The sequence below is a fragment of the Enterobacter ludwigii genome, assembly GCA_023023105.1.
Taxonomy (GTDB): Bacteria; Pseudomonadota; Gammaproteobacteria; order Enterobacterales; family Enterobacteriaceae; genus Enterobacter; species Enterobacter adelaidei.
The window spans coordinates 1,670,747-1,784,525 of sequence record CP083824.1 but is presented as its reverse complement, the minus strand read 5'-3'; the positions used below and the strand labels follow the sequence as shown (position 1 = coordinate 1,784,525).

Genomic DNA, 113,779 nt, shown 5'->3' with positions numbered 1-113,779 from the left:
TAGCCTTCCGTCTGCTCCGGGCTTTCTTCTACAGGTACTTCCGCATGAATGCGTGATGCCAGCGACAACGCATTCACCATCACTCCTTTGGCGGAGCCTGGATGAACATTGTTCCCGACAATCTTGATCGTCACCGATGCGGCATTGAAGTTTTCATACTCCAGCTCACCTACACCACCACCATCGACGGTATAAGCCCACTTCGCGTTGAAGGCCTCCACATCGAAATGTTTCGCCCCCTTTCCGACCTCTTCATCAGGCGTGAATGCCACGCGGATATCACCGTGTGGAATATTTTTACCCTTCAGTACCGCCAGCGCGGTCATGATTTCCGCGATCCCCGCCTTGTCATCTGCCCCCAGCAGCGTTTTCCCGTCGGTGGTGATCAACGTCTGGCCGAGTAACTGGTGCAGCACCGGAAACATCACAGGAGAGAGCACTTCATCACCAATGCCCAGCGCAATATCACCGCCGCGGTAGTTTTCAACAATCTGCGGGTTCACGTGTTTGCCGCTAAAGTCCGGAGAGGTGTCGACATGGGAGATAAAACCAACCGCCGGAATATCGCCCGGGACATTTGCAGGCAGCGTTCCCATCACAGTGCCTTTATCGCTTAACGTGACGTTAACCAGCCCCATGGCGTCAAGCTGCTCTTTAAGCAGGTTTAATAACTTCCACTGGCCTTCGGTGCTCGGCACCTGGCGGACACCCGGTTTAGATTGGGTATCCAGCGAAACGTACTGTAAAAAACGCTCAAGTAATTTATCCATGCAGTCACCCTCACTTTTTGTGACAACATTATCAATAAGCATCAAAACGCAAATATTGCGTCAGGTCACTTTTATCCCGCAAACGAGAATATTTTCCGTTTATATCGTTATACGCTAGTAAATGTAGCTTATGAATCAGTGACAAGGATTGGCGATTCCAGTGGTTTACCGTAGAATGTCCGCCCTCATTACGAGTCACCAAGGTGGTTACACACAAACCCCGCTTCAGTCTGCTGCCTGAGGCGTCTATATGGGACAGCGCAAAAATTGAATACACAATCCCGTTCACGTTCACCGCTGGTGCAACTGGAACGAATTCGTAAGAGTTTTGATGGTAAAGAGGTCATTTCAGAGCTCAACCTGACCATCAATGACGGTGAGTTCCTCACGCTGCTGGGCCCCTCTGGCTGCGGCAAGACAACCGTACTACGCCTTATTGCCGGGCTGGAAAATGTCGATAGCGGCACAATCCATCTTGAAAACCAGGATATTACCCAGGTCCCCGCTGAAGATCGTCACGTTAACACCGTCTTTCAGAGCTATGCGCTTTTCCCGCATATGACCGTGTTCGAGAACGTGGCATTTGGTTTGCGCATGCAAAAAACGCCGGCCGGCGAAATCCCTCAGCGTGTCACTGACGCGCTGCGTATGGTGCAACTGGAAGAGTTCGCACAGCGTAAGCCCCATCAACTTTCCGGCGGTCAGCAGCAGCGTGTGGCCATCGCCCGCGCCGTGGTGAATAAACCGCGTCTGCTCCTGCTGGATGAGTCTCTTTCAGCACTGGATTACAAATTACGCAAGCAGATGCAGAACGAGCTTAAAGCCCTGCAGCGCAAGCTTGGCATTACCTTTGTGTTCGTGACCCACGACCAGGAAGAGGCGCTGACCATGTCGGACCGTATCGTGGTCATGCGCGACGGCAAAATCGAACAGGACGGTACCCCACGCGAAATCTACGAAGAGCCGAAAAATCTGTTTGTCGCCAGCTTCATTGGTGAGATCAATATCTTCAATGCCACGGTGATTGAACGTCTGGACGACCAGCGCGTGCGCGCCAGTGTTGAAGGTCGCGAGTGCAATATCACGGTGAATTTCCCCGTCGAAAAGGGACAAAAACTCAACGTTCTGCTGCGGCCGGAAGATCTGCGTGTCGATGAAATTCACGGTAATACGGAGGCTGAGGGGCTTATCGGCTATATCCGCGAGCGGAACTATAAAGGGATGACGCTGGAATCCGTCGTCGAACTGGAGAACGGCAAAATGGTGATGGTCAGCGAGTTCTTTAATGAGGATGATCCTGACTTCGACCACTCTCTCGACCAGAAAATGGTTATCAACTGGGTAGAAAGCTGGGAGGTTGTACTGGCTGATGAAGAACACAAGTAAATTCCAGAATGTGGTGATTGCCACTATCGTCGGTTGGCTTGTGTTATTTGTCTTTTTACCCAACCTGATGATCATTGCCACCAGCTTCCTGACCCGTGACGATACAAACTTCGTTTCGCTGGTCTTTACGCTGGAAAACTACGCGCGCCTGCTCGATCCGCTCTATTTTGACGTGCTTCTTCATTCACTCAATATGGCGCTGTTCGCCACCGTTGCCTGTCTGGTGCTCGGTTATCCATTTGCGTGGTTTCTGGCGCATCTGCCGCAAAAGGTCCGCCCGGTGCTGCTATTTTTACTGATAGTGCCTTTCTGGACCAACTCGCTCATTCGCATCTACGGGCTGAAAATCTTCCTGAGTACTAAAGGCTATCTCAACGAGTTTCTGTTGTGGCTGGGGGTGATTGATACGCCAATGCGCATCATGTTTACGCCGGGCGCGGTGATCGTTGGACTGGTCTATATCCTGCTGCCGTTTATGGTCATGCCGCTCTACTCCAGCATTGAAAAGCTGGATAAACCCCTGCTTGAAGCGGCTAAAGATTTGGGTGCCAATAAACTGCAGACCTTTACCCGCATTATCATCCCGCTGACCATGCCCGGTATTATCGCGGGCAGTCTGCTGGTGATGTTGCCGGCGATGGGGCTATTTTACGTTTCTGACCTGATGGGCGGAGCGAAAAACCTGCTGATTGGTAACGTCATTAAAAGCCAGTTCCTCAACATCCGTGACTGGCCGTTCGGCTCGGCCACCAGCATTACCCTGACGGTGGTAATGGGCCTGATGCTGCTGATTTACTGGCGCGCTTCAAGGCTGCTGAACAAGAAGGTAGAACTCGAATGATCGGTCGACTGCTTCGCGGCGGTTTTATGACCGCCATTTACGCTTACCTTTATATCCCGATTATCATTTTGATCGTGAACTCGTTTAACAGTTCGCGCTTCGGGATTAACTGGCAGGGGTTTACCACCAACTGGTACAGCCTGCTGATGAACAACGACAGCCTGCTGCAGGCCGCTCAGCACTCGCTGACGATGGCGATTTTCTCCGCCACCTTCGCGACGCTGATTGGCTCCCTTACCGCCGTGGCGCTCTACCGCTATCGCTTTCGCGGCAAACCGTTCGTCAGCGGCATGCTATTTGTGGTGATGATGTCACCCGATATCGTCATGGCGATTTCGCTACTGGTGCTGTTTATGCTGCTGGGCGTTCAGCTTGGCTTCTGGTCACTGCTGTTTTCCCATATCACCTTCTGCCTGCCGTTTGTGGTGGTGACCGTCTTTGCGCGCCTGAAAGGTTTTGACGTGCGCATGCTGGAGGCGGCGAAAGATCTGGGCGCCAGCGAGATGACCATCCTGCGCAAAATCATCCTGCCGCTGGCGATGCCCGCCGTGGCTGCTGGATGGCTGCTCAGCTTTACCCTGTCGATGGATGATGTTGTCGTCTCCTCCTTTGTGACCGGGCCGAGCTATGAAATTCTGCCGTTGAAAATCTATTCGATGGTAAAAGTCGGCGTTTCACCTGAGGTGAACGCGCTGGCGACCATTCTGCTGGTGTTTTCGCTGGTTCTGGTGATCGCCAGCCAGGTTATTGCTCGTGATAAAACAAAATCTCAGGGGACAATGAAATGAAAAAAATGCTCGCCGCTGCGGCGCTGGTGCTTGGCATGGGTGCGGCACACGCTGATGACAGCAAAACGCTCTACTTCTATAACTGGACCGAATATGTGCCGCCGGGCCTGCTGGAACAGTTCACCAAAGAGACGGGCATCAAGGTTATCTACTCGACCTACGAATCGAATGAAACCATGTACGCCAAGCTCAAAACCTACAAAGACGGCGCGTACGATCTGGTGGTTCCTTCCACCTACTTTGTCGATAAAATGCGCAAAGAGGGCATGATCCAGAAGATCGATAAAACGAAGCTAACCAATTTTTCAAACCTCGATCCTGAGATGCTCAACAAGCCGTTCGACCCAAATAACGACTACTCCATTCCATATATCTGGGGAGCAACTGCGATTGGCGTTAACAGCGAGGCCGTCGATCCGAAATCGGTGACTAGCTGGGCCGATCTGTGGAAACCGGAGTATAAAGGTAGCCTGTTGTTAACCGACGACGCACGCGAGGTATTCCAGGTTGCGCTCCGCAAGCTGGGCTACTCTGGCAACACGACGGATCCAAAAGAGATTGAAGCGGCGTATACCGAGCTGAAAAAGCTGATGCCTAACGTGGCGGCCTTCAACTCTGATAACCCGGCAAACCCGTATATGGAAGGTGAAGTGAACCTGGGCATGGTCTGGAACGGCTCAGCGTATGTCGCCCGCCAGGCCGGTACGCCGCTTGAGGTGGTCTGGCCGAAAGAAGGCGGTATCTTCTGGATGGATAGTCTCGCAATTCCTGCCAATGCGAAAAACGTGGATGGTGCTCTGAAGCTGATTAACTTCCTGCTGCGCCCGGACGTGGCTAAACAGGTTGCTGAGACGATTGGCTATCCGACGCCCAACCTGGCCGCACGCAAGCTGCTGAAGCCTGAAGTGGCTAATGATAAGTCGCTCTACCCGGATGCCGAAACCATCAGCAAAGGTGAATGGCAAAACGATGTCGGTGACGCCAGCCGCCTTTACGAGGAGTACTACCAGAGATTGAAAGCGGGCAGATAAACACACCGCGTTCTTCCTCACGCCGTCTGTACGGCGTGAGGAAGCGTTTAACTCACGGCATTCTCCCCCGCCCAGAGTGTTGCCCTTCGCATTGCCTCGACCACATCCTCATCTGACAGCCCAAGCGCCTGACGAACTCTGGTCGCATCGTCCCACCGCTGCTGCTCATAATAACGGCAAAGCGTAACCATATCCGATAACTGCCCTTCATGATGGCACAGCGCATTGCTCACACTCTGTGGCACCGCGATTTGCTTCATCAGCTCAGCCATCGGCAGTTCAAGGAGAGTATCAAGCAGTGAAAACAGACCGCACATGAAGGCATTTTCAGCCAGCGTCGGTTCGTTCATCTTCTCTGCAATCAGTTCACAGAACTTTCCGCGCATCATGCTCAACGGGTAAAGCTCGCTGACGGTATCATTCCCCGCACTCGCCAGGAGCACGACGGCAACAAACCGCCTGAGCTGGTTTTCCCCGAGATATCTGAGCACTTCACTCAGGGTTAACTTACTGAAATTACAGGCGCCGACATGTTTAAATGCGGTGTGCTTCATATAGCGCATGATTTTATACGACAAGGTGAGATCGGTTTTTATCAACGACTCGATGATCCGAAAATCAGGTTTATTGCGTCCCACTTCCATTTGCAGACGGAAAATAGCCAGCTGATTTTGCGATAATCTTTTATATTTAATCACCTCCGGACGGCAGAAAAAATATCCCTGAAAAAGAGAAAAACCTTCATCCCGGTATAGTTTGAATTCCTCTTTAGTCTCAATTTTTTCAGCGAGATATTTAATATGTCCGGTCAGGTGTTTACGTTCATTCAGATACTGTTTAATTTGCGCTAAGGAATAATTTCTGACATCGAATTTCAGTATTGAAATATAGGGTAAAAAAGCATCCCACTCCGGAGCAAGGGTGAAATCATCAAGTGCGAAGTGGTATCCGTGCGCATGCATTTCCCTGACAGCCAGCAATAGATCTTCCCCTGGAACAGCATCTTCCAGGATCTCAATGACCACTTTCTCTTTATCAAGCGCCTCTCCACTGCGGTCAATGACCATCCTGGAAGGAAAATTAATAAACGACACATGCGCCCCGGCGATGCGCTGAGAGGGCACACATAAAAACTGGTCGGATATCATTCTGGAGGTGGCATATTCCGCCGACACATCCGGAAAACGGTTTGTCATCCCATCTCTGAAAAGCAGCTCATAAGCTACCGTATTCATATCAGGATTAAAAATGGGTTGTCGCGCGATAAATCCGTACATATCCCATCCTCCTCTACAACTTTATATTTATTAGCATCCTCTTTCTACACGACGATAACGAGCATTATCGAGTACTATTTTGATTGAATGCACAAAATAAAAGCATCCACACTAACTAACAGGATTTGAAATCCTGAAATTTAAATTAAATATACCTGGTACTCTACAGAAAGGAGGCGATATATCCGATAAGTAATGTGTGCCTGCCCGACATGCACAACATTACGGGAGATGAGAATGAAAGACGCCATGGTCCGAAAACAAAAAATGAGAGTCAAGACGTTGATGCTATTGTCCATTTTCCTCACGGTGACGGTGGGCTTTACCGCAACGATCGGGTTTATGATGTGGCAGTGGATGGCACAGCAAGACATTCTCGCCAAAAAACATATCCGGCAAATTGCCGAAGTGCAGTCTTTGCAGGTCAGCAAACAGCTGGATTCCGCCCTGTCAGCCGCCCGGGATATGGGCAACAGCGCTCTGGCGCTGCACGAGGCGGGCGTAACCGATCGTCAGAGCCTCAATCAGTTGCTCACCCATTATCTCTCGGCTCACCCACAGTTTCTCTCCATGTCGATGGCCTTTGAACCCAACGCTTTCGACGACAAAGACGCCACTTTTGCCGGGCAGAGCGGTGAAGACCCTGCCGGGCGTTACGCCCGCTACGTCGACCGCGACGCCACCGGCAAACCCGCATTGCACTTGCTGACGGATTTCGAATCGCCGGGCAGCGGCGATTATTATTTGCTGCCGAAGCAACGGCATAAAGATGTGATCATCGAACCTTATATTTATCCCTACAACGGCGTGGACGTGATGCTTACCTCGATTGCCGCGCCCATCATGCGTGATGGTCAGTTCCTGGGATCAGTCACCTCTGACTTCTCGCTTGCCACGCTGCAGTCGATGATCGGGGCGATTAAACCGTGGAACGGCACTGGTTATGCCCTGCTCCTCTCCGCGGGTAATAACGTGGTTTCCAGTCCGGACAAACGTGCCACAGGCAAGCCTTACGCGGGCAAGATTGCCGGTAATGACGTCATCCGGGCGGACGATCCGCTACTGAAAGAAGAAGTGTTTATCACCTGGCAGGACATTGTTATCGGCAACAGTCAGACACCGTGGAAACTGGCTATTGTCACACCGGTCAGCGAAGTGATGGCCGAAGCAAGGGCATTTTTACTGAAAGCTATCATCCTGATGGTGTTAAGCATCGTTGCCGTCAGTCTGGTGATGGCACAGATATTTACCCGTAAAGTTGACCGTCCGGTTGGAGGCGAACCGGCAGATGCCGCGGGGATCGCCCTGGCTGTTGCCCGAGGGGATCTGAACAATACCATCCCGGTTCGTCCCGGGGATACCAGCAGTATTTTTTACGCGCTGCACACTATGCAGATGCAGCTCAAGCGCATCGTCGACAATATCAGCGAAGCCAGCCATTCCGTACACGGCGGCACCAGCGAAATTTCGGCGGGTAATCTTGATCTCGCTTCACGTACCGAAGAACAGGCGGCAGCGATTGTTGAAACAGCCGCCAGCATGGAAGAGATTTCGGTCACGGTGAAGAACAATGCCGATAATGCGCATAAGGCGACAACGTTGACCGACCGCGCCGCCACGCTCGCCGGGCACGGGGAAACACTGGTGAACGACGTGGTCGTTGTGATTGGAGAGATTGATGAGAGCGCACGTAAGATCGGCGAGATTTACAGCATCGTCGATGGCATTGCTTTCCAGACCAATATCCTGGCGCTGAATGCTGCCGTTGAAGCGGCCCGGGCTGGCGAACAGGGACGCGGTTTTGCGGTAGTGGCAGGTGAAGTCCGCAATCTTGCCCAGCGCAGCGCTAACGCGGCTAAAGAGATCTCTCAGCTGATCGCCGAGTCGTCAGGTCGCGTCAGCAAAGGCGTTGAGCTGGTCAATGAGACGGGGGTCATGATGAAACAGGTCATTGAGGCCGTATCGCATGTCCATCTGGTGATCAACGATATGGTTCAGGCCCTGGACGAGCAGAATCGGGGAATTAGCCAGGTGAGCACTGCCGTCAATCAAATGGACAGTACGACCCAGCAGAATGCTTCTCTGGTTCAGCAAATCTCTGCGGCTGCCCTCTCGCTGGACGAACAGGCTAAGTCGCTGGAGAAAACGCTGGCGTTCTTTAATTCATAACAAAAAGGCACCCGGAAACGGGTGCCTTTTTGGATTACAGCCCTTTCAGCAGCTTGTCGACAAATTCCGGTACGACCGTACTTGCCAGGCCATAGTGCTTCTCTTCAAACTCGCTTCCCACCTGGCTTGGCTCCAGGTTCAGTTCGACCGTATGCGCACCATGCAGCCGCGCCTCGTGAACAAACCCCGCCGCCGGGTAGACATGGCCTGACGTGCCAATAGCGATAAACACATCTGCCATCGCCAGCGCACTGTAGATCTCATCCATCCCCAGCGGCATCTCACCAAACCAGACCACATGCGGACGCAGCCGCGCGGGGAACTGACAGCAGTGGCATTTATCCTCTGGCAGCACGTCCTCTTTCCAGTCCAGCACCTGACCGCTCCAGGCACAGCGAACTTTCAGCAGCTCACCGTGCATATGGATGATGTTGTGGTTACCGGCCCGCTCATGCAGGTTGTCGATATTCTGCGTAATCAGCAGAAAGCGATCGCCCAACGCCTCTTCCAGCTTCGCCAGCGCCAAATGCGCCGCGTTCGGCGCAATCTCAGGCTGCTGAAGCTGGCGACGGCGGGCGTTGTAAAACGCCTGCACGAGATCCGGGTCGCGGGCAAAGCCTTCCGGTGTGGCCACATCCTCCACGCGGTGCTCTTCCCACAGCCCGTCCGCCGCGCGGAAGGTTCGAATTCCTGACTCGGCGGAGATCCCCGCCCCGGTCAGCACCACCACTCTGGGTTTATCCATCGCTTCTGGCATCATTCTGTCTCTGAAAAAGATCCGCTGGCGCAAGCGCTCACGTAAGCGGCGTTTGTTTTTGCGAAAACGGCTGAGTCGACCCTGGCGACGCGACAGCATAGAAACCTCGTAAACTAATCGGTGAGATGAAGGAATGCGGCTCCGCGCATGCCTCCTGCGTCCCCGTGTCGCGCGCGTTCAATACGCGGCACGCGGGCAACCGGCAATAAATGTCGGGGCAAACGCCCGGACAACCGTTCCGTAATCGCGGTAAAGTTTGAAAGCCCTCCCCCGATCACCAGCAGGTCCGGGTCGACGATGGTGAGAATGTTTCCCAGACACACCGCCAGCAGATCCAGATAGCACTCAACGTGCTCACGCGCCTGCGCATCCCCTTGCTCCCACAGGGTAATGATTTGAGGAGCTTCAAGTTTCTGATGATAGAAGTGTTCGTAAAGCCATGCAAACCCGCGGCCTGACAGGTAGTTCTCAATACAGCCGTGCTGACCGCAGCCGCAGCGGGTCAGCGGGAAATCACGCCCCACCACATCAAGCGCATCCACCGGCAGACGGATATGGCCAAACTCGCCTGTGATGTAGCTGCGCCCGGTGATGGGCTTACCGTTGAAAATGATCCCACCACCAACGCCGGTGCCGAGGATCAGCCCCATCACCAGGGGATACTGTGTAAATTCTTCGTCCCAGGCTTCCGAGAGCGCAAAGCAGTTGGCATCGTTGTCTAAACGCACGTCGCGTTCAAGGAGAGCTGAGAGATCTGCGCGCAGCGGTTTACCGCTGGCGGCAGGCACGTTGGCCGCGTAAAGCGTACCGTCGTCGGTTTCGGGCATGCCCGGAATACCAATGCCGACGCTGCCTTTCACGCCGAAACGTTCATCCGCCTGCGCCACCAGCGTGGCAATGGCGGTTAAAAATTCGTCGTAGCTTTCGCGCGGCGTGGGAACGCGGGTTTCCCACTGCAGTTTGAGATCTTTATCAAACACGCCGAGCGCCATCTTGGTGCCGCCAATATCAAATCCATAATACATAATGCATTCCTCTTTCTGACATAGCGGCCTCAAAACCGCTACATCATGACGTAATTACTGGCCACTTAGTACCCTCGCCGGATCAATTCGGCTTGCGCGACGCGCCGGATACCAGCTTGCCAGCAGACTCAGTAAAAGTGCTGTCACCAGCACATAAAAAACGTCCAGCCAGTGCAGTTCAGACGGCAGGAAGTCAATAAAATAGATATCACCCGACAGGAACTGGTGACCAATAAGTTTTTCAATGCCGTTGATAATCGGCGTAAGTTGCAGAGAAACCACCACACCAATCACCACGCCGCACAGGCTACCGAATAGTCCCGCCAGCAAACCGTACCAGACAAAGATGGCGCGGATAAGACCGTCTTTTGCGCCTAAGGTGCGCAGCACAGCAATATCGCCACTCTTGTCTTTGACCGCCATCACCAGCGTCGAGACAATGTTAAAGCACGCGACACCAATCACCAGCACCATCGCCAGGTACATAATGGCGCGGATCATCTGGATATCACGGTACATATACCCGTAAGTGCCGATCCAGCTTTTGATGTAGACATAGTTATTGGTCACACCGCCCGCGTCGCGTACCAGTTTGTTGGCGTTAAAGACGTCGTTAACCTTAATGGCAATCCCCGTCACGCTGTCGCCCATGTCCAGATACTGACGGGCATCCTCCATCGGCACCATCGCAAAGCTGTGGTCGAGCTGGCCGCTCAGCTGAAGAATACCGGTGACATGAAGACGCACGCGTTTAGGCTGCTGCAGTTTGTGGTCAGCACTGGCGTTCGGGATCATGATTGACACCCAGTCGCCCTGCTTCACTTTCAGAGCATCGGCAACGCCTTTACCCATGATGATCTGCTGCTCACCGGCCTTAAAGTTCGCCCATGCGCCGTTCTGTACATACTTCGGCAGTGCGCTCAGACGCTCCTCCTGCGCCGGGTTTACCCCTTTTACCTGAATGGCGCGCAGGTTTACCCCGCTCTCCACCAGCCCGGTAAAGTTAATGTAGGGGGCGGCGGCGGCAATGCCCGGCACTTTTTCCACTTTGGTCAGGGCATCGCTCCAGTTGTTCCACGGCTGGTTAACCGGCTCGATCTCCCCGTGCGGTACCACCGCCAGAATGCGGTTGTTGAGTTCGCGCTCAAAGCCGTTCATGGCGCTCAGCCCCACAATCAGCACGGCGACACCCAGCGCAATGCCCACGGTGGAAATCACCGAAATAAGCGATACCATGCCACCGCGACGGCGACCGCGGCTAAAACGTAGCCCAATGAGTAACGATAACGGTGAAGCCATTACTCCGCTCCCATCAGGGTCAGCTCGGCGTTCAGATGACCGTCACGCATCTCAAGCTGGCGTCCCATGCGTTTTGCCAGCTGCAGGTCGTGGGTCACCACCAGAAATGCGGTGCCCTGCGAGGCGTTCAGCTCGCCCAGAAGCTGGAATATACTGTCCGCATTGCGGGCATCCAGGTTACCGGTAGGCTCATCCGCCAGCACCAGACGCGGGTTGTTGACCAGCGCGCGGGCAATCGCCACGCGCTGACGTTCACCACCCGACAGCTCTGAAGGACGGTGATTACCACGATGCCCCAGCCCTACCGCTTTCAGCATATCGCTGGCGCGGGCGTTAATTTCTGCCGGTTTCTTTTTGCCAATCAGCAGCGGCATCGCCACGTTTTCCAGCGCCGTGAAGTCCGGCAGCAGGTGATGGAACTGGTAGATAAAACCGAGCTCACGGTTACGTAACTCGGCCTTCGCCGCTGAGGACATTTTGCTCATCGGCTTGCCGGAGAAAATCACGTCTCCGCTGGTTGGGGTATCCAGCCCGCCCAGCAGGTGTAATAAGGTACTTTTGCCGGAACCAGAACTACCGACAATCGCCATCATCTCGCCTTCTCCCACGCTAAAGCTCACATTGTGCAGCACGTCAGTCTGCACAGTGCCTTCCTGATAGCGTTTGGACAGGTTGTCGCATTGCAACAGGATCTTATTCATAACGTAAAGCCTCAGCGGGTTGAGTGGCGGCAGCGCGCCAGGAAGGATAAAGCGTAGAAAGCAGCGCAATCGCCATCGCGGCCAGCGCAATTCCGATCACCTGCAGCGGCTCAATCGCCACAGGCAGCGCCGCACCATCGAGCAACGCACCGATGATCGGCATTAAGTTGTTAAGCTGGCTGGCAAGCAGTGCACCCAGCACTGCCCCAAGCAGCGCGCCGATAATCCCGGCGCTAGCACCCTGTACCATAAAGACCGCCATGATCTGGCGCGGCGTGAGTCCCTGGGTTTGCAGAATAGCGACTTCACCCTGTTTCTCCATCACCATCAGTCCCAGTGAGGTAATGATGTTAAACGCGGCAACGGCCACGATCAGGCTCAGCAGCAGCCCCATCATATTTTTTTCCATGCGTACGGCCTGGAACAGTTCGCCTTTACGCTCACGCCAGTCCTGCCATTTGGTCCCTTCCGGCAGTTTTTGCTGGCTGAGGGTATCAACTTTCAACGGTGCGTCGAGCCACAGGCGCCAGCCGGTAATATTCCCTGCCGGGTAGCGCATCAGGCGCGAAGCGTCCTGGATATTAACCAGCATCTGGTAACCATCGACTTCGCTGTTGGCGGCAAAGGTACCAATCACGTTGAACAGGCGCTGGCTTGGCAAGCGCCCCATTGGCGTGAACTGGCTGGCAGACGGCACCATCACACGCAGCTGATCGCCGCGGTTGACGCCAAGCTGCCCGGCAAGCTGTTCGCCCAGAATCACGTTGTATTTACCCGCTTCCAGATCGGTCTGTTTTACGTTAACCAGATACGGCGTCAGCGGATCGTTTTGCGCCGGGTCAATCCCCAGCATCACGCCGACCGCCACGCTGCGGGCGCTTTGCAGCACCACATCGCCTGTGGTTAACGGCGCAACGCGCGTGACACCCTGTAACTTCGCCGCACTTTCCGGCAGCTGTTGCGGGTTAACCGAACCGTTGGTTGATGAGAGAACGGCCTGCGGCATCAGCCCCAGGATGTTGTTTTGCAGCTCGCGTTCAAAGCCATTCATGACGGACAGTACCGTCACCAGAGCCATCACGCCAAGCGTAATGCCAATAGTCGAAAGCCAGGAGACAAAGCGACCGAAGCGGTCCGCGGCGCGCCCACGCATATAACGTAAGCCTATGAAGAGTGCGACAGGTTGGTACATGAAATCCGTCTGTTTGCTGATAGCAGACCCACGAGTATATAAGCGAATCCGTTAAGCGTAAATGACTGAAACAGTAAGCTTTGGTAATCATTTTTCCGAAAAATTCAGATAAATCAGAGTGCTATTGTCTGAATACTCGCCTTGCAACCTCCACCTTTTCCGAAAAAGCTCCTGATACAGACTGTTACCCGTTACATCCAGGCGTCGTTTAACAACAATTGCTCGTTCGTTTATGGCAATAAGGTAGTGGCGAACAATGAAGCAAAAAGCATTATGGATTAACCAGATAAAAGGGCTGTGTATCTGCCTGGTGGTTATTTACCATTCGGTTATCACGTTTTATCCGCATCTGATCGGGCTGCAACACCCGCTCTCCGGCCTTCTCGCCAAATGCTGGGTCTATTTTAACCTCTATCTCGCTCCGTTCCGAATGCCGGTCTTCTTCTTTATCTCCGGCTATCTGATCCGTCGTTATATTGCTGAGGTGGACTGGCGAACCAGTCTCGACAAACGGATCTGGAGCATTGTCTGGGTCCTGGCGCTGTGGGGCATCCTGCAATGGCAGGCGCTGACCCATATGAATGCCTGGTTGGCACCCGAGCGTGAACTCGCCACATCATCGAATGCGGCCTACGCCGACTCGCTCTCAGGATTTGTGCTGGGGATGCTCACCGCCAGCACCAGCCTCTGGTATCTGTATGCTCTGGTGGTGTACTTCACGCTGTGTAAACTGCTGAGTCGATGGAAGCTGCCGGTACTGGGGCTGCTGGCGCTGGCAAGCATCGCGATCAACTTCCTGCCGCTACCGTGGTGGGGGATGAACAGCGTGGTACGCAACATGATCTACTACAGCCTCGGGGCGTGGTATGGCGCAGAGCTGATGGCGTGGATGAAAAGCGTCAACCTTCGCCGACTCTGGCTGGCAACTGGCGCTTTCGCCGCCGTCTCCGTGGTCCTGTGGTTTGCTAACGTCCCGCTACTGCTCTCTGTGTTGTCGATTGTGTTGATCATGAAGCTTTTTTATAACCTTGAGCAGCGTTATGCCGTGCATCCTGACAACCTGCTGAACGTGATTGGCTCAAACACGATCGCGATTTATACCACCCACCGCATCTTAATCGAGGCCTTTAGCCTGTTCCTGATTGGCGAGATGAATAGTGCCTTGTGGCCGGTCTGGGCGGAGTTGGGTCTACTTCTGATCTACCCGTTTGCCAGCCTGCTTATCTGTACCCTTGCCGGGCTCGGGCTGCGTAAACTCTCCACCGCGCTGTTCGGGGACGTTTTCTTCTCCCCTCCGTCAACGCTGAGCCTGTCGCCATCCTCCCGTTGATGGCACTCTTCGCCCCAGCCGGGGCGAATTTTCCCCCTGTGCGGTTCTGGTTTGCTTATACAAAACGATCGAGGATAATAAAGACATTGCGTATCAGTGATATGCCCCAATACTGTTGGTATATCCATAAGAGACTCTGACATAGCCATGCCTGAACACTATCGTTATTCCTTGCCTGTCAAAGCGGGTGACCAGCGCCAGCTGGGTGAACTCACGGGCGCGGCGTGCGCCACGCTGGTAGCGGAAATCGCTGAGCGTCATCCTGGCCCGGTAATTCTGGTTGCCCCGGACATGCAAAACGCCCTGCGTCTGCACGACGAAATTCGCCAGTTCACCGATAGCCTGGTGTTCAGCCTGGCCGACTGGGAAACGCTGCCCTATGACAGCTTCTCCCCACATCAGGAGATCATCTCCTCGCGTTTGTCGACGCTGTATCAACTCCCGACCATGCAGCGTGGCGTGCTGATTGTACCGGTGAATACCCTGATGCAGCGCGTCTGTCCGCACAGCTATCTGCACGGTCACGCGCTGGTGATGAAAAAAGGTCAGCGTCTGTCCCGCGACACCCTGCGCGTGCAGCTGGACAGCGCCGGATATCGCCATGTTGATCAGGTGATGGAACACGGAGAATACGCCACGCGCGGTGCGTTACTCGATCTCTATCCAATGGGGAGTGACCAACCGTATCGCCTGGACTTTTTCGATGATGAAATCGACAGCCTGCGCGTGTTTGACGCTGACACGCAGCGTACGCTGGAAGAAGTGGAATCTATCAATTTACTGCCCGCGCACGAGTTCCCGACGGACAAAACCGCTATCGAACTGTTCCGCAGCCAGTGGCGCGATAAATTCGACGTCAAACGCGATGCCGAACATATTTATCAGCAGGTCAGCAAAGGTACGCTGCCCGCAGGTATTGAGTACTGGCAACCGCTGTTCTTCAATGAACCCCTGCCTCCGCTGTTTAGCTACTTCCCGGCAAATACGCTGATTGTTAACACCGGAGATATCGACGCCAGCGCCAGCCGCTTTGAAAACGAAACCCGCACCCGCTTTGAAAGCCGCGGCGTTGACCCGATGCGCCCGCTGTTGCCCCCGGAGGCGCTCTGGCTGCGAACCGATGAACTCAACGCCGAGCTGAAGCGTTGGCCGCGTATGCAGCTTAAAACCGATTCGCTTGCCGCTAAAGCCGCCAATACCAACCTCGCGTTTCAGACGTTGCCAGATCTGGCCGTTCAGGCGCAGCAGAAATCACCGCTGGATAATCTGCGGAAGTTTCTGGAATCCTTTACCGGCCCGGTGGTGTTCTCAGTTGAAAGTGAAGGCCGTCGCGAAGCACTCGGGGAGCTGCTGGGGCGCATTAAAGTGGCGCCGAAGCGCATCCTGCGTCTGAGCGAAGCCACCGGAAACGGTCGTTATCTGATGATTGGCGCCGCCGAACATGGGTTTATTGATACGCTCAATAACCTGGCGCTGATTTGCGAAAGTGACCTGCTGGGTGAGCGCGTCGCACGTCGCCGTCAGGACAGCCGTCGTACCATCAACCCGGACACGCTGATCCGCAACCTGGCCGAGCTACACCCGGGCCAGCCGATTGTTCACCTGGAGCACGGCGTCGGGCGTTACCAGGGAATGACCACGCTAGAAGCAGGCGGTATCAAAGGTGAATACCTGATGCTGACCTACGCGAACGACGCCAAACTGTATGTTCCGGTCTCTTCCCTGCATCTGATCAGCCGCTACGCGGGTGGCGCAGAAGAGAATGCGCCATTGCATAAGCTGGGTGGCGATGCTTGGGCGCGCGCGCGTCAGAAGGCAGCGGAAAAAGTGCGTGACGTGGCGGCTGAGCTGCTGGATATCTATGCACAACGCGCGGCCAAAGAGGGCTTCGCCTTTAAACATGATAAAGAACAGTATCAACTGTTCTGCGACAGTTTCCCGTTTGAAACCACACCAGATCAGGCCCAGGCCATTAACGCCGTGCTGAGCGACATGTGTCAGCCACTGGCAATGGACCGCTTAGTCTGTGGCGACGTAGGCTTCGGCAAAACCGAAGTGGCGATGCGCGCCGCCTTCCTTGCGGTTGAAAACAACAAGCAGGTAGCGGTGCTGGTGCCAACCACCCTGCTCGCTCAGCAGCACTTCGACAACTTCCGCGACCGCTTCGCCAACTGGCCGGTACGTATTGAGATGCTCTCGCGTTTTCGCAGCACCAAAGAACAGACGCAGATCCTCGAACAGGCAAGTGAAGGCAAAATCGATATTCTGATCGGCACCCACAAGCTGCTGCAAAGCGACGTGAAGTGGAAAGATCTTGGGCTGCTGATCGTCGATGAAGAGCACCGCTTCGGGGTGCGTCATAAAGAGCGCATCAAAGCGATGCGTGCCGATGTCGATATCCTCACCCTGACCGCAACGCCAATCCCGCGAACCCTGAACATGGCGATGAGCGGCATGCGCGACCTGTCGATTATTGCCACCCCACCGGCGCGTCGTCTGGCGGTGAAAACCTTTGTCCGCGAGTACGATAATCTGGTGGTACGTGAGGCGATTCTGCGTGAAGTACTGCGCGGAGGTCAGGTCTATTACTTATACAATGATGTGGAAAATATCCAGAAAGCCGCGGACAGGCTGGCGGAGCTGGTACCGGAAGCGCGCATTGCTATCGGTCACGGGCAGATGCGTGAGCGCGAGCTGGAAAGGGTGATGAACGACTTCCACCACCAGCGCTTTAACGTCCTGGTGTGTACCACCATCATTGAAACCGGGATCGATATTCCGACGGCGAATACCATCATCATCGAACGAGCCGATCACTTTGGTCTGGCGCAACTCCACCAGCTGCGCGGCCGCGTCGGGCGTTCACACCATCAGGCCTACGCCTGGTTGTTAACGCCGCATCCGAAAGCGATGACCACCGATGCCCAAAAGCGTCTGGAAGCGATCGCCTCCCTGGAAGATCTTGGCGCAGGCTTTGCGCTGGCAACACACGACCTGGAGATCCGTGGTGCCGGCGAACTGCTGGGTGAAGACCAGAGCGGCTCCATGGAGACCATCGGCTTCTCCCTGTATATGGAATTGCTGGAAAACGCGGTCGATGCCCTGAAGGCCGGACGCGAGCCGTCGCTGGAAGATCTCACCAGCCAGCAGACCGAGGTTGAATTGCGTATGCCTTCCCTGCTGCCGGATGATTTCATTCCGGATGTAAATACCCGGCTGTCGTTCTATAAACGCATCGCCAGTGCGAAGAGTGAGAACGAACTGGAAGAGATTAAGGTTGAGCTGATCGACCGCTTCGGCCTGCTGCCAGACCCTGCGAGAAATCTGCTGGATATCGCACGCCTGCGTCAGCAGGCGCAGAAGCTCGGTATTCGGAAGCTCGAAGGGAATGAAAAAGGTGGCGTGATTGAATTTGCCGAGAAGAACCACGTCAACCCGATGTGGCTGATCGGTCTGCTGCAAAAGCAGCCGCAACATTTCCGTCTGGATGGTCCAACGCGCCTGAAATTTACCCAGGAGCTAACGGAACGCAAAACCCGCATGGATTGGGTGCGTCACTTTATGCGTCAACTGGAAGAGAACGCGATCGCTTAACCCATTCTCCCCCTCTAGCGGGGGGAGAATTTACAAACACTTTGCACTTCACCCGATCTTCCCGACACACCCATTCGCCATAATTATCATTAACGCCTTATAAAACAATAACCTTAATATTTATATGGACTATGGTAATGATGACCTCTTCGCGTTTTACTCGCTGGATAACATTGTTTGCGCTGGCAGCCACCGTCGCGGTTGCGCTTCCTGCCCGTGCAAACACCTGGCCACTTCCACCACCGGGCAGCAAGGTCGTGGGGGAAAACCGCTTTCATGTGGTTGAAAACAATGGTGGCTCACTGGAAGCGATTGCTAAAAAATATAACGTCGGTTTTCTGGCGCTTCTTCAGGCGAACCCTGGCGTGGACCCTTATGTACCGCGTGCGGGCAGCGTACTCACCATCCCGTTGCAAACAATCCTGCCGGACGCCCCGCGCGAGGGGATCGTCATAAATCTGGCAGAGTTACGTCTCTACTATTACCCACCGGGTAAGAATGAAGTTACTGTCTACCCTATCGGTATTGGTCAGTTGGGCGGTGATACCCTGACGCCAACGATGGTTACCACAGTATCAGATAAGCGCGCTAACCCAACCTGGACACCCACGGCTAATATTCGTGCCCGTTATAAAGCACAGGGCATCGACCTTCCGGTTGTTGTCCCGGCAGGACCTGACAACCCAATGGGTCACCACGCGATTCGCCTGGCGGCTTACGGTGGTGTCTATCTGTTGCATGGAACGAATGCAGACTTTGGCATCGGCATGCGCGTCAGCTCCGGCTGTATTCGTCTGCGTGATGACGATATCAAGACGCTTTTCAACGTCATCACACCGGGAACCAAGGTGAATATTATCAATACGCCGATTAAAGTCTCGGAAGAGCCGGGTGGCGTGCGACTGGTAGAAGTTCACCAGCCATTATCGAAAAACATCGGCGATGACCCGCAGACATTGCCCATTAACCTGAATGCCGCAATGGTAAGTTTTAAAACGAATACCAGCACCGATGGCGTAGTCATGGAGCGCGCAATGGAGGCCCGGTCGGGAATGCCAACCGATGTCACCCGACATCACAACGTCGCTTCACAGGCGATGTAAACGCACAGATAAGAAAAACGCCCTGCTCATGCAGGGCGTTTTTTTATTGCAGTGGCATAAATGAGGGTTCAGCCGGGCTTATTTGTAGATAACAGCAGTGCCGTGCAGCGTGTTAGGACCGGTAACAGAGGTGATGCGGTAAGATTTTGCACCCATCTCTTGTGCTTTTTGCGCCAGCTGATCTTCCAGGGAGCCCAGGTTAGTACCGGCAGACGCAGAGATAGTGCCAACTTTATGCTGATCTACAGGGGTGGATTGCACCTGTACAGCTGCAAAGCTTGCGAATGAAAGTGAACTCAGGACTGCAGCAGCGATGAGGGTTTTTACGTTTTTCATGATGTTTACCTTTAGCAGATGAATTTGGAGGTCGTTAATCATTTAGTTAACGATCGATAGGTAAATAATAAATGTGATCCAAGTCACGCGTCAACATAATTTTATAACAAGCATTAACTTATTTTTAAAGTCGTTATTTTTCATACGCATATGATTAATTTATTTTTAAGCATTCTGCACTGGTGGTGGGTTGCGTTTATTTTTATAATGGTCATTCACCAAACCAACAGAGGACCAACGGCAAATGACAACCGATGTCACGAGTTGTGCGAAGAAAAGCCGTGGCCGACCAAAAGTGTTTGACAGGGATGCAGCGCTTGATAAGGCCATGACTCTCTTCTGGCAACATGGGTATGAAGCAACTTCGCTTTCCGATCTGGTAGAAGCTACCGGAGCCAAAGCGCCAACGCTGTATGCCGAATTTACCAATAAAGAGGGGCTGTTCAGGGCAGTGCTGGACAGATACATTTCGCGCTTTGCAGCGAAGCACGAAGCCCAACTTTTTTGTGAAGAGAAAAGCGTTGAACAGGCGCTACGGGACTTTTTCACTACCGTCGCCACTTGCTTCACCAGTAAAGATACGCCTGCGGGCTGCTTTATGATTAACACCTCTGCCACCCTTGCGGCGTCCTCTAAAGAGATCGCTAAAACGGTGAAGTCGCGTCATGCCATGCAGGAGGAGACGCTAAGTGCGTTTCTGGCACAGCGTCAGCAGCGTGGTGAAATTCCCGCGCATTGCAATCCACAGATACTGGCGCAATACCTGAGCTGTATTTTGCAGGGGATGTCGATAAGCGCACGTGAAGGCGCAACGCTGGAAAAACTGCAGAGTATTACCGACACCACCCTACGACTGTGGCCTGAACTACTCAAAATCTGAAGCAAAAAAAAAGCTCCTCAGCCTGAGCGCATGAGGAGCTAAATTCAGAGAACATCTTTTTTACACTTTGTTATTCAGAACCAGCTGGCCATTTCCATCCAGTGGAATTTGTGTGCCAGGATCTTTATCCATGCGGATTTTGCCCTGCTGATCGCCAATTTTGTACGTCACGTCATAACCCAGCATTTTTTCCGACTTGTCATAGACGGTTTTACAGCGTTGCTGAGTCGTAGTGTAGGTATCATTATCCTGCATCGCGCCTTGCACCTGGTTACCGGCATAGCCGCCGCCCAGCGCGCCGACCACGGTCGCCACATCTTTACCCCGATCACCACCAAACTGGTGACCAATCACGCCCCCCGCTACCGCACCCAGAACAGAACCGGCAATGCGGTTTTCATCCTGTACCGGACGACGGTGCGTCACGGAGACGTTGCGGCACTCCTGACGAGGGGTTTTCACGGTTTCTTTAATCGGTGTAGCAGAAACCACCTGTGCATACTGCGGGCCGCGATCTAATACGTTGAGACTGGCAACGGCAGCCACACCTAACGCAGCCGCGACGCCAATCCCTATACCCGCCAACATTGATTTATTCACGGGACTTCCTCCTTTGTTGCTATTGGTAACAATTTTGCAATGGAGACAAGGCTTCGCCAATAAGATAAAGGATCAAAAAAGGGGCGTTGAGAGGAGATATATTGTATTTAGGAGAACTCTTAAGCACTCAATCTATGATGAGCAGCATGATATGCTAAAAACTCCCTCCGGAGGACCCGGAGGGAGTGAAAGATTAGTGCAGCTTAAGACGCGGACGGATCACACGGTTGATTCTGCCCACCAGCATCATCAGCCCGGTTTTGAAGTAGCCGTGCAGCGCAATCTGGTGCATACGGTACAGGGAGATATACACGAAGCGGGCAATGCGCCCTTCTACCATCATTGAGCCACGCATCAGGTTGCCCATCAGGCTGCCGACGGTAGAGAAGTTTGACAGCGATACCAGAGAACCGTGGTCTTTATAGACATAGCCTTTCAATGGCTTGCCTTTGTACTGCGCCAGAATGTTGTGCAGCACCAGGCTTGCCATCTGGTGAGCAGCCTGGGCGCGCGGCGGCACGAATCCACCTTCAGGACGCGCGCAGGAAGCACAGTCACCGATAGCAAAAATTTCAGGATCACGTGTAGTTTGCAGCGTCGGCTCCGTCACCAGCTGGTTAATGCGGTTCGTTTCCAGGCCGCCGATATCTTTCATAAAGTCAGGTGCTTTGATACCCGCTGCCCAGACCATCAGATCCGCTTTGATGTATTCGCCGTCCTTGGTGTGCAAGCCACCTTCGTCTGCGCTGGTCACCATCGTCTGCGTCAGCACCCGCACGCCCAGTTTGGTGAGCTCATTGTGCGCCGCACCGGAAATACGTGGCGGCAGCGCAGGCAGAATGCGCTCACCGGCTTCAACCAGCGTGACGTTCAGCGCTTCGTTGGTTAACCCTTTGTAACCGTAGCTGTGCAGCTGTTTCACCGCATTGTGCAGTTCCGCAGACAGCTCTACGCCCGTCGCACCACCGCCGACAATGGCGATATTAACTTTACCGTTCGTACCCAAATTGCTGGTGTACTTCAGGAACAGGTTTAGCATTTCCTGATGGAAACGACGTGCCTGGTGCGGGTTATCGAGGAAAATACAGTGCTCTTTCACGCCTGGCGTGTTGAAGTCGTTGGAGGTACTACCCAGCGCCATGACCAGCGTGTCATACGCCAATTTACGCTCAGGAACCAGCAGCTCCCCTTTTTCATCGCGCAGCTCTGCCAGGGTGATGGTTTTGCTTTCACGGTTGATATCCACCACCGAGCCCAGCTGGAACTGGAAATGATGGTTGCGCGCGTGCGCCAGATAGCTGAGCGCATCCACACCCTCATCCAGAGAACCGGTTGCCACTTCGTGCAGCAACGGTTTCCACAGGTGGCTGTGGTTACGATCTACCAGCGTAATTTTGGCTTTTTTACCGCGACCCAGCTTCTTGCCCAGCTGTGTAGCCAGCTCCAGCCCGCCAGCACCACCGCCTACAATCACTATCTTTTTCAATGGCGTAGTCAACGTGACCCCCTCAAATTATTAACCAATTGTTAATTAAAAGTTATAAAAATAACCCTTAATTAACAACAGGTTACAGCACTGAAACCATTCAGGTGCATTGAGAATACCACGTCAGGCGCATTGGTCATACCAAAATTGATATGCATCAAGTTTTGATGGCTTAAAAGTAGACAATTCTGGTCAAAAAGAAAGCCCGGTACGCTTTCGCGGCCGGGCTTTGGTGCCTGCGGATAAGAGGTTAACCCAGCGTTTTAAACGCTTTGATACGCTGCAGGTGCGGTGAGATGTTTTTGAATTTGTGCGTCTGTTCTTCGTCCCAGACAATTTCATAGTAATGATGCAGCAGTTCAGCAGCCCGATGGCTGTTGAGCGCCTCATCTTTACGTGAAAGGATCACCAGACAGCGGTCGCGGTTTTTCTCACGAAAATTGCTGACGCACTTGGTCGCAATATCGACGTACTCTTCCGGACGGTCAATTTTGCCTTCCATATTCTCGTTCGGGAAAAGGTTAGGATTGAACACCACCTGGCGGATGTCGCACAGGAAGCCAATGCGTTCCGCCCAGTAGCCGCCCAGTCCTACACCGCAAATCAACGGACGGTCATCGACGTTGAGCTGCAACATCTTGTCCACTTCTTTGAGAAGATGTTGCATATCATGCTTCGGATGGCGCGTGCTGTAACTGATCAGCCGAACATCCGGATCAATAAACTGCAGTTGCAACACCTTCTCATGATTACCTGGGCTGTTTGAGTCAAAACCGTGTAAATAGATGATCATTGTCTTCTCACCACGCTACGCCTTCCGGGAGGGTTTACAGGCTGGCTTTATGTGCCTGCCAGCGCTCATTCAGGTCTTCAAGCCGGGCGTTGACCGCCTTCCAGCGGGCCGAATCCATCAACTCCTGACGGCTAAATGAACCTTTATGATACAATTGTGTAACACGCTGTGCATTGATCGGCGACAGGTTATCCAGCACGCTAACGGCACCTTTACGATTATTGCAGACCAGGATCATATCGCAACCTGCATCCAGCGACGCCTGACTGCGTTCCGCATAGCTGCCCATAATCGCGGCCCCTTCCATCGACAAGTCGTCTGAGAAAATCACGCCATTGAACCCCAACTCCTGACGCAGAACGGTTTTCAGCCAGTGCGAAGAGCCGCTGGCAGGACGCGGGTCGACGTCGCTGTAAATCACGTGCGCTGGCATAATGGCGTCCAGCTTGTTATCGGTGATAAGCGAGCGGAACACCGACATATCTTTGGCTCGAATTTCCGCTTCCGGGCGCGGATCGCGCGGAGTTTCTTTGTGCGAGTCCGCGGTCACTGCACCGTGGCCCGGGAAGTGTTTCCCGGTGGTTTTCATTCCCGCATCGTGCATGCCGTCGATAAACCGGGTCGCCATCGCCAGCGCAATACGTGGATCTTCATGATATGAGCGTTCACCAATGGCAGCGCTGATATGTCCCACGTCCAGAACCGGGGCAAAACTAATGTCGATATCCATGGCAATCATTTCACTGGCCATCAGCCAGCCAGCTTCCTGCGCCAGTTTTCCCCCCTCATCTGTACCCAGCAGCGCAGCAAAAGACTGGGCTGCTGGCAGACGGGTAAAACCTTCGCGAAAACGCTGCACGCGTCCACCTTCCTGATCGACGGCCACCACCAGATGATTGCGCGATGCGTCGCGGATCTGGCGCACCAGTTCACGCAGCTGTGCCGGATCGTGATAGTTGCGGGTAAACAGGATCAGACCACCCACCTGCGGATGCGCCAGAATCTCACGCTCTTCCGCATCCAGTTCAAACCCTTCTACATCCAACATGACTGGACCCACACCAACCTCTCTTATCCTTTAGTTTGTAACTGACGCCAGGCATCGTCTGCCAGCGCAATAAATTGTTTGTCTCTGGACTGCTGCAAACGCATTTCAAACCAGCCAGCCATCAGCATCACGACCCATGGTCGCCACCGCCTGACCTGACGCGCAAGCGCTTCAACATCAAAATGTGCCATCCTGGCGTAGTCTCGGACGAGGTTTTGCCGCGCGGCTTCACTCTCTGTCCAGACTGCCGCCAGCTCAAGCGCAACATCGCCGTCTCCGGCATATTCCCAGTCGATAAGCCTGGCTCCTGCTGACGTATGAACAATGTTCCCGATATGAACATCCATATGCAACGGAGAGAGCCGCATAGGCTGTGGCTCACCCGCTTTACGCAGCCGTTTAAGATGTGCAAGCCACATTGGAGTACGTCTGTCTGGCAGGGCTTGCTGCCAGTAGTGCTCAAGCAATGGAAGCAGTGCGATTCGCCACCCCAGACGCGGCTGCTGGTGCAAATGATACAACATAGCCGCAAGCACAGGGGTGTCCGGGAGCTCGCTTTTGACCTCACCCGCCAGATACGCAACAGCCATCCAGCCCTGCCGGAAAAAACAGGGTTCAGGCACAAGATCCGACGGAAGACGCTTCAGGGCACGAAACTGACGACGAAAATGGGAAGCAGGAGCGAAAGGATCATGATTCTGCCGCAGCACCAGTCGTTGTTCACCATGCTCTATAATGCAACTCGCGCCGCCAAGCCCGGAATGGGCCTGCGGCGCGATAAGGCAATACTGGGGAAAATAACGCGTCAGGATCTCTTCACGCGTAAATTCACTGTTGCGTAACGGCACCTTTACCTGACCAGATAATTTCGCCTGTCTGTACCAGCATCAATTGCATCTGCAGAGCTGGTGTATTCACATTCCCGGTGGCGTTAGAGTACAACACGTACTGTGCACCTACGTTACGGGCAATACCGATCGCCTTGCTACGGGTACCGAGACTATCCTGTGGTGACAGGCCCAGTTGCTGTTTAGCCACCGCGAGCTGCTGAGCCGAGACCAGCGTAAACTTACCGTTGTTTGCCAGAGCATTGCGCAGCGTCTCTGTCGCTTCACCCGCGTTCAGTGAACCATTGGTACGGTTGTTCACGCTATCCACCAGCAACACACTGCCTGCCGTCACGCCTTGAGCCTGCAGCATTTTTCCCACCATCGGCTGCATCGCACCGTTCCAGTCATAATGACGCACGCGTGGCGCTGGTTGTGACGTCTGATCCGGATGTTCAATCGGGCCCGGCTGCGACGGGATTGACGGTACAGACGGCACGGTTGGCTCCGGCTGCGTGGGTTGTGTCGGCTGCTCAGTCCCGGGTTTAGCTTCTTCCACAGGCGCAGGCTGCTCAGTACGGGTCACACACCCTGCGAGGAATAAAGCAAAAGCTGTCACGAGCGCATAACGGCTCATATTTTTAATCAAGGTTCACCCCTTACAGATAAAGATAAAGTCTCACCTTATGTGCACCCAGATAGTTGGCGCTGCCATAGAGCGTTACCGACGACCTTGGCGGAATCGTGACGCTGCGCGGCGCCTCCAGCGGGTGCATTTCAAGACCTCTTACGTCATACCAGAAAAAACGGTAATGAACCGTCACAGGCTCATGTCTTTCATTAAAGAGCGTAGAGGAAGCAGAAGAGTTGATTTCACTGATGGTCAACGCAGGTTGTTGCGCCGTGATGCCCGCAGCAAGCACAGAAGATTCCATCACCAGCGTCTGTTCATCACTCACGGGGATCGCCGGACGCGAGCTGCACCCCGCAATCATCACCATCAGTATCAGCGCTGCAATACGCCCTTTAAGCATGTCAAAGACCTTTATGTGCCAGCATCGGTCCCAGAGGACGTCCACCCAGCAGATGCATGTGAATATGATAAACTTCCTGGCCGCCATGACGATTACAGTTCATGATCAGGCGGTAGCCGTCTTCAGCAATCCCTTCCTGTTCAGCAATTTTCGCGGCCACCGTCAGCATACGACCTAACGCCAGTTCGTGCTCGGCTTTTACGTCGTTTACGGTTGGAATCAGAATATTAGGAATGATGAGGATGTGAGTCGGTGCCTGAGGGGAAATGTCCCGGAAAGCCGTCACCAGTTCATCCTGATAGACGATATCCGAAGGAATTTCGCGACGGATAATTTTACTGAAAATCGTTTCTTCAGCCATGACCTTTTCCTTTTGTGTTTAGTCTGACGTGGTGCATCCGCTGTTAACACACTCTCTCAAGGATCGTGTGGCATAACGCAAGAGTATGAGCGAGTTTCTCCTGTCCTTTCAACCTTCTCCCCCGATTTCTTTCCCGAATGTTCATCTGCTGTATGAAGAGTGACCGCTTGCGCGCATTAGAGACGTTTTTTAAGACATATTCCGCACCAATAAAAAAGGCAGCCATTCGGCTGCCTTAGTCTCCCCTGGTCACAACTTAGTGGCCGCGGATGTACTCATCCATTTCGGTTTTCAGGTTATCGGATTTAGTACCGAAGATTGCCTGAACACCAGAACCAGCCACAACAACACCTGCTGCACCCAGTTTTTTCAGGCCAGGCTGGTCTACTTTCGCGACGTCGGCAACGCTCACACGCAGACGGGTGATGCACGCGTCCAGGTTAGTGATGTTCTCTTTACCGCCGAACGCGGCAACCAGTGCCGGAGCCATTTCGCTGGTTGCACCTGCTTTGCTGTCTTCTGTTGCATCTTCACGACCTGGAGTTTTCAGGTCCAGTGCTTTGATCAGCACACGGAAGATGGTGTAGTAAACAACGGCATAGCACGCACCAACGATTGGGAACAGCCACAGTTTGCTGCTGTTACCGGACAGAACGATGAAGTCGATCAGGCCGTGAGAGAAGGACGTACCGTCACGCATACCCAGCAGGATACAGATTGGGAACGCCAGACCCGCCAGAATCGCGTGGATAACGTACAGGATCGGCGCAACGAACATGAAGGAGAACTCGATCGGCTCGGTGATACCGGTCAGGAACGAGGTCAACGCTGCGGAGATCATGATACCGCCCACTTTTGCACGGTTTTCTGGCTTAGCAGAGTGCCAGATAGCAATCGCAGCAGCCGGCAGACCGTACATTTTGAACAGGAAGCCACCTGACAGTTTACCTGCAGTTGGGTCACCCGCCATGTAGCGTGGGATATCACCGTGGAATACCTGGCCTGCCGCGTTGGTGTATTCACCAATCTGCATCTGGAAAGGTACGTTCCAGATGTGGTGCAGACCGAATGGTACCAGGCAGCGTTCAACGAAGCCGTAGATACCGAACGCAACAACTGGGTTCTGGTAGGCCGCCCACTGAGAGAATGCCTGAATCGCGGAACCAATTGGTGGCCAGATGAAGGACAAGATCACGCCAGTGAAAATCGCTGCCAGACCAGAGATGATCGGAACGAAACGCTTGCCCGCGAAGAAGCCCAGATACTCAGGCAGCTTGATGCGATAGAAGCGGTTAAACATATAGGCCGCAATCGCACCGGAGATGATACCGCCCAGAACACCGGTATCAGCCAGGTGTTTCGCAGCGATCTCTTCTGCAGGTAAGTGCAGAACCAGTGGTGCAACCACAGCCATGGTTTTCACCATGATGCCGTAGGCCACAACTGCTGCCAGCGCAGAAACGCCGTCGTTATTAGTGAAGCCCAGAGCCACACCGATCGCGAAGATCAGAGGCATGTTAGCAAAGACAGAACCGCCTGCTTCGGCCATCACATGGGATACTACGGCTGGCAGCCAGCTGAAGTTTGCAGAACCGACACCCAGCAGGATACCTGCGATAGGCAGTACGGATACTGGCAGCATCAGCGATTTACCGACCTTTTGCAGGTTAGCAAATGCATTCTTAAACATAATTGAGAGTGCTCCTGAGTATTTGTGCTTTTTTTACGCTTTCACGCATTGGCCCGGGGGGAGTACCGTGCCGTGGACGGGACATCTAAGCGCCCTTTATTTATTACACAGAGTAAAATAATTCCCTCTGGGTTTGTTTGACGGCTATCACGTTTCAGCTTAAGGCGGTCGAAAAACTTTCAGTTATTTACAAAAAGCATGTCTGGATGTGTCTAAAAACACCCTCACCGCCCCAAATGAGGCGGTGAACTTTACTCGTTTTATTTATTAATTACGAGCCTAAAAAAAACAGGTGTATCAAACAGATTGCAGGCGGGCTGGGTCGATATGGAACAGCGTAGAGAAGTTTTCGGTCGTGATGCGGGCCAGCTCTTCAATACTGACACCTTTAAGCACGGCCATGTACTCAGCTACATCTCTCGTCATGGCTGGCTGGTTCTCTTTACCGCGATGCGGTACCGGTGCCAGATAAGGAGAGTCTGTTTCCACCAGAATGCGATCGAGCGGAACATAACGCGCAGCATCACGGAGCTGCTCTGCATTACGGAACGTCACGATCCCAGAAAACGAAATATAAAACCCCAAATCAAGCAGTTTACCCGCCGTTTCTCTGTCTTCTGTGAAACAGTGTAGTACGCCACCACAATCCGTCACGTTTTCTTCCCGGAGGATCGCCAGCGTATCGGCACGCGCATCGCGGGTATGAACAATGACCGGCTTGTTAAGTTCGCGGCCAATGCGGATATGATGGCGGAAGGACTCCTGCTGGCGAGATTTAGTTTCAGGTGTGTAGAAATAGTCCAGCCCTGTCTCACCCATCGCAACGACACCCTCTTCCGCCGCCAGACGACGTAAGTCCTCAACGTCGTACGCCTCGTCCTGATTCAACGGATGCACGCCGCAGGAGAACACCACGTTATCGCGAACGCCCACCAGCTCACGCATGGAGCGGTAGCCCGGCAGCGTGGTTGCTACCGCAAGACAGAATTTCACATCGCGGGCGGCGGCTTTCGCCAGCACGTCATCCACGTTTTTATGCAGAGATTGATAATCCAGGCCATCAAGATGGCAGTGTGAGTCGACTAAAAACATAATGTCTCTCTCAGAGATGGGAAACAGGCGGTGTGATGCATGGTTGCAGGTAATGTTCAATACGCAGTAACTGGTCGGTCAGTAACAGCTCGCGATTAAGACCAGTGACTGTCAAAAGCTGTTCACGGCTCTGGCAAACCTCATGAAGGATAGCGTGCAGAACCGTACCTGAGAGGCCGTTTGCCAGTGTGTTCACCAGCGGCCACACATCCAGGTTGGTCAGCAGCGTTGCACCTTGCTGGATCTTAAGTGCATCCAGAAGTAAGGAGGCCAGCCAGTGCAGACGTTCAACGGCCTGATCGCTATTCAGTGCAGGCAGTAAACTTAGCCAGTCATGGGTGTTGAGTGAAGCGTCGACTGCCTTACAGAGCGTCTCTCGCTGCGACCAGACATCAGGTTGCAGCAGTGCCAGAGCTGCAGCAGGCGCACCGCTGCTCAGACGCAATGCGGCCAGCGCACCATTTTGTGACATTGTCACCTCTCGCTCCAGCCAGCTTAACGCCCACGATTCCTGAGGCACTGCAAGGTGATGAAGCCGACAACGACTGCGCAGCGTCGCCAGTAATCGTCCCGGGTCACGGCAAGAGAGGAAGAACCACGTTTTTTCCGGCGGCTCTTCCAGGGTTTTCAAGAGTGCGTTCGCTGCCGCCTCAGTAAGCAGTGTGGCGTCTTTAAGCCAGACCACTTTTGCGCCGCCCAGTCGCGCGTGTTCGTACAATTTTTCACTGACTTCACGCACGGCATCAATACCCAGCGTGTTTTTGCCCTTCTCAGGCTCAAGCGTGTAGTAGTCAGGATGCGTGCCCGCCTGCATCAGCTGACAGCCACGGCATTTACCACAGCTCTTGTGCCCTTCCGGTTGCTGGCACATCAGAAAACGGGTGATGGCATAAATCAACGCATCATCCCCCATCCCTGGCAACGCCTGAATCAGTAACGCATGATGCCCCCGACCCGCCTGATAGCTGCCGATCAGCTGTTCAAAGTGTGGGCGCAACCATGGATACCATTTCATGCCTGCTGCTCCCGAAGCCACTGCGTCACGGTTTGCTGAATAGAGCGGGTAACCTCTTCCAGAGATTGGGTCGCATCAATAGTGCGAATAGAACTATCCTGCGCTGCCAGCTCCAGATAACGCGCACGAGTGCGGTTAAAGAAGTCGAGAGATTCCTGCTCAATACGGTCCAGTTCACCGCGCGCACGGGCACGTTTCAGACCCACTTCCGGGGTCACATCCAGATAGAGCGTCAAATCGGGACGAAAATCACCGAGCACGGCATTACGCAGCGTGGCCAGCATCGTCTGGTCAATACCACGCCCACCCCCCTGATACGCCTGAGTCGACAGATCGTGACGGTCGCCGATGACCCACTTGTCCTCGGCCAGGGCGGGTTTGATCACCGTCTCAACCAGCTGAACGCGCGCCGCGTAAAACATCAAAACTTCAGCTTTGTCCGTGATAACTTCATCGCCAACGGATTTAATATCCAGCACCAGGCTACGCAACTTCTCAGCCAGTTGCGTACCGCCCGGCTCGCGGGTAAAGACCATGTCCGCAACGCCGAGCGCGTTGAGTGTATCAACCACCACGTTGCGAGCGGTGGTTTTACCCGCCCCTTCGAGTCCCTCAATGACAATGTATTTACTGCGCATTTTTTTCCTTAAGTGCCTTCAGATAGTCCTGAACAGAGCGATTATGGCTGGCAAGGTTGGTGTTAAAGGTATGCCCCCCTTTTCCATCAGCCACAAAATAGAGATACGGTGTTTTAGCCGGATGTGCGGCCGCACGCAGAGAAGCTTCACTTGGTGTGGCAATCGGGCCTGGCGGTAACCCGCTAATCACGTAGGTATTATACGCCGTTGGCGTCTCAAGATCTTTTCTCGAGATCTTACCCGCATAACTCTCTCCCATGCCGTAGATGACAGTAGGGTCGGTTTGCAGACGCATACCGATGCGCAGACGGTTGATAAACACCGATGCAACCCGATCGCGCTCGGCCGCGACGGCCGTCTCTTTCTCTATGATTGAGGCCATCGTGACAAACTGGTTTTGATCTTTATATGGCAGCCCTTCCATTCGCCCTTCCCAGGCGGAATCCACCGCGGTGACCATTTTTTTATGTGCCCGCTTCAAAATCGCCACATCGGTCGTGCCTGCCGTGTACATCCAGGTGTCTGGCCAGAACCAGCCTTCCACCCATTCCGGGTGTTCAAACTTCAGCGCGTCAGCCACCGTCTGATAGCTATCGTCTTTTAACGTATGTTTGATATACGGCGCGTCACGCAGCTGTTTGAGATAATCGCTCAGGCGCATCCCTTCCACAAAACGCAGAGGGAATTGAGCCTCTTTACCGCTTTCCAGCAGTTGCAGCATGTCTCTGACGGTCATGCCAGGTGTAAAACGATAGGTACCGGCTTTGAAATGCGACAGCTCAGGTTCGATACGCAATAACCACTGGAAGACACGCGGACGGTTAATGATTTTATCGCTGTAAAGCTGTTCACCCAGCGCCAGACGTCCGGTTCCTGCTTTAAGGGTAAATATTGTCTCTTCTTTGATCAGAAGCTTGCTGTCCGCCAGCTGACGAACCTTCCACACTCCGACTCCGCCAGCAATAGCCAGCACAACAACCAGGAGCAGGATAAAGCGCAACATTTTCTTCATGACGTTCTGGTTTGCTCACATAACGGGGCTAAAAAATGATACAGCTCGCGCGATGACCAGCGATGTTGGCCGCAGGCGCGAACAGGTACAACTGGCATTAACGCATTACAGACAACGACCTCTTCTGCTGTTATCAGCGCATTCTCAGCTGCGTTAACTTCGACAACGCGAAAACCAGAGTGTGCCAGTTGCTGTAGACAAAACTGGCGCATAATGCCATTTACGCCAGCCTGATCAAGCTTCGGCGTAAAGACATCGCTGCCCTGCCGCCAGAATAAATTAGCCGCACAGCATTCAGTAATGAACCCTTCGCTGTCAAGGACCAGGGCCTCGTCTGCGTCTGACTGGTCAAGATGAGCACGAATCAAGACCTGCTCAAGACGGTTAAGATGTTTTATTCCGGCTAGCGCAGGGTTTCGCCCAAGGCGTACCGGGCTTAATTCAAGCGTGATACCGTCATGACGCCAACGTTCATAATGTGAAGGATATGCAGAAACGGAGAGGATCCGCACCGGATGCTGGCAGCTCGCGCCACTGTAGCCCCGGCCACCACTACCACGGCTGATGATCACTTTCAGCACGCCGCTGGAGTGCCCTTTTGCCCATTGAGCCATCTCGCCGGCAAGGGTGTCCCAGTCCGTGAAAGGGATCAGCAGTTTTTCACAGGCACCCCGCAATCGTCGGATATGCTCTGCAAGTAAACAGACATCGCCATGATGAATGCGCGCCGTGGTGAAGCAGCCGTCACCAAACTGAGTCGCCCTGTCGCTTGCAGGCAGCGTGTCCTGCTCAAGGCCATTGATTAGAAACATACTGGCTCCTTATGCGTGGTCGTACAGTCTGGCAAGGTGAATAACATCGGACAAGGGGATAAAACCGAATAAAAAAGGTCCGACAAGCGGACCTTTTTATCGCCATCAGGCAGTCAGGCTCAGACCTTTTTAAAAATCAGGGAACCATTCGTACCACCAAAGCCGAAGGAGTTACACAGGGTGTACTCCATGCCACTGACCTGGCGCGCTTCGTGAGGAACGAAGTCCAGATCGCAACCTTCATCCGGGTTATCCAGGTTGATGGTTGGCGGAACAGCCTGATCGCGCAGGGCAAGAATGGAGTAGATAGACTCTACTGCACCCGCCGCGCCCAACAGGTGGCCGGTCATGGACTTCGTGGAGCTCACCAGTACGCGGCTGGCAGACTCGCCGAAGATAGACTTAACAGCCTGAGCTTCCGCTTTATCGCCTGCTGGCGTAGAAGTGCCGTGCGCGTTAACGTAGCCAATCTGTGCCGGGGTAATACCCGCGTCACGAATCGCGTTCTCCATAGCCAGCGCAGCACCTGCGCCGTTCTCTGGAGGCGACGTCATGTGGTAAGCATCGCTACTCATACCAAAGCCAACGACTTCAGCATAAATTTTCGCGCCGCGTTTTTTAGCATGTTCGTACTCTTCCAGCACGAGCATACCCGCACCATCACCCAGTACGAAACCATCACGGTCTTTATCCCACGGACGGCTTGCCGCCTGAGGGTTATCGTTGCGGGTAGACAGCGCACGCGCGGCACCGAAACCACCCACACCCAGCGGGGTACTGGCTTTTTCAGCACCACCCGCAACCATAGCATCTGCATCGCCGTACGCAATGATACGCGCGGCCTGGCCGATGTTATGCACGCCGGACGTACATGCGGTCGCGATAGAAATGCTTGGCCCACGCAGGCCAAACATGATGGTCAGATGACCCGCCACCATGTTAACAATCGTGGACGGAACAAAGAACGGGCTGATCTTACGCGGGCCACCATTCATCAGAGATGTATGGTTTTCCTCAATCAGGCCAAGACCGCCAATTCCGGAGCCAATAGCGGCACCGATACGGGTTGCGTTCTCTTCCGTAATTTCAAGACCAGAATCCTGCATGGCCTGAACGCCAGCGACAATTCCATATTGAATGAAGGCATCCATCTTGCGCTGTTCTTTACGCGAGATGATCTCTTCACAGTTAAAATCCTTTACTAAGCCAGCAAATTTCGTTGCATAGGCGCTAGTATCGAAATGGTCGATTAGGCTGATGCCGCTCTGACCGGCAAGGAGAGCTTTCCAGGTGGACTCTACGGTATTGCCGACAGGAGACAACATGCCAAGTCCGGTCACAACTACACGACGCTTAGACACGTTTGTCCTCCAGGGAGGGATAAAAAAGGGATTCGTGGGACAAAAAAGATAAAACTCAGGCGGTCGAATGACCGCCTGGAGATGTTCACTTACGCCTGGTGACCGTTGATGTAATCAATGGCAGCCTGAACGGTGGTGATTTTCTCAGCTTCTTCGTCCGGAATCTCAGTATCAAACTCTTCTTCCAGAGCCATTACCAGCTCAACGGTGTCAAGAGAATCTGCGCCCAGGTCTTCAACGAAGGAAGCGGAGTTCACAACTTCTTCCTGCTTAACGCCCAGCTGTTCGCCGATAATTTTCTTAACGCGTTCTTCGATAGTGCTCATACTCTTAAATTTCCTATCAAAACTCGCTTTCGCGATGGTTTTCGTAGTGTATAAAATGTTGAAAAATTTGCAACTAAATCCCGGCAGTTCTTACCACGATTTTACGTTATTTTGAGGCCAATCCCTACAATAACGCAAATATTTTTCATCGTGATTAAACCATGTACATCCCGCCGTTGACGTGGAGGGTCTCACCAGTGATGTAACCCGCTTCGTCAGAGGCTAAAAATGCAACCGCACTGGCAATTTCTTTAGGGTCACCTAAGCGACCTGCAGGAACTGCTGCCAGTGTACCCGCACGCTGTTCTTCAGTCAGCGCACGCGTCATGTCCGTTTCAATAAAGCCCGGAGCAACAACGTTCACAGTAATACCGCGAGACGCGACTTCACGCGCCAGCGACTTACTGAAACCAATCAGACCTGCTTTCGCCGCAGCGTAGTTAGCCTGACCAGCATTTCCCATGGTACCAACCACAGAACCGACAGTGATAATACGACCATGACGCTTTTTCATCATAGCGCGCATTACCGCTTTTGACAGACGGAATACAGATGACAGGTTGGTTTCGATAATATCGTTCCACTCGTCGTCTTTCATTCGCATTAACAGGTTATCACGAGTGATCCCGGCATTGTTTACCAGAATATCCACTTCGCCGAACTCTGCGCGAATATTTTCCAGAACAGATTCGATGGATGCAGGTTCAGTCACATTCAGTACCAGACCTTTACCGTTTGCACCCAGATATTCGCTGATGGCCTGAGCGCCATTCTCGCTGGTTGCTGTACCAATCACTTTCGCGCCGCGCGCAACCAGTGTTTCAGCAATTGCACGCCCGATACCGCGGCTTGCACCCGTCACCAGGGCGATTTTTCCTTCAAAACTCATGGTATTCCTCTTTTATTGCGAGAGTGCCGCTGACATCGCTTCTGGCTCGTTAATCGCCGAAGCTGTCAGGGTGTCAACAATACGTTTTGTCAGACCGGTGAGGACTTTACCTGGACCGACTTCATACAGATGCTCAACGCCCTGTGACGCCATAAACTCAACGGTTTTGGTCCACTGTACCGGGCTGTAGAGCTGGCGAATCAACGCGTCACGGATAGCGTCCGGCGCTGTTTCGCATTTCACATCGACGTTATTCACAACGGAAATTGTCGGTGCGTTAAACGTAATTTTTTTCAGCTCAACCGCCAGTTTGTCGGCAGCAGGCTTCATCAGCGCACAGTGTGACGGCACGCTCACTGGCAATGGCAGAGCACGCTTCGCGCCCGCGGCTTTACAGGCAGCACCCGCACGTTCAACCGCTTCTTTATGACCGGCGATAACCACCTGGCCCGGCGAGTTGAAGTTAACCGGAGAAACGACCTGACCTTCGGCTGATTCTTCACAGGCTTTCGCAATGGCGGCATCATCAAGGCCGATGATGGCAGACATGCCACCCGTGCCTTCTGGTACGGCTTCCTGCATGAATTTACCGCGCAGTTCCACCAGACGTACCGCATCAGCAAACGCGATCACACCGGCACACACCAGCGCAGAGTATTCACCCAGGCTGTGACCCGCGAGCAGCGCTGGCGCTTTACCGCCCTGCTGCTGCCAGACACGCCACAGCGCAACGGATGCAGTCAGCAGCGCTGGCTGAGTCTGCCAGGTTTTGTTCAGTTCTTCAGCCGGCCCCTGTTGAGTCAGTGCCCACAGATCATAACCCAGTGCATCTGAAGCTTCACGGAAAGTCTCTTCAATTACCGGATAATTTGCTGCCATTTCAGACAACATCCCTACGGTTTGAGATCCCTGGCCCGGGAATACAAAAGCAAATTGCGTCATTTTTTATTCCTTATCCTAGAAACGAACCAGCGCGGAACCCCAGGTGAACCCACCACCGAAGGCTTCAAGCAAGACCAGTTGGCCCCGTTTAATTCGTCCATCACGTACCGCTTCATCAAATGCGCACGGTACCGATGCCGCAGAGGTGTTGCCGTGACGATCCAGCGTCACCACAACGTTATCCATCGACATGCCCAGCTTTTTAGCGGTCGCGCTGATGATTCGCAGGTTCGCCTGATGCGGCACCAGCCAGTCGAGTGCGGTGCGTTCAAGGTTATTGGCTTCCAGCGTCTCGTCGACAATGTGCGCAAGCTCAGTCACCGCTACCTTGAAGACTTCATTACCCGCCATTGTCAGGTAAATGGAGTTATCCGGGTTAACGCGATCGGCGTTAGGCAGCGTCAGCAATTCACCGTAGCTTCCATCGGCATGCAGATGCGTGGAGATGATGCCCGGCTCTTCGGACTGGCCCAGCAGTACCGCACCCGCACCATCACCAAAAATAATGATCGTACCGCGATCGGTTGGATCGCAGGTACGCGCCAGAACGTCAGCACCAATGACCAGCGCATATTTCACGGCACCGGATTTTACATACTGATCGGCAACGCTCAGCGCATAGGTGAAACCTGCACACGCAGCAGCGACGTCAAACGCCGGACAGCCCTTAATGCCGAGCATGTTTTGCACCTGGCACGCCGCGCTTGGGAAAGCATGCGTGGCTGACGTCGTGGCGACCACGATCAGGCCAATCTCTTCTTTATCGATGCCCGCCATTTCGATAGCACGCTGTGCGGCTTCGTAACCCATGGTGGACACGGTTTCGTCTGGCGCGGCGATACGACGTTCACGGATACCTGTGCGCGTGACAATCCACTCGTCAGACGTATCTACCATTTTTTCCAGATCGGCGTTGGTACGCACTTGTTTTGGCAGGTAGCTGCCGGTACCTAAAATCTTCGTATACATGTACGCTCAGTCACTTTTAGCTAATACAGATTCCAGGCGAGCGGCAATCCGCTGAGGGACTTGTCGCTGCACCGCCTGCACTGCCTGTTCAATCGCGACAGCAAATGCTCGCTGATTGGCGGCGCCATGACTCTTAATCACGATGCCGCGCAATCCTAACAGACAGGCGCCATTATACTGGTCGGGGTTGAGGTGACTGAATCGCCGCGTCAGACTTTTTTGTAACCAACGCTTCAATAAAATCAACCACCAGGCGCTTTTTTTGCCTTCTCCTTGAGATTTCAGCAGAGAAAGAAACATGCGCACGACCCCTTCCATGGTTTTTAACGTTACGTTTCCGGTGAAGCCATCGCACACCAGAACATCCGTTTTACCCGTCAGCAACTCATTGGCTTCGAGATAACCAATATAGTTGATGGAAGGAACCTGTTTGAGCAATTCTGCAGCTTCGCGAATGCTGTCCAGGCCTTTGGTCTCTTCTTCACCAATGTTCAGTAACGCAACACGGGGATTGTTGATCCCGACCACTTCTTCTGCCAGCACCGAACCCATCACGGCAAACTGAGCCAGCATTGTACTATCACAGTCGACATTAGCGCCCAAATCGAGCACCACTGTCTTGCCCTTCTGTTGATGCGGTAATACCGTCACCAGCGCCGGGCGCTCAATACCCTCAATAGGCTTGAGCAACAATTTCGACAGCCCCATCAGCGCACCGGTATTTCCCGCACTGACGCAAGCCTGCGCTCGCCCTTCTTTCACCAGCTCAAGCGCCATCCGCATTGAGCTACCACGGCTATTGCGAATCGCCTGCGAGGGCCGGGCATCACTGGCAATAACTGACTGCGCAGGAATAATCTGCAGACGCGAACGTTGTTCAAAGTCAGCTTTTGCAAGTAATGGCGTGATTGTGTCGGGATTTCCGACTAAAAGAAGTGTGAGTTGCGAATTAGAATTCAGTGCCTGCAATGCTGCAGGCACTGTCACAGAAGGGCCAAAATCTCCCCCCATGACATCTAACGCCAGGGTTAGACGTGTCAAGGTATCGTCGCAGCCTGGTTCGGTAAATTCCCCGTTTGCACGGGGAAATCCTCACTAAGCTTCATCACGCTTGCGCGTGATTACTTAGTGATAACCTTGCGGCCGCGGTAGAAACCGTCAGCGGTGATGTGGTGACGCAGGTGTTTCTCACCAGAAGTCTTGTCTACAGACAGGCTGGTAACTGCAGTCAGCGCGTCATGGGAACGACGCATGCCACGTTTGGAACGGGTTGGTTTATTCTGTTGTACGGCCATGGACCTTACTCCTCAATTACTTACGCTTTAAGCTGGCTAATACGGCAAATGGGTTTGGTTTTTGCGCTTCATCAGGCAGTTCCCCAAAGACCATGTCCGCCTCGGACACTTCACAGTGTTCAGAATCATGCACCGGAACCACTGGCAAGGTGAGGATGATTTCATCTTCAACCAGAGCCAGAAGATCGATTTCACCGAATTCGTTAACCTCAATCGGCTCATACGCTTCCGGGAGTGCTTCAGCCTGTTCGTCAGAACGAACCGGACTGAAACAATACGTTGTGTGAACATGCTGTACAAACGGTTTCCCGCAACGCTGACACTCGAGCGTTACCGTTACCTTTGCATCACCGGTTAAAACGGCGAGACGCTGGTTATCGATAGCGAACGACATGGAGCATTCTACATCACTGTCCACACTGACTACGGATTCGGCAATACGCTCGGCCTGATCGGAAGTATAGATACCTTCGTAATCGAGGCGTTTTTGAGCCGTACGAACCGGATCAAGAGTCAGGGGTAATTTTACCTTTTGCATAGGGCGCGCATATTAACTTTGTAACGTCATATAGTCAAAGAAAAAGGCAACCTGGGCTGCCTTTTGCCAATTATTCGCACACATTGCGGCCTGTAGTTTAAAATGGCTGGCATCGATACGCTATATCTGGTGATAAAAATATGCCAAATCTCGTACTTGCTTCCACTTCTCCCTACCGCCGAATGCTGCTGGAAAAGCTCGGGATCCCGTTTGAATGTGCTGCACCAGACGTTGATGAGACGCCACAGCCTGGCGAATCACCGCGTCATCTGGTGACGCGTCTTGCTAAGGAGAAAGCACAATCGCTCGCCGCATATTATCCTTCGCATTTGATTATAGGCTCCGATCAGGTTTGCGTGCTTGACGGCGTTATCACCGGGAAACCTCATACCGAAGAGAATGCCATTCAGCAGTTGATGAGCGCACGCGGTAATATCGTCACCTTTTATACGGGCCTGGCGCTGTACAACTCTGCCTCTGGCCATCTGCAAACGGAGTGCGAGCCTTTCGATGTGCACTTCCGCCATCTCAGCGAGCAAGAGATTGTGGATTATGTGCGTCGTGAGCGACCGCTGAACTGTGCGGGGAGCTTTAAAAGTGAAGGATTGGGGATTGCGCTGTTCGACAAACTCGAAGGTCGAGACCCGAACACGCTGGTTGGGTTACCGCTGATTGCCTTGTGTCAGATGTTAAGGCGAGAAGCGTGTAATCCGCTGACGTCGTGATAAAACCGTTGCGTCCTGGTGCCCCTCACAGAGAGAGGGCACCAGGCAAAATCAGCCGCGCAGAACTTTCAAACAGCGTTTCAACTGCTCATCCAGCGGTGCTTCAATACGGATGGTTTCGCCCGTATTTGGATGAGTAAACTTCAGCGCTGCCGCATGCAGGAACAGACGAGACAGCCCCGTGCCCGCCAGCTGCTTATCGAACTCCCGATCGCCATAGCGATCATCAAACGCGATAGGATGGCCTGCAAACTGGGTATGCACGCGGATCTGGTGGGTACGACCGGTCACCGGACTGCAGCGCACCAGTGTGGCAAACTCATAGCGCTCTTCAACTTTGAAACGCGTCTCTGACGGTTTCCCTTCCTGGCTCACGCGGACAATACGCTCGCCGCTTTGCAGAATGTTTTTCAGCAATGGCGCCTGCACCACTTTCACATGGGACTGCCACTGACCGCGAACCAGCGCCAGATAATCTTTCTGCATCCCTTTTTCACGCAATTGCTCATGTAAAGAACGCAGTGCAGAGCGTTTTTTCGCCACCAGCAGTACGCCGGACGTGTCACGGTCAAGGCGGTGCACCAGTTCGAGGAAACGCGCCTCCGGACGCAGGGCTCGCAGCCCTTCAATCACGCCGAAGCTCAGACCGCTACCACCATGAACAGCAGTACCTGACGGTTTATTTAGCACCAGAATGTAGTCATCCTCATAAAGGATCACATCGCTCAGGGCCGCGACTTTTTGTAGCTTAGGTGAAACGACCTCTTCTTCACGTTCTGCAACGCGCACTGGCGGAATACGCACTTCATCGCCAGCTTCGAGCTTATACTCAGGTTTCACGCGCTTTTTATTAACCCGCACTTCACCCTTACGCAAGATACGGTAGATCATACTCTTTGGCACACCTTTCAGTTGAGTGCGCAAAAAGTTGTCGATACGTTGCCCCGCTTCATCTTCGGCGATGACAACCATTTTTACGGCTGGAGTCTCTGTTTTCATGGTTGGCGATTCTAAATATCGTCAGCCATTAGCGCCACTCATTTTTCTATGCTTATATTTACTTTTATCCGGCCTGTCCCCCCGTTTCACGCAACCGATTTGGTGGTTATTAAACCAATCACCATTCAGAAGTGAAGAAACTGTGAGTAACCGGGTGATAATTGGTAAAAGTCATCTTGCTATAACCCGGCGAGCAGTGGAATAATGAATCCGTTTTCCGTGTTTAATCCAGGTTTTGTAAGGATGTTGACGGAATGACCAATTTTGTCTGACCGATCATCCACGCAGCAATGGCGTAAGACGTATTGATCTTTCAGGCAGTTAGCGGGCTGCGGGTTGCAGTACTTCCCGGTATAAGGATTGTTCTCTGGAGAGTTCTACCCAGGCAATTCCCCTGATAATTGCGCTGTGTTTCCGTATGAAATACAGGCAACCGACACTCTGCGCCTCTTAAGCGAGCGACAACCGTGAGGTTGGCGACGTGAATAGACACGAGGCCATCGGTTCATACCCCGGAAAGCGTCACCTTGCCCGCAGCTTTGTCGTCAATGTAAGAATAACGAGTAAGTTACGATGAAAAGAATGTTAATCAACGCAACTCAGCAAGAAGAGTTGCGTGTCGCCCTTGTGGATGGGCAGCGCCTGTACGATCTGGATATCGAAAGTCCTGGACACGAACAGAAAAAAGCGAACATTTACAAAGGTAAAATCACCCGCATTGAACCAAGCCTTGAAGCTGCATTTGTCGATTACGGTGCTGAGCGTCACGGTTTTCTCCCTCTGAAAGAAATCGCCCGCGAATATTTCCCTGCAAACTACAACTCCCATGGCCGTCCAAACATCAAAGATGTTCTGCGTGAAGGTCAGGAAGTTATCGTTCAGATTGATAAAGAAGAGCGTGGCAATAAAGGCGCCGCACTGACTACCTTTATCAGCCTGGCAGGGAGCTATCTGGTTCTGATGCCAAACAACCCGCGCGCGGGTGGTATCTCTCGCCGTATCGAAGGTGATGACCGTACCGAGCTGAAAGAAGCGCTGGCTAGTCTCGAATTGCCTGATGGCATGGGGCTTATCGTGCGTACTGCAGGCGTAGGTAAATCAGCCGAAGCATTGCAGTGGGACCTGAGTTTCCGTCTGAAGCACTGGGAAGCCATCCAGAAAGCAGCGGAAAGCCGCCCTGCTCCATTCCTGATCCACCAGGAAAGCAACGTTATCGTGCGTGCCTTCCGTGATTACCTGCGTCAGGACATCGGTGAGATTCTGATCGATAACCCGAAAGTGCTTGAGCTGGCGCGCCAGCACATTGCCGCATTGGGTCGTCCGGATTTCACCAGCAAAATCAAACTGTACACCGGTGAAATCCCGCTGTTCAGCCACTATCAGATTGAATCCCAGATTGAGTCAGCGTTCCAGCGTGAAGTGCGTCTGCCATCCGGTGGTTCTATCGTTATTGATACCACTGAAGCGCTGACAGCTATCGATATCAACTCCGCGCGTGCAACACGCGGCGGCGACATCGAAGAGACTGCCTTCAATACCAACCTTGAAGCCGCTGATGAAATCGCCCGCCAGCTCCGCCTGCGCGACCTGGGTGGTCTGATCGTTATCGACTTCATCGACATGACCCCGGTTCGTCACCAGCGCGCGGTTGAAAACCGTCTGCGTGAGGCGGTGCGTCAGGACCGTGCGCGCATCCAGATTAGCCATATCTCGCGTTTCGGTTTGCTGGAGATGTCCCGTCAGCGTCTGAGCCCGTCACTGGGTGAATCCAGCCATCACGTCTGCCCGCGTTGCTCCGGCACCGGTACCGTGCGTGATAACGAATCTCTGTCCCTCTCTATCCTGCGTCTGATCGAAGAAGAAGCACTGAAAGAGAACACCAAAGAGGTTCACGCCATTGTTCCTGTGCCAATTGCGTCCTACCTGCTGAACGAAAAACGTGCAGCGGTAAGTGCCATCGAAGCACGCCAGGGTGGCGTTCGCTGCATTATCGTGCCAAACGATCAGATGGAAACCCCGCACTATCACGTGCTGCGCGTCCGTAAAGGCGAAGAGACAACCACGCTCAGCTACCTGCTGCCGAAGCTGCATGAAGAAGAGATGGCTCTGCCTTCCGATGAAGAGCCTGCCGAGCGTAAACTGCCAGAGCAGCCTGCGTTAGCGACCTTTATCATGCCTGAAGCACCACCTGAAACGGCGCTGGAAAAACCTGCTGCAAAACCTGCGGCACAGAAATCAGCAGTCACAGTGGAAAAAACCCAACCGGATCAACCAGGTCTTCTGAGCCGCTTCTTTGGCGCATTGAAGAAAATGTTTGCCGGCGAGGAAGCACAGCCAGAGCAGCCGAAAGAAGAGCCAAAAGCGGCCAAGCCTGAGCGTCAGCAGGACCGTCGTAAGCGTCAGAACAATCGCCGCGATCGTAATGACCGCAACGACCGTAATGACCGCAGCGAGCGTCGTGACAACCGTTCAGACAACGGTGAAGGCCGTGAACAACGTGAAGACAACCGTCGCAACCGTCGCGAGAAACAACAGCAAAATGTTGAAGATCGTGAAATTCGCCAGCAGGCGGGCGATGAGTCTGAGAAGAGCAAACAGCGTGACGACCAGCAGCCACGTCGCGAGCGTAACCGTCGTCGTAACGACGAGAAACGTCAGGCGCAGCAGGAAGTCAAAAACCTGAACCGCGAAGAGCCTGTTGAACAGCAGGACGGTGAGCAGGAAGAACGGACTCAGGTTATGCCGCGTCGTAAGCAGCGTCAGCTTGCGCAGAAAGTACGCTTCACCTCCGAAGCTACCGAAGAGTCAACCATTGTCACCGCTGAAACAAGCGAGAACACAACCGGTACCCAACTGGCAAAAGTTGATCTGCCGGCTGTGGTAGAAAACACGGTTGAGCAGGATGAGAACGGTGAAAACCGCGATAATGCCGGTATGCCGCGTCGTTCACGTCGTTCTCCACGCCATCTGCGCGTCAGTGGTCAGCGTCGCCGTCGTTATCGTGATGAGCGTTACCCTGCCCAGTCGCCAATGCCATTAGCCGTGGCATGCGCATCACCTGAAATGGCATCCGGTAAAGTCTGGATCCGCTACCCGGTCGCTCGTCCGGAGCAGGTTGTGGAACAACAGGTGGTGACAGAAGAGTTGATTGCGCCAGTCGCAGCAGTGGAAGAAGCCGTAGCTGAAGCAGCCATCGTGGTTGAACCGCAAGCTATTGAGGTAGAAACCCCGCATGCCGTGACGGTAGAAACCACGCATCCGGAAGTGATTGCCACCCCGGTTGATGCTGCACCGCAGCTGATTGCTGAAGAAGATACCGTAGTGGCAGAAGAGGTCGCGGAAGAAGTACAGCCTGCTGCTGCTGTTGAAGATACCGCTGAAATCGTGGCCGAAACCGTCACTGAAAATGTGGTTCAGGATGTTGAGATTGTCGCTGAACCTGTTCGTGCAGCCGAAGAAGTGAAAGCACCTGAGGTGAAACCGGAGCCGGTTGTGTCTACGCCAGCTTCTGCCCACGTGGCGACAGCTCCTATGACGCGCGCTCCGGCACCTGAGTACGTGCCTGAAACCCCGCGTCACAGTGACTGGGTACGCCCTGCTTTCAATTTCGAAGGCAAAGGCTCAGCAGGTGGTCATAGTGCAACGCATCAGGCGACTGCACCGGCGACTCGCCCGCGCTCTGTCGAGTAACGGCATCAAGTAAAAAGCCGACCTCCGGGTCGGCTTTTTTATTGCTTGTTTACAGGCTTTCTCATTCCGGCAATGTCCGGCATCACTTGCTTCATCATCTCAAGAAAATGACGTAAACGCGCCGGATAGTAACGCGACCAGGGATAAACCAGATGGACTGGCAGAGCCGCAGGTTGCCACTCAGGAAGAAGATGAATCAGGCGCCCTTCCTCAATATCCTCTTTCACCGTCCAGCTGGAGACCATCGCGACACCCAGCCCGGTTAATACCGTATTGCGCGCCACGTACAAACTGTCAGTACTGAGACGCGGCGTAATGGCGATACGCGTTGGTTGTGCCGAGCCGTCAAATAACTCTATATGCCGCTGATAAAAGGTACTGATGGCGATCCAGGGAAGTGCCTGCAAATCCTCTGGCGTTTTGACCTCCGGAAAACGCGCCAGCAGTACCGGGGATGCCACGACGGAGCGCGGCACCTCTGCCAGTTGCACTGATACCGTCGCCGGATCGACCTCAGCACCCACGCGGATCGCGCAATCAATGTTGTCACTCAGGAAATCTACCGACCTGTCATGCAACATCCACTCAACGGACAACTGCGGATAACGATGCAAAAATTCGGTTAATGGCTTCAGAAACTGATCCTGCCCGAAAGCGTGCGGTGCACGCACCCGTAATACCCCCACCGGTTCATCTTCAGCCTGTCCGACTTCATCCTCAAGTGCCAGCCAGCTGTCAATCACGCGCCGGGCGTGTTGATAGCAGCGCTCACCATCGTCAGTAAGTCGGGTCGCATGGGTTGTACGCAGCAGCAAGCGAGCCCCCAGCAGGGTCTCCAGAGACTGCAAACGTCGGCTAACCGTGGCCTGAGTGGTTGAAAGCTGCCTTGCCGCTGCTGATAACGACCCGGTTTCAACGATACGAACAAACGTTCGCATCAATTCCACTCTGTCTAAACGCTCAACTCGTTTCATACACCTCCCTGACATACGTTTAACGTATAAGCGTTTTACCACCAGGCTGGCTACCCTCGCAAGGCAGACTGATAAAAAATAGCCCCACACGACGAATGAGGAACATCTTATGAACACAACGACTTCCCCCCACGCAGCCAGCCGCTGGGTAATTTTCATGCTGGCGCTGGGTGCTGGCTTTAGCGTGGCATCCATCTATTACGCCCAGCCCCTTCTTCCGCTCATGGGTGCCGATCTTCATCTGAGCATTGAAGGCATGGGGTTAGTACCAACCTTAACTCAGGCAGGTTATGCGCTCGGCATTCTGTTCCTGCTTCCACTGGGCGATCGTCATGACCGCAGGACGTTAATTCTGATAAAAAGCGCGGCGCTCGCCCTGTTCCTGCTGGGCTGTAGCCTGACCGGGCAACTCCATTCCCTGTTGCTGGCAAGTTTGCTTATCGGCATGGCCGCCACCATGGCACAAGATATCGTTCCGGCGGCGGCTATTCTCGCGCCGGAAGGGAAGCTGGGGAAAACCGTGGGTACGGTAATGACGGGGCTGCTGATGGGCATCTTGTTGTCGAGAACTGTTAGCGGCGTGGTGGGAGAAGCCTTTGGCTGGCGCGTCATGTACCAACTGGCTGCGGTGAGCATTGCGTTTATCGGGGTGATGATGTGGATTGTACTTCCCCGTTTCGCCATTCACTCCACGCTGAGCTACCCCGCGCTGATGCGTTCTATGGAACATCTGTGGCGTCGTTATCCGGCATTGCGCCGTGCAGCGCTGGCACAGGGTTTTCTCTCGATTGCCTTTAGCGCCTTCTGGTCCACGCTGGCGGTTATGCTTCTGGAGCGTTATCACCTGGGTAGTGCCGTAGCCGGTGGTTTTGGTATTGCGGGTGCAGCAGGTGCATTAGCCGCCCCGCTGGCGGGTGGGCTGGCAGATAAACTGGGAGCCGGAAAAGTCACACAGCTTGGCGCATTACTTGTGACCGTCTCGTTTGCCCTGATGTTCCTGATGCCTGCTTTGGGAATTCACGGGCAGCTGATTCTGATTGCCGTCTCTGCCGTTGGGTTCGATCTGGGTCTGCAGTCCAGTCTGGTGGCCCATCAGAATCTGGTCTACAGCCTTGAACCACAGGCCCGGGGCCGCCTTAATGCTCTGCTCTTTACCGTTATCTTTATCGGCATGGCACTGGGCTCAGCCATAGGCAGTAATATTTACTCGCTGGCGGGCTGGACGGGCGTGGTCGCTCTGGCAACCGTCTGTGGCGTCATTGCGCTGGGGATCCGTCTGGTTGAAAGCGCCCGAGTCGCCTCCACACCAGCAGAAGTTGCATAAAAAAATGCCCAATCCAGACGGATTGGGCAGTAAAACATGCCCAGTTTCAAGACATGTTCTAAGAGGTCAAGATGTTATTTGTTCAGCTGGAACAGAGACATGCCCTGCATATCGCTAAACGCTTTATAAGACGCCTGCAAGGCCGCCTGCTGCATGGTGTAAGAGGAAATCGCTTCGTTCCAGTCTACATCAACCAGGTCACTCATCTGCTTAGTCTGCCCAAGCGCACGATCGTCACCCAGCGTATCGAGTTTTTCCAGCTCGTTCATCTTGGTGCCCACGTCCGCAACAACGGTAAGGATATTGTTCTGGGAGTTTTTGATACCGATTTGCGCATTGGCAATCACCTGGCTTTGCGCAGTGGCAGCAGCCGGATCGTTTTCAATCGGTGTCTTCAACGATGCAATAGCAGAATCAAGGATCTTGAACATATTGGTTTCGCCATATCCACCGCCCGGCAGCTGTTCCGCATTACTGGTAATGCTTTCGAAAATCTGCTGACCTGTATGGCTTATCGCCATATTCCGCGCCGTATCGACCTGCTGAGTGATCGCCTCAGCACCACCGTTGTAATTCCCGGTCGCGGCATCAAACGGTGCGCTTTCGGTTTTGTATCCCGCGAAGATAAAGCGACCATTACCATCCGTCGTGTTGGCCAGGTTCATGAGCTGATCGCGGATCCCCTGAATATCGGTCGCCAGAGAAAGACGGTCATCATCGCTTAATGTCCCGTTCGACGCGTAGACTAATTTCTCACGCACGCTGGATATCGCGGTATTCACCTGGGTTAACACATTATCTTCCAGCGAAACCTTTTGCGTGGCAAAGGTACGCGCTAACGCGAACTGGCTATTTTGTGACTGCGATTGTGACAGAACAATGGCCTGAGAAGCCGCGATAGGATCATCCGACGGACGATTGACGCGCTTACCGGTGGACATTTGCTCACCGTAGTTCAGCCACCTGCTCTGGGAATCAGTGATCCCACGCATGTTCTGCTCATACATCATCTGGGTGCTAATACGCATTGTTCACCTCAACCTTAACGAATGTTGATAATTGCATCGAAGAGCGTACTGGCAGTCTGGAGAACCTGCGCATTAGCCAGGTAATACTGCTGATAACGCTGCAAATTGCCATACTCTTCGTCGAGGTTTACCCCAGAGATGGTCTGCTGTTGTTTAACTAACTGTGTTTCCACATTCGCTTTCGTCTGGCTGCTCACTTTCAGTGACGCCGTTGAGCTACCGACGGTACTGACGAGAGAAGCATACGCATCGTTGAAGGTTTTGTTTCCCCCCACCACTTTGGCATTTTGCAAATCAAGCAGTTTTTGACCGTTACGGTTGTCACTCTCACCGCCGTTCTGCACCGACGCCATCGCCAGTTTAGACTCGTCACTGATTGCCAGATCCATGTTCATGATGACATTGGAAACAGGCTTCACGGTGAAACTGTCTTTGGTGTTTGCTGTGCCGCTCACATTGACGTTAAGACCGTCAAACGACAGATTGCCGCTTGCATCCGGGCTCATCGTAAAGCTGGTTTTATCGGAGGTACGGGTGACCGTCCAGTCGGTGCCATTAAATTGCAGCTTATAGTCTGTCGCCTGGACTTGTTTGCTGTCCGTTACAGAAGCCGTAACAACGGCCGAACCGCCATTCTTGCTATTGGACAGAACCGCCGGAGAACCGAAGTCGAACAGCTTACCGCCCGCATCACCGTTTGCATCAAAACCGGCTTCATGCTGCGTGTTCATTGCATCGGCAAAGGCCAGTGCCATTTGGTTCAGGGTGTTACGGGCTTTATCCAGATCTTCATTACGGAATGTCAGCAAACCGCCTAAAGAGCCGGTCGTAATCATTTTTTCCGGGATCTCAATATTACCCGCAACGTCGTCGACGTAGGCTACGGTCGTACGAGCCGGATCAGCGCTGGACTTAACTGCCGCCAGCTGGTTGGCTTTGCTGCCCTGCACCAGGCTGTAACCGTTGCCGAAAGAGATGTTAAACGTACCGCTATCCTGAACAGAAACTTCCACACCTACGATTTTGTTCAGCTCATTGACGAGCTGATCGCGCTGGTCGAGCAGATCGTTTGGCGATGCACCCGCACCGACACCGGTCAGACGGGAAATCTGATCGTTCAGATTCGCAATCTGTTTGGCGTAGTTGTTGATCTGAGAAACGCTGGTCGAAATCGCGGTATTTACCTGCGTATCCTGATCGCGGAGATACTGATCGTTGGTTTTAAACTGATTGACCAGACCGCCCGCTTTTCCCAGCACCGTCTGGCGTGCAGCGGGATCTTCCGCGTTGCTTACCAGCGTTTGCAGACTCTTGAAGAAGTCCTGCAACGTCGTAGAGAGCGAGTTGGTCGTATCGGACAGCACATCGTCGATTTTTGACATCTGCTGATAGCGCGTCGTCAGGCCGCTGCTCTGCGTTTGCGCGGCACGCAACTGGTTGGTGATGAAAGCGTCATACTCACGCTGGACACCGGAGACATAAACCCCGTTACCCACCCAGCCACCGCCGGTCAGCGTGCTGTTAGACGCGCCCAGCACCGTGGTCTGGCGGGTGTAACCTGCCACGTTATAGCTTGAAATATTATTACTGACGGTATTGAGTGCCGACTGCGCAGCACTGAGGCCACTCATGGCGCTGTTAATCAAACTGGACATGGGGGTTCCTTTTATACGTTCAGACACGAGTCCTGATGAAGGTTATCGGCAACCTCCACCGGGACTTGAGAACTTTCAGAACAGATTTTCAATATCTGTGCTATAGGCTTTGCTGACCTTCTCGCCCATGGATTTCAGCTGCTGGATCATGCTGGTGAGCTTACGCGCATAGTTCGGATCGGTCGCATAACCTGCATTTTGCAGAGCCTGAGCCCCCTGCTCCGCCGTCGCCGCCTGGGTAACGGCGGTATAACGCGGATTTCGGCTCAGCAGGCCGACATAATCGGACAACGCTTCCAGATAAGAGCTGTAAACGCGGAATTTTGCTTTGACCTTCACCGCCGCACCGTTCTCGTATTCGGTGGTCGTGATCTCCGTGGTTGGTCCCTTCCAGCCGGAAGTCGCCTTCACGCCGAAGATGTTAAAGCTCGGCTCGCCGTTTTCCTTGCGGACCTGTCGCTGACCCCAGCCCGATTCCAGCGCGGCCTGTGCCAGAATCAGGTGGTGTGGAACACCGCTCTGTTCACTGGCAAGTCGCGCAGGCAGAGAAAGCTGCGCCAGGAAGTCTTTGCTGTCGCCGGAGAGGGGTTCATCACCGCCCCCCGTTGTTTTCGGGATCGCCTTACGCACCATCTGCGTCAGCGCCTGGTTCTGATAACTGGTCACCGTTTCCAGGTCGAACTTCATCGGCACTTGCTGCGTCTGCTCTTGCGGCTGAATACCTTGCGCGGCGTCGGTCTGTTTCACAATCATGTCAGCCAGACCGAGACCTTTACCGGCAGTCATCTGCTGCGCAATCTGCTGGTCATACATGCTGGTGTACAAACGCGTTGAATCGCTGCTGAACATCCCATCTTTCGGCAGGGTTTCACGCATGCTTTTCAACATCATCTGTACAAACATCCCTTCCACCTGGCGGGCAACCGGGCGGATATTCGCCGCCGGGTCTTTACCTGCTTTGGTTTTCAGTTCGTTGAGCGACTGGGCGTCCCAGGCGGCACTGGTCAACAGTTTGCTATCGGTCAGCATTAGATGATTTCCAGTTTGGCACGCAAACAGCCCGCGCTTTGCATGGATTGCAGGATGGACATCAGATCCATCGGCGTTGCACCCAGGGCGTTCAGAGCACGCACCACGCTGTTCAGGTTGGCGCTGGAGCGAACGCTCTGCAACGACCCGCCGCTCTGGCGCAGATCAATCTGCGTTTGCGGTGTCACCACCGTCTGGCCACCACCAAATGGCGTATTTGGCTGACTCACGTTCGCGGAGCGGTTCACCGTCACGGAGAGGTTACCCTGCGCCACGGCACAACTGTCCAGAGAAACTTCCCGGTTCATCACCACCGAGCCCGTACGGGAGTTAATGATCACCTTCGCATCCTGCACTGGAACATTCACTTCCATATTCTGGATATCTGCCAGCATGCGCACCTGGTTGCTGCTACCCGTTGAGGTACGGATCTGCACGGTGCGCGCATCCAGTGCCGTTGCATTACCGTAACCGCGGCTGCGGTTGATGGTATCGGCAATTTGCTGTGCCATGGTGAAGTCTTCATTATTGAGCTGCAGATTGATGGTGTTGCCTGCGCCAAACTGGGTCGGCAACTCACGCTCAATGATGGCGCCGTTAGTGATACGTCCACCGTTCAACTGGTTCACCTGCACGCTGCTTCCGCCTGCGGATGCACCCGCACCGCCAACCAGAATGTTCCCCTGCGCCAGCGCATAGACCTGGCTGTCAACGCCTTTCAGCGGAGTCATCAGCAGCGTACCGCCGCGCAGGCTTTTGGCGTTACCCATTGAGGAGACCACCACGTCAATGGTCTGCCCCTGACGCGCAAACGCCGGGTAGGACGCGGTAACCATAACGGCGGCCACGTTTTTCAGCTGCATGTTGGTTCCCGCCGGGACCGTAATGCCGAGCTGGGAAAGCATGTTGTTTAAACTCTGAGTGGTGAAAGGCGTCTGGGTGGTCTGGTCACCGGTGCCATCCAGACCGACCACCAGGCCATAGCCAATCAGGGAGTTTTCGCGTACGCCCTGAACGCTGGTGAGATCGCGAATACGGTCAGCCTGGGCAAACGTTGCCACCAGCGCCAGCGCCACGGCGAAGATCGATTTAAACATGGGTCACCTCGCTTACATCGGCGATAAATTAAGGAAGAAGCGCTGCAGCCAACCCATATTTTGCGCTTCGTTGATGTAGCCGTTACCGACGTACTCAATGCGCGCATCCGCCACCTGGGTGGACGGAACGGTGTTGGTGCCGCTGATCGTGCGAGGGTTAACCACGCCCGAGAAACGAATGAATTCAGTGCCCTGGTTGATGGCGATCTGTTTTTCACCCACAACGTGCAAGTTGCCGTTAACCAGAACCTGGTCAACCGTGACCGTCAGCGTGCCGCTGAAGGTGTTGCTGGCGTTCGCGCCGCCTTTACCGTTAAAGGTATTGCCGCCGGACGCGTTCACATCCGCACGCGCGTTGCCGAACAACCCTTCGAGATAGCGTGGCACGGTATCGAAGCCAAAATTAGTTTTGCCATCGCGGCTGGCGTTCGCCGACGAGCTCTTGCTCGCGCTGACGTTTTCCTGCAGCACAATGGTCAATGTATCGCCGACGTTACGCGGGCGGCGATCTTCAAACAGCGGCTGATAGCCGTAATTAATCGGCTGCGCGGTCTGGAAAATGGAGCCGTTTACCACTGGCGCGGGGCCAGGAACGGGTTGGGCAGTCGTCGCACCCTGGACCAAAGGTTTAGACGGGATCCAAGCACACCCGCTGAGGGTGACAGCCAGAACAGTCAGTATCGGATAACGAAACGCCGCGTTTTTTTGCATTGCCTTCATCTTCGAAAACAGGGAGCCGGCGCGGCGTTTACCGCACCGGGCTACACCTTAGAGTTGCGTCAGTTTCTGCAGCATCTGGTCGGTCGTCGACACTGCTTTACTGTTAATTTCATACGCGCGCTGGACCTGGATCATATTCACCAGCTCTTCCGCCACGTTCACGTTGGAGGTTTCAACATAGCCCTGATACAGCAGGCCCGCGCCGTTCAGGCCCGGGGTGCTCTCATTTGGCGTACCGGAGGATTGCGTTTCGGTGTAGAGGTTCTCACCAATGCTTTCCAGACCAGTATCGTTCATGAAGGTGGTCAGGTTGAGCTGCCCGACCTGAACCGGCGCGGCCTGTCCCTGCTGGGTCACGCTGACGACACCGTCACGTCCGATGGTGATGCTCAGGGCGTTCGCCGGGATGGTAATCGCAGGCTGAACCTGGAAACCGCCCGCCGTTACCAGTTGGCCGTTCTGATCGACCTGGAACGAACCGTCGCGGGTATAGGCAGAGGTACCGTCAGGCAGCTGCACCTGGAAGAAGCCCTGGCCTTTGATCGCCACGTCTTTGCTGTTGTTGGTCTGAGACAGATTGCCCTGGCTGTGCAGACGCTCGGTGGCTACCGGACGAACGCCGGTACCGATCTGTAAACCCGACGGCAGCGTCGTCTGTTCAGAAGACTGTGCACCCGGCTGGCGGATGGTTTGATAAAGCAAATCTTCGAAAACGGCGCGCTGACGCTTGAAACCATTGGTGCTCACGTTTGCCAGGTTGTTGGCAATCACGTCCATATTGGTTTGCTGGGCGTCCAGGCCAGTTTTCGCGATCCATAAAGAACTGATCATAAGGAGTCCTGTTAACTCATAGCCAGAAGTTGGTTAGCCTTGCCCGCGTTTTCATCCACGCTGCTGATGATCTTCATCTGCATTTCAAAACGGCGGGCGCTGGCAATCATGTCGCTCATGGCGGCTACCGGCTTAACGTTGCTGCCTTCCAGAACGCCGGACATCACGCGGATGCTCGGATCGGCCTGTAACGTGGCACCACGCGTCGCCTGAGCCGCCTGGGTCAGACGAAACATGCCGTCGTCGCCGCGCTGTACCTCTTTACCTTCCGCCTTAACCAGCTTCAGACGACCGACGGGCGCAACGGTATTAGCCGGATCACCCGGGTTCAGCGCCGAAATGGTGCCGTCCGCGGCGATAGTCAGCTCAGAGCCTTCCGGCACGGTCAGCGGACCCGCTTCCCCCATTACCGGGTGCCCCTGAATCGTTAACTGGCCCGTCGCGCTCACCTGGATATTGCCGTTACGGGTATAACCTTCCCCACCGTCAGCGGTTTGCACCGCCAGCCAGCCGTCCTGCTGCAGGGCAACATCCAGCGGGCGTGACGTGTAATCCATCTGCCCTGGCGTCATATCTGCGCCAGGGGTTGATGCCGTCACCAGCGTACGGGTTGGCAGGGAAAGCCCTTCAACCGGCACCGCGCGCAGCGCATTAAGCTGGGCACGAAAACCCGGTGTCGAGGCGTTTGCCAGGTTACTGGCCGTAACGGCCTGCTGGTTGAGCGTCTGACTTGCCGCGCCCATCGCGGTATATATTGCGTGATCCATTGCGCTTTCCTGTTAGCCGCTTAACGCAGGTTAACCAGCGTGTTGAGGATCTGGTCCTGGGTTTTGATGGTCTGCGCGTTCGACTGATAGTTACGCTGCGCGACGATCATGTTCACCAGTTCTTTACTCATATCCACGTTGGAGGCTTCCAGCGCGCCGTTGGTCAGCTTGCCGAAGTTACCGGTACCCGCGGTACCCAGCAGCGCCACGCCGGAGGACTGGCTGGCAGACCAGACGTTATCGCCTTCCGATTTCAGACCTTCGTTGTTGGCAAAGTTTGCCAGTACGATCTGACCCAGAACCTGAGACTGTTCGTTAGAGTAGCTTCCCACCACGGTGCCATCGCCGTTGATCTGGTAGCTCACCAGGTCGCCAGGCTTGTAGCCGTTCTGATTGGTTGCCACCACGCTGTTCGCACCGGTGTTCTGCTGCATGGAGTTCAGGAAGCTCAGGGAGAAAGTCGCCGCCGTCGCACCGCTGACAGAACCGGTGGTGATGTTGATTGCAGGGGTTGCGTTTGGCGTTGCGCTCAGCACACCCGCAGCGTCGTAGTTATAGACACCCGCCAGGTTACCGTTCGCATCAAAGTTCATCTGCGCCGCTTTCGCTGCTGTAGAACCCGCAACGCTGCCGTCCTGAGTGTAAAGATCCCATTTATTGTTGGCTGTCTTAACGTAGTAGACATACATGTTATGGGCGTTACCCTGGCTGTCGAATACGGTCACGGTCCCTTTTTTGTTGTAGGTATCCGGGTTAGTCGCATCGAACGGGGCAGTTTGAACAGGATCGGTTGAGTTCAGGTTGATCTGCTGCGTCGCGGTGGTGGTCGATTTCGCCGCCATCAGGGTATTCGGGATAGTAATCGCCTGTGGGTTCGCACCGGTCTGAACGGTCGGAGGCGATCCGGCTACCGGATAGCCCGTCAGCTGCATGCCCTGCATGTTAACCAGCGTGCGGTTTTCGTCCAGCTTGAACTGGCCGTTACGGCTGTAGAACACAGAGCCGTTGGAATCAACCATACGGAAGAAACCGTTCTGGCTGATGGCGACGTCCAGACCACGACCGGTGTTGGTGGTGGTGCCGTCGGTAAAGTCCTGAGTGATGCCCGCAACTTTCACGCCCAGGCCAACTTTAGAACCGGCAAACATGTCTGCAAAGGAAGCAGAACCGGATTTAAAACCATAGGTCGCGGAGTTGGCGATGTTGTTGCCAATGACGTCCAGGTTGGTGGCCGCAGCATTCAGGCCGCTGACCGCTTGAGAAAAGGCCATGACTTACTCCTGATAAGTGTTAAGGCTTAGATAATCTGCCGAACTTCGTCGAGTGTGGTGGTACCTGAGGTACCCAAATCCAGTTTGTTGCCGTCGCTTCCTTTAATTACGCCCTGGACCAGCGCGAACTGCAGCGGCTGCGCCACCAGCTGGGTTGTCCCGTTGCTGGCGCTGATTGCCACTTTGTAGGAACCGTTTGGTGCTTTAGTACCGTCGGTCAGGCTGCCATCCCACGTAAAGGTGTGAACGCCCGCCTTCAGCTCGCCAATATCAATGGTACGGACAACTGCGCCAGTGGAATCCGTGATCGTTGCAGTCACCTTCTCAGCCGGCTGCTGGAGCTCAACGCCAAACGGCGTGGTGCTCGTTGTGGTGTTGCCTTCGGTAGTGCTGGTGCCTGCCAGAATCGTGGTTCCCGGGATCATCACCCCGTGGCCAATCAGGCTTGCCGCCTGCAGAGACTGGCTGCTACCAATCTGTCCAGAGACGGAACCGAGGGTGGTGTTCAGTTTCTCAATGCCGCTAACGGTGCTGATCTGCGCAAGCTGCGTGGTCAGTTCGTTGTTCTGCATCGGGTTAGTGGGATCCTGGTTCTTAAGCTGCGCCACCAGCAGCGTCAGAAAGCTGCCCTGAAGATCGGCGGCATTGCTCCCGGTGAGGGAGTTAGAACCCGTCGTACTCTTTGTGTTGTTAACACCCGAGTTCGTAGGATCATTCACATTTACGGCGATGGACATGCATGTCTCCTTTACTGGCCGAGAGTGAGTGTTTTGAGCATCATGCTCTTCACGGTATTAAGCACTTCGACGTTGGCCTGGTAACTACGGGAAGCCGACATGGAGTTCACCATCTCACCCACCACATCCACATTAGGCATTTTCACGTATCCGTTAGCATCCGCGAGTGGGTTGCCAGGCTCATACACCAGCTTATCCGGTGCCTGGCTCTCTACCACATCAGACACTTTCACGCCGCCCGTTGCCGCGCCAGGCGCCGCATCAACCTGGAAGACAACCTGTTTGGCACGATAAGGCTGGCCGTCTGGTCCAGTCACGCTGTCGGCGTTCGCCAGGTTACTGGCAGCCACGTTCAGACGTTTGGACTGCGCGGTTAACGCCGAACCGGCGATATCAAAAATATTCAGCAAGGCCATCTATCAGTTGCCCCCCTGCAGGACGTTCATCATGCCTTTGATTTGTCCGCCGAGTAGGGTCAGTCCCGTCTGGTATTTCAGGCTGTTATCGGCAAACTGCGTACGCTCCCGGTCCATATCCACGGTGTTGCCGTCGAGTGAAGGCTGATCGGGAATGCGATAGAGTAAATCGGTCGTTGGCGCGGTCATCGCCTGAGCAGGAATATGGCGCGAGGATGTCATGGCGAGTGCAACACCCGTTTCTTCGGCACGTCCACGCTCCATCACCTTTTTGAGTTCACTGGAAAAATCAATATCGCGCGCCTGATACCCTGGGGTATCGGCGTTGGCGATGTTGGCGGCTAAAATCTCCTGCCGCTGGGCGCGTAAATTGAGCGCTTCCTGCTGAAAACGTAACGCGGCGTCGAGTTTATCGAGCATGTCTCCTCCGCTGATGGCAAAATTTCAGTTCACAGCTTAAATCTCACCCGGTCTCCCCTATCGACGGAATAAGCGCAAAATGCGTCGCTATTTATTCCGTTGATGCAAAACCACTGCAGGTAGAATTCACTCAATTCTGGAAACGGTGGAACTTGCGATGCAAACGTTAAAACGTGGTCTGGTGGCAACTTTCTTGCTGTTTAGCCCTCTGGTGCAGGCTGAAGGCTTACAGGATCAACTGACGGCTTTTTTCGCTGAAAAGCTGGCGGGTTTTAGCGATGACGTCACTGTTACCGTACGCACGCCACCGAATCTCTACCCTACGTGTGATCAGCCTTCATTCAGCGTGGTGGGGTTCACAAAGCTCTGGGGGAATGTGAACGTGCTGGCACGCTGCGCCAACGAAAAACGCTATTTACAGGTTGCAGTTCAGGCGACGGGCAATTATGTTGTCGCCGCCGTGCCCATTGCGCGCGGCAGCGTGCTGCAGACAAACAGCGTGACGTTAAAACGCGGCCGTCTGGATCAGTTGCCGCCACGCACGATGCTGGAAATTAACCAGGCGCAGGACGCTGTCAGTCTGCGCGACGTCGCCCCAGGCCAGCCGATACAGCTCTCAATGTTGCGCCAGGCATGGCGGATAAAAGCAGGTCAGCAGGTGATGGTGGTGGCCAACGGAGATGGCTTTAGTATCAACAGCGAAGGGAAAGCGTTAAACAATGCTGCGGTGGCACAAAACGTCCGCGTCAGAATGACCTCAGGCCAGGTGGTTAGCGGAACCGTCGATTCTGATGGGAATATTCTGATTAACCTATAATCTTTTTAAAGATTTCGCGCCGCTTGCCGATAAATATTCAACTAATGATGATGTCAGGCGCAAACGCCGCGAACCCTCGATGAGGACAACACTATGAGCATTGATCGTACATCAGCCCTGAAGCCGGTAAGCGCTGTACAACCTCGCGAAACGAATGACACGCCAGCGCAGAAAGCGCGTCTGGAAAAACCGTCAACGTCCAACAGCACCAGCGTGACCCTGAGCGACGCGCAGGCAAAACTGATGCAGCCAGGCAGCAACGATATCAATATGGAACGTGTTGAAGCGCTGAAAACGGCTATTCGTAACGGTGAGCTGAAAATGGATACCAGCAAAATTGCTGATGCCCTGATTCAGGAAGCACAGAGTTTCTTACAGAGTAACTAACCGTATGAGTCGACTGTCAGAAATACTGGATCAAATGACGGTTGTCCTGAACGACCTGAAAACGGTAATGGACGCAGAGCAACAGCATCTCTCTTCCGGTCACATTAACGGTAGCGCGTTGCAGCGTATTACTGAAGATAAAAGTTCGCTTCTGGCAACGCTGGATTATCTGGAGCAACAACGCCGCGCTGAGCAAGATCCTAAGCGCAGTGCAAATGACGATATTGTTGAGCGTTGGCAGACCATTACTGAAAAAACGCGACACCTGCGCGATCTTAACCAGCATAACGGCTGGCTGCTTGAAGGTCAGATAGAGCGTAATCAGCAAGCGCTTGAGGTGTTGAAACCGCATAAAGAAACCGGACTGTACGGTGCGGATGGTCAGACTGCTACTGCACGTATTGCGGGTGTAAAAAAGATTTCGATTTGAAGCAGCAGCAACAAATCATGCAGTGGGGAGCACCATAAGGTGAACTCCCCTTTTGGCGTTTATGCCGTACGACGGGTGAACTCTTTCACCTTGAACCCCAACACGGCGAGCGTGGCAAAGTAAGCCACCACGCCAACCACTACCACGGCCATCAGCCGCATCAGACGGTATGGCATGGTTCCCTGGGACCATTCCGGCATCACGTACATCATGCCGAGCAGCGCGGCAGACATCACCAGCACCGCGACGATCAGACGGACAAGGAAGCGGGACCAGCCCGGCTGCGGCGTGAAAATATCCTGCTTACGCAACTGCCAGTACAACAACCCGGCATTCAGACAGGCGGCCAGACCGATAGACAACGACAAGCCCGCATGCTTCAGCGGACCAATAAACGCGAGGTTCATTAGCTGGGTCATAATCAGCGTCACAATCGCAATTTTCACCGGCGTTTTGATGTCCTGACGCGAATAGAAGCCCGGGGCCAGCACCTTGACGACGATCAGCCCCATCAATCCAACCGAGTAGGCAATCAGGGCACGCTGCGTCATGGCGGCATCAAAGGCGGTGAATTTTCCGTACTGGAAGAGCGAGACCGTCAGCGGTTTGGCCAGAATACCCAGCGCCACCGCGCTTGGCAGCGCCAGCAGGAAGCAGAGACGCAACCCCCAGTCCATCAGCCGGCAGTACTCATCGTGATTGCCGCTGGCAAAGCTCTTCGACAGCGACGGCAGCAGGATTGTCCCCAGCGCCACCCCCAGCACCCCGGACGGAAACTCCATCAGACGGTCGGCGTAGTACATCCAGGAGACCGAGCCGGACACCAGGAAGGAAGCAAAAATGGTATTGATGATAAGCGAGATCTGGCTGACGGAGACGCCAAGGATCGCAGGTCCCATCTGCTTAATAACACGCATTGCACCGGCATCTTTGAGATTGATACGCGGCAGCACCAGCATGCCTATTTTTTTCAGATGCGGCAGCTGATAAGCCAGCTGCAGCACGCCACCCACGGTCACCGCCCATGCCAGCGCCAGTACCGGCGGATTGAAATGCGGTGCGGCAAACAGGGCAAAGCCGATCATGCTGACGTTAAGAAACGTCGGCGCAAATGCCGGAACGGAAAAGCGGTTCCAGGTGTTCAGTATCGCCCCCACCAGCGAGGCCAGCGAGATCAACAGAATATAAGGGAAGGTAATGCGCAGAAGCTGTGAGGTCAGGGCAAATTTATCTGCCGTATCGGCAAAACCAGGCGCAGTCACCATAATCACCCAGGGCGCTGCCAGCATCCCGACGACAGTCACCACAGCCAGGGCCAGCGTCAACAACCCTGAGACATAAGAGACAAATACGCGCGTCGCGTCCTCACCCTGCTTACTTTTATATTCCGCCAGGATCGGAACAAAAGCCTGAGAAAATGCCCCTTCCGCAAAAATACGACGCAACAGGTTTGGCAATTTGAACGCGACGAAAAAGGCGTCCGTAGCCATCCCTGCACCAAAGACCCTTGCCACAATTGCATCGCGCGCAAAACCGAGTACGCGGGAAAACATGGTCATCGAGCTGACGGCTGCCAGCGATTTTAATAAGTTCATTAATGTGAATTTCCACAACCCTACGGATTTGTAAGCCGGGTAAGCGTAAGCGCCACCCGGCGAAACCAACAACCGGCGCTTAGTCTACCCGGATTTCAACGAATTACTATCCGCAGATGTTACAGCGAATTATTCACTCATCGCCTCTCGCCAGAGCCGCTCCACAATGCGTTGCGCCATAATGGCCTGCTCGCCGGAGGTTTCAGGAACCGTCTGATTTTGCACGCAGGTGATAAAGTGGCGGGCACATCCTGCGAACCCGCGCTGCTCCAGGGTGCTCTGCCAGCCAGGCGCCGGAAGCGTCACCACGCCGTTGCCCTTCTCTTCCCGCCACTCACGCATATCGGTGATTTCGTAAAGCGCACCGTCAGTCACCGCCTGAACGGACTCACGCTGACTGCCCGCACGACGATGCATGCTGGTCGTTACCTGCAGATGGTCAATCGCGAAGTGATGTTCGGCATAGACCATCTAACCCTGCTCATTCGTCAGGAGCGTCCCGCTTTGCAGCTGCGCATTACCGTTACTGAGCCACAGCGCCGTGTCCACGACGTGCAGATAGTCATCCAGCAGCGTGAAGCGTAAATCGTTGGGTCCGATACTGTCGGTACGGTGTTTATCCATACGGAGCGAGGCCAGACTGCCGGACTGCGCTTTCAGCTGTTGGTAAAGTGGCGCGAAGCGGCGGTTGAAACCCACCATCAGCGTCAGTTTTTTACGCGCCGCCAGCTCAATCAGCCGTTCCGCGTCCTGGACATTTTCAGCCAGCGGCTTATCCACACATACATGAACCCCTGCATGGAGTAGCTCACTCACCACCTGATAGTGGGTTGCCGTTGAGGTATGAACAAAAACCGCATCGCACTCGTGGGCTAAATCCTGAAGAGAATTGGCATAAGGGATGCGCCACGTTTCGCAGATCCGCTCGGCCTTCTCGCGATTCGGTGACCACGCCCCCTGAAGCGTCCAGTCCGTCGCCGCACCCAATACCGGTAGCCAGGCTTTTTGCGCGATGCCGCCCAGACCCACCACGCCTACGCGTAATTTTTTCATCCTTAGTCTCCCAGGTGTGCCAGCAACGCATCCAGACGCTGTTTCAGTCCTGCGACCTCGTCTTCCAGCGCTGCCACGCGCGTAACCAAATCATCTTGTTCAACACTTACATCGGTTACCAGAGACTTTACTGAAATATCAACTTCGCCGCTGAACAGATGCATATAGCGGCTTTCACGTTTACCTGGCTCGCGCGCCAGACGCACCACATAAGGCCCCTCTTCACGCGAGGCCAGCCCTTCCAGAACCTGCTCTACTTCCTGCATATCCGCAAACTCATGCATGCGGGAAGCACGAGTACGCAGCTCACCCGGCGTTTGCGCCCCGCGCAGCAACAGCGTGGTAATCACCGCGACTTCTGCGGCGCTCAACTTCAGATTGCCAAATTCGGAATTACAGAAACGCTGCTCATATTTCGTCACACGGTTACCGAAGCCGCTGACGGTCCGCAGGTAGTGCCGTTTGACCAACTCATCCAGCACATCCTGAACTTCGTGTTCACTCAGGTTCATGACTGGCTCACGGTTGGTTTTCTGATTGCAGGCCATCGTCACGGCATTGACAGAGAGCGGGTACTGCTCTGGCGTGGTGACCTGTTTTTCGAGTAAGCACCCAATCACGCGCGCTTCGGTACCGCTTAGCTGATATTTCATCTTTTCTCCTTAACGACCTGCAGTCCAGTCCCGGGTGGTTAATGCTGTCAGAATGTGGTCACGCCATTCTCCGTCTATCAACAGATAATCTTTGGCGTAGCCCTCTTTCTCGAACCCTAATCGCGCCAGCAAATTACCGCTACGCTGATTATGCGGCATGTAGTTCGCCATAATGCGATGGATATGTTGCGTGCGCTGCATATAGCGAATAGCCACCGTTAGCGCCTCGTACATTAGCCCCTGTCCCTGCCATTTCTGGCCGATGGAGTAGCCAAGGTAACAGGCGTGAAACGATCCCCGCACCACGTTGGAAAAATTGGCAATCCCAATGATCTCTTTCTCCTCGGGATCCAGCAGCGCAAAATAGAAAGCACTTCCCTGCTTGTGAAATTCCGCAATCATGCTGAGACGAGCCTGCCAGCCAGAAGGGTAACAATGGCTCTCATCCCGAACGGGTTCCCAGGGTTTTAAAAACTGGCGATTCTCGGCGTAATAGTCCGCCAGACGCCAGGCATCACGCTCATGCACCAGACGAACGACCAGCCTGTCCGTTGTCAGACGCACTTTTGGCACATTACTGCGATAGCCAAACATCGATCCCACTCCTTCCCGTCACTTCTGTTTACCCATTAGCTTTACTATACCTGCGCCTGCGCCGTCTGTGAAAACAGTGACATACCATTTTGCCCTCTTTTCACCATTTTCGATGAGAACTCTCTATCAAAGCACCCTTTTGATAAAAAAATATTGTCACGTACAGGGGTGGGAAAAAGCGGAATGACACCGCAGAATGTTAGCGTGCTCACCTTCTTATTTTCCCCGGAGGGAAAATGTCCCGCGTATCACAGGCCAGGAGCCTGGGTAAATATTTCCTGCTCGTCGATAACATGCTGGTCGTGCTCGGCTTTTTTGTCGTATTCCCCCTTATCTCGATTCGTTTTGTCGATCAAATGGGCTGGGCGGCATTGATGGTTGGCATTGCCCTGGGGTTACGCCAGTTTGTCCAGCAGGGTCTCGGTGTCTTTGGTGGCGCCATCGCTGACCGTTTTGGCGCGAAACCAATGATCGTTACCGGTATGCTGCTTCGCGCGGCAGGTTTTGCCACGATGGCGGTCGCTCAGGAGCCCTGGCTGCTGTGGTTCTCCTGCTTCCTTTCCGGTATCGGGGGCACGCTGTTTGATCCGCCACGCACTGCGCTGGTGGTGAAGCTCATTCGTCCGCAGCACAGAGGGCGTTTCTTCTCGATTCTGATGATGCAGGACAGTGCGGGTGCGGTTATCGGCGCGCTGCTGGGAAGCTGGCTGCTGCAGTATGACTTCCGTCTGGTGTGCGCCGCTGGTGCGGTGCTCTTTATTCTGTGCGCGCTGTTTAATGGCCTGTTCCTGCCTGCCTGGAAACTGTCGACGGTCAAAGCCCCCGTCCGGGAAGGCCTCGGTCGTGTGCTGCGCGACAAGCGTTTCGTCACGTACGTGTTAACCCTGACGGGTTACTACATGCTCGCCGTACAGGTGATGCTGATGCTGCCGATCATGGTTAACGACATTGCGGGAACCCCAGCTGCCGTCAAATGGATGTATGCCATCGAAGCCTGCCTGTCGTTGACGCTGCTGTATCCGATTGCCCGCTGGAGCGAACGGCGTTTTCGTCTGGAGCATCGCCTGATGGCCGGGCTGTTCCTGATGACGCTGAGCATGATGCCGATCGGCCTGGTGAACTCCCTTCAGCAACTGTTTACGCTGATTTGCACGTTCTATATTGGTTCTATCATCGCCGAGCCCGCCCGTGAAACGCTGAGCGCTTCGCTTGCGGATGCGCGGGCGCGTGGCAGCTATATGGGGTTCAGCCGGCTGGGGCTGGCGCTTGGCGGCGCATTAGGTTACACCGGCGGCGGTTGGTTATTTGATGCCGGTAAAGCCCTGAATCAACCCGAACTGCCCTGGATGATGCTCGGCGTGGTGGGTTTAATCACACTGCTGGCCCTGTGGTGGCAGTTCAGCCAGAAACGCAGCGCGAGCGGCATGCTCGAGCCTGGCGCGTAGCACTTCCCTTGAGCGGGAGTACACTCCCGCTCCCATTTCTCAGTTTTTTCTGCTGGTTTCTGCAATTTCACACTGACATACTGACGTCACAGGACAGAAGCGCCGATTTTTCGTTGAGGAACACTATGAAGAAAATTGTTTTCGCCGCAGCATTGATTGTCAGCGGTCTGCTGGTTGGCTGTAACCAGCTAACGCAATATACCGTCAGTGAACAGGAAATTAATCAGGCGCTGGAAAAACATAACAATTTCTCTAAAGACATTGGCGTGCCAGGGCTTGCCGACGCACATATCGTCCTTTCCAATCTCACCAGCCAGATTGGACGTGAAGAGCCAAACAAAGTCACTCTGGCAGGAGATGCAGATCTTGATATGTCTTCTCTCTTTGGCAACCAGAAAGCTAACATTAAGCTCAAACTGAAGGCCCTTCCCGTTTTCAATAAAGAGAAAGGCGCGATTTTCCTGCAGGAGATGGAAGTGGTCGATGCTCAGGTTTCCCCGGATAAGATGGCTCCGGTTCTGCAAACTCTGATGCCCTATCTGAACCAGTCGCTGCGTAATTATTTTAATCAGCAGCCTGCGTATGTCTTAAGTGAAGACAAGAGCAAGGGTGAAGCTCTTGCGAAAAAATATGCAAAAGGGATAGAGGTGAAACCGGGAGAAATTGTCATTCCTTTCACCGATTAACCTGAAGGGCGCTGAGGCGCCCTTTTTTTTACGGAAAAGTGTGCAAACGAAAACGTTTCCGCTTATGATTTGTGTCCGGCAAAAACAGCCATCCTAATGACTGATTCCTGACAAGCCGGAGCTTCCATGACTGCACAACCCCAGGTTCTTAAAATCCGCCGCCCAGACGACTGGCATATCCATCTGCGTGATGGCGATATGCTGAAAACCGTCGTGCCCTATACCAGCGAAATTTATGGTCGCGCGATTGTCATGCCTAACCTGGTTCCGCCAGTCACCACCGTCGATGCCGCAATCGCATATCGCCAGCGCATCCTTGATGCCGTTCCCGCAGGGCATGATTTTACCCCATTGATGACCTGCTACCTGACCGACTCACTGGATCCGAACGAAGTAGAGCGCGGTTTTAACGAAGGTGTATTCACTGCGGCAAAACTCTACCCGGCGAATGCCACCACTAACTCCAGCCACGGTGTCACCAGTATTGATGCCATCATGCCGGTGCTGGAACGCATGCAGAAACTGGGCATGCCGCTGCTGGTACATGGTGAAGTCACCCACGCCGAGATTGACATCTTTGACCGTGAAGCCCGCTTTATTGAGACCGTGATGGAACCGCTGCGCCAGCGACTGCCTGCGCTTAAAGTCGTGTTCGAACACATCACCACCAAAGACGCGGCAGAGTATGTGCGTGACGGCAACGATCTTATTGCCGCCACCATCACCCCTCAGCATCTGATGTTTAACCGTAACCACATGCTCGTGGGCGGTGTACGTCCGCACCTGTACTGCCTGCCGATCCTCAAGCGCAACATTCACCAGCAGGCCCTGCGCGAGCTGGTAGCCAGCGGGTTCTCTCGCGCGTTCCTCGGTACCGATTCCGCGCCTCACGCCCGCCATCGTAAAGAGGCAAGCTGCGGCTGCGCGGGCTGCTTCAACGCCCCAACCGCCCTCGCAAGCTACGCGACCGTGTTTGAAGAGATGAACGCACTGCAGCATTTTGAAGCGTTCTGCTCCCTCAACGGCCCGCGCTTCTATGGTCTGCCGGTCAATGACACCTTCATCGAACTGGAGCGTAAAGCAAGCCAGGTTGAGGAATCCATTGCCCTGACGGATGACACTCTGGTCCCATTCCTGGCGGGCGAAACCGTTCACTGGACAGTAAAACGCTAAATATTCAGTGCCCCTTGTTGTCAAATCGATAATATACCTGTATAAATAAACAGTATATTACACAGGGGGCATTTATGCGTATTGAAGTCACCATAGCCAAAACCACCGTCCTGCCTGTTGGCGCGCTGGATGCGCTGGCAGGGGAATTATCCCGTCGAATTAACAACACCTTTCCCGACAATACCGGTGCCGTAACGGTTCGTTATGCGACAGCAAACAACCTCTCCGTCATTGGTGCTGCGAAAGAAGATAAAGATCGCATCAGCGAAATTCTGCAAGAAACATGGGAAAGCGCTGACGACTGGTTCATCACAGATTAATACTGCTCCCTCATTGTGTTTTTTTGCCGGGTCGCCCCGGCTTTTTTTTCGCCTGAAAATTCTGAAAGTTCAAATTATTCCGATATCTTCTTTAAAAATCGTGAACGAGATGGTGTTTTATTGTTCGAACAATCCTAAAAAGCAGAAAAATGTGTTGCTACCTGTTTATTTTTACCGTCGAAACCCTTATTACTTGGTATACTGAAAAAGCTTCAGAAAAACATGCATTGAACCTCAGAGCCGTTGTCTTCTAACACGCATTAAGGGGGTTATAATGGAAAAGAATAGTGAAGTCATCCAGACCCATCCGCTTGTAGGCTGGGATATCAGTACCGTAGATAGCTACGATGCACTGATGCTGCGTTTGCACTACCAAACCCCGAATCAACTCAACCGTGAAGAAGCGGAAGTTGGACAGACGCTGTGGCTAACAACAGACGTCGCTCGTCAGTTTATTTCTATTTTAGAGGCAGGTATTGCAAAAATAGAATCTGGCGACTATCAGGAAAATGAGTATAAGCGGCACTAAACGAATGCCAACCTTTCACTCAACAGGCACCCTTGCGGTGCCTTATTTATTTCACCCTTGTCTAACCCCGCGTTGTTAATTACTCTGCTCACATAACGTGAGTTTACGAGATGCATATGAGATACGACTTAATCATTATTGGTAGCGGCTCCGTAGGTTCTGCCGCCGGATATTATGCGACACAGGCAGGGCTGAACGTCCTGATGATTGATGCCCACCGCCCTCCTCATACAGAGGGTAGCCATCATGGCGACACCCGACTCATACGCCATGCGTATGGTGAAGGTGAGCGCTATGTTCCGCTGGTGCTCCGCGCACAGGCGCTGTGGGATGACCTGGCGAAACAGACTGAAGATCGCATTTTCGAGCGCACAGGGGTGATCAACCTCGGCCCGGCTAGTTCTGATTTTCTCGCCAACGTCGAACGCAGCGCAAAAGCTTTTAATCTGGACGTTGAGAAGCTGGACGCGACGGGTATTACCGCGCGCTGGCCCGAAATTACCGTCCCGGAAGATTATATCGGCCTCTTTGAAGCCCACTCCGGGGTGCTGCATTGCGAAACGGCGATCAAGACCTGGATCGAGCTTGCCGCGAAGGCAGGCTGCGCGCAGCTGTTCAACTGTCCGGTAGACGCCATCACCCATGACGATAATGGCGTCACGGTAGCGACCCTTGACGGTGAATATTCCGCGGATCGCCTGCTGGTCAGCGCGGGAACCTGGGTTACCCGCCTGCTGCCCGCTCTGCCGATCCAGCCGGTGCGCAAGGTCTTCTCCTGGTTCCAGTCGGATGGTCGTTACAGCGCCCAGAATAAATTCCCGGCCTTCACCGGCGAATTACCCAACGGCGACCAGTTCTACGGCTTCCCGTCAGAAAAAGACGCACTGAAAATCGGTAAACACAACGGGGGCCAGGCTATCTCCTCCCCTGAGGAGCGTAAACCCTTCGGCGCTTACCCACAGGATGGGTCAGAGGCCTTCTCGTTCCTGCGCAATATTCTTCCAGGCATCGGCGGCTTGCTGTATGGCGCGGCCTGTACCTACGACAACACGCCAGATGAAGACTTTATCATTGATACGCTGCCGGGGCATGACAACACTCTGCTCATCACAGGACTGAGCGGCCACGGCTTTAAGTTTGCTTCCGTGCTGGGCGAAATCGCCGCGCAGTTTGCTCAGGGTATCACGCCACAGTTTGATCTGAGCCCCTTCTCACTCTCGCGTTTTAACAGATAATCCCTAACGGGCTCCGGACATTCCTGAGCCCGTTTCATTCATACTGCATTGCGGAGCGTTATGCGCAGGATCGTTAACTTTCTTATGAATAATATTCGCGAGCATTTTATGCTCTATATCTTATTGTGGACACTGTTGGCCATTATTGATTTTGTTTACATTGTATTTTATTGAAAAGCCACGCTGACAATAATTGACATTAATTTAGTTATATTGAAAGTCTCAATTTCATCTTGCACGAAGAGATTGAATTACCTTTTCATTTCTTTTCAAAATCGCTGAAATAAATAAAATAAAAATCAATATACATTTATTTCAGTTGCAATATCACACCTTCCCGTTCATTTTTACCCTTCGGTTAATTTGAAAATGGACATTCTGATGCAATTACGTAACTCACCCCGGCGCTATGGAATAATATCCATAGCTTTGCACTGGATATTTGCTATTGCCGTCTACGCTATGTTCGGACTGGGGCTCTGGATGGTGACACTCAGCTATTATGATGGCTGGTATCATCAGGCACCGGAGTTACATAAAAGCATTGGCGTTCTGTTGATGCTGGGGCTGATAATTCGCGTGATTTGGCGACATATTTCTCCACCGCCCAGCGCACCGAAGACCCACAGTAAATTGACTCGCATTAGTGCCGTTGCCGCGCACGTTGCACTCTACGCGCTGCTCTTCGCCATCCTCATTAGCGGCTATCTCATCTCGACGGCAGACGGCAAACCGATTAGCGTCTTTGGCATTTTTGACGTCCCGGCGACGCTTAGCGACGCGGGCTCTCAGGCTGACACTGCCGGAGTCATTCACCTCTGGCTGGCATGGAGCGTCGTGATCCTGTCTGTACTGCACGGGCTTGCCGCCCTTAAACACCACTTTATTGATAAAGACGATACGCTAAAGCGCATGCTTGGCCGCTCGTCAGTTGACTCTGGAGTATAAAATGAAAAAACACCTGCTGGGTATCGCACTGGGTTCTCTGTTATTTACCACCGGTTCCGCCGTGGCGGCTGATTATAAAATTGATAAAGAGGGCCAACATGCTTTCGTCAATTTCCGTATTCAGCATCTTGGATATAGCTGGCTGTACGGTACCTTTAAGGATTTTGACGGCACGTTCACCTTTGACGAAAAAAATCCCGCGGCCGATAAAGTCAAAGTGACGATTAATACGAACAGCGTCGACACGAACCACGCGGAGCGCGATAAACACCTGCGCAGTGGAGAGTTCCTCAACGTCGCGAAATTCCCGCAGGCGACCTTCACTTCTACTGAGGTGAAGAAAGACGGCGATAAGCTGAATATTACCGGCAACCTGACGCTTAACGGCGTAACCAAACCGGTCACGCTTGATGCTAAATTAATTGGTCAGGGTGACGATCCGTGGGGCGGTAAACGTGCAGGTTTTGAAGCAACGGGTAAAATTCATCTGAAAGATTTCAATATCACAACGGATTTAGGCCCGGCATCTCAGGATGTCGAGCTGGTTATTTCTGTCGAAGGGGTTCAGCAGAAATAATAAATTCGCCCGGCAGGTTTTCACCTTGCCGGGCGTTACCATTATTCCGGGTCGGGGATACCCAGTTTGGTATTCAGGCGACCGCGAGATTTATTGAAAATCTTATTGCCATTTTCCCGTCCAGCCCGACGGCGACGCTGCTCTTCTTCCGGCAGAATGCTCTCTTCACTGCACAGTTCGCTACAGCAGCCGTTAAACTTCTCAGCACAGGTCGGACACTGAATGAACAGCAGATGACAACCGTCATTTTTACAGTTGGTATGGGTATCGCACGGTGCGCCGCACTGGTGGCACTGAGCAATCACGTCCTCAGAAATACGCTCACCCATTCGCTCGTCAAAAACAAAGTTTTTACCGATAAAGCGCACCGGCAAACCCTGCTCACGGGCACGGCGGGCGTACTCGATAATGCCGCCTTCAATGTGCCAGACCTTATTAAACCCGTTGTGTTTCATCCACGCGCTGGCCTTCTCGCAGCGGATGCCACCGGTGCAGTACATAACGATTTTTTTATCTTTATGTTCCTGCATCATCTCAACCGCTTTGGGCAGTTGCTCGCGGAAAGTATCAGCCGGGATTTCCATCGCATTTTCGAAATGCCCCACTTCGTACTCGTAGTGGTTACGCATATCAATGAACACGGCCTCCGGATCGTCCAGCATTGCGTTCACTTCTGCGGCCTTCAGGTAATCACCGACATCCGCCGGATTAAACTCAGGATCGTCAATGCCATCGGCCACGATGCGTTCACGCACCTTCATGCGCAGCACCCAAAACGATTTCCCGTCATCGTCCAGGGCAATGTTCAGGCGTAAGCCATCAAGTGCAGGATCGAAGCGGTAAAGGAAATCACGGAAAGCATTTACTTTACTTTCCGGTACGCTAATCTGCGCGTTGATCCCTTCGTGAGCAAGGTAGACGCGTCCAAAGACATTCAGCGTGGTGAATGCCTGGTAAAGTTCATCGCGAGTCGCTTGCGGATCGTTGATCGTGAAATATTTGTAGAATGAGATGGTTGTGCGCGGTTCGGTTTCAGCCAACATACGCGCTTTTAACATCTCATTCGAAACGCGGTTGTGTAACACTGGCATGGTGTACAAGTCCTGGGATCGTTAGAGAGAATGAAAAATCGGTCGGCATGATATAGCAAACAAAGTTAATTTACATCCACACAATTTACGCTACATTTCACTCGCCCTGGTTAATCAGGCTTAACAATTGCTGTATTCGTGCACGTTTCGAACGCAGATATTTTGGCTATGTCTCAAAAAATGAGACAATAGCGAAACAGGACGTTAGAACACAGGAAAGACATGACCCAGTTACCCAAATTTACCGTCGCCCTTTTGCATCCCCGCTATTGGTTGACCTGGCTTGGCATTGGCTTTTTATGGCTTCTGGTGCAACTTCCCTACCCTGTTATTTTCTGGTTGGGTAAATCTCTGGGCCATATCGCGCAAAAGTTGATGAAGCGTCGTGCCACAATTGCGTACCGCAACCTTGAGTTGTGCTTTCCGCAGATGAGCGAGTCAGAACGACATGACATGGTCTCGAAAAATTTCGAATCTGTCGGTATGGGGCTTATGGAAACCGGTATGGCGTGGTTTTGGCCGGACAAACGTATGGCGCGCTGGAGCGAAGTGACAGGAACCGGCATGGAGCCAGTGCATACGCTGCAGGCGAATCAGACAGGTGTCCTGCTGATTGGCGTGCATTTTCTGACGCTGGAAATCGGGGCGCGAATGTTTGGCATGCAGGCACCGGGTATTGGCGTTTATCGCCCCAACGATAACCCGGTCATCGATTTAATCCAGACCAACGGCCGTATGCGTTCCAACAAAAGCATGATCGACCGTAAAGATCTGAAGGGCATGATACGCGCGCTTAAATCCGGTGAAGTGGTCTGGTACGCCCCTGACCACGACTATGGTCCGCAATCCAGCGTATTTGTCCCCTTCTTTGCTGTTGAAGAAGCCGCCACAACAACCGGCACCTGGATGCTGGCGCGGATGTCTAAAGCCGCGATCGTGCCCTTTGTTCCCCGTCGTAAACCGGATGGGTCTGGTTACGAGCTGATTATGCTGGAACCTGAACTCGCGCCGCCGCTGGATGATGCAGAGACCACTGCTCGCTGGATGAACGGCGTTGTGGAGAAGTGCATCATGCTCGCGCCGGAACAGTATATGTGGTTGCACCGTCGCTTTAAAACGCGGCCACAGGGCACGCCTTCCCGGTATTAACTCGCATGCGGTCTTCATGGCCGCATGCTGTTTTAGCATTTAAAGCTCCTCCTCATTGCAGCAATCATAACCCAGGCGCATAATTAGCAGGCTTATTACTTCATGCCTCAGGTGTTCTGCACCTCATTATGCGGATTGTTATGTCACCCTCAGATGCCCCCATAAACTGGAAACGTAACCTCACAGTTGCATGGTTTGGTTGTTTTCTTACCGGTGCGGCGTTTAGCCTGGTCATGCCTTTCCTGCCTCTCTACGTCGAGCAACTGGGCGTAACGGGCCATAGCGCGCTCAATATGTGGTCTGGCCTGGTGTTCAGCGTCACGTTTCTCTTTTCCGCGATTGCCTCACCCTTCTGGGGCGGCCTTGCCGACCGTAAGGGGCGTAAAATTATGCTGCTACGTTCGGCGCTGGGGATGGCCATCATCATGGCTTTGATGGGTATTGCGCAAAACGTCTGGCAGTTCCTGATTTTACGCGCATTACTGGGCTTGCTCGGTGGATTTATTCCCAATGCGAATGCCCTGATAGCCACCCAAATTCCGCGTCGCAAGAGCGGCTGGGCACTGGGAACGCTTTCAACGGGTGGCGTGAGTGGTGCCTTGCTGGGGCCACTGGCCGGCGGATTGCTGGCGGATAATTACGGCTTGCGGCCCGTCTTTTTCATCACCGCCAGCGTGCTTTTCCTGTGCTTTGTCGTCACGTTGATCTGTATTCGGGAAAACTTCACGCCTGTCGCCAAAAAAGAGATGCTTCACGCAAGGGATGTTCTTACCTCACTTAAAAACCCCAGACTGGTGCTGAGCCTGTTCGTGACGACCCTGATTATTCAGGTAGCTACCGGTTCGATTGCCCCCATTCTGACGCTGTACGTTCGCGACCTGGCCGGTAACGTCAACAATATTGCGTTCATCAGCGGGCTAATTGCTTCCGTTCCCGGCGTGGCGGCGCTACTTAGCGCCCCGAGACTAGGCAAACTGGGGGACCGGGTGGGTCCGGAAAAGATCCTGATCTGCGCGCTGGTGATTTCCGTTCTGCTGCTTATCCCTATGTCGATGGTGCAATCCCCGTGGCAGCTGGGCGTTCTGCGCTTTTTGCTGGGCGCTGCCGACGGGGCGTTACTCCCCGCCGTTCAGACCCTGCTGGTCTACAACTCCACGAATCAGATAGCCGGGCGTATCTTTAGCTATAACCAGTCATTTCGTGACATCGGTAACGTGACCGGGCCGCTTATCGGGGCAGGCATTTCTGCAAGCTTCGGTTTTCGCGCCGTCTTTATCGTGACGGCGGGCGTGGTGCTGTTCAATGCAATTTACTCGTGGTTCAGTTTATCCCGTGCGTTACGACCGGTGGCTGAATAACACGAACGCCTGACAGCTTATTTTCGCATTCATACTTGCAGGATCTTATATTCAGCTATTATTTCCCTGAAACCTTCTGGAAAACAGGGAGACACCAATGACCATGTACGCCACGCTGGAAGAAGCTATTGATGCCGCTCGTGAAGAGTTCCTCGCCGATAACCCCGGCGTTGAAGAAGAAGATGCTGACGTGCAACAACTTAATATCCAAAAATACGTTCTGCAGGATGGGGATATTATGTGGCAGGCCGAATTCTTTGCCGATGAAGGGGAAGAAGGAGAATGTTTGCCGATATTAAGTGGTGAAGGTGCGCAGGCCGTTTTTGACGGCGACTATGATGAAATCGAACTGCAGCAGGAATGGCTGGAGGAGAACACCCTGCACGAGTGGGATGAGGGCGAGTTTCAGCTCGAGCCACCGCTGGATACGGAAGAGGGTCAAACCGCAGCTGATGAGTGGGACGAGCGTTAATTTACGCTATTCGTAAGGGCCGTGGCTGGCATCGATCGGCAGCAGCAGCGTGTCGAAAATCAGCGAAAACGGTAAATCAAGCACGGTAAGATAGCGCCACGCGGAATCACGAACATCCCATTTCACACCCGGGTAGTACTGATTACCGTGGCCCTGCCCTGGAATGGTGCGACTGATGATGCTGCCGCAGCCGCTAAGCAGGCATGCCATCATGACGACGATGATAATTTTCATCTCAAACCTCTAAAAAAATACCGGCGATTAAGCCGGTATTTTATTTGGCGGGTGGCGCTTCGCTACCCACTCTACTTAACAACTTACTTCGCCTTCAACGCCAGCGGGTTCAGTTTCAGTTCTTTATAGTAATTTACCCACGAAGAGTATCTCTCCGGAGCGGACCACACGCGGTAGTGAAGACGCGCCATCGTGACAGGGTCGCTCAACAGGACCAGACGGCGGTCGCGATTGAGTTTTTCCGGGGTCTCGTTCAGCGCCTGCTCAACGTGACGATCGCGGGCAATCTCCAGCACCTGGCTGGCACGATGGCGTGCTGTCGCCATCGCCGTTGCCAGCGCGTTGAACGACGGGTTAAACACGGCGTGCATAAAACCATCATCCAGCGTGCGATTGCGGTTCTGCTCCAGATATTTGTCGGTGTCGACCAGTACCTGCGGCGGGGAATACTCTTCCGGGATCAGGAACAGCTTCCAGCGTTTGGTACGCAGGCCAACCGTTGAGCGGCTGGAGATGACCGATACAAACGGAGACAGAATCAACGAGAAGACAATCGGCGCCAGCCAGAACAGGAAGCGCAGATCCAGCCACGCCATCCCCGCCGCCCACACCAGGCCCAGCAGCAGCTGAGAACCGTGGCGCATAAAGGCTTCACTCCACGGCGTGGAGTCGTCATCACGCTGCGGTGAATTCCAGACCACTTCCCAGCCCAGGAACGCACTGACCACAAACACGGTATGGAACAGCATACGCACCGGCGCCAGCAGTACGGAGAACAGCACTTCCAGCAGGAGTGAAAGGGTCACGCGGCAGAAACCGCCGTACTCTTTCGAGCCTTTGCACCATATCAGGATGATGCTGAGCAGCTTAGGCAGGAACAGCAGCACCATGGTGGAGGCAAACAGCGCAATCGCCAGTTCCGGACGCCACTGCGGCCACACCGGGAACAGCTGGCGCGGTTGCAGGAAGTATTGTGGCTCAGTCAGGGCATGCACCACCTGCAGCGCAGTGGAGAGCGCAAGGAACATAAACCACAGCGGTGCGGAGAGATAAGACATCACGCCCGTCAGGAACACCGCACGGTGAACCGGGTGCATCCCTTTTACCAGGAACAGGCGGAAGTTCATCAGGTTACCATGACACCAGCGGCGGTCACGTTTAAGCTCATCCAGCAGGTTCGGCGGTAGCTCTTCGTACGATCCCGGCAGGTCGTAGGCAATCCAGACGCCCCAGCCAGCACGACGCATCAGCGCCGCTTCTACGAAGTCATGCGACAGAATAGAGCCGGCAAACGAACCTTCACCCGGCAACGGTGCCAGCGCACAGTGTTCAATGAACGGCTTCACGCGGATAATGGCGTTGTGGCCCCAGTAGTGCGATTCGCCCAACTGCCAGAAATGCAGACCCGCAGTAAACAGCGGCCCGTAAACACGGGTGGCGAACTGCTGACAGCGCGCATAGAGCGTGTCCATACCGGATGCTTTCGGCGATGACTGAATAATACCGGCGTTCGGGTTGGCTTCCATCAGACGCACCAGACCGCTCAGGCAGTCACCGCTCATGACGGAGTCAGCATCCAGCACCACCATGTAGCTGTACTGGTTACCCCAGCGACGGCAGAAGTCATCAATGTTGCCGCTTTTACGCTTCACACGACGACGACGGCGGCGGTAGAAGATCTGGCCTTCGCCCTGCACTTCCGCAATCAGTTCCATCCAGGCTTTTTGCTCTGCAACGCAGATATCCGGGTTGTAGCTGTCGCTCAGGATGTAAACGTCGAAATGCTCCGCGTTTCCGGTCGCCTTAACGGACTCCCAGGTCGCACGCAGCCCCGCAAATACGCGGTCAACGTCTTCGTTACAGATAGGCATAATCAGCGCAGTACGGTGCTCAGGATTAAGGGGTTCATCCCCAACCGTTGACGCGGAAATGCTGTATTTGTCACGCCCCATCAGCAGCTGCAGGAAGCCCATCAGTGCGGTCCAGAAACCGGCCGATACCCAGCAGAACAGGACAGCGAACAGCAGGAGGATGCCGCTCTGAAGGATATACGGCAGCAACTGCATAAAGGAGACCCAGAGATCCTGGCCCATCATGTCAGTCGGGTTGATGAACGCCCAGCCCTGGTAAGGCAGAATGGTTTTCATATACCAGGTCGCGACAACCGTCTGTGCCAGCGTCAGAAGCAGCAGGATGTAACGACGGATTGTCCCCACGGTACGCCATTTCTGTTCAGAAGCCTGCTCTTCTTTCGTCAGGCGAGACAGATAGCGCGGCGTTACATCACGTCCACGCAGACGATCCCAGAAGCGGCCAACCGGGTTGGTACGCCACGGATCGGGGAACATCGAGGAACGCGTAGCCTTCGGCATTGCCTGAAGCTGATCGCGTCCTTCGTCGTCTTTAATCAACTGCCCTTCTGCCAGCGAGTCCGGCCATGCCTGCTCCAGACGAGCCTTAACTGACCCCAGCGGCGTATCATCATCCCGGGAAAACTGATGATGTTCACCATCCAGCGCGGTATGAACCGCGCGGATGTCGCTCTTAGGCAGTGCCGCTTTTTCGATATCCGTCAGCGGCATGGCATCAATATATTCAGATGTATTATTCATTGGCAGGTAGCTGGTAGCTCCAGGTTTCACTCAGCGGCTGATCGTCACTGACCAGCGCAGCACGCATTTCAGTGGTCTGCTTCGGATCTTTCACTTTCACACGCAGAGTCAGACGCCAGCCCTTCGTTATCGGGTTGTAACGCACGGTATTCTCAACGATTTCACCGTTATCCCCAATGCTGGCCTGAGCAGCAACGGCGGTATCCGGTGACAGTTTCTTCATATCCTGGCCTGTGAAGTCCACAACAAAGGCCACAGTGCCGTCAGGCTGACGGATAAGATTAGACTGTTTCACATCCCCCGTTGAGCGGCGAGTCTGCACAACATACGCGCTATCAGGCGCATGCAGCTTATCTTCGTCGCGGCTGAAGGTAATGGTGTACTTGAAGTTCATCTCTTTACCGGCTTCCGGCAGCTGATCCGGTGTCCAGTAAGCCACGATGTTATCGTTAGTTTCATCGTTGGTTGGAATTTCAACCAGCTCAACCTTCCCTTTACCCCAGTCACCTTTCGGCGTGACCCAGGCACTTGGACGCAGGTCATAACGATCGTCCAGATCTTCAAAGCGGGAGAACTGACGACCACGTTGCAGGAGGCCAAAACCTTGCGGATTTTCCATCGCAAAACTACTTACGGCCAGATGTTTCGGGTTATTCAGCGGACGCCAGATCCACTCACCGTTACCGGCATGAATAGACAGGCCATTGGAATCGTGCAGTTCCGGGCGGAAGTTCGTTGCCGGTGACGGCTGGTTTGGCCCAAACAGGAACATACTGGTCAGCGGTGCAACACCCAGTTTGCCCACTTTGTCACGCAGGTAAACTTTAGACTGCACGTCAACCACCGTGTCACGACCCGGCATAATCACAAAGCGATAAGCACCGGTTGCACGTGGGGAATCCAGCAGCGCGTAAATGGTCAGACGTTTGTCCGTTGGTTTTGGACGTTCAATCCAGAACTCGCGAAAACGTGGAAACTCTTCACCTGATGGCAGCGCGGTATCAATAGCCAGACCGCGCGCAGAAAGCCCGTATACCTGCCCCGCGCCGATCACACGGAAGTAGCTGGCACCAAGCATACTGACGATTTCATCGTTTTTATCTTTGCTGTTGATCGGGTAAAGCACCTTGAAGCCTGCGAAGCCCAGGTCTTTCACCGTATCTTTGTCGTGTTGCACATCGCCGAAATTAAAATAATCCGGGCTGTACTTGATCTTACGTACAGCCGTTGCCGTCACTTCATTGATGGCAACAGGCGTGTCGAAGTACATACCCTGATGATAAAACTCAAGCTTGAACGGGGTCTTAATAGTGTTCCAGTACGCTTTGTCGTGATTGAACTGGATCTGCTGATAGTCCGCATACTTCATGTCGCGGAAAACGGAGGGCAAGTTACTTTTCGGCGCTTCGTAGCTCTTGCCTGCCATCGATTTTGCCTGTTTTGCGACATCATCGATGTTAAAGGCCAGTGCCGATGAGGTATACAGTGATAACACGACTGCAGCACCTAACCAACGCATTTTCATCATCTGTGGTTTATGTTTCATAATAAGTAAGCACTTCCCCCTTTGTGTGCTTATATCGATCCGATCCATTTTAATGGAAACTCAGGCAATCCGACAACATTATCACTGCTTTGTTCAGCTGCTGGCTCATGGATTAAGCAAATGAAAGAACCCGCGATTCACTTTACGTGCTTATCCTGGAGACAGGGTGTCGGTCTTGGTGTAGGGTTGGCTTCGAATGTAACCATTATGAGTCTTAGGGATAAGACGAAAAGTCTGAGAATGCACAAAGTTATATGAGCTCAACACCAACAGAACGTGAATATTTCCTCGACTCGATCCGGGCATGGCTGATGCTATTGGGGATCCCCTTTCACATCTCACTGATTTACTCCAGCCACACCTGGCATGTTAATAGCCAGATGCCCTCCTGGTGGCTGACGTTGTTTAATGACTTTATTCACGCCTTCCGTATGCAGGTGTTTTTTGTCATATCCGGCTATTTCTCTTACATGCTGTTTCTGCGTTACCCGCTGAAGCGCTGGTGGAAAGTGCGCGTGGAACGCGTAGGTATCCCGATGTTGACCGCCATTCCGCTGTTGACGCTGCCGCAGTTCATTATGTTGCAATACGTCAAAGGCAAGGCGGAGAACTGGCCAAATCTGACGCTGTATGAAAAGTACAACACGCTGGTCTGGGAGCTGGTGTCCCACCTGTGGTTCCTGCTGGTTCTGGTGGTGCTTACGACGGTCAGCGTGTTGATTTTTAGCCGCCTGCGCCGCCATTTGAGTCATAAAGCCGGTACCTTTTTCGCCAATATTACGATGGGCAAACTGACGGTACTCTTTTTGCTGTTAGGGATCGCCTATGCCGCCCTGAGACGTATCCTGTTTATCGTCTATCCGCCGATTTTAAGCGATGGGTTATTTAATTTCGTGGTGATGCAGTCGCTGTTCTACATTCCGTTCTTTTTAATCGGCGCGCTGGCCTTTATTCATCCGAAACTTAAATCACTGTTTACCACTCCATCGCCATGGTGCGCGCTGGGGGCTACCCTCGCGTTTGCGGCTTATCTGCTGAATCAGCGCTACGGTAGCGGCGACGCCTGGATGTATGAAACGGAGAGTGTGATCACCATGCTGCTGGGCTTGTGGATGGTCAATGTGGTATTCGCGCTCGGCCACCGCCTGCTGAACTTTAAGTCCACTCGCGTGACTTACTTCGTTAATGCATCGCTGTTTATTTATCTTGTGCATCATCCCCTGACGCTGTTTTTCGGGGCTTACATCACGCCGCATATTGCATCCAACACGCTGGGTTTCTTTACCGGCCTGGTGTTTGTCGTTGGTGTTGCCATCGTACTCTATGAAATCCATTTGCGGATCCCACTCCTGCGCTTCCTCTTTTCAGGAAAACCAGCCGCGAAAGCGTCATAAAAAACGGCGGCGCACTGAGTGCGCCACCGTTTTTTCAGGCTTCTGATTCCTGCCCACGCTGGGTCAGAAGCCGTTGATAGAGGTGGGTGGTTTCTTCGTCAAAACAGACAAAGATAACTTTCTCCGGCATCGGTTTTAACGACAGATAACGGTAAACGGTTTCGACGGCGATCGTTGCGGCGGCCGCTTTAGGGTAGCCATACACGCCAGTGCTGATGGCCGGAAACGCCATGGTTTTGTAACCGTTGTCGGCGGCAAGCCGCAGACAGTTTCGGTAAGCCTCTTCCAGAAGACTCGCTTCATGCTGGTCGCCACCTTGCCAGACGGGACCTACAGCATGAATAACCGCTTTGGCAGAAAGATTGCCTGCAAGCGTAATCACCGCATGACCAGGAGGGCATTCTCCCTGCTGTTGACGCACGACTTTGCAGGCCTCCAGCAACTGCGGTCCCGCAGCCCGGTGGATAGCACCGTCCACACCACCGCCCCCCATCAAAGATGGATTGGCCGCATTGACGATAACGTCGACGTGCATGGTCGTAATATCGCCATGAATGATTTCAATTTGCGGTTTCATAAAGCCCCTCTGCAACCCGCCTTTTTCTTAAGTGTATCGCAGAGGAGCCAGGGAGAAAAAACTATCAGACAACATCCTCTTCCGCCGCGGAGCGGAAGAGTGAATTAGCGGTACTGGATCTGGACAATCGCGAGCGTTTTTTCAGGATTAAGGTATTTCATGCTGAGAGTGGCGAGGCTGGAATCGGTCACCGTGCCATTAAGTGCCTCTTCATAACTGACCATTCGCGTTTGCATACGGTTATTATCCGGGCATGACATGGCAAACTGTCGCTGTTGCGGCGTGACTTCACAGGGGTCTGCAACAATGGCACCACGAAAATGAATTACCCCACCATTTGCAAGGGTGGCTGAATAAGCGGGGAGAATGAAAGCAGAAGCGATCAAACCCAAGCCTGTAGCAAGCTGAGCTAAATATTTGGTCATTATATACACTCCTCAATGAAAATCGTCCTTGAGGGGTAAACGCGCTTCATTAGAGCAAACGAAGTCTCACGTTGCGGAACATCACTTCTCAGTTCCTGATATCAGCATAGCTCAACGCCACTGGCCCGCCACATTCATAACATATTGATTTTATGAATGATTAAAGCGCTTTCTCAGCTGGCGACCACTGTTGTGATAAATGGAGCGACTTTCCATCAGTAATGGTGACAACGATTTTTACCGTATCCCCCGCGTCAATATTTAAACTCAACCGCATTAAATCAATCGTCTGATTAGCGGGTATAAAAAGTGTATTTTGCTGTCGAGAAGAGCTTTGCCCTCCCTGCCCTTCCCGCACAGAGACAATCTGAACCTGGCAATCGCACGGCTCCGTCAGAGTAACCTGCGGAATAATGGTGGTCATATTTTCCTGCTGTGACGTTTTAAACGTGATTTGGCTGGAAAGCGCGGCGAGGAGAATTAAGGTATTCATGATGAACTCCCGAAAAAAAACAGGGCAGATGCCCTGTTTTTTTGTAGCACAGATTTCAGTATCAGTACTGATGAGCTGTCGCGTGGTTACCAAAACCAATCTGGGTAACGTTGACAGTTGAGTTAGAAGCAGTCTGGTCGACCAATGCACCGTTAAGGCCACCGTACTGGCTAACATTCATAGTAGAATTTTTACTGTTCCACTGATCAAGTGTTGCACTGTTGCCGAAACCGTTCTGGGTCAGGTTAATTTTACTGTCATCAGACCCCTGACCAACATCAGCACCGTTACCGCCACCGGTCTGGCTAATATTCAGAACTGAATTTCTGGCATCTGTCTGCAATGCTACAGCAGAGTTACCGCCACCGTTCTGGTAAATGTTCAGGGTTGAATTTGGACCACCGTATCCGCCATGGCCATGACCCCATTCGCCCTGATCAATCAGACCAGCCATTGCACTACCAGAAACTACGATTGCTGCGAGTGCTGCCACTTTGATAAATTTCATGGTAAACCCCCATCGGATTGATTAAAGTCGTCGCGAAATAGTTAGCGCTGGATGACGCTAATTGCCATTTGCGACTGTTTCTGCACTACAACTGCGGTTTTCTGTGTACCGTACTGCGTAATATTTGCTCTGTTACCCGACCCTTGCTGGATAATTTTCGCACTATTACCATATCCATCTTGCGTAATACCTGCATCGTTCCCGTTGCCGCTTTGATCGATCCAGGCAATATTGTAACTCCCTGATTGATCAACTCTCGCTCTGTTACCTGCCCCATCCTGGGAAACTATTGATAATAGTTTTGAACCGCCCTGGTTGACCTGAGCATCATTAAGAATGCCCCGTTGACCAATAATGGCTGCCTGATTTAAAGATGAAAGACTTAATTCGTTAACCGCGAAATTATATTCAGCATTCGCCATATCTGAATTAGCCGCGGTTACAAATCCAGGCGCACCCAGCAATGTAAACATCATAAATAACGATATGTTTTTCATGTTGTCACCCTGGACCTGGCTATTTAAGAACTCCATAACCATGTAACAATGATATTGTTAAAACGACTCGTGATGTGTTAACGCGTCGTTACGGTGAAGAGTATGTCCGCTGAAACATTTTAAATATCTCACCCACGCGGCTTATTTTTATTTGTCGGATCACCACAAAGTCGTAATTTAAGGAAAAAATTGCTTTAAACAGGACAGCTTATTTTTTTATTAAACATTTCTTTCCGCCAGCTTGTACAACATCGCGAGGGCTGTCCATGCTTGATCCCGCCTTGTTTCAACGGAACGGCAGGATGCCATTTTTCTCATCGCGTGACACGAGGCGAGTTTTCTTAAGACAGAAATTTGTTCATTCCATGACTTAGAAAAAATCGGGAACTCATACCTATCCACAATCAGATAAAAACACAAAATAAGCATTAAAATCAATTTATTATAAATATTTGTATGATTTTTAAAATCTGTGCACACATATTTACATGTACAACTTTCTTATCAAAATGGGGCATTCAATATCGTCAATTATCACAAATTAATATTGATTTTTACATTTAGTTACATGATTAACACTTGCTTTAAACTTCGTAAAAGCTAGATTGAAATTAGATGTACGAAATTGGTTTTATATTTACCTCCCTGTGGGGGTTATGGTCTGATTCTACACACAGCAGTGAAACATCTGTCAGTACTTCTGGTGTCCTCTTTTTACAGGAGGACAGCTGCCAGGTGCCAAAAAAAGTGGGGTTTCATCATGTATAATGAAGTCCATAGTTTACATGGTCATACATTACTGTTGATCACAAAACCTTCTTTGCAAGCGACAGCGTTATTACAACATTTAAAGCAATCTTTATCACTGAACGGGAAATTGCATAATATTCAACGTTCTTTTGATGATATTGCACCTGGCAGCATTATTCTTCTCGATATGATGGAAGCTGATAAAAAGCTTATCCATTACTGGCAGGATATTTTAAGCAGGAAAAACAATAATATCCGCGTGCTATTGTTGAATACGCCTGATGAGTATCCTTTCAGGGATATTGAGAGCTGGCCGCATATCAATGGCGTGTTCTACGTCACGGAAGAAGAGGACCGGGTAGTAGAGGGGCTGCAAGGTATATTGCGCGGAGAGTGTTATTTTTCGCAAAAACTTGCCAGCTACCTCATCACACACTCCGGAAATTATCGCTATAACAGTTCAGAGTCAGCACTGCTAACGCACCGTGAGAAAGAGATCCTGAACAAGTTACGCATTGGTGCTTCAAATATTGAAATCGCCCGTTCGTTATTTATCAGCGAAAATACGGTAAAGACGCACCTTTATAATCTTTTCAAGAAGATAGCTGTGAAAAACCGAACTCAGGCGGTTTCGTGGGCAAACGATAACCTCAGGCGTTAATCACATGAAGCGCACGTTGAGTTGGATCGCCGCAGCGAGTTTCCTGCTCGCAGCCGGGAATCTGCAGGCCGTCGAGGTCGAAGTTCCCGGATTGTTAACAGACCACACTGTCTCATCGATCGGGCACAGTTTTTACCGTGCCTTCAGTGATAAATGGGACAGCACATACACTGGAAATATAACAATCAACGAGCGGCCCAGTGCACGATGGGGAAGCTGGATAACAATAACGGCTAATCAGTCCGTTATTTATCAAACGTTTTTATTCCCGACCAAAATGGATTTCGACAAAAACGTATCCTTAGCACTGGCACAATCAGAAGACGCTATTAATCGCCTGCAAATAGATAAAGCCCTATTAAGCACCAGCGATTTAGCAAAAGACGAGTTCTAACGAACCGATATGCGGAGGCTGTCATGCGTATTGCATATGCAGTTGTTTCGATAATGCTGATCACCCCCATAAGTTGGGCCGGGAACATGACGTTCCAGTTCCGTAACCCTAACTTTGGCGGTAACCCTAACAACGGCGCGTTCCTGCTGAATGAAGCTCAGGCGCAAAACTCCTATAAAGATCCCAGCTTAAAGAATTTTAGCGTTGATACCCCGTCTGCTCTGGACAACTTCACACAGGCTATTCAGTCGCAGATTTTAGGTGGGTTACTGACCAACATTAATACCGGTAAACCTGGTCGAATGGTCACCAACGACTTTATTGTCGATATTGCCAACACGGACGGACAGCTCCAGTTGAATGTTACCGATCGTAAAACTGGAAAAACATCAACAATCCAGGTTTCCGGTTTACAAAGTAATTCAACTAATTTTTAAACAACAGCTAAATAAGGACAATGATCATGCAGCGCTTCCTGATATTTGTTGCAGTGTGCTTATTGAGCGGTTGTTTAACTGCTCCACCTAAAGAAGCTGCAAAACCTACTTTAATGCCTCGGGCCCAAAGTTATCGTGATTTAACACATTTACCGTCACCAACCGGTAAGATATTTGTCTCTGTTTACAACATTCAGGATGAAACCGGGCAATTTAAACCTTACCCGGCAAGTAACTTCTCCACGGCGGTGCCGCAAAGCGCCACTGCCATGCTGGTTACCGCACTCAAGGATTCACACTGGTTTATTCCTCTGGAACGCCAGGGGCTACAGAACCTGTTGAATGAGCGAAAAATTATTCGTGCAGCACAGGAAAATGGCACCGTCGCGGACAATAACCGGACGCCTCTGCAATCTCTGGCAGCCGCGAATGTCATGATTGAAGGTTCGATTATCGGTTACGAAAGTAACGTTAAATCGGGTGGTGTAGGAGCACGTTACTTCGGTATCGGCGCTGATACCCAGTATCAGCTCGACCAAATCGCCGTTAACCTGCGTGTGGTTAACGTCAGTACCGGCGAAGTGCTCTCTTCGGTGAACACCAGCAAAACCATTTTGTCTTATGAAGTACAGGCTGGGGTATTCCGCTTCATCGACTACCAGCGTTTGCTGGAGGGTGAAATTGGCTACACCTCTAACGAACCGGTCATGATGTGCCTGATGTCTGCCATTGAAACCGGCGTTATCTTCTTAATTAACGATGGTATCGATCGCGGGTTGTGGGATTTGCAAAACAAAGCAGATGTGCAGAACCCGATACTGGTGAAATACCGCGATATGTCAGTTCCTCCGGAATCCTGACAGGAAGCGCATAAAAAAGGCGAGATGATTATCTCGCCTTTTTTTATTCACTCACCGCAGTGATGCTTTGCGCTTTTTCCCGCCGCGCCGCCAGCCAAAGACCGCTGTTCTTCATGGCGTAGCCAAACAGCAACCCCAGCGCCAACGAGGGGACAACCAGTTTCCAGTCACCCTGCCCTGCAAAGGTCGCACACGCCCCCATAAAAGTTCCCGGCACGAACGAAAGCAACAGATGTTTTGCCTGGATGCACATCAAAAAAGCAACCACGCCCGTCATGACATACCCCAGCATCTCCAGATGCGGGGCCAGCGCGCTGCCTTTCATAATCACCAGCGCCCAGATAACACCGCTCATCAGGGTGCAGCCTGAAATAAAGAGACCTTTAACCCCCCCCTGCGGGCAGGCGAAATAGGCCGTGCAGCCAAGAAACCCAGCCCAGCTGAGCAGCCCGAGAGACACAGCTACCCATCCCCAAAGCCCTGAGAGAATACCAGTGGTTAATGCGATACAAAGTAATATGTTCATGGTGCGCATCTTAGCAGAAGCGCACCATAGAAATGAGATCACTAGCACATTACGTGCAAGTTGAAATGTATAGTTGCAGAGTTAATGTGATCTAAATCACTCTTCGTGTTCTTCTTCCAGCTCATCCCACATTGCCGCGATGGCGTCTCGAGTCAGCGGAGCCAGCGTTCTCCAGAATGGCGAAGTCGCATGTGCTTCGACTTTGCCAAGAAACGTTCCGACCCATGGCAACAGATACGTTTCGAACAAGGTTTCGATAGCTTCATTCTCATCATCACCTGCGTTGTCTTCGATCCAGGATGCAGCCAACAGCAGCGTACCAATATGGTCGGCTGGTGTATCGCTCAACGGCATACCGCGAGTGGAGAGGAAAGCACGGACTTCCGCTTCTGTCGCCCCTTCCTGCCAGGCAGAACGGTATGGCGAAACGCGGCATTCATCACCCACGAACAGCGCATTGTAGTCGGTCGCTACCTGCTGCATATCGCAGCTTTTTTGCAGACGCTCCAGTAACTCATCCTGTTCCAGCGGCCAGTTCTGCGCCAGTTTACCTTCACGAATTAACGTAAAGAGCGGAACCAACAGCGGGTCTTGCGGCTGGCGATAATAGAGCGTACCCAGCACGCGACAAAGGATGGAGAACTCGTTCATTTTTATTATTCCATTACACAATTAAAGATCGGCAAATTCGTCAATCGGTTCCATGCCGCGCGACTCGAGGAAATCGAGCAGCCGGCGTGGGGTCACGTTCAGGATTTGCGCTTCCGGGAAGTTAACGTCATTAAGCACCTTCAGGCACTCACTAAAATCACCCAGCGTAAACGCGGTATGGGAGTCAGAGCCCAGCGCCACCATACCTCCGGCATCTCGCACGGCAGCGGCCACTTCACGGCAGTTTGCTTCACTGCCCTTACGCGAGTGAACAAAGGAGGAGTTGTTAATCTCCAGCGCCACGCGGTGTTTCGCTGCCGCCTGGGCGACAGCCTGAATATCAATCGGATATTTTGGATTACCCGGGTGGCTAATAATATGCACATTGCCGCTGGCAATGGTGGCAATCATCGCCGCGGTGTTGGTCTCTTTATCCTGGGGAGGGAAAACCGGCTCATGGAAACCGGCGAGGATAAGGTCAAGAGACGTCAGCATCGGACCGGTGCAGTCGATCTCACCGTCGGTATTTTTAATGTTCGCCTCAATACCGCGCAGTATCCCAATGCTGTCCACCAGACGTGGCCAAATCCGCATATTCACAAAATGCCAGTAGTGCGGCGCATCCGCCATGTCCGGGCCATGATCGGTTATCGCGAACAGCTTGATGCCTTTAAGCTTGGCCTGGGCGATATAATCATGGAGATTGCTATACGCGTGGGTGCTGGCGACGGTGTGCATATGCAGGTCAACGGGATACATCTCTCTCTCCTCTGCGGTTTTTCCAAAGGATAGCAGTTATCAGCGGCGAATATTAGCAAAAACCCGGCGAACGCCGGGTTTCTCTCAGTAGCCGCGCTGCCTGTCGACCTGTCCGGTGACTGCATTACCCTTTTCCATTTCGCTGATGGTATGGGATATATACGCCACCGCCTCTGCCGGACGCGTCACGGCAGCCACGTGTGGGGTCATCGCCACGCGCGGATGCGCCCACAGAGGGCTTTCCGCAGGCAGCGGCTCGCGGCTGTAGACATCCAGCATGGCGCCTTTTAGCTTTCCGCTGTCCAGGGCCTTCAGCAGATCGGGCTCGACCAGATGCACCCCGCGCGCCAGGTTCATCAGGTAGCTCTCATCGGCTAACAGGTTGAGCAACGCTTCATTGATGATGCCGACCGTTTCCGCCGTGTTGGGCAGCAGGTTGATGAGCACGCGCGTGCCGTTGAGAAAGTCCGGCAGTTCATCCGTGCCGGCAAAGCTCTTAACGCCTGGATAATCCTTACGGCTGCGGCTCCAGCAGCGCAGCGGAAAGCCCCACGGTGCAAGCGCTTCCGCCACTTTTGAACCCAGCACACCAGCACCGAGGATACCAATGGTAAAATCTTCGCGCTGATAATCAGGCAGCGGTTCCCAGTGGGATTGCTGTTTTAATGCCTGATAGTCATCAAAGCGGCGGAACCAGTGCAGAACCTGGCTCACGGCATACTCCTGCATTTGCTGGCCCATACCGGTGTCTTCGAGGCGGAAAAGAGGAATATCTTCCGGCAGCATTTCCGGGTGAGCCTTCAGCTTGCTCAGAATGGAGTCCACACCGGCGCCCAGGGCAAAGACAGCTTTCAGTTTACGCCCCTGCAGCATTTCTACCGGCGGATGCCAGACCAGCGCGTAGTCAGCATGTTCGTTGTCACCCCGCTTCCACTCGCGAACGCGTGCGCCGGGTAACGCCGCGGTAAGCGCCTTGATCCAGTATGCCGCATCAAACGTGGGGTGATAGAAGAGTATATCCATAGTCATTCCTGCCTTTTATTGCGCTGAATTATTTTGATTTTCAACTGGATTGCCAGCATAACAAATTTATTGCGCGACTGTGCTGCTGATAAAAAAGACGCTTTCAGCACATTTAAGAATCAGGTTGCCTGAAGTTTGTCTAAACACGCTAAATTACTGAAAAAGTGAGTTGACGGCAGTTCGGCTTTTCCTTACATTAGCGCCCGTCCCGACAACAACGGGATGACAATATGGTGAGGTGTCCGAGTGGCTGAAGGAGCACGCCTGGAAAGTGTGTATACGGCAACGTATCGGGGGTTCGAATCCCCCCCTCACCGCCATATTTAAAGAAGAGCTCGCATGAAAATGCGGGCTTTTTTTTCGCATATTGCACGCTGCGGGGGGATGAGAAGCCCCGACCGGGGTTCGACAACTGGCGACAGCCAGTTGGACAGACTGAGAGCGCAGCGAACAGGCTGCCCGCAGGGCGAGCAAAGCGAGTCAATCCCCCCCGGTGCCAAAGGCAACACGGTGCGGTCTGAGCCCTTCACTCTGACCCCCTCCCCAAGGGAGAGGGATAAACTATTCTTCCACCATCTTCGCATATTCTTCGGTCAGAAAATCCACCAGCGTCCTGACAGAAGGTAACAACCCGCGTCTTGATGGATAAACAGCGTGAATCACTTCCCGTCGGGGTTCCCAGGCCTCAAGTACCCGAATCAGTTCACCTGACGCCAGCTGATCCTTCACCATCAAAATCGGCAGCTGCACCACGCCGATGCCAGCCATGGCAGCTTCACGTAGCGCAAGCATATCGGTGGTGATCAATCGAGGGTGATAATGGATCTCCGCTTTAGCACCTCCAGGCCCGGACAGCGCCCATTTATGAATATGTTTCCCCTCGTTCATGCTTAGCCCGGGCCAGGCACTGAGTTCAGACGGGGCTATCGGTTCTCCCATGCGTTGAATCAACGCCGGACTCGCGACCAGACAATGCCCCCTGTCAGCCAGCACCCTTAACACCAGATCGCTGTCATCAAACGGGCGAGGGCGGACGCGGATCGCGATATCCACGCCCTCTCCCACCAGGTCTACCCGTCGATTGGTCGCCTCAAGCTGAAGATTGATGCCGGGATAACGCGCCATAAATCTTGCCAGCATCGGACCAACATGGACATGCAACAGGGTTATCGGGCAGGTGATCCTGACAATGCCGCGCGGTTCTGCCTGCAGTGCCGCCACGGCCTCTTCTGCCGCCTCCGCCTCCACCATCATCGCTTTACAGTGCTGATAGAAGGTCTGCCCGACCTCAGTCACCGTAAATTGCCGGGTTGTTCGGTGGATGAGCCGCACGCCAAGGCGCTCTTCCAACTGCGCGATCCGGCGGCTTAGCCTGGACTTTGGCAGGTCAAGCGCCCTTCCCGCCGCCGCAAAGCCACCGTAATCCACCACCTTCACAAACCAGACGAAGTCATTGAGATCCTGCATAAATCCTCATCGTTCCATTATTAGAACAGTGAATGCCATTTTCACTATCTACCGGGATATTAAACCTGAATATAAGCTAATTGCATCAACAGAACATCAGGAGTTCATCATGAAAAACGTAACAGGTGTTTATACCGCTCCCCGACAGCACTGGGTGGGCGACGGTTTCCCGGTCCGTTCAATGTTCTCTTATCAGACGCACGGGGAGCCTCTCAGCCCGTTCCTGCTGCTGGACTACGCGGGCCCATACACCTTTCCGGCAGATGGTTCGAAACGCGGCGTAGGCCAACATCCTCACCGGGGTTTCGAAACGGTCACTATCGTCTATTCCGGTGAAGTCGAGCATCGTGACTCCACGGGCAAAGGCGGTGTAATTGGCCCCGGCGACGTGCAGTGGATGACGGCAGGTGCAGGCATTTTGCACGAGGAGTTCCACTCCAGCGCGTTCTCGCAGAAAGGAGGAGAACTCAAAATGATGCAGCTTTGGGTCAACCTTCCGGCGAAAGACAAGATGGCGGCACCGGGCTACCAGAGCATCACCAAAAGCGACATTCCAGTCGTAACGCTTTTGGATAACAGCGGCACGCTGAGGGTTATTGCCGGTCGCTACCAGGATGTGACCGGCCCGGCTCACACCTTTTCACCGCTGAATGTCTGGGATATTGCGCTGAATCAGGGAAGCCATTTGACGCTCAATCAGCCAGAAGGCTGGAGCACCGCGCTGGTGGTACTGGAAGGCAACGTCACGGTAAACGGCACGGCTGAAGCGGGTGAAGCGCAACTGGTCGTCTTAAGCCAGCAAGGCGACAAAGTGCATCTGGAAGCCAGTAGCGATGCAAAAGTGCTGCTGATGGCCGGTGAGCCACTGAACGAACCCATTGTGGGCTACGGCCCGTTTGTCATGAACAGTAAAAGCGAAATCAACGAAGCCATTCGTGATTTCAACTCCGGCCGCTTCGGCCAGATCTGAACGTAATAAAGGAGAAGAAAATGTCCACACCTGCAAATTTCAACGGAGCGCGTCCGGTTATTGATGTGAACGATGCGGTGATGTTGCTTATCGATCACCAGAGCGGTCTGTTCCAGACCGTTGGGGATATGCCAATGCCGGAACTGCGTGCCCGTGCGGCAGCGCTGGCAAAGATCGCTACCCTGGCGAAGATCCCGGTGATCACGACAGCGTCCGTTCCCCAGGGGCCGAACGGCCCGCTTATCCCGGAAATCCACGCCAACGCGCCGCATGCGCAGTACGTACCACGTAAAGGAGAGATTAACGCCTGGGATAACCCGGAATTTGTGGCAGCGGTAAAAGCCACCGGTCGCAACACGCTGATTATCGCGGGTACCATCACCAGCGTTTGCATGGCTTTCCCGTCAATTAGTGCGGTTGCTGATGGTTATAAAGTCTTTGCGGTGATCGATGCGTCTGGTACCTACAGCAAAATGGCGCAAGAGATCACCCTGGCTCGTGTCGTCCAGGCTGGCGTAGTGCCAATGGATACAGCGGCAGTCGCCTCAGAAATCCAGCGAACCTGGAACCGTGAAGACGCGGCCAAGTGGGCCGAGGTGTATACCCACATCTTCCCGGCTTATCAGCTGTTGATCGAAAGCTACGGCAAAGCACAGGACGTGGTTAAAAACAGCGAAGTGCTCGATTCACAGCGTTAATCCGGCTCTAAGCGACATGAGCTGATTAAGGCTTAACCGAACAGGCACTAAAGCAGAAAATCTGCTTGACCGTTTTAGCGCAACTCCCTATAGTAGCGCCCCGTTGCCCCCCAAGCGGTCAGGCAGCAAAACAATATGGTGAGGTGTCCGAGTGGCTGAAGGAGCACGCCTGGAAAGTGTGTATACGGCAACGTATCGGGGGTTCGAATCCCCCCCTCACCGCCATATTTAAAGAAGAGCTCGTACGAAAGTACGGGCTTTTTTTTCGCATGTTGCACTCATGCAGGGGGGGATGAGAATCCCCGACCGAGGTTCGACAACTGGCGACAGCCAGTTGGACAGACTGAGAGCGCAGCGAACAGGCTGCCCGCAGGGCGAGCAAAGCGAGTCAATCCCCCCCTCACCGCCATCTTTAAAGAAGAGCTCGTACGAAAGTACGGGCTTTTTTTCGCATGTTGCACTCATGCAGGGGGGGATGAGAATCCCCGACCGGGGTTCGACAACTGGCGACAGCCAGTTGGACAGACTGAGAGCGCAGCGAACAGGCTGCCCGCAGGGCGAGCAAAGCGAGTCAATCCCCCCCTCACCGCCATCTTTAAAGAAGAGCTCGTACGAAAGTACGGGCTTTTTTTTCGCATGTTGCACTCATGCAGGGGGGATGAGAATCCCCGACCGGGGTTCGACAACTGGCGACAGCCAGTTGGACAGACTGAGAGCGCAGCGAACAGGCTGCCCGCAGGGCGAGCAAAGCGAGTCAATCCCCCCCTCACCGCCATATTTAAAGAAGAGCTCGCATGAAAATGCGGGCTTTTTTTTAGCCCCAAAAACAGAGCGAGTTTCAGCTAACTTGCAACCAATCTTAAACAAACATTTCACTCGCCAGACACAGTTTATCACCGCTGATAAACTAGGCGGTATCCCCCCTGGAGAGCGGAAGGTTATTGTCATGCAATATGAAGAACAGCAGCTAATCAACGGCCTTTTCGAACGTCTGAAACAGACCGAACAACAAAACAGCCAACGGGATGCAGATGCAGAGCGTCAGATCGCGGAATTCGTCAGACAGCAGCCTGCGGCCCCCTACTATATGGCGCAATCGATTTTGATTCAGGAAGCGGCGCTGAAACGCCTGCAGGCCCGGGTTCAGGAGCTTGAAAGCGAATTAGCCGCGCAAAAAAGCAAACCCTCGACGGGCGGCAGTTTCCTCGGCGGCCTGTTTGGTGGCGGAAAAAGCAACCCGCAGCCGGACAACAGCTGGAATGCCCAGCAGCAACAGCCACAGGCGCAGGATTATTCACGGGCGACAGCGCCGGCTTCGGCTCCTCGCGGCGGCAGTTTTATGGCAGGCGCGCTGCAAACAGCCGCTGGCGTGGCCGGTGGCGTCGTGCTGGCCGAGATGCTGACCAGTATGTTCCATCAGTCGCGGCCGGAAGAGATCGTGAACATCATCGAAGAACCGACAACGCCCGCCGGTAATGAGTCGTTTATCGGTAATCAATACGGCGACTTTAATAATGTCTCTGACACCCGCTTCCTCAACCAGGACGATCCGTTCGGCAATAATAACGACACCTGGCAGAACAATGATGCAGATGACGACTACAGCGATGATGACGACAGCTTTATTTAACAACGTTAGCTAAAGTGACTTTAAACATATAAGGGAATAGAAAGCACAAAAAACAAAGCCCGGTTTCCCCGGGCTTTGAACACAACAGCAAACTCAGTAGTACGCTTTCAACGTGCGCTGACACAGCGCCGATCGCACGCAGTCCTCTTTGGTGAAGCGGACCACCCCAATCATCTCATCTTCCTCAAAACGTGACATCGCGTCGCTTAGTCCGGATTTCACGCCGGATGGCAGGTCACACTGGGTAATATCGCCGTTAACGATAACCGTCACGTTCTCCCCGAGGCGCGTCAAAAACATCTTCATTTGCGCAGCGGTCACGTTCTGAGCCTCGTCAAGAATGACGACCGCATTTTCAAATGTACGTCCGCGCATATAGGCGAACGGCGCGATTTCCACCTTGCCAATCTCTGGCCGCAGGCAGTACTGCATAAAGGAAGCCCCCAGTCGTTTCACCAGCACGTCATAGACAGGCCTGAAGTATGGGGCAAACTTCTCCGAAATGTCTCCGGGCAAGAAGCCGAGATCTTCATCAGCTTGCAGTACCGGACGGGTGACAATAATCCTCTCCACGTCCTTATGGATCAGCGCTTCCGCCGCTTTGGCTGCACTGATCCAGGTTTTCCCGCATCCGGCTTCACCGGTTGCAAAGATGAGCTGTTTACTCTCGATAGCATTCAGGTAGTGCGCCTGAGCCTCATTGCGCGCCACAATTGGAGAATTGTCACGGCTGTCCCGCGCCATGCCAATTGCTTCTACGCCACTCATCTGCACAAGCGAGGTGACCGATTCTTCTTCACGCTGTTTATGGCTACGTGAATCCCGTCTCAGCACACGTTTTGCTTCGCGACGAGCTTTGATCACTGCTTTTTGTCTTCCCATGGATAGCACCTTGAGTTGTTGGTATTCATCACACGCGCCAGTTTCAGCACGATTATGCGCACGAACATCAGAGGGTTGGCTTCCTTGTAAGCCATTGCTTGCTTTATCGGATGACGATACGGAACAGCTACGCGCACCATTCTGCACGTCGGTCGAACGAGATTCTTGAGGAAGGGGGGAGAATTTAGTGGTGAGGAAATCGCTGCCGGAGTCTGAGCCTCCGCGCCGGGTGCTGCGGTTGTTGTGTTTACCATGTCCAGTACAGGACGCAACCATTCGCGATCTCCATAGTGATTCAGCATCACTGCCGGGAACTACCGCTGTCTTATCTTAATTACATCAGGTGTTATCATAAATGCAACATTTATTTTACCTGATTGCAACTTTTAAGACTGTCCCTACAGTTGAAATCAGTCTCATACAGAAATACTACAGAAATATAACAACAGAATCGTCATATGAAAAAATAATGTCCCTGCGAACGTGGCGCAGGGACAGCGATCAGGCCTCAATCAGCCCTTGAGCGAGATACGCGTGTTGATCGCGTACGCCTGGCAGGGCAAAGAAATAGCCGCCGCCGATAGGTTTAATGTACTCTTCCAGCGCTTCTCCATTTAGCCGCTTCTGCACGGTCAGGAAGCCTTTTTCCAGATCGTGCTGATAGCAGACGAACAGCAGCCCCATATCAAGCTGACCGGAGTTGGTTACGCCCAGAGAGTAGCTGTAGCCACGGCGCATCATCAGGCTGGACTGCGTCTCTTTGGTGCGCGGATTAGCCAGACGAATATGGCTGTCCAGCGCAATCACATCGCCATTCGGATCGCCGGCGTAGTCGGGCACATCATGCTCATTCTTCATGCCCAGCGGTGCCCCACTCTGCTTATCACGACCAAAAATCGTCTGCTGCTCTTTGAGCGGTGTGCGGTCCCAGAACTCCACGTGGAACTGAATAATCCGCACGGCCTGATAACTTCCCCCAACGGCCCATGTCGGTTCGCCCTGATCGGCAGTGACCCACACCACCTCCTTCATGAGCGCACCATCGTGGCTGTCCGGGTTGGCCGTACCGTCCTTAAAGCCCAGCAGGTTAACCGGCGTCTCTTTCCCTTTACTGCGGGCAGCATGGTCCGAGATAAACCCTTCCCGCTTCCAGCGCACGCTCAACAGATCCGGCGTGTGCTTGATAATATCCCGAAGGGCGTGGATCACCGTGTCCTGGGTATTGGCGCAAATCTGCAGAAGCAGGTCACCGTGACAAAGAGCAGCGTCCAGCGAGTCATTCGGGAAACGCGTCATTTTCTGCAGCGCTTTTGGCTTCTGTTTTGCCAGTCCATAGCGCGCATCAAACAGCGATTCACCGAGCGAAACGGTCATCGTCAGGTTATCCGGGGCGATAAACGGCCCCAGGATACCGGAGTCCATGGGCGGAAGACGCGGATTTGGCGTTTCCGGTGCCGGCCCGCCTGCGGTGAGAAACGCGATACGTGTCGTCAGCAGACGGAACAGACGCTCCAGATCAGCTTTATCACTCGCCAGTGAGTCAAATGCCACCAGCATCATCGACGCCTGCTGCGGTGTCAGAATGCCCGACTGATGTTCACCGTAAAACGGCTGCGTCTCCATGCGAGCATTAGGGGACAGCGTGCCGGGTGCGCTTTGCGGTTTCGCCGCATGCGCCACCGGACACCCACCAGCCAGCGCAAGAGCGCCCCCCAGCGCCCCGACCCCTTTTAGCAACCGACGACGTGAAGGCTCAACCACCTCGCTTTCGTTATGCTTATTCATCGTGCTTAGTCCAGACCCAGTACGCCACGCAGCAGGGAGAGATCTTCCGCCAGGGCGGTAATCGGGCCTTTAAGCGCGTTGCGGTCGGCATCGGTCAGCTTATCGTAGGTTTCAAAGCCGTCTTTGGTTCGGTACTTCGCCAGAATGGCGTCGACTTTTTTGAAGTTAGCATCCACTTTAGCCAGCAGTTCGCTGTTCTCTTTCTGCAGTTGAGGACGCAGCAGATCGACAATTTTTTGTGAACCGTCAACGTTAGCCTGGAAATCCCACAGATCGGTATGGCTGTAGCGATCTTCTTCACCGCTGATTTTGCTCGCGGCCACTTCTTCAATCAGCCCTGCGGCACCGCCCACCACTTTTGACGGTGGGAAAGCCAGCTCGCTGATGCGCTTTTGCAACTCCAGCACGTCACCGTTCAGTTGCTCAGCGTATTTCTCCATCCCTTTGGTGGAGTTGTCGCCAAACAGGGCTTTCTCCAGACGGTGGAAACCGGTGAATTTCGGATCGGCCGCTTTCTGCTCGAAATCGTCTTCGCGGGCATCAATGCTGCCATCAAGGTCAGAGAACAACTCGGCAATCGGCTCGATACGCTCGTAGTGCTGACGGGTTGGCGCATAGAGGGATTTCGCTTTTTCGATATCACCTGCTTTCACCGCATCGGTAAAGGCTTTGGTACCCGCAACCAGGTCGGCCGTCTCTTTGGAGACATACGCTTTATAGGCGGTAATCGCCTCACCCAGGCTCAGCACCGCCGCACCTTTCGTCGCATCGGCCGTTGCTTCACCTTTGACGATCAGCTTACCTTTAGGGTTAGTCAGCAGACCGCAGGTCATCTCATACTCGCCCGGCTGCAGGTTGGCGGTCATCTTCTGGCTGAAGCCAGGAGCGATATTTTCGCGCTCTTCCACCACCAGTACACCCTTCAGAATTTCCCACTCCAGCGCCTTCTGGCTGTGGTTCTGGATAATAAACTGGGTCTTGCCGCTGTTAACCGTGAGGGTCATCGGCTCACACTGCTTGTCATTGACGGTGACTTTAACCTGAGGAACATCCGCACCCCAGGCGGAGAATGCAGAAGCGAACAGCGCGGCGATGCCTGCGCATAATGCACTACGACGGAACTGAATTGCCATGGCTCTTCCCTTTTAAAGTATGTTGTAACTAAAGCAAATATTATGGTGTAACGCGCGACGCCTGCGTGCCGGAACGCGGCGGCATTGCGAACAGCACCAGCGCCGGAATGAGATAGATAAAGTACATCGCCACTTCGCTGACGCTCGGGGTTTCCTGATAGCCGAAGATGCCTTCGAGCAGGGTGCCGGTCAGTGAATGAGTGGAAAGAACGTTGCTGAGATCAAACGCCACGTCCTGGAAATGGTTCCACAGGCCCGCTTCATGGAAGGCGCGAATCGCCCCTGCCGCCAGCCCTGCCGCCACCAGCAGAATAAACAGACTCGTCCACTTGAAGAAGGCCCCCAGGTTAAGGCGAATGCCGCCCCAGTAGAGCAGGAAACCCAGCACCACAGCCGTAGCAAGGCCCAGCATCGCACCTAACGGCGGCCAAATGCCGACATCCTGCTGAAACGCCGCCAGCAGGAAGAAAACGGACTCCAGGCCTTCACGCGCGACGGCGAAAAAGACCATCATGATCAGCGCCCAGCCGTGGTTATTGCTCTTTTGCAGGGCGTTATCCACCGCCTGCTCCAGCTGTACCTTTACGTTACGGGAGACTTTACGCATCCAGAACACCATCCAGGTGAGGATCACCACCGCGATCACCGCAACGATGCCTTCAAACAGCTCCTGCTCTTTCTGCGGGAATTCACCGGTGGTTTCATTGATCAGGATGCCCAGGCCCAGACAGAGCGCCGCGGCAAGGAACACCCCCACCCACATGACGCCAATCCAGCGTCCACGCCGGGTTCGCTTCAGATAACTGGCGATGAGACTGACGATGAGGGCAGCTTCGAGCCCTTCACGCAACATAATGAGAAATGGAACAAACATGCCGACACCTTAAATGTTTATCGCAGTCAACTGATGCAAAGAAAGGTAAATTCTTGTGATAGTGATTATCATTACGGCGAAGAGAAAAACAAGCGAAATGTGTGTTGTTTTGATGACGAGTTGTAAACGCAAAGTCTGGTAATAGTTGCCGTCGTTATCGTTAAGTTTATAAGTTATAACGAAAATGCCCATTTACGGTTAATCAGGGCTGTGGCTAAATACCTGCCTCAAACACCTGGTGAAAATTAATTATGTTTAAGATTGTCCATTTCCTGCTGGCGCTGGTGATTATTCTTGCGCTGGCCTGGCTGGTGAGTTTCGACCGCCGAAAAGTTCGCATTCGTTTTGTTTTACAGCTGATTGTCATTGAGATTGCTCTGGCGTTCTTTTTCCTGCACGCCGAAAGCGGGTTATTCCTGATTAAATACGTCTCAGGGTTCTTTGAATCACTGCTGAAATTTGCTGCCGAAGGCACCAATTTTGTCTTTGGCGGAATGGGTGAAAAAGGGCTGGCGTTCATTTTCCTCGGCGTACTTTGCCCGATTATTTTTATTTCCGCGCTGATCGGTATTCTGCAACACTGGCGAATTCTGCCGATATTTATTCGGGTGATCGGCACGCTGCTGTCAAAACTGAACGGTATGGGCAAGCTGGAATCCTTTAATGCGGTGAGTTCATTGATCCTCGGCCAGTCTGAAAACTTCATTGCCTACAAAGGCGTGCTGGGCGATCTCTCCTCACGTCGTCTCTTCACGATGGCGGCTACAGCCATGTCGACGGTCTCTTTGTCGATTGTTGGCGCCTATATGACCATGCTCGATGCCAAATTTGTGGTGGCGGCGCTGATTCTGAACATGTTCAGCACTTTTATTATTCTCTCCGTCATCAACCCGGCGCGCCCGGAAGCGGAGCCGGATATCAAACTTGAAAAACTGCATGAATCCCAGAGCTTCTTCGAAATGCTCGGCGAGTATATTCTGGCCGGTTTTAAAGTGGCGATGATTATTCTGGCGATGCTGATTGGCTTTATTGCCCTTATTAGCGCCGTTAACGCCCTCTTCTCCAGCCTGTTTGGCATGAGCTTCCAGCAAATCCTGGGTTATGTATTTTATCCCCTGGCGTGGCTGGTGGGCATTCCTCTGAGCGATGCCTTAAATGCGGGCAGTATTATGGCAACCAAACTGGTGGCGAATGAATTTGTGGCGATGATTGAGCTGCAAAAAATCGCTCATGCGATGTCACCGCGCGGGCTGGGTATTTTGTCCATCTTCCTGGTGTCGTTCGCGAACTTTGCATCCATCGGCATTGTGGCCGGGGCGATTAAAGGCCTGAACGAGCAGCAGGGGAACGTGGTGTCACGTTTTGGTTTGCGTCTGGTGTATGGCGCGACGCTGGTGAGTCTGCTGTCAGCGAGTTTTGCGGGTTTAGTGTTGTAAATGAGAACGGCGGGATATCCCGCCGTTGCGATTAAAACTGCACGCAAACCGGCTGGTCGACACGCATCACCGATTCCTGCGCGAAGCGGGATTTATAAATCCCGCGTAACGCTTCGATGTTCTTTTCACTCTGCGCATCTTTACCGTGGATCAGCATCAATGCTTTACTCGGTTCACGCGCCACTTTCCCGTCGTTCCCTAACCACTGCCCACGCGCATCAAATACCGTCAGACCGTCACGAAAACGCGGTGTAACGTCCTGATCAACAAACTGCTGCCACTCGTTACTGGTGATCTGCGCCCCAGCCGGACGGTTCAGTCCGAAATAGAGCGTTGTTTGCTGCATCTGGTTATCCGCTTTGCAGGTCTCTACCGCCGCGTGTTGCGATGGCGCAGTGCAGCCAGCCAGCATCAGTAATGCCGCTGCCATTACCCCTGTTTTGATTGTCATGCTTCGCTATCCTCATTGTTATAAGCACATGGATATCACAGGAAATTACGGATTTTGGCAAGAAAAAAGCCGGGCAGCGCTAGCGCTTGCCCGGCCTTCAGTGTTCCGAGGAAAAAATTATTCCGGCTGCAGCTTCGTCGGTGGTGCAGAGCGGTAATGCGCATCTGCTTCAGCAAAGCGTTTCTGCATGGAGGCTGACGGCGCTTTACCCAGCAGGCTGAAGACCACAATACCAATGCTACCGAAAATGAAGCCCGGAATGATTTCATACAGGCCCAGCCACGCGAACTGTTTCCAGACGATAACGGTCAGCGCACCGATAATCATTCCCGCCAGCGCGCCGTTACGGGTCATACGTGACCACATGACGGAGAACAGCACGACCGGACCAAATGCCGCACCAAAGCCCGCCCATGCGTAGCTCACGAGGCCCAGCACGCGGTTTTCCGGGTTGGCCGCCAGTGCAATCGCCACCAGCGCCACCAGCAGAACCATAAAGCGCCCTACCCACACCAGCTCTTTCTGGCTTGCACCTTTGCGCAGGAAAGCTTTGTACAGGTCTTCGGTGATGGCACTGGAGCAGACCAGCAGCTGACAGCTCAGGGTAGACATCACCGCCGCCAGGATCGCGGAGAGCAGAATACCGGCAATCCACGGGTTAAACAGAATCTGCGCCAGCTCGATAAACACACGTTCGGCGTTCTGGTTCACCGCGCCCGCCTGTGCCGGGTTATTGTTGAAGTACGCGATACCAAAGAAACCTACCGCACACGCACCCGCCAGACACAGGATCATCCACGTCATACTGATACGACGCGCATGCACGATGGTGTGGTGAGAGTCCGCGGCCATAAAGCGCGCCAGAATATGCGGCTGACCGAAGTAACCCAGACCCCAGCCCATCAGCGACACGATGGCAACGAAGTTCAGCCCTTTCAGCATGTCGACGTTTTCAATGCTCTTCTGTTTGATCACTTCCAGCGAATCGGCAAAGCCGCCAACGGTGAAAATCACAATCACCGGGGTCAGGATCAGGGCGAAGATCATCAGGCTCGCCTGCACGGTGTCTGTCCAGCTTACGGCCAGGAAACCGCCCACGAAGGTATACAGGATGGTCGCCGCAGCACCGGCCCAGAGGGCGGTTTCGTAGCTCATGCCGAAGGTGCTTTCGAACAGACGCGCGCCCGCCACAATGCCGGAGGCACAGTAGATGGTGAAGAACAGCAGAATAACCACCGCAGAGATAATGCGCAGGATGCGGCTGTTATCTTCAAAGCGTCCGGTGAAGTAATCCGGCAGCGTCAGGGCGTTATTATTGGCCTCGGTATGCACACGCAGACGGCCTGCCACCAGTTTCCAGTTGATCCATGCCCCGACAGTCAGGCCGATGGCAATCCAGCTTTCTGAAATACCGGAGATGAAAATCGCGCCTGGTAACCCCATCAGCAGCCAGCCGCTCATGTCTGATGCCCCCGCAGATAACGCGGTCACCATCGGGCCTAAACTACGTCCGCCCAGAATGTAGTCGTCAAAGTTCTTTGTTGAACGCCATGCCAAAAACCCTATAAGGATCATGCCAAAAATATAAACGAGAAATGTCACCAGCATCGGTGTGCTAATAGCCATTCAAATTCTCCAAAAAGTCGAGCGACAACCGTCCGGGCTGCCTTGTTATATGATCACCGGAACGTGGTGAATGTATCTTGTGTTTCCGTTGGGCGCGCTATCCTGCCGTATGCGCACCCCGCTGACAAACGATTTAACACTGCATTTACATCAAATTCATCCCTGGCTTGATACAACTTTCCTATAGGTTGCACTCGCTCACACTTATACGGGTTGCACCTTTTAAAAATGTTAAGCGCCGCATAAAAACAGGCCTGCGATGCAGAAGCCAGCTCTTTTTTCCAGCTAACCATTCATTAACAATCCATTCATTTTCTGGGTTGCAAACCAGGTCACATTTAACACGGTTGCACAAAGTTGCAACATGGTGGATATTTCACGCTAACGACAGAACACTATTAAAGAACAACAGGAGTTTTGGCATGGGTATGACCACCATGGGGGTTAAGCTGGATGACGCAACGCGCGAACGGATTAAGTCCGCAGCCACCCGCATTGACCGCACACCACACTGGCTAATCAAGCAGGCAATTTTTAACTATCTGGAAAGACTGGAGAGTGAAGACGGTCTGCCAGAGCTGCCTGCCCTGCTGGCTGGCGCGGCGAATGAAAGTGAGGAAGCCCCGATCGCGGGCGAAGACAGTCATCAGCCGTTCCTTGAATTTGCCGAGCAGATCCTGCCGCAATCCGTCAGCCGTGCCGCCATCACCGGCGCCTGGCGCCGTGCCGAAACCGACGCCGTTCCGATGCTGCTGGAGCAGGCCCGCCTGCCGGAAGCGATTGCCGCGCAGGCACACAGCCTGGCATATCAATTAGCCGACAAGCTGCGTAACCAGAAAACCGCCACCGGCCGCGCCGGAATGGTTCAGGGTCTGCTGCAGGAATTTTCCCTCTCGTCACAGGAAGGCGTGGCGCTGATGTGCCTCGCGGAAGCGCTGCTGCGTATTCCGGATAAAGCCACCCGTGACGCGCTGATCCGCGACAAGATCAGCAACGGTAACTGGCAGTCACACATTGGCCGCAGCCCGTCGCTGTTCGTTAACGCCGCCACCTGGGGTCTGCTGTTTACCGGCAAGCTGGTCTCGACCCATAACGAAGCCAACCTCTCCCGTTCCCTGAACCGCATCATCGGCAAGAGCGGCGAACCGCTGATCCGCAAGGGCGTGGATATGGCGATGCGCCTGATGGGAGAGCAGTTTGTCACGGGTGAAACCATTGCCGAAGCGCTGGCAAACGCCCGCAAGCTGGAAGATAAAGGTTTCCGCTACTCGTACGACATGCTGGGTGAAGCAGCGCTGACCGCCGCCGACGCGCAGGCCTATATGGTTTCTTACCAGCAGGCGATCCACGCCATTGGTAAAGCGTCAAACGGTCGCGGGATTTATGAAGGCCCGGGCATCTCCATTAAGCTGTCCGCGCTGCACCCGCGCTACAGCCGCGCGCAGTACGACCGGGTGATGGAAGAACTCTACCCACGACTGAAATCGCTGACCCTGCTGGCGCGCCAGTATGATATTGGTATTAACATCGATGCCGAAGAGGCCGACCGTCTGGAGATCTCTCTCGATCTGCTGGAAAAACTGTGCTTCGAGCCAGAGCTGGCGGGCTGGAACGGGATTGGTTTCGTTATTCAGGCCTACCAGAAGCGCTGTCCGTTCGTCATTGATTATCTGATTGACCTGGCAAGCCGCAGCCGTCGCCGCCTGATGATCCGTCTTGTGAAAGGCGCCTACTGGGACAGCGAAATCAAACGCGCCCAGATGGACGGTCTGGAAGGCTATCCGGTCTATACCCGCAAGGTGTACACCGACGTCTCTTATCTCGCCTGTGCGAAAAAGCTGCTCGGCGTGCCGAACCTGATCTATCCGCAGTTCGCTACCCACAATGCCCACACCCTGGCGGCGATCTACAGCCTGGCCGGACAGAACTACTACCCGGGCCAGTATGAATTCCAGTGCCTGCACGGCATGGGTGAACCGCTGTACGAGCAGGTCACCGGTAAAGTGGCGGACGGCAAGTTGAACCGTCCGTGCCGTATCTATGCCCCGGTGGGCACCCACGAAACCCTGCTGGCGTACCTGGTGCGTCGTCTGCTGGAAAACGGCGCGAACACCTCCTTCGTTAACCGCATCGCCGATACCACCCTGCCGCTGGACGAGCTGGTGGCCGACCCGGTACAGGCGGTGGAGAAGATGGCTGCGCAGGAAGGCCAGATTGGCCTGCCGCATCCGAAGATTGCCCTGCCGCGCGAGTTGTACGGCAAAGGCCGCGTGAACTCGGCAGGTCTGGATCTCGCCAACGAACACCGTCTGGCGTCCCTCTCCTCTGCCCTGCTCAACAGCGCGCTGCAGAAATGGCAGGCTAAACCAATGCTGGAGCAACCTGTCGCTGATGGAGAAATGCAGCCAGTGATTAACCCGGCGGAGCCAAAAGATATCGTCGGCTACGTGCGTGAAGCGACTGACGCGGAAGTGGATCAGGCGCTGGACAGCGCAGTGAATAACGCCCCTATCTGGTTCGCCACCCCTCCTGAGGAACGTGCCGCCATTCTCGAACGTGCTGCGGTGCTGATGGAAGATCAGATGCAACAGCTCATCGGCATTCTGGTGCGCGAAGCGGGTAAAACCTTCAGCAACGCCATTGCCGAAGTGCGCGAGGCCGTCGACTTCCTGCACTACTACGCCGGCCAGGTGCGTGATGATTTCGATAATGAAACCCACCGTCCGCTTGGCCCGGTCGTGTGTATTAGCCCGTGGAACTTCCCACTGGCGATCTTCACCGGCCAGATTGCCGCGGCGCTTGCGGCGGGTAACAGCGTGCTGGCAAAACCGGCAGAACAAACCCCGCTGATTGCCGCCCAGGGCATCAACATTCTTCTGGAAGCCGGCGTTCCGGCGGGCGTGGTTCAGCTGCTGCCTGGCCGTGGTGAAACGGTCGGTGCGAAGCTCACCGCCGATAACCGCGTGCGCGGCGTGATGTTCACCGGCTCGACCGAAGTGGCCTCCCTGCTGCAGCGCAACATCGCCACCCGTCTTGACGCGCAGGGTCGTCCGACGCCGCTCATCGCGGAAACCGGCGGCATGAACGCCATGATCGTTGACTCCTCCGCGCTCACCGAGCAGGTGGTGGTTGACGTTCTGGCTTCCGCCTTCGACAGCGCCGGCCAGCGCTGCTCCGCCCTGCGCGTGCTGTGCCTGCAGGATGACGTGGCCGACCACACGCTGAAGATGCTGCGCGGTGCAATGTCCGAATGCCGTATGGGCAATCCGGGCCGTCTCACCACCGATATCGGCCCGGTGATCGACGCAGAAGCCAAAGCCAACATCGAAAACCACATTCAGACCATGCGTGCCAAAGGCCGTCCGGTGTTCCAGGCCGTACGTGAAACCAGCGAAGATGCCCGCGAATGGCGCACCGGTACCTTTGTGCCGCCAACGCTGATTGAACTGGCGAGCTTCGACGAACTGAAAAAAGAGGTCTTCGGTCCGGTGCTCCACGTGGTGCGCTACAACCGTAACAACCTTAACGCGCTGATTGAGCAGATCAACGATTCCGGCTATGGCCTGACGCTGGGTGTCCATACCCGTATTGACGAAACCATCGCCCAGGTGACCGGTAGCGCCAAAGTGGGCAACCTGTACGTGAACCGTAACATGGTTGGCGCGGTCGTGGGCGTGCAGCCGTTCGGCGGCGAAGGCTTGTCCGGTACGGGTCCAAAAGCGGGTGGTCCGCTCTATCTGTACCGTCTGCTGGCGAACCGTCCGGAGAACGCGCTGGGCGTCACCCTGGCACGTCAGGACGCAGACTATCCGGTGGATGCGCAGCTGAAAACCGTGCTGACGCAGCCGCTGGAAGCGCTTATCACGTGGGCGGAAAAACGTCCTGAACTGCGTGCTCTCGCGCAGCAGTATGGCGAGCTGGCGCAGGCAGGTACGCAGCGTCTGCTGCCGGGTCCAACCGGCGAGCGCAACACCTGGACGCTGATGCCGCGTGAGCGCGTGCTGTGCGTGGCGGATAACGAGCAGGATGCGCTGGTGCAGCTGGCTGCTGCCGCGGCGACCGGTTGTGAAGTGCTGTGGCCGGAAGATGCACTGCATCGTGACCTGGCTAAACAGCTGCCGAAAGCAGTCTCGTCCCGCATTCACTTCGCGAAAGCGGATGCATTGCTGACGCAGCCGTTTGACGCCGTTATCTACCACGGTGATTCTGACCAGCTCCGTGAACTGTGCGAGCAGGTTGCAGCCCGCAGCGGGGCGATTGTTTCGGTGCAGGGCTTCGCTCGCGGTGAAACCAACCTGTTGCTGGAGCGTCTGTACGTTGAGCGCTCACTCAGCGTCAACACCGCCGCCGCAGGGGGTAACGCCAGCCTGATGACAATCGGCTAACGCTGTGCTAATAAGGCTCCGGAGACGGAGCCTTATTTTATTGGGGAGTGTATGAAACGAATTCTTATTGCGGGCGCAGTAATGCTGATGAGCGCCAGCGCATTGGCCGATGAGTGCGACAAAGCGACCACTCAGCTTGAACTAAACACCTGTAGCGCGCAGCAGTATCAGGCTGCCGATAAAAAACTCAACCAGACGTACCAGGCCGTCATCAAACGCGCGGCAGCCCCCCAGCGAGATCTGCTGAAAAAGGCGCAGCAGGCCTGGATTGCCCTGCGCGATGCGGACTGCACATTTATCGGTTCGGGTACAGAAGGAGGCAGCGTTCAGCCCATGATCGTTAATCAGTGTCTGGCGGAAAAAACCGTGGAGCGTGAAGCGTTTCTGGCCTCGCTGATGCAGTGTGAAGAGGGCGACTTAAGCTGCCCTCTCCCGCCGGGAAACTAACGCACGCGGATCCCTTCAATGATCATCTGCTGCACATTTTCCAGCGTGCTCTGGAAAAACGCCTCATCCTGGAGCGTTTTTCCGGTCACCGCCTCAACCTGGGCCGCAAAGTCAGCGTAATGCTGAGTGGAGGCCCAAATCATAAAGATCAGATGATGCGGATCGACCGGTGCCAGTTTCCCGCTGGCGACCCATCCGGCAATAATGGCCGATTTATCATCAACCAGCTGCTTTAAATCCCCCGTCAGTTCCGCCTGCAACAGCGGCGCGCCCTGCAGCATCTCCAGACAGAACAGCCTTGATGCCTGCGGGTAATCACGCGACACCTCAAGTTTCAGGCGGATGTACTCCTTAATAGCCACCAGCGGAGCCAGCTCTTCACGGAATGCTTTGAGGGGTGCCAACCAGATATCAAGGATCTGCTGCATCACCGCCACATAGAGCGCCTCTTTCGACGGATAGTAGTAGAGCAGATTGGTTTTGGACACCCCGGACTGCTCCGCCACCTGCTCCAGGCGCGTGCCGTGAATACCAAACTGTGAAAAAGTCTCCAGCGCCGCGCTGAGGATCGCCTGCTTCTTGGCGCTCACGGCCTGCGAACGTTTACCGGGTGTTTTCACTGCGCCTTGTGTCATTCCTGCTCTCCATTTTCTGCATTGCCCTCAGCATAGCAAAACCCCTGTCTCGCCACGACATTCTGCACTCCGATCGCGCATGAGTGCCTGTTTTCTGTGCAATGTTTTTGACCATTTAGTCCACATTTTATCGCATCAAACCACCAACTTCTGGTTAACACATTAATAACACTGCCATTTTCAAAACTGGCACTGCCTTTGCAAAAACACCGTTACACCTGCGACGTAATGAAGAGAGGTTCGTGATGAAAATTGGCGTATTCGTCCCTATCGGCAACAACGGCTGGCTTATCTCGACCACCGCACCGCAATACATGCCGACCTTCGAGCTGAATAAAGCCATCGTGCAGAAAGCGGAGCACTACCATTTCGATTTTGCGCTTTCGATGATCAAGCTGCGCGGCTTTGGCGGCAAAACCGAATTCTGGGATCACAACCTGGAGTCCTTCACTCTGATGGCCGGGCTGGCCGCGGTAACCTCGCGTATTCAGATCTACGCCACCGCCGCCACCCTCACTCTGCCACCTGCAATTGTGGCGCGTATGGCCTCCACCATCGACTCCATCTCCGGCGGGCGCTTTGGCGTCAATCTGGTGACCGGCTGGCAAAAACCAGAGTATGAACAGATGGGACTCTGGCCGGGTGACGATTACTTCTCTCGCCGCTACGACTACCTCACCGAGTATGTGCAGGTGCTGCGCGATCTGTGGGGCACCGGCAAAAGCGATTTCAAAGGTGACTTCTTCACCATGAATGACTGTCGCGTCAGCCCGCAGCCTTCTGTCCCTATGAAAGTCATTTGCGCCGGACAGAGCGACGCGGGGATGGAATTCTCTGCTAAATACGCTGACTTCAACTTCTGCTTCGGAAAAGGCGTAAACACGCCTGCCGCCTTCGCCCCGACCGCCGCACGGATGAAAGAGGCCGCCGACAAAACCGGGCGCGACGTAGGTTCCTACGTGCTGTTTATGGTGATTGCCGACGAGACCGACGACGCCGCTCGCGCCAGATGGGAGCGTTACAAAGATGGCGCAGACGAGGAGGCGCTAAGCTGGCTCACCGAACAGAGCCAGAAGGATACCCGTTCCGGCTCAGATACCAACGTGCGCCAGATGGCCGACCCGACCTCCGCCGTCAATATCAATATGGGTACGCTGGTTGGCTCGTACGCCAGCGTCGCCAGAATGCTGGATGAAGTGGCCGCAGTGCCTGGCGCTGAAGGCGTCCTGCTGACCTTCGATGATTTCCTCACCGGCGTGGAAACCTTCGGCGAGCGCATCCAGCCGCTGATGCAGTGCCGCGCCCATATTCCCGCTATCACAAAGGAGGTCGCGTAATGACAACACTTGCTGCACGTCCGGAAACCATCACGTTTGATGCACAGCAGAGCGCCCTGATTGTGGTGGATATGCAAAACGCCTACGCCAGTCAGGGCGGCTATCTGGATTTGGCGGGGTTCGACGTTTCCGCTACTAAACCGGTGATTGAGAACATTAAAACTGCCGTAGCCGCCGCCCGCGCCGCCGGGATGCTCATCATCTGGTTTCAGAACGGCTGGGACGATCAATACGTGGAGGCTGGAGGCCCTGGCTCGCCCAACTTCCACAAATCGAACGCCCTGAAAACCATGCGCAAACAACCCGAGTTACAGGGCAAGCTGCTGGCAAAAGGCGGATGGGATTACCAGCTGGTGGATGAACTGGTTCCTGAGCCAGGCGATATCGTGCTGCCCAAACCGCGCTACAGCGGCTTTTTCAACACCCCACTCGACAGCCTGCTGCGCAGCCGGGGTATTCGTCACCTGGTCTTCACCGGTATTGCCACCAACGTATGTGTGGAATCCACGCTGCGTGACGGCTTTTTCCTTGAGTATTTCGGTGTCGTGCTGGAAGACGCGACGCATCAGGCCGGGCCAGAATTCGCCCAGAAAGCGGCTCTGTTCAATATCGAAACCTTTTTTGGCTGGGTGAGTAATGTGGCTGATTTCTGCGACGCCCTGAATCCCCCACTCGCCCGTATTGCCTGAGGAGACACATGATGCCGAAATCCGTAATCATCCCCGCTGGCACCAGCACGCCGATTGCTCCGTTTGTTCCCGGCACCCTTGCCGATGGCGTGGTGTATGTCTCCGGCACGCTGCCATTTGATAAAGACAATAACGTGGTGTTTATCAACGACCCAAAGGCGCAAGCGCGCCACGTGCTGGAGACGATCAAAAATGTGATCGAAACAGCGGGTGGCACCATGGAGGATGTGACCTTCAACAGCATCTTTATCACCGACTGGAAAAACTACGCCGCGATTAACGAAATCTACGCGGAGTTCTTCCCCGGTGATAAACCGGCCCGGTTCTGCATTCAGTGCGGGCTGGTGAAGCCGGAGGCGCTCGTTGAGATTGCGTCCGTTGCACACATCGCGAAGTGAGGCCGCCATGAAACTCTCTGTCTCACAGCCCCCGTATGAGGGGGCACCCGTGGTGGTGCTGATTGCCGGACTCGGCGGCAGCGGCAGCTACTGGCTGCCCCAGTTGGCCACACTGGAGAAGGAGTATCAGGTGGTGTGCTATGACCAGCGCGGTACGGGCAATAATCCCACCACCCTGCCGGAAGGTTATAGCCTTGCTGAGATGGCCGACGAGCTGGCGCAGGCGCTGAATGATGCCGGGATCACGCGCTACTGCGTGGTGGGCCATGCGCTGGGAGCGCTGGTGGGTCTGCAGCTGGCGCTCGATAAACCAGAATCGTTGACTGCGCTGGTGTGCGTCAACGGCTGGCTGACCCTGAACGCCCATACCCGCCGCTGCTTTCAGATCCGCGAGCGTCTGCTGCATGCGGGTGGTGCGCAGGCGTGGGTAGAGGCACAGCCGCTGTTCCTCTACCCGGCTGACTGGATGGCCGCCCGCGCGCCGCGTCTTGAGGCAGAAGACGCTCTGGCGCTGGCCCACTTTCAGGGTAAAGCCAACCTGTTGCGCAGGCTGGACGCACTGAAAAAGGCCGACTTCAGCCGCCACGCCGCACGCATTCGCTGCCCGGTACACATTATCTGTTCCGTTGACGACATGCTGGTGCCCTCGGTGTGCTCCACGGAACTGCAGGTAGCGATCCCACACAGCCACAAGGCGGTGATGCGCCAGGGCGGCCATGCCTGCAACGTCACCGAACCTGACATCTTTAACACCCTGCTGCTGAACGGGCTTGCCAGCCTGCTGCACAGCCCTGAACCCGCTTTATAAGGAGTTTTGATGAGCGAAGCCATTAACCCCACCGCGCTGGAGACGTTATTTACTGGCGCGCGCACTCACAACGGCTGGCAGGACATTCCGGTCAGCGACGAGACGCTGCGCGAGATCTACAACCTGATGAAATGGGGACCCACGTCCGCCAATTGCTCCCCGGCGCGGATTGTGTTTGTAAGAAGTGCAGAGGGAAAAGAGAAGCTGCGCCCGGCCCTCTCCAGCGGCAACCTGGAGAAAACCCTCACCGCCCCGGTTACAGCCATTGTGGCCTGGGACGGGGAATTCTACGAGCGCCTGCCCGAACTGTTCCCGCATGGCGATGCCAGAAGCTGGTTTACCTCAAGCCCGGCACTTGCCGAAGAGACCGCCTTTCGCAACAGCTCAATGCAGGCCGCATACCTTATTTTTGCCTGTCGTGCCCTGGGGCTGGATACCGGCCCAATGTCCGGCTTTGACCGACAAAAAGTCGATGAGGCCTTTTTCACCGGCACAACGCTTAAAAGCAATCTGCTGATCAACATTGGCTATGGTGATACGAACAAACTTTACGGACGCCTGCCGCGCCTGGACTTCGACGATGCCTGCGGGCTGGCGTAAGGAGAGATGATGACAACACCGGATAAACAGACCTTTCGCGACGCCATGGCCTGCGTTGGCGCGGCGGTCAACATCATCACCACCGACGGCCCGGCGGGGATGGCAGGCTTCACCGCCAGCGCCGTGTGCAGCGTCACGGATTCACCGCCCACTTTGCTGGTGTGCCTGAACCGTGGCGCATCGGTCTGGCCGACCTTTAGCGCAAACCGCACGCTTTGCGTGAATACCCTGAGCGCCGGGCAAGAGCCGCTATCCAACCTGTTTGGTGGTAAAACCCCCATGGAGGAACGTTTTGCCGCCGCCCGCTGGCAGACGGGCGACACGGGTTGTCCGCGTCTGGAAGCGGCGCTGGCCTCGTTTGACTGCCGTATCAGCCAGGTGGTCAGCGTGGGTACCCACGACATCCTGTTTTGCGACATTGTTTCGATTATTCGCCACCCCGCACCGCAAGGGCTGGTGTGGTTCGACCGCGGCTACCACGCGCTTATGCGACCCGCCTGTTAACCCTCCTTAAGGAGATAGCTCATGGCAATGTTCGGATTTCCCCACTGGCAGTTGAAATCGACCTCCACAGAACCTGGCGTGGTCGCGCCGGATGAAAGGCTCCCTCTCGGGCAAACCCTGGTGATGGGCGTCCAGCACGCGGTCGCGATGTTTGGCGCCACGGTGCTGATGCCGATGCTAATGGGGCTTGACCCCAATCTCTCCATTTTGATGTCAGGTATCGGTACGCTGTTGTTCTTTTTTGTCACCGGCGGGCGCGTCCCCAGCTATCTGGGCTCTAGCGCCGCTTTTGTGGGGGTGCTCATCGCCACTACCGGATTTAACGGCCAGGGGATCAACCCTAACCTGAGCGTGGCCCTCGGCGGCATCATCGCCTGCGGTCTGGTCTACACCCTGATCGGTCTGGTGGTGATGAAGATCGGAACACGCTGGATCGAACGCATGATGCCTCCGGTTGTGACCGGGGCGGTAGTGATGGCGATTGGTCTGAACCTCGCGCCAATTGCGGTCAGAAGTGTTTCCGGCTCGCCGTTTGAAAGCTGGATGGCGGTGATCACCGTGCTCTGTATCGGTCTGGTAGCGGTGTTCACCCGGGGGATGATCCAGCGGCTGCTGATTCTGGTCGGGCTGATTGTCGCCTGCCTGGTCTATGCCCTGCTGGCGAACGTTTTTGGCCTTGGCAAACCGGTCGATTTTACCCAGCTTCATCAGGCTGCCTGGTTCGGCATGCCGCAGATCACCTCTCCCACCTTTAACACCCAGGCGATGATGCTCATCGCGCCCGTGGCGGTGATCCTGGTGGCAGAGAACTTAGGCCACCTGAAAGCAGTGGCGGGGATGACCGGGCGCAGTATGGACCCGTATATGGGCCGCGCATTTGTCGGTGACGGGCTGGCGACTATGCTCTCCGGCTCGGTGGGCGGCAGTGGCGTGACCACCTATGCCGAGAATATCGGCGTGATGGCGGTGACTAAAGTCTATTCGACACTGGTCTTTGTGGCGGCAGCGGTGATGGCCATGCTGCTCGGTTTCTCACCGAAATTCGGGGCTTTGATCCATACCATTCCGTCGCCGGTGATTGGCGGGGCATCCATTGTGGTGTTTGGGCTTATCGCTGTGGCCGGCGCGCGTATCTGGGTACAGCATCGCGTCGATCTCAGCCAGAACAGCAACCTGATTATGGTGGCGGTCACGCTGGTACTGGGCGCGGGCGATTTTGCCCTGACGCTGGGCGGGTTTACGATTGGCGGAATTGGTACGGCAACCTTTGGCGCGATTCTGCTTAACGCCCTGCTGAGCCGCCGGAAAGCGACTGCACCGCAGTGCGAGGTCGTGCATCAGGAGTCGTGAAACCTGTATGTCGGGTAATGGCGATGCCTTACCCGACCTGCATGTTCAGTAAGAACAACAGGATGTAGCGTAATCACTCTTGCTCAAACAGTCGTTCGATAGATTTTGTAGGGAAGAACAGAGAATTGCTGTTATCCCCTTGCAGCGGAATAAAACCTTGCTTCAGATAGAACCTTTTTGCCTGCTCATTAAGCGCATCAACAAAAAGGCCATGCACACCCACAGCCTGTGAAGCCAGGTAAACAACCCGCATAGCATGCGTGACGAGTGTTGTCCCCCATTCATTTCCCTGTAGTGTTTTATGAACAGCTAAACGTCCCAAAGTCACACTGGGTACGTTGATATAGGGGATCCTGCGCTGCTGGGTCTTAGAAGGGAGCATCGCTTTTTCAAAGCAACTTCCAGACAACGTGTAGTAGCCCAGCACGTGTGGATGGTCACGATCTTTTAGCAGATAGCCGCGCAGAATGCGCCCATTGTGCTGGCGCACCAGATGCTCTCTCAGGAAGGCATTTAGCGAGGGCTCACCACAATCGAAATCCTCGAAAGCGTATTCGGTTCCCTCTGAAAACATTTCGATCGTGAGATTTTCCACGACGCTTCACTCCATGTTTTTTAGACGCTTTGCGGCTCGCTTCAGGCGTTCATTCGGCTCGGGTGGATTGTCGATGGCATCCATTACGGCATTCCACGATGCTTCGTTTAATACGAGACGTCGATGCTGATCGATGACTTCTGCAGCACGTTCCGAAGCACTGTTCACCATAAACTGGGTGATCGTTTGATTCGTCATCGCCGCCGCTTCTTCAATCATTGTTTTGTCTTCGTCGGTTAAGCGAAGATCGATACGCTGTTTTTTAAGTGCTGGCATGATTTACTTTTCTATGTACGGTATTTGTCCGTACATATCCTGGAGAAATCTGTGCATTTTTTCAATCAAAACCTTTTTCAACCGTCAAATCACTCACCTCTCTTTGGCGCTTGCGGAGCTTTAGCTCACTCACCAACACCCCAACGACGATAAACGCCGCACCAACCAGCGCCAGCAGCGGTAAACGTTCTCCAGCGAGACGCCCGAAAATCCCGGCCCAGACGGGTTCTCCTGTGTAGATCACCGTCGCCCGCGTCGGGGATACGCTGCGCTGCGCCCAGTTCATGGTGACCTGAATAATGGCGCTAAAGATGCCCAACCCCAGCGCGACCACAATCAACCCGGTGGACATCGGCGGCACAGACTCCCCTGCCGGAACCATCGCCGCAAACGCCACCAGCGATGCCGTAGCGAGCTGCACCACCGTCACGCGCTTAACGTCAACCTTGCCCGCCCAGGCGCTGATCAGAATAATTTCCGCGGCAATGGCAATGGCTCCCACCAGGGTGATGATCTCCCCCGGCCCCAGTGCCAGCAGGTTGTTTTCCGGCCCGGCAAGTAAAATCAGACCAATAAACGCCAGTACGATACCAATACAGGACATCAATCCCGGTAGTCGCCCAAGACACAGCCACTGCAGTAACGGCACCAGCGGTACATACATGGCGGTGATAAACGCCGATTTACTGCTGGATATCGTCTGTAACCCCCACGTTTGCAGGCTGTAGCCCATCGCAATTGCCACCCCGATTGCGATGCCCGCCTTAAGCTCTTTAAGCGTCAGTCCACGCAGCGTTTTAAGCGATATCAGCCCCACGGCAATCGCTGCCGTCGCAAAGCGCAGACCAACAAAAAAGAACGGATCGCTGAGGGTCACCGCGTACTGGACGGCCAGAAAGGTCCCGCCCCAAAACATGGTGATAAGAATGAGGATGGCTTCCTGCGGTTTAACGGAGAATTTGAAGCGTGAGACAGACATGCGGCACCAGAAATTAAACTCAATTCTGTAGTGTGCGTTGCCTTTGGTTACAGTTCAATGTTGCAGAAATAAAAA

General features: G+C 53.9%; 115 protein-coding genes, 2 tRNA genes, 3 other RNA genes and 1 pseudogene (1 of these 121 only partly in view). 50 read left to right on the top strand and 71 right to left on the bottom strand.

The genetic code is table 11. The features are described from left to right. Window positions 1–770, bottom strand: the 5' portion of a protein-coding gene (gene pepT / locus LCD46_08485; GenBank protein UOY72331.1) for a peptidase T. Its footprint begins 454 nt before the window's first position; 770 of the gene's 1,224 nt are visible here — the first part of the coding sequence; its start codon is at window positions 768–770; its stop codon lies off the left edge, out of view. A 237-nt stretch (window positions 771–1,007) separates the two neighbouring features. Between pepT and potA the strand changes: the two genes are divergently transcribed. Genes potA through potD form a run of 4 tightly spaced genes read left to right on the top strand, consistent with a single transcriptional unit; the run spans window position 1,008 to window position 4,816 of the window. Further along, window positions 1,008–2,156 (top strand): spermidine/putrescine ABC transporter ATP-binding protein PotA, encoded by a 1,149-nt coding sequence (potA, locus tag LCD46_08480; GenBank protein UOY72917.1) that lies wholly within the window; start codon window positions 1,008–1,010, stop codon window positions 2,154–2,156. Next, the gene (gene potB, locus LCD46_08475) at window positions 2,140–2,997 is read left to right on the top strand and encodes a spermidine/putrescine ABC transporter permease PotB (protein UOY72330.1); all 858 of its coding nucleotides are present in this window, start codon (window positions 2,140–2,142) and stop codon (window positions 2,995–2,997) included. The genes potA and potB overlap by 17 nt, the downstream gene beginning before the upstream one ends. Continuing rightward, the gene (potC, locus tag LCD46_08470; GenBank protein UOY72329.1) at window positions 2,994–3,785 is read left to right on the top strand and encodes a spermidine/putrescine ABC transporter permease PotC; all 792 of its coding nucleotides are present in this window, start codon (window positions 2,994–2,996) and stop codon (window positions 3,783–3,785) included. The genes potB and potC overlap by 4 nt, the downstream gene beginning before the upstream one ends. Beyond that, window positions 3,782–4,816 carry a spermidine/putrescine ABC transporter substrate-binding protein PotD gene (gene potD, locus LCD46_08465; GenBank protein ID UOY72328.1) on the top strand — a complete coding sequence of 345 codons (1,035 nt, stop codon included), beginning with the start codon at window positions 3,782–3,784 and terminating at the stop codon, window positions 4,814–4,816. The genes potC and potD overlap by 4 nt, the downstream gene beginning before the upstream one ends. Window positions 4,817–4,863: 47 nt before the next feature. Here potD and LCD46_08460 read toward each other — a convergent pair whose 3' ends face one another. Then, window positions 4,864–6,093 (bottom strand): HDOD domain-containing protein, encoded by a 1,230-nt coding sequence (locus LCD46_08460; protein ID UOY72327.1) that lies wholly within the window; start codon window positions 6,091–6,093, stop codon window positions 4,864–4,866. Between the two features lie 237 nt (window positions 6,094–6,330). Between LCD46_08460 and LCD46_08455 the strand changes: the two genes are divergently transcribed. Continuing rightward, on the top strand, window positions 6,331–8,262 hold the full coding sequence (locus LCD46_08455; protein UOY72326.1) for a methyl-accepting chemotaxis protein: 1,932 nt from the start codon (window positions 6,331–6,333) through the stop codon (window positions 8,260–8,262). Between the two features lie 34 nt (window positions 8,263–8,296). On the opposite strand, the gene cobB is transcribed toward LCD46_08455, so the two are convergent. From cobB to lolC, 5 genes are read right to left on the bottom strand one after another with little or no spacing between them, the layout of a single operon-like run. Beyond that, window positions 8,297–9,118 carry an NAD-dependent protein deacylase gene (gene cobB, locus LCD46_08450; protein UOY72325.1) on the bottom strand — a complete coding sequence of 274 codons (822 nt, stop codon included), beginning with the start codon at window positions 9,116–9,118 and terminating at the stop codon, window positions 8,297–8,299. Window positions 9,119–9,132: 14 nt separating this feature from the next. Beyond that, window positions 9,133–10,044, bottom strand: coding sequence for an N-acetylglucosamine kinase (gene nagK / locus LCD46_08445; GenBank protein ID UOY72324.1), 912 nt, complete (start codon window positions 10,042–10,044; stop codon window positions 9,133–9,135). 54 nt (window positions 10,045–10,098) lie between these two features. Then, complete coding sequence (gene lolE, locus LCD46_08440) at window positions 10,099–11,343, bottom strand: lipoprotein-releasing ABC transporter permease subunit LolE (protein UOY72323.1); 1,245 nt, start codon at window positions 11,341–11,343, stop codon at window positions 10,099–10,101. Further along, a complete protein-coding gene (gene lolD / locus LCD46_08435) occupies window positions 11,343–12,044 on the bottom strand; it encodes a lipoprotein-releasing ABC transporter ATP-binding protein LolD (GenBank protein UOY72322.1) in 702 nt (233 codons plus the stop codon). Before lolD ends, lolE begins: the two co-directional genes overlap by 1 nt. After that, window positions 12,037–13,236 (bottom strand): lipoprotein-releasing ABC transporter permease subunit LolC, encoded by a 1,200-nt coding sequence (gene lolC, locus LCD46_08430; GenBank protein ID UOY72321.1) that lies wholly within the window; start codon window positions 13,234–13,236, stop codon window positions 12,037–12,039. Before lolC ends, lolD begins: the two co-directional genes overlap by 8 nt. 256 nt (window positions 13,237–13,492) lie before the next feature. Between lolC and LCD46_08425 the strand changes: the two genes are divergently transcribed. The 3 genes from LCD46_08425 (at window position 13,493) to LCD46_08415 (ending at window position 19,263) form a co-directional block, all read left to right on the top strand. Then, window positions 13,493–14,566 carry an acyltransferase family protein gene (locus LCD46_08425; GenBank protein UOY72320.1) on the top strand — a complete coding sequence of 358 codons (1,074 nt, stop codon included), beginning with the start codon at window positions 13,493–13,495 and terminating at the stop codon, window positions 14,564–14,566. A gap of 147 nt (window positions 14,567–14,713) precedes the next feature. Further along, the gene (mfd, locus tag LCD46_08420; protein UOY72319.1) at window positions 14,714–18,160 is read left to right on the top strand and encodes a transcription-repair coupling factor; all 3,447 of its coding nucleotides are present in this window, start codon (window positions 14,714–14,716) and stop codon (window positions 18,158–18,160) included. A gap of 137 nt (window positions 18,161–18,297) precedes the next feature. Then, window positions 18,298–19,263, top strand: a complete 966-nt coding sequence (locus tag LCD46_08415) for a L,D-transpeptidase family protein (GenBank protein UOY72318.1) — start codon at window positions 18,298–18,300, stop codon at window positions 19,261–19,263. Window positions 19,264–19,341: 78 nt separating this feature from the next. Here LCD46_08415 and bhsA read toward each other — a convergent pair whose 3' ends face one another. Then, entirely contained in the window at window positions 19,342–19,599 is a 258-nt protein-coding gene (gene bhsA / locus LCD46_08410) for a multiple stress resistance protein BhsA (GenBank protein ID UOY72317.1), read from the bottom strand. A 244-nt stretch (window positions 19,600–19,843) separates the two neighbouring features. On the opposite strand from bhsA, the gene LCD46_08405 reads away from it, so the two are divergent. After that, window positions 19,844–20,479 carry a TetR/AcrR family transcriptional regulator gene (locus tag LCD46_08405; GenBank protein UOY72316.1) on the top strand — a complete coding sequence of 212 codons (636 nt, stop codon included), beginning with the start codon at window positions 19,844–19,846 and terminating at the stop codon, window positions 20,477–20,479. Between the two features lie 60 nt (window positions 20,480–20,539). Here the strand turns inward: LCD46_08405 and LCD46_08400 are convergent, their stop codons facing one another. The 22 genes from LCD46_08400 to yceD form a co-directional block, all read right to left on the bottom strand. Beyond that, window positions 20,540–21,079 (bottom strand): glycine zipper 2TM domain-containing protein, encoded by a 540-nt coding sequence (locus LCD46_08400; GenBank protein UOY72315.1) that lies wholly within the window; start codon window positions 21,077–21,079, stop codon window positions 20,540–20,542. A 193-nt stretch (window positions 21,080–21,272) separates the two neighbouring features. Next, window positions 21,273–22,577, bottom strand: a complete 1,305-nt coding sequence (locus tag LCD46_08395) for an NAD(P)/FAD-dependent oxidoreductase (GenBank protein UOY72314.1) — start codon at window positions 22,575–22,577, stop codon at window positions 21,273–21,275. 238 nt (window positions 22,578–22,815) lie between these two features. Further along, window positions 22,816–23,358, bottom strand: coding sequence for an alpha/beta hydrolase YcfP (ycfP, locus tag LCD46_08390; GenBank protein ID UOY72313.1), 543 nt, complete (start codon window positions 23,356–23,358; stop codon window positions 22,816–22,818). A gap of 34 nt (window positions 23,359–23,392) precedes the next feature. Then, complete coding sequence (gene nagZ, locus LCD46_08385) at window positions 23,393–24,418, bottom strand: beta-N-acetylhexosaminidase (GenBank protein ID UOY72312.1); 1,026 nt, start codon at window positions 24,416–24,418, stop codon at window positions 23,393–23,395. An 11-nt stretch (window positions 24,419–24,429) separates the two neighbouring features. After that, the gene (gene thiK, locus LCD46_08380; GenBank protein UOY72311.1) at window positions 24,430–25,254 is read right to left on the bottom strand and encodes a thiamine kinase; all 825 of its coding nucleotides are present in this window, start codon (window positions 25,252–25,254) and stop codon (window positions 24,430–24,432) included. Then, window positions 25,235–25,882, bottom strand: coding sequence for a penicillin-binding protein activator LpoB (lpoB, locus tag LCD46_08375; GenBank protein ID UOY72310.1), 648 nt, complete (start codon window positions 25,880–25,882; stop codon window positions 25,235–25,237). Before lpoB ends, thiK begins: the two co-directional genes overlap by 20 nt. 10 nt (window positions 25,883–25,892) lie before the next feature. Continuing rightward, window positions 25,893–26,267: a YcfL family protein gene (locus LCD46_08370; GenBank protein ID UOY72309.1), complete on the bottom strand. Its 375-nt coding sequence runs from the start codon at window positions 26,265–26,267 to the stop codon at window positions 25,893–25,895. A gap of 1 nt (window position 26,268) precedes the next feature. Further along, window positions 26,269–26,628 carry a purine nucleoside phosphoramidase gene (gene hinT, locus LCD46_08365; GenBank protein UOY72308.1) on the bottom strand — a complete coding sequence of 120 codons (360 nt, stop codon included), beginning with the start codon at window positions 26,626–26,628 and terminating at the stop codon, window positions 26,269–26,271. A 256-nt stretch (window positions 26,629–26,884) separates the two neighbouring features. After that, on the bottom strand, window positions 26,885–28,318 hold the full coding sequence (ptsG, locus tag LCD46_08360) for a PTS glucose transporter subunit IIBC (protein ID UOY72307.1): 1,434 nt from the start codon (window positions 28,316–28,318) through the stop codon (window positions 26,885–26,887). A 297-nt stretch (window positions 28,319–28,615) separates the two neighbouring features. Further along, window positions 28,616–29,410 carry a metal-dependent hydrolase gene (locus LCD46_08355; GenBank protein ID UOY72306.1) on the bottom strand — a complete coding sequence of 265 codons (795 nt, stop codon included), beginning with the start codon at window positions 29,408–29,410 and terminating at the stop codon, window positions 28,616–28,618. A 10-nt stretch (window positions 29,411–29,420) separates the two neighbouring features. Continuing rightward, on the bottom strand, window positions 29,421–30,425 hold the full coding sequence (holB, locus tag LCD46_08350) for a DNA polymerase III subunit delta' (GenBank protein UOY72305.1): 1,005 nt from the start codon (window positions 30,423–30,425) through the stop codon (window positions 29,421–29,423). After that, the gene (gene tmk / locus LCD46_08345) at window positions 30,422–31,063 is read right to left on the bottom strand and encodes a dTMP kinase (GenBank protein UOY72304.1); all 642 of its coding nucleotides are present in this window, start codon (window positions 31,061–31,063) and stop codon (window positions 30,422–30,424) included. The genes holB and tmk overlap by 4 nt, the downstream gene beginning before the upstream one ends. Continuing rightward, window positions 31,053–32,075, bottom strand: coding sequence for a cell division protein YceG (gene yceG, locus LCD46_08340; protein UOY72303.1), 1,023 nt, complete (start codon window positions 32,073–32,075; stop codon window positions 31,053–31,055). The genes tmk and yceG overlap by 11 nt, the downstream gene beginning before the upstream one ends. Continuing rightward, on the bottom strand, window positions 32,072–32,887 hold the full coding sequence (gene pabC / locus LCD46_08335) for an aminodeoxychorismate lyase (GenBank protein UOY72302.1): 816 nt from the start codon (window positions 32,885–32,887) through the stop codon (window positions 32,072–32,074). Before pabC ends, yceG begins: the two co-directional genes overlap by 4 nt. Before the next feature lie 119 nt (window positions 32,888–33,006). Then, the gene (gene fabF, locus LCD46_08330) at window positions 33,007–34,248 is read right to left on the bottom strand and encodes a beta-ketoacyl-ACP synthase II (GenBank protein UOY72301.1); all 1,242 of its coding nucleotides are present in this window, start codon (window positions 34,246–34,248) and stop codon (window positions 33,007–33,009) included. Between the two features lie 89 nt (window positions 34,249–34,337). Further along, window positions 34,338–34,574 carry an acyl carrier protein gene (acpP, locus tag LCD46_08325; protein ID UOY72300.1) on the bottom strand — a complete coding sequence of 79 codons (237 nt, stop codon included), beginning with the start codon at window positions 34,572–34,574 and terminating at the stop codon, window positions 34,338–34,340. A 154-nt stretch (window positions 34,575–34,728) separates the two neighbouring features. Further along, window positions 34,729–35,463, bottom strand: a complete 735-nt coding sequence (gene fabG / locus LCD46_08320; GenBank protein ID UOY72299.1) for a 3-oxoacyl-ACP reductase FabG — start codon at window positions 35,461–35,463, stop codon at window positions 34,729–34,731. A 12-nt stretch (window positions 35,464–35,475) separates the two neighbouring features. Beyond that, a complete protein-coding gene (gene fabD, locus LCD46_08315) occupies window positions 35,476–36,405 on the bottom strand; it encodes an ACP S-malonyltransferase (GenBank protein ID UOY72298.1) in 930 nt (309 codons plus the stop codon). Between the two features lie 15 nt (window positions 36,406–36,420). Continuing rightward, window positions 36,421–37,374 (bottom strand): ketoacyl-ACP synthase III, encoded by a 954-nt coding sequence (locus tag LCD46_08310; protein UOY72297.1) that lies wholly within the window; start codon window positions 37,372–37,374, stop codon window positions 36,421–36,423. Window positions 37,375–37,380: 6 nt separating this feature from the next. Then, on the bottom strand, window positions 37,381–38,415 hold the full coding sequence (gene plsX / locus LCD46_08305) for a phosphate acyltransferase PlsX (GenBank protein ID UOY72296.1): 1,035 nt from the start codon (window positions 38,413–38,415) through the stop codon (window positions 37,381–37,383). 80 nt (window positions 38,416–38,495) lie between these two features. Next, window positions 38,496–38,669: a 50S ribosomal protein L32 gene (gene rpmF / locus LCD46_08300; GenBank protein UOY72295.1), complete on the bottom strand. Its 174-nt coding sequence runs from the start codon at window positions 38,667–38,669 to the stop codon at window positions 38,496–38,498. 16 nt (window positions 38,670–38,685) lie between these two features. Further along, a complete protein-coding gene (gene yceD / locus LCD46_08295) occupies window positions 38,686–39,207 on the bottom strand; it encodes a 23S rRNA accumulation protein YceD (protein ID UOY72294.1) in 522 nt (173 codons plus the stop codon). A 140-nt stretch (window positions 39,208–39,347) separates the two neighbouring features. Here yceD and LCD46_08290 point away from each other — a divergent pair, with 140 nt between their 5' ends. Beyond that, window positions 39,348–39,932, top strand: a complete 585-nt coding sequence (locus LCD46_08290) for a Maf-like protein (GenBank protein ID UOY72293.1) — start codon at window positions 39,348–39,350, stop codon at window positions 39,930–39,932. Between the two features lie 51 nt (window positions 39,933–39,983). Here the strand turns inward: LCD46_08290 and rluC are convergent, their stop codons facing one another. Then, window positions 39,984–40,931: a 23S rRNA pseudouridine(955/2504/2580) synthase RluC gene (gene rluC, locus LCD46_08285; GenBank protein UOY72292.1), complete on the bottom strand. Its 948-nt coding sequence runs from the start codon at window positions 40,929–40,931 to the stop codon at window positions 39,984–39,986. A 573-nt stretch (window positions 40,932–41,504) separates the two neighbouring features. On the opposite strand from rluC, the gene rne reads away from it, so the two are divergent. Beyond that, complete coding sequence (gene rne / locus LCD46_08280; GenBank protein UOY72291.1) at window positions 41,505–44,621, top strand: ribonuclease E; 3,117 nt, start codon at window positions 41,505–41,507, stop codon at window positions 44,619–44,621. A 38-nt stretch (window positions 44,622–44,659) separates the two neighbouring features. On the opposite strand, the gene LCD46_08275 is transcribed toward rne, so the two are convergent. Next, on the bottom strand, window positions 44,660–45,595 hold the full coding sequence (locus LCD46_08275; GenBank protein ID UOY72290.1) for a LysR family transcriptional regulator: 936 nt from the start codon (window positions 45,593–45,595) through the stop codon (window positions 44,660–44,662). A gap of 109 nt (window positions 45,596–45,704) precedes the next feature. On the opposite strand from LCD46_08275, the gene LCD46_08270 reads away from it, so the two are divergent. Next, window positions 45,705–46,919 carry an MFS transporter gene (locus LCD46_08270; GenBank protein ID UOY72289.1) on the top strand — a complete coding sequence of 405 codons (1,215 nt, stop codon included), beginning with the start codon at window positions 45,705–45,707 and terminating at the stop codon, window positions 46,917–46,919. Window positions 46,920–46,993: 74 nt separating this feature from the next. Here LCD46_08270 and flgL read toward each other — a convergent pair whose 3' ends face one another. The 11 genes from flgL to flgB form a co-directional block, all read right to left on the bottom strand. Continuing rightward, the gene (gene flgL, locus LCD46_08265; protein ID UOY72288.1) at window positions 46,994–47,947 is read right to left on the bottom strand and encodes a flagellar hook-associated protein FlgL; all 954 of its coding nucleotides are present in this window, start codon (window positions 47,945–47,947) and stop codon (window positions 46,994–46,996) included. Window positions 47,948–47,961: 14 nt separating this feature from the next. Further along, window positions 47,962–49,602, bottom strand: coding sequence for a flagellar hook-associated protein FlgK (gene flgK, locus LCD46_08260; GenBank protein UOY72287.1), 1,641 nt, complete (start codon window positions 49,600–49,602; stop codon window positions 47,962–47,964). A gap of 75 nt (window positions 49,603–49,677) precedes the next feature. Further along, the gene (gene flgJ / locus LCD46_08255; GenBank protein UOY72286.1) at window positions 49,678–50,631 is read right to left on the bottom strand and encodes a flagellar assembly peptidoglycan hydrolase FlgJ; all 954 of its coding nucleotides are present in this window, start codon (window positions 50,629–50,631) and stop codon (window positions 49,678–49,680) included. Next, window positions 50,631–51,728: a flagellar basal body P-ring protein FlgI gene (locus LCD46_08250; protein UOY72285.1), complete on the bottom strand. Its 1,098-nt coding sequence runs from the start codon at window positions 51,726–51,728 to the stop codon at window positions 50,631–50,633. The genes flgJ and LCD46_08250 overlap by 1 nt, the downstream gene beginning before the upstream one ends. Before the next feature lie 12 nt (window positions 51,729–51,740). Then, a complete protein-coding gene (gene flgH, locus LCD46_08245) occupies window positions 51,741–52,439 on the bottom strand; it encodes a flagellar basal body L-ring protein FlgH (protein ID UOY72284.1) in 699 nt (232 codons plus the stop codon). Window positions 52,440–52,496: 57 nt separating this feature from the next. After that, on the bottom strand, window positions 52,497–53,279 hold the full coding sequence (flgG, locus tag LCD46_08240) for a flagellar basal-body rod protein FlgG (GenBank protein UOY72283.1): 783 nt from the start codon (window positions 53,277–53,279) through the stop codon (window positions 52,497–52,499). Window positions 53,280–53,290: 11 nt separating this feature from the next. Beyond that, on the bottom strand, window positions 53,291–54,046 hold the full coding sequence (locus LCD46_08235; GenBank protein ID UOY72282.1) for a flagellar basal body rod protein FlgF: 756 nt from the start codon (window positions 54,044–54,046) through the stop codon (window positions 53,291–53,293). A 20-nt stretch (window positions 54,047–54,066) separates the two neighbouring features. After that, the gene (gene flgE / locus LCD46_08230) at window positions 54,067–55,317 is read right to left on the bottom strand and encodes a flagellar hook protein FlgE (GenBank protein UOY72281.1); all 1,251 of its coding nucleotides are present in this window, start codon (window positions 55,315–55,317) and stop codon (window positions 54,067–54,069) included. 26 nt (window positions 55,318–55,343) lie between these two features. Then, window positions 55,344–56,054, bottom strand: coding sequence for a flagellar hook assembly protein FlgD (gene flgD, locus LCD46_08225; protein UOY72280.1), 711 nt, complete (start codon window positions 56,052–56,054; stop codon window positions 55,344–55,346). A gap of 11 nt (window positions 56,055–56,065) precedes the next feature. After that, window positions 56,066–56,470: a flagellar basal body rod protein FlgC gene (gene flgC / locus LCD46_08220; protein ID UOY72279.1), complete on the bottom strand. Its 405-nt coding sequence runs from the start codon at window positions 56,468–56,470 to the stop codon at window positions 56,066–56,068. A gap of 3 nt (window positions 56,471–56,473) precedes the next feature. Continuing rightward, on the bottom strand, window positions 56,474–56,890 hold the full coding sequence (flgB, locus tag LCD46_08215) for a flagellar basal body rod protein FlgB (protein UOY72278.1): 417 nt from the start codon (window positions 56,888–56,890) through the stop codon (window positions 56,474–56,476). A 157-nt stretch (window positions 56,891–57,047) separates the two neighbouring features. On the opposite strand from flgB, the gene flgA reads away from it, so the two are divergent. The 3 genes from flgA (at window position 57,048) to flgN (ending at window position 58,524) form a co-directional block, all read left to right on the top strand. Beyond that, the gene (gene flgA / locus LCD46_08210; protein ID UOY72277.1) at window positions 57,048–57,707 is read left to right on the top strand and encodes a flagellar basal body P-ring formation protein FlgA; all 660 of its coding nucleotides are present in this window, start codon (window positions 57,048–57,050) and stop codon (window positions 57,705–57,707) included. Window positions 57,708–57,800: 93 nt separating this feature from the next. Then, window positions 57,801–58,094, top strand: a complete 294-nt coding sequence (gene flgM / locus LCD46_08205; GenBank protein ID UOY72276.1) for an anti-sigma-28 factor FlgM — start codon at window positions 57,801–57,803, stop codon at window positions 58,092–58,094. A 4-nt stretch (window positions 58,095–58,098) separates the two neighbouring features. Further along, window positions 58,099–58,524: a flagella biosynthesis chaperone FlgN gene (flgN, locus tag LCD46_08200; protein UOY72275.1), complete on the top strand. Its 426-nt coding sequence runs from the start codon at window positions 58,099–58,101 to the stop codon at window positions 58,522–58,524. Between the two features lie 59 nt (window positions 58,525–58,583). Here flgN and murJ read toward each other — a convergent pair whose 3' ends face one another. From murJ to rimJ, 4 genes and pseudogenes are all read right to left on the bottom strand, one after another. Continuing rightward, window positions 58,584–60,119, bottom strand: a complete 1,536-nt coding sequence (murJ, locus tag LCD46_08195; protein UOY72274.1) for a murein biosynthesis integral membrane protein MurJ — start codon at window positions 60,117–60,119, stop codon at window positions 58,584–58,586. 129 nt (window positions 60,120–60,248) lie between these two features. Then, window positions 60,249–61,172: pseudogene (locus LCD46_08190) on the bottom strand (Gfo/Idh/MocA family oxidoreductase). Between the two features lie 2 nt (window positions 61,173–61,174). Continuing rightward, on the bottom strand, window positions 61,175–61,825 hold the full coding sequence (locus LCD46_08185; protein UOY72273.1) for a YceH family protein: 651 nt from the start codon (window positions 61,823–61,825) through the stop codon (window positions 61,175–61,177). A 9-nt stretch (window positions 61,826–61,834) separates the two neighbouring features. Next, window positions 61,835–62,419: a ribosomal protein S5-alanine N-acetyltransferase gene (gene rimJ, locus LCD46_08180; GenBank protein ID UOY72272.1), complete on the bottom strand. Its 585-nt coding sequence runs from the start codon at window positions 62,417–62,419 to the stop codon at window positions 61,835–61,837. A gap of 236 nt (window positions 62,420–62,655) precedes the next feature. Here rimJ and mdtH point away from each other — a divergent pair, with 236 nt between their 5' ends. The 9 genes from mdtH to LCD46_08135 all read left to right on the top strand — a co-directional run bounded on the left by mdtH (window position 62,656) and on the right by LCD46_08135 (window position 69,332). After that, window positions 62,656–63,864, top strand: a complete 1,209-nt coding sequence (mdtH, locus tag LCD46_08175; GenBank protein UOY72271.1) for a multidrug efflux MFS transporter MdtH — start codon at window positions 62,656–62,658, stop codon at window positions 63,862–63,864. Window positions 63,865–63,989: 125 nt separating this feature from the next. Continuing rightward, on the top strand, window positions 63,990–64,550 hold the full coding sequence (locus LCD46_08170; GenBank protein ID UOY72270.1) for a lipoprotein: 561 nt from the start codon (window positions 63,990–63,992) through the stop codon (window positions 64,548–64,550). Between the two features lie 126 nt (window positions 64,551–64,676). Continuing rightward, complete coding sequence (gene pyrC / locus LCD46_08165) at window positions 64,677–65,723, top strand: dihydroorotase (GenBank protein UOY72269.1); 1,047 nt, start codon at window positions 64,677–64,679, stop codon at window positions 65,721–65,723. Window positions 65,724–65,797: 74 nt separating this feature from the next. Next, on the top strand, window positions 65,798–66,043 hold the full coding sequence (gene dinI, locus LCD46_08160) for a DNA damage-inducible protein I (GenBank protein UOY72268.1): 246 nt from the start codon (window positions 65,798–65,800) through the stop codon (window positions 66,041–66,043). Window positions 66,044–66,317: 274 nt separating this feature from the next. Beyond that, complete coding sequence (gene bssS / locus LCD46_08155) at window positions 66,318–66,572, top strand: biofilm formation regulator BssS (GenBank protein UOY72267.1); 255 nt, start codon at window positions 66,318–66,320, stop codon at window positions 66,570–66,572. A gap of 116 nt (window positions 66,573–66,688) precedes the next feature. Continuing rightward, entirely contained in the window at window positions 66,689–67,807 is a 1,119-nt protein-coding gene (gene solA / locus LCD46_08150) for an N-methyl-L-tryptophan oxidase (GenBank protein UOY72266.1), read from the top strand. A 60-nt stretch (window positions 67,808–67,867) separates the two neighbouring features. After that, complete coding sequence (locus LCD46_08145; GenBank protein UOY72265.1) at window positions 67,868–67,981, top strand: YceO family protein; 114 nt, start codon at window positions 67,868–67,870, stop codon at window positions 67,979–67,981. Between the two features lie 207 nt (window positions 67,982–68,188). Continuing rightward, window positions 68,189–68,755: a cytochrome b gene (locus LCD46_08140; protein ID UOY72264.1), complete on the top strand. Its 567-nt coding sequence runs from the start codon at window positions 68,189–68,191 to the stop codon at window positions 68,753–68,755. Window position 68,756: 1 nt separating this feature from the next. After that, window positions 68,757–69,332, top strand: coding sequence for a YceI family protein (locus LCD46_08135; protein UOY72263.1), 576 nt, complete (start codon window positions 68,757–68,759; stop codon window positions 69,330–69,332). Between the two features lie 41 nt (window positions 69,333–69,373). On the opposite strand, the gene LCD46_08130 is transcribed toward LCD46_08135, so the two are convergent. Beyond that, window positions 69,374–70,423, bottom strand: a complete 1,050-nt coding sequence (locus tag LCD46_08130) for a rhodanese-related sulfurtransferase (GenBank protein ID UOY72262.1) — start codon at window positions 70,421–70,423, stop codon at window positions 69,374–69,376. A 222-nt stretch (window positions 70,424–70,645) separates the two neighbouring features. Here LCD46_08130 and LCD46_08125 point away from each other — a divergent pair, with 222 nt between their 5' ends. From LCD46_08125 to LCD46_08115, 3 genes are all read left to right on the top strand, one after another. Continuing rightward, window positions 70,646–71,572, top strand: coding sequence for an LpxL/LpxP family Kdo(2)-lipid IV(A) lauroyl/palmitoleoyl acyltransferasee (locus tag LCD46_08125; GenBank protein ID UOY72261.1), 927 nt, complete (start codon window positions 70,646–70,648; stop codon window positions 71,570–71,572). A gap of 140 nt (window positions 71,573–71,712) precedes the next feature. Further along, entirely contained in the window at window positions 71,713–72,930 is a 1,218-nt protein-coding gene (gene mdtG / locus LCD46_08120) for a multidrug efflux MFS transporter MdtG (GenBank protein UOY72260.1), read from the top strand. Window positions 72,931–73,027: 97 nt separating this feature from the next. Further along, window positions 73,028–73,402 (top strand): secY/secA suppressor protein, encoded by a 375-nt coding sequence (locus LCD46_08115; protein ID UOY72259.1) that lies wholly within the window; start codon window positions 73,028–73,030, stop codon window positions 73,400–73,402. 6 nt (window positions 73,403–73,408) lie between these two features. Here the strand turns inward: LCD46_08115 and LCD46_08110 are convergent, their stop codons facing one another. The 3 genes from LCD46_08110 to mdoG all read right to left on the bottom strand — a co-directional run bounded on the left by LCD46_08110 (window position 73,409) and on the right by mdoG (window position 77,794). Further along, window positions 73,409–73,636 (bottom strand): YceK/YidQ family lipoprotein, encoded by a 228-nt coding sequence (locus tag LCD46_08110; protein UOY72258.1) that lies wholly within the window; start codon window positions 73,634–73,636, stop codon window positions 73,409–73,411. An 83-nt stretch (window positions 73,637–73,719) separates the two neighbouring features. Next, on the bottom strand, window positions 73,720–76,248 hold the full coding sequence (mdoH, locus tag LCD46_08105) for a glucans biosynthesis glucosyltransferase MdoH (GenBank protein ID UOY72257.1): 2,529 nt from the start codon (window positions 76,246–76,248) through the stop codon (window positions 73,720–73,722). Further along, window positions 76,241–77,794 (bottom strand): glucans biosynthesis protein MdoG, encoded by a 1,554-nt coding sequence (gene mdoG, locus LCD46_08100; protein UOY72256.1) that lies wholly within the window; start codon window positions 77,792–77,794, stop codon window positions 76,241–76,243. The genes mdoH and mdoG overlap by 8 nt, the downstream gene beginning before the upstream one ends. 254 nt (window positions 77,795–78,048) lie before the next feature. Between mdoG and mdoC the strand changes: the two genes are divergently transcribed. After that, entirely contained in the window at window positions 78,049–79,188 is a 1,140-nt protein-coding gene (mdoC, locus tag LCD46_08095; protein ID UOY72255.1) for a glucans biosynthesis protein MdoC, read from the top strand. 34 nt (window positions 79,189–79,222) lie between these two features. On the opposite strand, the gene ymdB is transcribed toward mdoC, so the two are convergent. The 5 genes from ymdB to csgB form a co-directional block, all read right to left on the bottom strand. Beyond that, window positions 79,223–79,765: an O-acetyl-ADP-ribose deacetylase gene (gene ymdB / locus LCD46_08090; protein ID UOY72254.1), complete on the bottom strand. Its 543-nt coding sequence runs from the start codon at window positions 79,763–79,765 to the stop codon at window positions 79,223–79,225. 104 nt (window positions 79,766–79,869) lie between these two features. Further along, complete coding sequence (locus LCD46_08085; protein UOY72253.1) at window positions 79,870–80,190, bottom strand: type 1 fimbrial protein; 321 nt, start codon at window positions 80,188–80,190, stop codon at window positions 79,870–79,872. 160 nt (window positions 80,191–80,350) lie between these two features. Continuing rightward, a complete protein-coding gene (gene csgC, locus LCD46_08080; GenBank protein ID UOY72252.1) occupies window positions 80,351–80,683 on the bottom strand; it encodes a curli assembly protein CsgC in 333 nt (110 codons plus the stop codon). Between the two features lie 61 nt (window positions 80,684–80,744). Further along, a complete protein-coding gene (gene csgA / locus LCD46_08075; GenBank protein ID UOY72251.1) occupies window positions 80,745–81,191 on the bottom strand; it encodes a curlin major subunit CsgA in 447 nt (148 codons plus the stop codon). 41 nt (window positions 81,192–81,232) lie between these two features. Then, window positions 81,233–81,688, bottom strand: a complete 456-nt coding sequence (gene csgB, locus LCD46_08070; protein ID UOY72250.1) for a curlin minor subunit CsgB — start codon at window positions 81,686–81,688, stop codon at window positions 81,233–81,235. Between the two features lie 760 nt (window positions 81,689–82,448). Between csgB and csgD the strand changes: the two genes are divergently transcribed. From csgD to csgG, 4 genes are read left to right on the top strand one after another with little or no spacing between them, the layout of a single operon-like run. Then, on the top strand, window positions 82,449–83,099 hold the full coding sequence (gene csgD / locus LCD46_08065) for a transcriptional regulator CsgD (protein UOY72249.1): 651 nt from the start codon (window positions 82,449–82,451) through the stop codon (window positions 83,097–83,099). 4 nt (window positions 83,100–83,103) lie between these two features. Then, on the top strand, window positions 83,104–83,493 hold the full coding sequence (gene csgE / locus LCD46_08060) for a curli production assembly/transport protein CsgE (protein UOY72248.1): 390 nt from the start codon (window positions 83,104–83,106) through the stop codon (window positions 83,491–83,493). Between the two features lie 23 nt (window positions 83,494–83,516). Continuing rightward, window positions 83,517–83,930 carry a curli production assembly/transport protein CsgF gene (gene csgF / locus LCD46_08055; GenBank protein UOY72247.1) on the top strand — a complete coding sequence of 138 codons (414 nt, stop codon included), beginning with the start codon at window positions 83,517–83,519 and terminating at the stop codon, window positions 83,928–83,930. Between the two features lie 26 nt (window positions 83,931–83,956). Next, complete coding sequence (gene csgG, locus LCD46_08050; GenBank protein ID UOY72246.1) at window positions 83,957–84,790, top strand: curli production assembly/transport protein CsgG; 834 nt, start codon at window positions 83,957–83,959, stop codon at window positions 84,788–84,790. Between the two features lie 43 nt (window positions 84,791–84,833). Here the strand turns inward: csgG and LCD46_08045 are convergent, their stop codons facing one another. The 4 genes from LCD46_08045 to ghrA form a co-directional block, all read right to left on the bottom strand. Continuing rightward, window positions 84,834–85,316, bottom strand: a complete 483-nt coding sequence (locus LCD46_08045; protein ID UOY72245.1) for a DUF1097 domain-containing protein — start codon at window positions 85,314–85,316, stop codon at window positions 84,834–84,836. A gap of 96 nt (window positions 85,317–85,412) precedes the next feature. Then, the gene (locus tag LCD46_08040; protein UOY72244.1) at window positions 85,413–85,967 is read right to left on the bottom strand and encodes a molecular chaperone; all 555 of its coding nucleotides are present in this window, start codon (window positions 85,965–85,967) and stop codon (window positions 85,413–85,415) included. Between the two features lie 21 nt (window positions 85,968–85,988). Next, a complete protein-coding gene (locus LCD46_08035) occupies window positions 85,989–86,726 on the bottom strand; it encodes a phosphatase (protein ID UOY72243.1) in 738 nt (245 codons plus the stop codon). 84 nt (window positions 86,727–86,810) lie between these two features. Further along, window positions 86,811–87,749, bottom strand: a complete 939-nt coding sequence (ghrA, locus tag LCD46_08030) for a glyoxylate/hydroxypyruvate reductase GhrA (GenBank protein UOY72242.1) — start codon at window positions 87,747–87,749, stop codon at window positions 86,811–86,813. A gap of 232 nt (window positions 87,750–87,981) precedes the next feature. Between ghrA and LCD46_08025 the strand changes: the two genes are divergently transcribed. Further along, a tRNA-Ser gene (locus tag LCD46_08025) sits at window positions 87,982–88,069 on the top strand. Window positions 88,070–88,310: 241 nt separating this feature from the next. On the opposite strand, the gene LCD46_08020 is transcribed toward LCD46_08025, so the two are convergent. Continuing rightward, window positions 88,311–89,216, bottom strand: coding sequence for a LysR family transcriptional regulator (locus LCD46_08020; protein ID UOY72241.1), 906 nt, complete (start codon window positions 89,214–89,216; stop codon window positions 88,311–88,313). Between the two features lie 109 nt (window positions 89,217–89,325). Between LCD46_08020 and LCD46_08015 the strand changes: the two genes are divergently transcribed. From LCD46_08015 to LCD46_07985, 7 genes are all read left to right on the top strand, one after another. Then, window positions 89,326–90,186 (top strand): pirin family protein, encoded by an 861-nt coding sequence (locus LCD46_08015; protein ID UOY72240.1) that lies wholly within the window; start codon window positions 89,326–89,328, stop codon window positions 90,184–90,186. A gap of 20 nt (window positions 90,187–90,206) precedes the next feature. Next, a complete protein-coding gene (locus LCD46_08010; protein UOY72239.1) occupies window positions 90,207–90,884 on the top strand; it encodes an isochorismatase family protein in 678 nt (225 codons plus the stop codon). 137 nt (window positions 90,885–91,021) lie between these two features. Further along, window positions 91,022–91,109 (top strand) — tRNA-Ser (locus LCD46_08005). 46 nt (window positions 91,110–91,155) lie between these two features. After that, a non-coding RNA gene (locus tag LCD46_08000) (RtT sRNA) lies at window positions 91,156–91,293 on the top strand. 45 nt (window positions 91,294–91,338) lie between these two features. Continuing rightward, window positions 91,339–91,476, top strand: a non-coding RNA gene (locus LCD46_07995) — RtT sRNA. Between the two features lie 46 nt (window positions 91,477–91,522). After that, window positions 91,523–91,659, top strand: a non-coding RNA gene (locus LCD46_07990) — RtT sRNA. A gap of 171 nt (window positions 91,660–91,830) precedes the next feature. After that, window positions 91,831–92,514 carry a DUF2076 domain-containing protein gene (locus LCD46_07985; GenBank protein UOY72238.1) on the top strand — a complete coding sequence of 228 codons (684 nt, stop codon included), beginning with the start codon at window positions 91,831–91,833 and terminating at the stop codon, window positions 92,512–92,514. Window positions 92,515–92,607: 93 nt separating this feature from the next. On the opposite strand, the gene phoH is transcribed toward LCD46_07985, so the two are convergent. The 4 genes from phoH to LCD46_07965 all read right to left on the bottom strand — a co-directional run bounded on the left by phoH (window position 92,608) and on the right by LCD46_07965 (window position 97,188). Continuing rightward, a complete protein-coding gene (gene phoH, locus LCD46_07980) occupies window positions 92,608–93,396 on the bottom strand; it encodes a phosphate starvation-inducible protein PhoH (GenBank protein ID UOY72237.1) in 789 nt (262 codons plus the stop codon). Window positions 93,397–93,897: 501 nt separating this feature from the next. Beyond that, a complete protein-coding gene (gene efeB, locus LCD46_07975) occupies window positions 93,898–95,181 on the bottom strand; it encodes a deferrochelatase/peroxidase EfeB (GenBank protein ID UOY72236.1) in 1,284 nt (427 codons plus the stop codon). Between the two features lie 5 nt (window positions 95,182–95,186). Next, complete coding sequence (locus tag LCD46_07970; GenBank protein ID UOY72235.1) at window positions 95,187–96,314, bottom strand: iron uptake system protein EfeO; 1,128 nt, start codon at window positions 96,312–96,314, stop codon at window positions 95,187–95,189. Window positions 96,315–96,354: 40 nt separating this feature from the next. Beyond that, window positions 96,355–97,188, bottom strand: coding sequence for an FTR1 family protein (locus tag LCD46_07965; protein ID UOY72234.1), 834 nt, complete (start codon window positions 97,186–97,188; stop codon window positions 96,355–96,357). Between the two features lie 251 nt (window positions 97,189–97,439). Here LCD46_07965 and LCD46_07960 point away from each other — a divergent pair, with 251 nt between their 5' ends. Next, on the top strand, window positions 97,440–98,624 hold the full coding sequence (locus LCD46_07960) for a NupC/NupG family nucleoside CNT transporter (GenBank protein ID UOY72233.1): 1,185 nt from the start codon (window positions 97,440–97,442) through the stop codon (window positions 98,622–98,624). A 31-nt stretch (window positions 98,625–98,655) separates the two neighbouring features. Here the strand turns inward: LCD46_07960 and LCD46_07955 are convergent, their stop codons facing one another. Together LCD46_07955 and putP are read right to left on the bottom strand one after the other, a co-directional pair. Beyond that, complete coding sequence (locus tag LCD46_07955) at window positions 98,656–99,075, bottom strand: DUF3574 domain-containing protein (protein UOY72232.1); 420 nt, start codon at window positions 99,073–99,075, stop codon at window positions 98,656–98,658. 117 nt (window positions 99,076–99,192) lie between these two features. Beyond that, on the bottom strand, window positions 99,193–100,701 hold the full coding sequence (putP, locus tag LCD46_07950; GenBank protein UOY72231.1) for a sodium/proline symporter PutP: 1,509 nt from the start codon (window positions 100,699–100,701) through the stop codon (window positions 99,193–99,195). A gap of 422 nt (window positions 100,702–101,123) precedes the next feature. On the opposite strand from putP, the gene putA reads away from it, so the two are divergent. Together putA and LCD46_07940 are read left to right on the top strand one after the other, a co-directional pair. Then, a complete protein-coding gene (gene putA, locus LCD46_07945; GenBank protein UOY72230.1) occupies window positions 101,124–105,086 on the top strand; it encodes a trifunctional transcriptional regulator/proline dehydrogenase/L-glutamate gamma-semialdehyde dehydrogenase in 3,963 nt (1,320 codons plus the stop codon). 51 nt (window positions 105,087–105,137) lie between these two features. Then, a complete protein-coding gene (locus LCD46_07940) occupies window positions 105,138–105,533 on the top strand; it encodes a lysozyme inhibitor LprI family protein (protein ID UOY72229.1) in 396 nt (131 codons plus the stop codon). Here the strand turns inward: LCD46_07940 and rutR are convergent. Further along, entirely contained in the window at window positions 105,530–106,168 is a 639-nt protein-coding gene (gene rutR, locus LCD46_07935) for an HTH-type transcriptional regulator RutR (GenBank protein ID UOY72228.1), read from the bottom strand. The two genes, LCD46_07940 and rutR, sit on opposite strands and share 4 nt — an antisense overlap. A gap of 245 nt (window positions 106,169–106,413) precedes the next feature. On the opposite strand from rutR, the gene rutA reads away from it, so the two are divergent. Genes rutA through rutG form a run of 7 tightly spaced genes read left to right on the top strand, consistent with a single transcriptional unit; the run spans window position 106,414 to window position 111,854 of the window. Beyond that, on the top strand, window positions 106,414–107,505 hold the full coding sequence (rutA, locus tag LCD46_07930; GenBank protein UOY72227.1) for a pyrimidine utilization protein A: 1,092 nt from the start codon (window positions 106,414–106,416) through the stop codon (window positions 107,503–107,505). Further along, window positions 107,505–108,194: a pyrimidine utilization protein B gene (gene rutB / locus LCD46_07925; protein UOY72226.1), complete on the top strand. Its 690-nt coding sequence runs from the start codon at window positions 107,505–107,507 to the stop codon at window positions 108,192–108,194. The genes rutA and rutB overlap by 1 nt, the downstream gene beginning before the upstream one ends. An 11-nt stretch (window positions 108,195–108,205) precedes the next feature. Further along, the gene (gene rutC / locus LCD46_07920; protein UOY72916.1) at window positions 108,206–108,592 is read left to right on the top strand and encodes a pyrimidine utilization protein C; all 387 of its coding nucleotides are present in this window, start codon (window positions 108,206–108,208) and stop codon (window positions 108,590–108,592) included. Window positions 108,593–108,599: 7 nt separating this feature from the next. Next, window positions 108,600–109,400, top strand: coding sequence for a pyrimidine utilization protein D (gene rutD, locus LCD46_07915; protein ID UOY72225.1), 801 nt, complete (start codon window positions 108,600–108,602; stop codon window positions 109,398–109,400). Between the two features lie 9 nt (window positions 109,401–109,409). After that, window positions 109,410–110,000 (top strand): malonic semialdehyde reductase, encoded by a 591-nt coding sequence (locus LCD46_07910; GenBank protein ID UOY72224.1) that lies wholly within the window; start codon window positions 109,410–109,412, stop codon window positions 109,998–110,000. Between the two features lie 9 nt (window positions 110,001–110,009). After that, complete coding sequence (rutF, locus tag LCD46_07905) at window positions 110,010–110,504, top strand: pyrimidine utilization flavin reductase protein F (protein ID UOY72915.1); 495 nt, start codon at window positions 110,010–110,012, stop codon at window positions 110,502–110,504. 21 nt (window positions 110,505–110,525) lie between these two features. Then, window positions 110,526–111,854 carry a pyrimidine utilization transport protein G gene (rutG, locus tag LCD46_07900; protein ID UOY72223.1) on the top strand — a complete coding sequence of 443 codons (1,329 nt, stop codon included), beginning with the start codon at window positions 110,526–110,528 and terminating at the stop codon, window positions 111,852–111,854. Between the two features lie 73 nt (window positions 111,855–111,927). Here the strand turns inward: rutG and LCD46_07895 are convergent, their stop codons facing one another. From LCD46_07895 to LCD46_07885, 3 genes are all read right to left on the bottom strand, one after another. After that, window positions 111,928–112,449 carry a GNAT family N-acetyltransferase gene (locus LCD46_07895; protein UOY72222.1) on the bottom strand — a complete coding sequence of 174 codons (522 nt, stop codon included), beginning with the start codon at window positions 112,447–112,449 and terminating at the stop codon, window positions 111,928–111,930. A 6-nt stretch (window positions 112,450–112,455) separates the two neighbouring features. Beyond that, window positions 112,456–112,725 carry a DUF1778 domain-containing protein gene (locus tag LCD46_07890; protein ID UOY72221.1) on the bottom strand — a complete coding sequence of 90 codons (270 nt, stop codon included), beginning with the start codon at window positions 112,723–112,725 and terminating at the stop codon, window positions 112,456–112,458. A 61-nt stretch (window positions 112,726–112,786) separates the two neighbouring features. Next, on the bottom strand, window positions 112,787–113,704 hold the full coding sequence (locus LCD46_07885; protein UOY72220.1) for a DMT family transporter: 918 nt from the start codon (window positions 113,702–113,704) through the stop codon (window positions 112,787–112,789). Between the last annotated feature and the right edge of the window lie 75 nt (window positions 113,705–113,779).

Bases quoted from the DNA above. Each gene is read 5' to 3' on its own strand.
- potB (UOY72330.1), top strand. From the start codon at position 2,140: ATGAAGAACACAAGTAAATTCCAGAATGTGGTGATTGCCACTATCGTC.
- potC (UOY72329.1), top strand. From the start codon at position 2,994: ATGATCGGTCGACTGCTTCGCGGCGGTTTTATGACCGCCATTTACGCT.
- potD (UOY72328.1), top strand. From the start codon at position 3,782: ATGAAAAAAATGCTCGCCGCTGCGGCGCTGGTGCTTGGCATGGGTGCG.
- LCD46_08460 (UOY72327.1), bottom strand. From the start codon at position 6,093: ATGTACGGATTTATCGCGCGACAACCCATTTTTAATCCTGATATGAAT.
- LCD46_08455 (UOY72326.1), top strand. From the start codon at position 6,331: ATGAAAGACGCCATGGTCCGAAAACAAAAAATGAGAGTCAAGACGTTG.
- cobB (UOY72325.1), bottom strand. From the start codon at position 9,118: ATGCTGTCGCGTCGCCAGGGTCGACTCAGCCGTTTTCGCAAAAACAAA.
- nagK (UOY72324.1), bottom strand. From the start codon at position 10,044: ATGTATTATGGATTTGATATTGGCGGCACCAAGATGGCGCTCGGCGTG.
- lolE (UOY72323.1), bottom strand. From the start codon at position 11,343: ATGGCTTCACCGTTATCGTTACTCATTGGGCTACGTTTTAGCCGCGGT.
- lolD (UOY72322.1), bottom strand. From the start codon at position 12,044: ATGAATAAGATCCTGTTGCAATGCGACAACCTGTCCAAACGCTATCAG.
- lolC (UOY72321.1), bottom strand. From the start codon at position 13,236: ATGTACCAACCTGTCGCACTCTTCATAGGCTTACGTTATATGCGTGGG.
- LCD46_08425 (UOY72320.1), top strand. From the start codon at position 13,493: ATGAAGCAAAAAGCATTATGGATTAACCAGATAAAAGGGCTGTGTATC.
- mfd (UOY72319.1), top strand. From the start codon at position 14,714: ATGCCTGAACACTATCGTTATTCCTTGCCTGTCAAAGCGGGTGACCAG.
- LCD46_08415 (UOY72318.1), top strand. From the start codon at position 18,298: ATGATGACCTCTTCGCGTTTTACTCGCTGGATAACATTGTTTGCGCTG.
- bhsA (UOY72317.1), bottom strand. From the start codon at position 19,599: ATGAAAAACGTAAAAACCCTCATCGCTGCTGCAGTCCTGAGTTCACTT.
- LCD46_08405 (UOY72316.1), top strand. From the start codon at position 19,844: ATGACAACCGATGTCACGAGTTGTGCGAAGAAAAGCCGTGGCCGACCA.
- ycfP (UOY72313.1), bottom strand. From the start codon at position 23,358: ATGATCATCTATTTACACGGTTTTGACTCAAACAGCCCAGGTAATCAT.
- LCD46_08370 (UOY72309.1), bottom strand. From the start codon at position 26,267: ATGCTTAAAGGGCGTATTGCAGCGCTGATACTGATGGTGATGATTGCG.
- hinT (UOY72308.1), bottom strand. From the start codon at position 26,628: ATGGCTGAAGAAACGATTTTCAGTAAAATTATCCGTCGCGAAATTCCT.
- ptsG (UOY72307.1), bottom strand. From the start codon at position 28,318: ATGTTTAAGAATGCATTTGCTAACCTGCAAAAGGTCGGTAAATCGCTG.
- LCD46_08355 (UOY72306.1), bottom strand. From the start codon at position 29,410: ATGTTTTTAGTCGACTCACACTGCCATCTTGATGGCCTGGATTATCAA.
- holB (UOY72305.1), bottom strand. From the start codon at position 30,425: ATGAAATGGTATCCATGGTTGCGCCCACACTTTGAACAGCTGATCGGC.
- tmk (UOY72304.1), bottom strand. From the start codon at position 31,063: ATGCGCAGTAAATACATTGTCATTGAGGGACTCGAAGGGGCGGGTAAA.
- yceG (UOY72303.1), bottom strand. From the start codon at position 32,075: ATGAAGAAAATGTTGCGCTTTATCCTGCTCCTGGTTGTTGTGCTGGCT.
- pabC (UOY72302.1), bottom strand. From the start codon at position 32,887: ATGTTTCTAATCAATGGCCTTGAGCAGGACACGCTGCCTGCAAGCGAC.
- acpP (UOY72300.1), bottom strand. From the start codon at position 34,574: ATGAGCACTATCGAAGAACGCGTTAAGAAAATTATCGGCGAACAGCTG.
- fabG (UOY72299.1), bottom strand. From the start codon at position 35,463: ATGAGTTTTGAAGGAAAAATCGCCCTGGTGACGGGTGCAAGCCGCGGT.
- fabD (UOY72298.1), bottom strand. From the start codon at position 36,405: ATGACGCAATTTGCTTTTGTATTCCCGGGCCAGGGATCTCAAACCGTA.
- LCD46_08310 (UOY72297.1), bottom strand. From the start codon at position 37,374: ATGTATACGAAGATTTTAGGTACCGGCAGCTACCTGCCAAAACAAGTG.
- rpmF (UOY72295.1), bottom strand. From the start codon at position 38,669: ATGGCCGTACAACAGAATAAACCAACCCGTTCCAAACGTGGCATGCGT.
- yceD (UOY72294.1), bottom strand. From the start codon at position 39,207: ATGCAAAAGGTAAAATTACCCCTGACTCTTGATCCGGTTCGTACGGCT.
- LCD46_08290 (UOY72293.1), top strand. From the start codon at position 39,348: ATGCCAAATCTCGTACTTGCTTCCACTTCTCCCTACCGCCGAATGCTG.
- rluC (UOY72292.1), bottom strand. From the start codon at position 40,931: ATGAAAACAGAGACTCCAGCCGTAAAAATGGTTGTCATCGCCGAAGAT.
- rne (UOY72291.1), top strand. From the start codon at position 41,505: ATGAAAAGAATGTTAATCAACGCAACTCAGCAAGAAGAGTTGCGTGTC.
- LCD46_08275 (UOY72290.1), bottom strand. From the start codon at position 45,595: ATGAAACGAGTTGAGCGTTTAGACAGAGTGGAATTGATGCGAACGTTT.
- LCD46_08270 (UOY72289.1), top strand. From the start codon at position 45,705: ATGAACACAACGACTTCCCCCCACGCAGCCAGCCGCTGGGTAATTTTC.
- flgL (UOY72288.1), bottom strand. From the start codon at position 47,947: ATGCGTATTAGCACCCAGATGATGTATGAGCAGAACATGCGTGGGATC.
- flgK (UOY72287.1), bottom strand. From the start codon at position 49,602: ATGTCCAGTTTGATTAACAGCGCCATGAGTGGCCTCAGTGCTGCGCAG.
- flgJ (UOY72286.1), bottom strand. From the start codon at position 50,631: ATGCTGACCGATAGCAAACTGTTGACCAGTGCCGCCTGGGACGCCCAG.
- LCD46_08250 (UOY72285.1), bottom strand. From the start codon at position 51,728: ATGTTTAAATCGATCTTCGCCGTGGCGCTGGCGCTGGTGGCAACGTTT.
- flgH (UOY72284.1), bottom strand. From the start codon at position 52,439: ATGCAAAAAAACGCGGCGTTTCGTTATCCGATACTGACTGTTCTGGCT.
- flgG (UOY72283.1), bottom strand. From the start codon at position 53,279: ATGATCAGTTCTTTATGGATCGCGAAAACTGGCCTGGACGCCCAGCAA.
- LCD46_08235 (UOY72282.1), bottom strand. From the start codon at position 54,046: ATGGATCACGCAATATATACCGCGATGGGCGCGGCAAGTCAGACGCTC.
- flgE (UOY72281.1), bottom strand. From the start codon at position 55,317: ATGGCCTTTTCTCAAGCGGTCAGCGGCCTGAATGCTGCGGCCACCAAC.
- flgD (UOY72280.1), bottom strand. From the start codon at position 56,054: ATGTCCATCGCCGTAAATGTGAATGATCCTACGAACTCGGGTGTTAAC.
- flgC (UOY72279.1), bottom strand. From the start codon at position 56,470: ATGGCCTTGCTGAATATTTTTGATATCGCCGGTTCGGCGTTAACCGCG.
- flgB (UOY72278.1), bottom strand. From the start codon at position 56,890: ATGCTCGATAAACTCGACGCCGCGTTACGTTTTCAGCAGGAAGCGCTC.
- flgA (UOY72277.1), top strand. From the start codon at position 57,048: ATGCAAACGTTAAAACGTGGTCTGGTGGCAACTTTCTTGCTGTTTAGC.
- flgM (UOY72276.1), top strand. From the start codon at position 57,801: ATGAGCATTGATCGTACATCAGCCCTGAAGCCGGTAAGCGCTGTACAA.
- flgN (UOY72275.1), top strand. From the start codon at position 58,099: ATGAGTCGACTGTCAGAAATACTGGATCAAATGACGGTTGTCCTGAAC.
- murJ (UOY72274.1), bottom strand. From the start codon at position 60,119: ATGAACTTATTAAAATCGCTGGCAGCCGTCAGCTCGATGACCATGTTT.
- LCD46_08185 (UOY72273.1), bottom strand. From the start codon at position 61,825: ATGAAATATCAGCTAAGCGGTACCGAAGCGCGCGTGATTGGGTGCTTA.
- rimJ (UOY72272.1), bottom strand. From the start codon at position 62,419: ATGTTTGGCTATCGCAGTAATGTGCCAAAAGTGCGTCTGACAACGGAC.
- mdtH (UOY72271.1), top strand. From the start codon at position 62,656: ATGTCCCGCGTATCACAGGCCAGGAGCCTGGGTAAATATTTCCTGCTC.
- LCD46_08170 (UOY72270.1), top strand. From the start codon at position 63,990: ATGAAGAAAATTGTTTTCGCCGCAGCATTGATTGTCAGCGGTCTGCTG.
- pyrC (UOY72269.1), top strand. From the start codon at position 64,677: ATGACTGCACAACCCCAGGTTCTTAAAATCCGCCGCCCAGACGACTGG.
- dinI (UOY72268.1), top strand. From the start codon at position 65,798: ATGCGTATTGAAGTCACCATAGCCAAAACCACCGTCCTGCCTGTTGGC.
- bssS (UOY72267.1), top strand. From the start codon at position 66,318: ATGGAAAAGAATAGTGAAGTCATCCAGACCCATCCGCTTGTAGGCTGG.
- solA (UOY72266.1), top strand. From the start codon at position 66,689: ATGAGATACGACTTAATCATTATTGGTAGCGGCTCCGTAGGTTCTGCC.
- LCD46_08145 (UOY72265.1), top strand. From the start codon at position 67,868: ATGCGCAGGATCGTTAACTTTCTTATGAATAATATTCGCGAGCATTTT.
- LCD46_08140 (UOY72264.1), top strand. From the start codon at position 68,189: ATGCAATTACGTAACTCACCCCGGCGCTATGGAATAATATCCATAGCT.
- LCD46_08135 (UOY72263.1), top strand. From the start codon at position 68,757: ATGAAAAAACACCTGCTGGGTATCGCACTGGGTTCTCTGTTATTTACC.
- LCD46_08130 (UOY72262.1), bottom strand. From the start codon at position 70,423: ATGCCAGTGTTACACAACCGCGTTTCGAATGAGATGTTAAAAGCGCGT.
- LCD46_08125 (UOY72261.1), top strand. From the start codon at position 70,646: ATGACCCAGTTACCCAAATTTACCGTCGCCCTTTTGCATCCCCGCTAT.
- mdtG (UOY72260.1), top strand. From the start codon at position 71,713: ATGTCACCCTCAGATGCCCCCATAAACTGGAAACGTAACCTCACAGTT.
- LCD46_08115 (UOY72259.1), top strand. From the start codon at position 73,028: ATGACCATGTACGCCACGCTGGAAGAAGCTATTGATGCCGCTCGTGAA.
- LCD46_08110 (UOY72258.1), bottom strand. From the start codon at position 73,636: ATGAAAATTATCATCGTCGTCATGATGGCATGCCTGCTTAGCGGCTGC.
- mdoH (UOY72257.1), bottom strand. From the start codon at position 76,248: ATGAATAATACATCTGAATATATTGATGCCATGCCGCTGACGGATATC.
- mdoG (UOY72256.1), bottom strand. From the start codon at position 77,794: ATGAAACATAAACCACAGATGATGAAAATGCGTTGGTTAGGTGCTGCA.
- mdoC (UOY72255.1), top strand. From the start codon at position 78,049: ATGAGCTCAACACCAACAGAACGTGAATATTTCCTCGACTCGATCCGG.
- ymdB (UOY72254.1), bottom strand. From the start codon at position 79,765: ATGAAACCGCAAATTGAAATCATTCATGGCGATATTACGACCATGCAC.
- LCD46_08085 (UOY72253.1), bottom strand. From the start codon at position 80,190: ATGACCAAATATTTAGCTCAGCTTGCTACAGGCTTGGGTTTGATCGCT.
- csgC (UOY72252.1), bottom strand. From the start codon at position 80,683: ATGAATACCTTAATTCTCCTCGCCGCGCTTTCCAGCCAAATCACGTTT.
- csgA (UOY72251.1), bottom strand. From the start codon at position 81,191: ATGAAATTTATCAAAGTGGCAGCACTCGCAGCAATCGTAGTTTCTGGT.
- csgB (UOY72250.1), bottom strand. From the start codon at position 81,688: ATGAAAAACATATCGTTATTTATGATGTTTACATTGCTGGGTGCGCCT.
- csgD (UOY72249.1), top strand. From the start codon at position 82,449: ATGTATAATGAAGTCCATAGTTTACATGGTCATACATTACTGTTGATC.
- csgE (UOY72248.1), top strand. From the start codon at position 83,104: ATGAAGCGCACGTTGAGTTGGATCGCCGCAGCGAGTTTCCTGCTCGCA.
- csgF (UOY72247.1), top strand. From the start codon at position 83,517: ATGCGTATTGCATATGCAGTTGTTTCGATAATGCTGATCACCCCCATA.
- csgG (UOY72246.1), top strand. From the start codon at position 83,957: ATGCAGCGCTTCCTGATATTTGTTGCAGTGTGCTTATTGAGCGGTTGT.
- LCD46_08045 (UOY72245.1), bottom strand. From the start codon at position 85,316: ATGAACATATTACTTTGTATCGCATTAACCACTGGTATTCTCTCAGGG.
- LCD46_08040 (UOY72244.1), bottom strand. From the start codon at position 85,967: ATGAACGAGTTCTCCATCCTTTGTCGCGTGCTGGGTACGCTCTATTAT.
- LCD46_08035 (UOY72243.1), bottom strand. From the start codon at position 86,726: ATGTATCCCGTTGACCTGCATATGCACACCGTCGCCAGCACCCACGCG.
- ghrA (UOY72242.1), bottom strand. From the start codon at position 87,749: ATGGATATACTCTTCTATCACCCCACGTTTGATGCGGCATACTGGATC.
- LCD46_08020 (UOY72241.1), bottom strand. From the start codon at position 89,216: ATGCAGGATCTCAATGACTTCGTCTGGTTTGTGAAGGTGGTGGATTAC.
- LCD46_08015 (UOY72240.1), top strand. From the start codon at position 89,326: ATGAAAAACGTAACAGGTGTTTATACCGCTCCCCGACAGCACTGGGTG.
- LCD46_08010 (UOY72239.1), top strand. From the start codon at position 90,207: ATGTCCACACCTGCAAATTTCAACGGAGCGCGTCCGGTTATTGATGTG.
- LCD46_07985 (UOY72238.1), top strand. From the start codon at position 91,831: ATGCAATATGAAGAACAGCAGCTAATCAACGGCCTTTTCGAACGTCTG.
- phoH (UOY72237.1), bottom strand. From the start codon at position 93,396: ATGGGAAGACAAAAAGCAGTGATCAAAGCTCGTCGCGAAGCAAAACGT.
- efeB (UOY72236.1), bottom strand. From the start codon at position 95,181: ATGAATAAGCATAACGAAAGCGAGGTGGTTGAGCCTTCACGTCGTCGG.
- LCD46_07970 (UOY72235.1), bottom strand. From the start codon at position 96,314: ATGGCAATTCAGTTCCGTCGTAGTGCATTATGCGCAGGCATCGCCGCG.
- LCD46_07965 (UOY72234.1), bottom strand. From the start codon at position 97,188: ATGTTTGTTCCATTTCTCATTATGTTGCGTGAAGGGCTCGAAGCTGCC.
- LCD46_07960 (UOY72233.1), top strand. From the start codon at position 97,440: ATGTTTAAGATTGTCCATTTCCTGCTGGCGCTGGTGATTATTCTTGCG.
- LCD46_07955 (UOY72232.1), bottom strand. From the start codon at position 99,075: ATGACAATCAAAACAGGGGTAATGGCAGCGGCATTACTGATGCTGGCT.
- putP (UOY72231.1), bottom strand. From the start codon at position 100,701: ATGGCTATTAGCACACCGATGCTGGTGACATTTCTCGTTTATATTTTT.
- putA (UOY72230.1), top strand. From the start codon at position 101,124: ATGGGTATGACCACCATGGGGGTTAAGCTGGATGACGCAACGCGCGAA.
- LCD46_07940 (UOY72229.1), top strand. From the start codon at position 105,138: ATGAAACGAATTCTTATTGCGGGCGCAGTAATGCTGATGAGCGCCAGC.
- rutR (UOY72228.1), bottom strand. From the start codon at position 106,168: ATGACACAAGGCGCAGTGAAAACACCCGGTAAACGTTCGCAGGCCGTG.
- rutA (UOY72227.1), top strand. From the start codon at position 106,414: ATGAAAATTGGCGTATTCGTCCCTATCGGCAACAACGGCTGGCTTATC.
- rutB (UOY72226.1), top strand. From the start codon at position 107,505: ATGACAACACTTGCTGCACGTCCGGAAACCATCACGTTTGATGCACAG.
- rutC (UOY72916.1), top strand. From the start codon at position 108,206: ATGCCGAAATCCGTAATCATCCCCGCTGGCACCAGCACGCCGATTGCT.
- rutD (UOY72225.1), top strand. From the start codon at position 108,600: ATGAAACTCTCTGTCTCACAGCCCCCGTATGAGGGGGCACCCGTGGTG.
- LCD46_07910 (UOY72224.1), top strand. From the start codon at position 109,410: ATGAGCGAAGCCATTAACCCCACCGCGCTGGAGACGTTATTTACTGGC.
- rutF (UOY72915.1), top strand. From the start codon at position 110,010: ATGACAACACCGGATAAACAGACCTTTCGCGACGCCATGGCCTGCGTT.
- rutG (UOY72223.1), top strand. From the start codon at position 110,526: ATGGCAATGTTCGGATTTCCCCACTGGCAGTTGAAATCGACCTCCACA.
- LCD46_07890 (UOY72221.1), bottom strand. From the start codon at position 112,725: ATGCCAGCACTTAAAAAACAGCGTATCGATCTTCGCTTAACCGACGAA.
- LCD46_07885 (UOY72220.1), bottom strand. From the start codon at position 113,704: ATGTCTGTCTCACGCTTCAAATTCTCCGTTAAACCGCAGGAAGCCATC.